The following is a 112,839-nucleotide window of genomic DNA, read 5'->3' on the forward strand; positions in this document are numbered from 1 at the left end:
TATTCCAGAAGCACGTGCACCGTCACCATCCGCAGCGACACCTCCCCCCGTCGTGGCTGATACCCGGCCCGGTCCAGGGACTCGGCCCGGAATCGATCTTCTAGCGCATCGCGACCAGGACGACGCTGTTGAGCACACTCGTGATCACGAAGAACGGCGCGTTGAGGACGCCGTAGTAGAGCGGGCGCGGAAAGTTCGGGTTGATGGCGATCTGGAAGGTCATCGCACCGAGATAACCGACGCCGACGAGGAGCCCGAATGCCACGGCGTCACCGATACCCGTGATGCCGAGTACCTCGACGAGTACGGCGCTGGTCAGGACGGTGACGAGGAGACACACCAGTGGACCCGCCGTGGTGACCGCCGTCGGTGCGGGCGCCGCCGCGCCCTCGCGGCCGAGGGCGACGGCGTACGGCTTGGCGATCACGACCGCGAACCACACGCCGGCGAGCAGGAACGACGCCACGGCCGCGATCGCGACGGCCGGCCAGTTGATGTCGGCGAGAACGAAGAACACGTGCAGACTCCTTGCGGACGAGCGGCCCCTGTGACCGCCGATGGCAAGAGTCTTCGTGGTGTGGAGGACAGGTTGTGTCCGCTTCTCCCGGGAGAGTCGAAGTGGGGTCGTGTGCGCCGGGAGGGAGGGGAGGGGCCCGGACCGGCCCGTCTCGGCGAGGGAGCCGTCCACGAGATCGCCCGACCTGCTGGCGGGCGGCGATCAGCAGGTTCGGCAGTCGCACCATCGGGCTGTGTCCGCCCGCCGCCGACGCCGGACCGCGTCGGACCCGCCGGTTCTTTCCGCTGCTGGCGCGCGCCGTGCTCTTCGGCCACGGCTACGCGGAACCGTCCCTGGAAACAGCTCGGGCGGCGCTCGCGCGGTGAGCGCGGGCGCCGCCCGGAGCGACGTCGAGGGCGAGGAAAGCGAAGGAACTTGTTCAGGAAAGGAATTGAGAAGGAAGCCCCTTCATGGCCTCGCCGTGGGCAACGCCGGCACTCAGCCCGGGATCAGGTCGCGCAGATTCTCGAGGGTGACGACCCGGGAGTCCGGGTGCAGCCCTTCGGGACGTTCGAGACCGACGTACACCACGGGCTCGTCCGGGACCGGCCCGCCGGTCCACAGTTCCACGGCCGTGGTGCCGCCGGACATCAGGCCGATCAGGTACCGCGCCGTCAGATACTCGCGTTCCACGACGGCGCGCACCACCCTGGACACCGACACCCGGTTCTCCTCGACCCGGTTGGCCGACGAGATGCCCTTCAGATACAGGTGCAGCCACTTCGCGCGCCACCGGCCGTCGTCCTCACGCCGGAACACCAGTGGCAGCGCCACTCGGCCCACCCCGCGGAGCTCCGACTTCATACGCACCGTACGCGGCTCGAACGGCCGGCCCTTCTGCTCACCGTCGCGCACCATGAAACCGAAGAACGACTCCTCCACCTCCTCGAAGCCCTCGCCGGCGTAGATGTTCACCTGGGGAACGACGAATGCGCCGCGTACCCGGTCCAGGGACAGGCTGATGAATTCCGAGGCCCCGGCGGGCGCCTCGGTGACATCGCCCGAGTGCTCGCCCCCGACAGCGGTGAGGGACGTGTAGGAGAGCCAGGAGTCGGTGCTGTAGTCGGCGTCGAGAAGCAGCGCCGAGAGGTCGTAGTCGGTCCGGCGCCCGGTCTCCTTCCAGTACACGAAGAAGCGCAGCTGCTCACCGTCGACCGCCGAGAGCGAACCTCGAGGCAGGACGCCGAGCCCGGCCGCGGTAGCCCGGCCGCTGAGGGGGAGCGCCACGTCGAGGACGTCCGGGTCGAGCAGCAGCCGGCCCGGCACCGGGAGCCTGCGGCACATCTCGGCGTCGAGGGCGGCGATCAGACGGTCAGGGTCGGCGGCGGGGACCGGCGGCCGGACGTCGGGGGCCACCCAGCCGCGGCCCCGGCGGTTGACGAAGACCCGGGGTTCGCCGGTCTCCCGCTCCCGGTTCCGGAAGTGCTCGCGGACCGAAAGCACGACCCGGCCGGAGACCGCGGGAGAGACCCGCACCGCGGCGGCCACCACCGCGTCCCGCTCCTCCTGGCCGACGGCGATACGCAGCAGGAAGTCCAGGGCGCGGAACAGCTTGCCGGGAGCCGACTGCAGCAGCCGCAGCGCACCGAGGACGCCGGACTCGTCGAGCAGTTCCTCGACACGGCTGTCGAAGGACCGCGCCTCCTTCTCGCCCCGCGCTACGGCGAACACGTCGGCGGCGTGCGGCCAGCGCGAGTACTCGTGCGGGTGGAGACGCTCACCGAGCCGCTTGAAAGCCTCCCGGTGCGCGTGCACATCGGCCAGCTTGGCGGGGTTCGCCGTGACCACGGCGTCGAGGCCCGCGAGCAGCGCACGGCGGGCCGGCCGCGAGAGAGCCCGAAACCGGGTCGGCTCCTGCAGCGTCACGTCGCCGCCCGACAGTGCGCAGGCCAGCCGCAGCACATCGACGACGGTGTCCAGCAGGAGGTCCGCGCCGACAGCGAGACGGGCCCCGTTGACGACCGCCCGGTTCTCCCGGACCGGGACCGACTCCGGCTGGGGGCCGAGCGCGCCCCGTTCGGCGAGGATCCTGAGGTCGTGCAGGTGGTCCTCGCCCAGTGGCGTCGTGCTGCCCGCCAAAGCCAGGTACGGGCCTGTGAGTTCGTCGTCCAGGTCCCGCCCGAGATGCAGGACGGTCACCCGGTCGCCCGCCGAGGCGATCAGCTCGTCCTGCGTCGCGAGCATCTCCTCGTAGGTGTGCTGGTAGCGGCCGTACGCGGGAAGGCTGAGCAGGTCCAGCACCCCGTCTGCCAGCTGCGTCAGCACGTTCTCGCGCGACGTGCCGTCGCCGAGCGCCTTCGTCACACACCGCATCCAGAACTCTTCGGTGTCCGGCACGTTCGCCGGAAAGCCGATGAAGTACGAGTTGTGCCGGACATGGTCGCCCGCCATCTCGCCCACGGTGCGCAGCGTCCGCTTGGCGGTGTGCACGACCGCGGCCTCGGACAGCCCCGACAACCGCTCCAACAGCTCCGCCGAGAGCTTGAAGCCTGCGGACGTCAGCGCCGCGTCGAACTGCCGCGCAGCTGCGGCTCCTTCCCCGGCGGTTCCCCTGGGAGAGGGAAGGCGGTGGGTGTGCCGGAGGACCAGCGACTTGAGGTTGTGCGCCATTCGGGGATGATCGCAGAGCTGTGCGAGCCGTCGCACCGGAGTTTCCGTAGGCGTCCCGACGCCGTGATCACATCTGTCAAGCGCTGCTTGTGACGGTCAAGTACCTTCCTGCTTCGGCACTTCGAGTGACGTACCAGCACGCAGGCTGGGACCTGCGCACACTCGACGTACTCCGTGCCGCTGCTGCCGCTGCTGCCGCTGTGGGAGGACCTGAACCAGCAGAGCTTCGGAGCATGGTCATCAGGAAACCTTGCTGGTCCGGTTGATGGTGTTGGCCCAGGAGGTGGAGTCCCGTGTCTGTGCCTGTCCGCCGATGGGGCGGGGCGGAGTGGCGTTCACGAACCAGACGAGCTCAGTTCGTGAACGCTACGACTGTTCATGTCCCTCACACCGGACTGCGCCTCGAGAGTGACTCAGCGGTCTCTGAGCTGCTCCATGGCTTGTCAGAGGATCACGAACCGAGTGCGACGTCGAAGCCTTGCTTGTTTCGAATCGCCCGTACGAACGGACGCCATGCCTCATGCCTCACCGAGACGGCTCGGCCTTCCGCGTTCTCCTTGGAGTCGCGTATGAGCACGCTATGTGTGACATGTGCGCACTCCAGGCACTCAGTCGCGTTGCCGCCGCTGTACGAGGACTTGAACCAGTTCAGCTCGATGCTGGGCTGATGAGCGACGGACATTTATAGCTCCTTGCGTGCACGTTGGATCAGGGCGGAGGAAGCCTCCATGTCCAACGCTTGTGCGCGGAGGTACTCGAACGCAAGTCTGTATCGATCCAGTTCCTCGTCCTGCTCCAGGAAGAGCGAACCGGTGTGGAAGTCGACGTAGACCACGTCGAGAGCCGATTCAGTGCCCCCGAGGATCACGAAGCTGCCCAGCGCCGCCGAATGGGCACCTTTGGAGAACGGCAGGATCTGAAGCGTGATGTGTGGGGACTCATTGGCCTTGAGCAGCCGGTCCAACTGTTCCTTCATTGCCTCCGGCGACCCGACGACCCTGCGGATCACGGACTCGTCGAGGATCGCCCACAGGCGGGGCGGCTTCGGCCGGGTGAGGATCTCCTGCCGCTTCATGCGGATGTCCACCAGCCGCTCGATCTCGGCCGGCTCCAGAGGGATCTCGTTGGCCTTCTGCAGGGCGGTGCTGTAGGCGCGAGTCTGAAGGAGGCCGGGGACGTAGACGCAGGAGAAGTGGTCCTCACGTACGGCCTCGTCCTCCAGTGTGAGCAGCAGGTTCATGCTTTCCGGGATGGAATCGGCGAACGAACTCCACCAGCCCTGCTGCTTGGCGTCCTTGGCCAGCCTGACGACGGCCTCCCGCTCGGTGTACGTCGCTCCGTACTCGCGGCACAGCGCATCGACGACGATCCACTTCACCGGTCCCGCCTGGGTCTCGTACCGGCTGACCGTCGCCTTCGATACGCCTACCAGCCGTCCGGCTTCCTCAAGGGTCATTCCCTTGCGAGCGCGCAACTTGCGCAACATCGCGCCTAGTTGACGGCGGCGCGTGGTGGTCCTGACGGGCATGGGGCTCCTCTGTGCGTAATCCCGCGCAGCCGCTCGGGGCCTGAACAGGCTAGGCAGCGCGACGGCTTGCTCACCACGAAATTCACCCGATAGAGGTTCATGAGAAGTTACATAGTGAGAGTTCTCTGTGTCATTCTCGCATCCAGACAGCTACGCAATGCAGCCGTACGGATACGGCAGGCGCAGCATGAGCGTGGCTGGGAGGGAGGAACGCCCATGCCTGGTATCGATGCAGGGAACCGTCAGCGCCGCTGCGTCCTGCCCTTTGCCGCGTTGCCGGCAGAGGTGCAACTGCTGCGGAGGATCACTGCCGCACAACTCGACCAGTGGGGTGTGCCCACGGCCGGCGATGAGACGGGGCTTCTTGTCACGGAACTGGCGACGAACGTCATCAAGCACGTCGGTGAGGGCGCATTGGCCACTCTGATTCTGGAGTGGAAGTGCGACCGGCTGCGTGTCGAGATGCACGACAAGAGTCGCGCGCTGCCTGCCGTGCGCGGCACCGACTGTGACGCGGAGTGTGGGCGTGGTCTGCATCTTCTCGCCGCCATGGCGGCGGACTGGGGGACTGTTGTCACGGCGCTCGGTAAGGCGGTCTGGTGTGAGATCGAGCTGGGCCCCGAGGCCACGTGCCGCCGTGTGGAGCGTGCTATCGAGACGCTGGAGAGCTACCGGGGGCGCGGCGGTGTCGTCCTGGAAGGTCGGCGGCGCGAATCAGCGCTGGAGGAATCGGCGATCGAGCTGATCGCTGACTTGCTGCACTGGACCTCCGCGCGCGGACTGGACCCGGATGACGTGTTGGACCGGGCTCAGATGCACTACGAGGCCGAAGCGGAGGCCGCTTAGATGGGTCCTCGAACTTGACGGGGGTACCGCCGGCCGTCGGCACCTCGGCACGCGCCGACTGCCCGTCGAACGTCCTGGTCGGGCGGCGCTCCGTGGGGCGGCCGAGGCGCGTCGGCCGACGATCACCCCCACCAACTTCGAAGAGCCGCTTAGATAGATGAGGCCCTTTCCTCCAGGTGGAGGTCAACCCGCAGCTACCGCCTTGGCGTACGACAACACGTCCGCCGGGATGGTGTGTGTCACCTTCCAAGTGATGGCCATTGGCTTGCTGCCCTCGTGCTTCTCGTACTCGGCAGGGCCTAGCAGCATCCACGGCTGAGCGCCGCCGATGTCTGTAGTCTTGTAGCGACGAACAAACAGCAACACCCGGCTCCCCTGAGCGACGTGATGCCGGTATCTCAACCCGGTCGCGGACGTTTCTGAGGTCTGGTTTTGGGACTCCCAGTGGAACCGTGTCTCGCTCAGTGCGAAGTCGTGGTAGCGAGTCTGCGGCGAAAAGTCCTTCTCGTCCTTTTCGAGGGTGATGAGGAGAGCGTCGGTCTTTGCGGACTCGCACCATCTGACTCCTTCACGGAAGTCGCCCGGCATGAAGCCTCCGACATCAGCTTGGCCGAGGGCAGGAAGGATCTCTTCGCGGCTGTAGGAGGCATGCACAGTCAGCGGAACACCCCGGTCGCCAGCTGCGTCGAGGAGAGGGATAGGTACGTGCTCGGTACGGGCGAGGCTGTACGCCAGCACCTGGCGCAGCTCGCTGCGGACAGCATGTTGCTTGCGGAGAGTAGTGAATCCGGCGTCGTAGCTCGCGAAACCCTTCCTCGTCACGCCACCCAGCGGCCATAGTTGGAAGAAGAGCATGCGTGCGTATGCCTTCCCCTGCTCATCAAGGTCACTGTAGGCAGGGGCGTCATCTTCCAGCATGTGCGTGTATGCGGCCACGCGCAGCGGGTCGTCGACGTGGAGAAAGGCGGGTACTCGGTTGAGGAGTGCGGCCTCTCCCTCGGGCGCCTCGCGGTTCATCAAGTTGGCACGGCGGAGCAGCCCGGTCCAGGAATTTCCGTTTCCTCGGTATACCTCCTTGATCTCCCGCTCGCTCTCTTCCAGGTAGCGGCTTAGGCTGGGATCTGCATAGTCAGTTACTTCGCGAGCCAGCGTGGTCACATTGACGCTGAGCTGGCCCTTGATATTGGCGATGATGGTGTGCTTCGCCTTCTCCTCTAGCATGATCTCGCAGCCGGAGGGGAGCTGAGGGAAGTCGTGAGCGATGTGGTTCAACAGTCGCTTGCGCGTCAGGTTCGTCAGGGCGCGGAACTGGTGCTCGAAGCGGAACTCCTTGCGGTGTTGGCCAATGAAGTCCAGGACTGTCAACACCGCCTTGTTGTCAGAGCGTCGAAGGCCACGGCCGAGCTGCTGAAGGAACACGGTCGCGCTCGACGTGGGGCGGAGCAGGAGCAGGGCGTCGACATCAGGGAGGTCGACGCCTTCGTTGAAGAGGTCGACCGAGAAGATCACCTGCAGTTTCCCAGCCTTCAGGTCCGTGAGAGCTTCCTGACGCTGGTCGGCCGGCGTCTCCCCGGAGACAGCAATGGCGCTAAAACCTGCGGAACGGAAGGAGTCTGCCATGAAGTGAGCATGGGCGACGGAGACGCAGAACCCCAACGCCCGCATACGACCCGGGTCCGAAATCTTGTCCTCAACGGCCTTCACGACGAGGCCAGCGCGAACCTTGTTGCCTGTCAGGACGTTGCTGAGCGCGTTCACGTCATAGGCTCCGCGCTTCCACTCCACGGAGCTCAGATCGGTGTTGTCGCTGATGCCGAAGTAGTGGAAGGGGCACAGAAGCTTGTTGTCCAGTGCTTCCCACAGGCGCATCTCGGCCGCGATACGGCCATCGAAGAACTCATCCTGGATATTCTTGCCATCCATGCGTTCGGGCGTTGCAGTCAGCCCCAGCAGTTCTAGGGGTTGGAAGTGTCCAATGATCTTCCGGTATGTTGGAGAGGTCCCGTGATGGAACTCATCGATCACGATGACGTCGAAGTGGCCGGGGGCGAGACGACCTAGCGCCCTTGCATTGAGTGACTGGACGCTTGCGAAGACATGCGCCCAATGATCCGGAATCTCCCCGCTGTGCAGGTATTCCCCGAAATTTGCGTCGAGCAGGGTGTCTTGATAGGTCCGCAAGGATTGCTGCAAGATTTCTTTGCGGTGAGCGACGAAGAGGAGGCGGAGGTCGCGGCCATGTTTCTGCCGGAGGCGCTTGTAGTCCAGGGCGGCCATGACCGTCTTGCCCGTGCCTGTTGCAGCTACCAAGAGGTTGCGGTGGCGATCATGCACTTCACGCTCGACGTCAAGGCGCTCGATCATGTCCTGTTGATAGGGGTACAGCCGTACCTCGAGACCGGACAACGTGATAGGTCGGTCTACTGACGGCGCGCCACCGGCCACCGCCAGTGCTTCCTGAAGGCGAGCGCCATCGGCGTGTGGCTCGTACGTCTCGAAGGACGGGTCGTTCCAGTACGACTCGAACGTTGCCTCGAACTTCCGCATCACCTCGGGTGTGGCTACGGAGGAAAGGCGTACATTCCACTCAAGTCCGTCAAGGAGTGCAGCCTTCGATAGATTCGAGCTCCCGACGTACGCCGTGTTGTAGCCGCTGTTTCGTTGGAACAGCCACGCCTTGGCGTGAAGTCGGGTCGACCGCGTCTCGTAGTTGACTTTGACCTCGGCATTGAAGTCTTCGACCAGGCGGTCCAGGGCTCGCCGTTCGGTGGCGCCGATGTACGTGGTGGTCAAGACCCGTATCGGTACGCCCCGGTCGTGGGCTGATTGCAAGGATCGCTCGATGACCCGTAGTCCGTGCCACTTGACGAAGGCGCAGAGGAGGTCCACGCGGTCAGCGGTAGCGAGCTCTGCGCGCAGCTCAAAGCCAAGGCTTGGGTCCTCCGGGGAGTTCGTCAGGAGAGCGGTGTCGGAGAGAGGGATGCCGGGGCGCACGGCGAAGACTCCGGGTGTTTCCTGTTGCGTGATCGCCAGGAGTTGCCGAGGGCCGTCTGCAACGAGGTCCACCCACTCCTGTGCTCCCTTGAGTGTGCCAATGGATTCCAAGATGTGGTTGGCCGCGTGTACCCGATCCTCAACGGGCAGGTTCTGCAGAACGCGGCGCACAGTCTGAGAGACGTGCCGTGCAAGCAAGTAGGGGGCTGATTCGGGGCCCACTACGTCGCTTACCGGGTGCCAGCCGAGTTGGGAGAGCTCCTCCAGCTTTTGCTCGAAGCGGAGCGTGATCAGTTGCTCATATAGGCCTGGTGCGGGGTGGGCCAGATCCTCCAACTCGGACATATGGGCTCCTTCGAGTGCTCGGGGTAGCGAGCTCCTGTGTAACAGAGAGCTCTGACGATCCAAGCAGAGGTAGTCCGAGGGGGCAGGCCTTGATGCTCTCAGCACATCTTACTCAAAGTATAGTTGACAAAGTCGATCACCCTCATTCAAATATAGGCGGATGGGAATCGAACGAGTCATCGGGCATGTAGACGGTGTTCCTGTGGGCGCGGTCTTCCATCGAAGATTAGACGTAATGCGGGCAAAACTGCACCAAACGAACCAGCGAGGTATCTCCTGGCTTGAGGATCAGGACGGCAGAAAGGTCGGAGACGCGATAGTCCTGCATGGAGGCTATGAGGACGACGAAGATCACTGGGAGTGGATCCGGTACACCGGGGCTTCGAAAAACAAGGACAAGGATCCCAGTGGCAGGCTACTCCGAAGCCAGTCGTGGTCGTATGAGGACAACGCTGCGCTCCGACTCAGCTACGAGCGGGGGCACCCCATACGCGTGATTCGAGGATACGAGGGAGACCCGAGGTACTCACCATTCGACTCCTACAGGTATGACGGCCTGTATGTGATCACGGATGTTCGTACGGCTACCTCCAAGCGTCCGGCCCTTGATGGGTCACCGATTGATATTTGCCAGTTTGATCTACGCCGCTTGCTAGACGAGTAAGTCCGAAGTCTCGTTGAGCGCAAAGGGTGAGGGTCCCGTTGGTCGATGTGTGACGAACGACCTCGAGACCCTCATCACCGCACTGTACGTGAAGATCGACGACGAGTTGGGAGGGCCGCGTTGGCTGGGCAGGCCGCCGTTGCTGACCGACTCCGAGCTGGTGTGCGCCGCGGTCGCCCAGGCGATGCTCGGATTCACCTCCGAAGCCCACTGGCTGCGCTACGCCCGCAAGCACCTGGCCGGGATGTTTCCGTACCTGCCCCAGCAGTCCGGCTACAACAAACGCCTGCGCGCGGCGCTCGGCCTGGTCAAGCGGGTCGTCCGGATGCTCGCGAAGGCGTCCGACTTCTGGCTGGACGACTGCTGGATCGTGGACTCCACCCCGGTGCCGTGCGGCATGTCGCGGCCCACCGTGAAACGCTCCGACCTGGCCGGATGGGCCGGATACGGCTACTGCGCCAGCCACTCGCGGTTCTTCTGGGGGCTGCGGCTGTACCTCGTGTGCACCCCGGCCGGGATGCCGATCCTGTGGGCCCTGGCGGACCCCAAGATCGGCGAACGCGAGGTGCTGGCCGCGATGCTGGAGGTCGAAGCAGGCGTCGTCGCCGAGCACGACGGCATCCTGCTCATCTCCGACAAGGGCTTCGCCGGCCGAGCTTTCGAGCAGTTGCTGGCCGACCACGGCATCACCTTGCTGCGGCCCTCCCGCAAGCGCGAGAAGGCCCGGTACGGCGAGCCGATGCTGAAGAAGGTCCGCCAGCTGATCGAGTCGGTCAACGACACCCTCAAAGGCCAGCTCGACCTGGAGGGCCACGGAGGGCGCAGCTGCGCGGGCGTCGCGGTCCGCGTCGCCCAGCGCATTCTGGCCATGGCCGCCGCGATCTGGCTGAACAACCTGACCGGCGCACCGATCACTCGATCGTTGATCGCCTACGACCACTGAAGACATACGACTTACTCGTCTAGATCGGGAGCAAGTGCAGACCCTGCTCGAACGTCGTATTGTTGATGTGCTGGCAGAGCTCGAAGACGAGCAAGACCAACAGCGCGACGAGCAGCGGTGCGGGGAGAAGTTCCCGCGATCGCGCAGCATGCGGGTGCGCCGCTTGATCCGGGATACGGCTGCCGCGGAGCGGATCAAGAGCCTCCATGAGGGCAAGTGCCAACTGTGTGGCCTCCAATTGGTCGGGCCAGATGGCAAGACATATAGCGAGGGCGCCCATATACGGCCTTTGGGGAAACCTCATCATGGTCCCGACGTCGAGCCCAACATCCTGCACTTATGCCCGAATTGTCACGTGCGGCTTGATGTTGGTGCGGTCGCGATAGATGAGGGCTGGTCTATCGTCATGCGTGCAGATATGTCGGGTGCGATGCTCTTGCCGAAGCTCACCCTGAAGGGCAGTCACCGAGTCCGGCAGGAATACCTCCACTATCACCGGACGTACTGGGAGAAGAAGGGCGCTAGTCGGGCGCGCTGAAGGGCACACGGGACGGGTCCGCTTCTCGATAGGTATGAGAAGCGGACGGAGGTCTGGGCGTTGTTCTGTTGGGTTCGGAGGGTGGGTCGGCGGAGCTGAAGGGTCATGGGCCGATCACGGTAGGTCAGGCCCGCGAGGTCGTCCTCGCGCCGGGTATCGTCTGGTGGCGGTTGCTGACGCATCCGAAGTCCGGGCTGCTCGTCAAGACCGCCCCGACGACCTACCGCCCGACGGCCGAGACCGAGCGGCGCGTGATCGCCGGGGATCAGCACTGCGCCTTCCCCAGCTGCCGGATGCCCGCTCACCGGTGCGACCTCGACCATGTCCGGCCGTTCGACCACCGGTATCCGGAGCGGGGCGGGCAGACGGTGCCGGAGACCTTCAGCCGTTGTGCCGTCGGCGTCATCGGCTGAAGACGCACCACCCCGGGTGGAAGGTCACGCGTGATCCGCATACCGGGGTCAGCACCTGGACCGCGCCCACGGGGCATAGGTACACCAACACCCCTCCCGTTTACCGGCAGTGACGTGTGCTGAGTGGGATATGGCTGGTTCGGGAGAGTCACGAGGGCGGGGCCGACGGGAGGGGACGGGCGTGAGGAGCATCGGGCGGGCGCAGGCGGTGGAGCAGTTGCGGCGGGAGCTGGGAGAGGCGCAGGACGCGGGCTCCGGCCAGCAGTTGCGGTTCGAGATCGACGAAGTCGAGCTGGAGTTGCAGGTCGAGCTGACGAAGGGCGCGGGCCCACAGGGGAAGGTGACGTTCGGGGTCGTTTCGGCCGGGGGTGACGCGAAGATCGAGAAAGCCAGTACGCACCGGCTGTTGCTGCGGTTGAGCGTGCGCGACGAAGCGCTGGGCGGCGAAAGGGCCAGGGTGTCCCGGGGCCAGAAGAGGAGGTGGGACGAGGAGGACGCCTGAGCATGGATCCGCTCGCCCTGGTCGACGTACGGGCCGGCACGGAGTCGGTGCAGCAGAGTTTCGGCTCGGGCTATCTGCTGGGGCCCAGGCTGGTGTCGACCGCGCGTCATGTGGTGTTCCGCGAAGACCGTGTGTTGCCGTGCGTGTCGGTGTGGATCGGCTCTCCGGGCGCAGACGAGAAGCCGCCGCGTCGCCGGGCACGGCTGTGCTGGCCCACGGCGGATGCCGATACCGGACGGGGCAAGGCGGTGGGCGGGTTCGACGGTGCTCTCGACGTGGCGCTGCTGGAGTTGACCGAGCCGGTGCACTGCCCGGGAGAGGTGCGCTGGGGCAGGACGGTCGGTACCCGCCGCCCGGCCTACGAGGGCTTGGGTTTCCCGCTGCTGGCGGAGGACGAGTACGGCCGGCGCGAGGTGGAACAACTGGGCGGGACGCTGCCGCCGCTGGCCACGGGTGTCCTGGACACGATGGTGCTCGACCAGACGACGGCCCCGCGTCCACGCCCCCGCGGCGCGCGGGCCGAGGCGTCCGGTACGGCTGTCTTCTGCGGGGACGGCGCGGGGCGGCATCTGCTCGTCGGGGTGGTGGTCGAGGACGTCGGCGAGTTCGAGAACCGGCGCCCGCTGGCCGCGCCGGCCTGGCGGTTCTGCACCGACGCCCGCTTCGCGGAGCTCGTGGAGGAGCACACCGGAAGCCCTCCGGTGGTGGAGCCCGTGGAGCCGGCGGGCTCGCTGGGCTGTCGCGTGACGCCACTCACGGCACGTACCCCCGGCTCACTGCTCGCGGCGGCGGCCGAGACCGTCGCCTTCCGCGGCAGGCGGGAGGAGCTGGCCACGCTGGCGGCATGGCGGGACGGCGGCGATCCGGCGGTGTCGGTGGTGCTGGTCACCGGATCGGACCAGCGGCACGCCTGTTGTCCCTGGGGTCGCTCAGTACGGGGGCCGCGGCACGGCGCGCGACCTACGTCGCCTCGGTCACCGGACTGGCCCGCGGTCTTCAAGGGCTGCCCGAGCCGGTTGAGGAGCGAAGGCCGCGGACGGGCTGACGGGACCTCGCCCGTCGTCTCGCCGCCGCACCACCCGCGTTGGACGACACGGCGGGAAACGCGCTGAGGCTCCAGATGACCGCGCTGCTGGACCTCATGCAGGCCGCGGTGGGTACCGGACCGGCCTCGGACATCGCCCGGTACGGTGACGCCTTCCTTCCGGCGCTCGCCACCGCGGTCCACCCGGCGCTCGCCACCGCGGTCCACAACCACGCTGCGTGCCTGGCGGAGAGCGGTCGTCGGGAACAAGCGCTGGAGACGTCCGAGGAGGCCCTGGGGTATTCCCGGGAGCCGGCGCTCCGCAGCCGGAAGGCCTAGGCCGGACGGCGCCGCTCGCCGGGGCCGAGCGCCACGGCGGTCCGGGCACGGGGGTGGCGGCGGGGACGCTCTCACAGGGCGCGCAGGCCGCGGTCGGTGAAGGAGATGAGCCACTCGAAGCTCTCGTCGATGTCGGCGCTCCACTGGAAGCCGTTGGCCACCTGCAAGGTGGCGAAGCCGTGGAAGAGGCTGCGGAGCAGGCGCAGGGCGTGGTCCACGTCGGCTTCCTTGATCTCGTAGCCGCGCAGGACCGCCGTGAACGCGTCCAGCAGCCGCCGGCCCGCGGTGGCGACCGGGTCGTCCGGGCCGGACGGTTCCACGCCGATCGTCGCGGTGTACCGGCCGGGGTGCTCCAGGACGAAGGTGCGGAAGGCGCGTGCCGCGGCCGTCAGGGCGTCGCGGCCCGCGTGTCCCCGGATCGCGTCGCCGACGGCGTCGGCGGCCTCGGCGCACGCCAGGGCCGCGATGCGCCGGTTGAGGTCCTCCTGGCCGCCCACGTGCTTGTACAGGGACGGGGGGCGCACGCCCAGCCGCTCGGCGAGCAGACCCATCGTCAGGTGGGCGAGGCCCACCTCGTCGGCGAGGGCGGCACCGGCCGCGACCACGGCCGCCGGGTCCAGGCCGGCCCTAGGCACGGGTGGTGTCCGAGCGGAGGAAGGCGAGCACGAGCGACACCACCCGGTCGGGGAACTGGTCGTGAGGGTAGTGCCCGGCGTCCTCGATCATCTCCAGGCGGCCGAGGCCGGACGGCAGGGCGCCGACGACCGCCGAACCCTCGGCGTGCGGGTCGGCCCAGTCGGGGTCGAGCGTGCCCATCACGACCAGGACCGGGCAGCGGACGTTGCCGAGCTGTGCGCCGGCGTCGGTCGGGGCGCTGCGGCCCATGCCCTGCAGGGCCTTCATCCGGCCCGGCTCGCGCAGCAGGGAGTCGATGCGGCCGAGCCGCTCGGCCCAGCCGGCCGGCTTCGCGCCGGGGTAGGCCACGTCGAGGTACGAGCGCCACAACGGCACGCTGCCGAAGACGCCCGCGCCGAGCAGCCGCAGCATGCCCCGGCGGAAGCGCCGCACCCGCAGGTCGCCGAGGCGGATCGACTGCCCCCGGGTGAACGGCGCCAGCTCGACCACCGCGGTGACCAGCGAGGGCTCCTGCGCGGCGGCGATGGTGGCGGCGCCGCCGGAGAACGAGTGGCCGACGAGTACGGCCGGCCCGCCCAGGTGGCGGATCACGGCGAGCAGGTCGCCGGCGACGGCGGTGCGGCTCCAGGCCGGCCAGTCGACGCTCGACTCGCCGCAGCCGCGCAGATCGACCGCGGCGACCCGGTAACCCGCCGCCACCAGCTGCGGGACCACGGCGCTGTACGCGGCGCGGCTGTCGCCCATGCCGTGCGCGAGGACGATCAGCGGGCCGGATCCCGTCACCTCGTAAGCGATCGTGCCGCCGTCGACGGGAAGGTGTTCGGGCATGGCGGCCTCCAGAATTGGCTAATCTGATTAACCAAAAGCTAATCTTATTAACCAAGTCTGTCAATGACGGGAGCTCCCTGGCGCCGCGCCCCCGTCACACCGCTGTCGTGCCGTGGCATTCCCCGTACGTGCGGCCCGAGCCGCACCAGCAGGTGGCCGACCGCTGCGGGGGCCACGGGAGGGCGCGGCCGCGGGCCGCCAGCGTGGTGGCGTACTGGGGGAGGAGGTCGGTGTCGTCGGGGGTGGTGCCCTCGGACGCGGCGAAGGCCTCGTACGAGGGGACGGTGCCCGTGACGATGCCCAGGTTGGGGGTGCCCGAGGCGGCCAGTTCGCGCAGGGCCGTCTCTATCGTGGCCAGGTGCTCCTCGTGCGACGGGTACTCGGCGGCGAGGGCGGGGCACGCCTCCAGGAGCTCGGTCAGTTCGTCCGCCGGCCAGTGGAGGACCGCCACCGGGAAGGGGCGGGACAGCGCCGTCCGGTACGCGCCCAGCTCCGCCCGCAGGCGGGTGATCTCCGCCTCCAGCTCCGCCGGGTTCTCCGAGCCCAGCGACCAGACGCGCTTCGGGTCGTGGAGTTCGTCCAGGGTGATCGGCAGGGTGTGCACGGAGTCCGCCAGGGCGTCCCACCCGTCGTGCGCCGCGCCCAGCATCCTGCGCACGCGGTGGCGGCCGAAGAGGAGCGGGTGGGTGGCGGTCGGAGGCTCCGGCACGTCGGTGAGGAGGAGCTCCACCGCCTCCGTGAACGTCTCGTGCGCCTGCTCCAGCTCGTCGTGGGCCTCCAGGGACTCCGCGACGATCACCCAGGGAGCCGGGTCGCGCGGGGCCGCGGTGCGGATGCCGTCGATGATGGCGCGGGCCTCCGCCTCGTGGCCGTACTCCCAGAGGTTCGAGGCCTTCAGTGCGCGGACCAGGGACGGGTTCTCCAGCTCCGCGTCGGTGGCCAGCAGCCGGTCGTAGAGGGTGGCCGCGGCGGGGCGGTCGCCGGAGAGTTCGAGATGGGCGGCGGCCCTCAGCAGCAGGGCTTCGATGTCCTGGGGATACAGGTCGGCGGTCCGCTCCAGGCGTGCCGCTTCGGCGGTGTGGTCGACGTTTTCGGCGGGCGTGTCGGGGCGCATGGAGGACACCGTACTGCCGACCGGTGACATGGGAGGAGACGGCCGCAGGCCGGAGGCATTCCCGATGGCGAACCGGGGACCGGGGGCAAGGGGCGGGAGCGGGCCGCGAGGACCGGCAGGGGCCGGCGGGGGTGCGCCGGTCACACCGTCACCCCGTCGAGTTGCAGGGTCTGGACCGACTTCGGGGCGAAGGGCACGCTCACCGAGGTGCCGTTCAGGCGGACGTCCGAGTGGGCGGTGTAGAGGTCGCCGCCGCCCGTCGTCACCGTGTTCCAGCGCGGGACCAGGCCGCCCGGGCCGCCCGTCACGGAGAAGCGGGAGAGGTCGAACGTCAGGGTCTGGGACGACGCCGACGTGTTCGCCGCGACGATCACCAGGCGGCGGGCGGCGCGGTCCAGGGCGGCCACCGCGTAGCTCACCCCCGTGCCGAGGACGGTCATGCCGGGGCGGACGTGGCGGCTGAACTGGGCCATCACGTAGTACTTCGGCTGGACGGCGCCGGGCTGGAGCGTGTTCGGGTCGTACGCGATCATCGCCCAGCCCGGTGACGGGTCCATGACCTGCCAATAGCACCAGGCCGTCGGGTGCAGCCAGCGGAAGTCGTACAGGAGGTTGCCGGCCATGGTCATGCCGGTGCCGTCGCTGTCGCCGGTCTCCGAGTTCCACAGGATCTTGCGGCCGTTGGTCACGACGTCCGTGTACAGCAGGTCGCGGCGGCCGCCCGAGCCCTGGTAGCCGTGCACGTTGACCTGGCTGACCAGCGCCCGGGTGGAGGAGCCGAAGGAGTTCCACGTCGTCCGCGCGAGGTCGTAGCCGGTCTCGTCCGAGGCCGAGACGCGCAAGCCGGTCAGGCCCCGACGGTCCAGCTCGGTGCGCAGGTGCGCCAGGACGGACGCCTGCGTCGGTGCGTCGATGTGACAGCCCTCCTGCGTGCCCGTCGCCGTCCACCAGCCGGAGCTCGGCTCGTTGAAGGGGTCGACGGTCGCGAAGTCCACGCCCCAGTTGTTCCGGGCGTACAGGGCGACGGCGGCCAGGTGGGAGGCGTGCTGACGGTGGTTCCAGGACTGCAGGTTGTTGCCGCCGCCGGCCGCTCCGGACGGGTTGTGGTTGGCACACATCCACCACATCGGGGAGTTGGCGAACAGCTCGGTGGTCGCGCCCCGCTGTACGGCCTTGAGCAGCATCGCGCGCTGGGTGGCGTCCGCCGTCCACTTCCAGGCGGAGGACGCCGGGTCCTCGTTGTTCCAGTCCTGCCAGTAGCCCTCGATCTGCTTGAAGCCGGGGATGTTGGGGGACTCCACCATCGTCTCGCCGCCGACGCTGTTCCAGCCGCACGCGCCGAGGTTGTAGCGGGCGATGTTCAGGCCCAGACCGGGGAGTGTCCGTCCGCCGTACGGGACGGAGCGGGTGGTGAAGAAGAGGTCGGCGAAGTCGTCCCGGCCGCCGAAGACGTTCGCCCACCAGGCCAGCGAGGTGCCCCAGCCCTCCCAGGTGCCGAACGCCGCCGACGGGTCGACGGCGATGGTGGCGTCCGCGCGGGCGGTGCCGGTGGCCAGGGCGCTTCCGAGGACCGTCCCGCCGGCCGCGGCGAGCAGGCTTCTGCGTCGGATCATCCGGTTCATGGCGTCTCCAGGACTCTGCGTCTCTGCGTCTTCGCTCCACTCGGCACCGGGCGGTGGTGCCGGTCATGCGTTGCTGTCGCGTGCATGCCATGCGTTGTCGGATGAAGCATCGGGGTGCGGGGTGGGGATGTCGAGAGTTGTCACAGCCCTTTCCCAAACCTGTGTACGAAGGGGGTGGGAGCGCGTCTCCCGGTGCGGCTGCGGCGGATGGCGGAATGCCGCTCCTCCGGAGCCGCGCGGAGGAGCGCGGAGGAGTGCGGAGCCGCACGGAACTGTTGTGCCCGTCCCGGACGTCAAGGTGGGAGCGGGCCGGACCGTGTCTGGTCCGGTCGGGTGCGAGGCGACAGGGGGAGGGGGCGTCAGTGATCCGTACCGCGACGCGCGGTCGTGGCGACGTGCGCAGCGTTTCTGCCGCGGTCGCCGTGCTGCTCCCGCTGCTCCAGGTCCTCCTGCTCGTGCTGCCGGCCGCCGACGGTCTCTCCGGACTCTCCGGCACCGTCGCGCTCGCCGCAACCACGGCTGCCGCCGCCACCCTCACCGTGTGCGCCGTCGTCCTCGCGCGCTGCGCTCCCGTCGTGCCGCCCACCCGGGTGCGTACGGCGATACGCGACCGTGACCGGCGTACCGCCTTCCTGCCGCAGCGTGACCCCGACGCCAGGGGCCGTACCCGGCCCAGAGCCCCCGGGCACGGCCTCCCGGCGACCGCCGCATAAGGGCACACACACCGGCTGCGGGGCGGCGCATCCGCCGTCCGTGAGGGCTTCCCGTCCTTCCGGGGCCTTCGGTCCCTTCGCCGCGTGTGCCCGCGTGCGGGGCGTCATGCCGTCATCGCGTTCTTCCGTTCCGGCACGACGAGACCCCCGGAGGGCTCACCACCCATGTCCGTTTTCGCCAGCCTGGTCGGGCACCTGGCCGACCTGCTCCGGCCGTTGTTCGGCCTCTCCGCGGCCGCCGCCGCGATCGTCCTGTTCACCGCGCTCGTACGACTCCTCGTCCACCCCCTGTCCCGGGCCGCCGCGCGCGGGCAGAAGGCGAGGACCGAACTCCAGCCGAAGATCGCCGAGTTGCGGCGCCGGTACGGCCGCAGCCCCGAGAAACTCCAGCGGGCCCTCCTCGAACTGCACACCCGGGAGAAGGTGTCGCCGCTGGCCGGCGTCCTGCCCAGCCTCTTCCAACTGCCCGCCTTCTTCCTGCTGTTCTACCTGTTCTCGAACACCACGATCGGCGGGCGGCCCAACGAACTGCTCGGCCACGAGCTGTTCACCGCGCCGTTGGGCGGCCGATGGGCCGACGCCCTGGGGGACGGAGGCCTGCTCGGCGGGGCGGGGCTCGTGTACGTCGGGCTGTTCGCGGTCGTGGTGGCGGTCGCGGCCTTCAGCTGTCGGCTGACCAAGCGGTCGATGGCGGCGAACTCGGCCTTGACCGGCGCGGGTACGGGTACGGGCGCCGGTGCCGCGGCACCCGTCGCCGTGCCGGGGATGGGCGCGGTGGTCAAGGTGATGCCGTTCCTGTCGTTCTTCACGCTCGTCACCGTGGCCGTCGTGCCGCTGGCCGCCGCGCTGTACGTGGTCACCAGCATGGCGTGGGGCGTGGTGGAACGGGCGGTGCTCTATCGGTGACGCACGCCCGGCCCCACGCCCGGCCCGGTCCAGTACGTGAACGGGGTCTTGCGGACCGGAAGTCGGCCTTGGACGATCGACCAGTCCTCCGATGGCTGTGCCCGCCGCATCCGGGTCGCTTCGTCGGGCGGGCCCGCTACCCAGGGAGAGAGACGCCTCATGAAGCTGCTGCGAGTCGGTACGGCGGGGCAGGAGCGGCCCGCGCTGCTCGACGCCGGCGGGACTCTGCGGGACCTGTCGGGTCTCGTCGCCGACATCGACGGGGCACTGCTCGCCGACGGGGCGGCGCTCGACCGCGTCCGGGCCGCCGCCGACGCCGGTGAGCTGCCCGCGCTCGACGCGACGGGGCTGCGGACCGGGCCGCCGCTGGCGAGGATCGGCAAGATCGTCTGCATCGGGCTGAACTACCACGACCACGCCCGTGAGACGGGGGCCGAGCCGCCCGCCGAGCCGGTGATCTTCTTCAAGGCGGCGGACACCGTCGTCGGGCCGCACGACACCGTGCTCGTGCCGCGCGGGTCCACGAAGACCGACTGGGAGGTCGAGCTGGCGGTCGTGATCGGGCGTACGGCGCGCTACCTCGGGTCCGCGGAGGAAGGGCTCGCGCATGTCGCCGGGTACGCCGTCGCGCACGACGTCTCCGAGCGGGAGTTCCAGATCGAGCGGGGCGGCACCTGGGACAAGGGGAAGAACTGCGAGACGTTCAACCCGCTCGGACCGTGGCTCGTCACCGCCGACGACGTCGCCGATCCGCAGAACCTCGCGCTGCGGCTGTGGGTCAACGGCGAGTTGAAGCAGGACGGGACGACCGCCGAGCAGATCTTCCCCGTGGGTGAAGTCGTGCGGTACGTCAGCCGGTTCATGACGCTGTACCCGGGGGACGTCGTCAACACCGGTACGCCGGCGGGGGTGGCGCTGGGCCGGCCGGAGCCGAAGCCGTTCCTGCGGGCCGGGGACGTGGTGGAGCTGGAGATCGACGGGCTGGGCCGGCAGCGGCAGGTGTTCGGCGCAGCGTAGCCGCACAGCCGCGCGCTCCCCTCCGGCCCAGGGGCGGGAGGGGAGCGCGGGCGGGCGGGCGGACGGGTCAGGAGGCGCCGGTGTCGAGGAAGCGGGTCAGGGCCTCCACCACCATGAGGTGGTCCTGGAGCTGGGGAAGACCGGAGACCGTCACCGCGCCGATCACCCCCGTGCCCTCGAGGACGATCGGGAACGAACCGCCGTGTGCCGCGTACGTGTCGGGGTCGAGGCGCGACGACTCCTCGAACGTCGTGCCCTGGGCGCGGTGCCGGGCGCCCACCAGATACGAGGCGCAGCCGTACCGCTCGACGACCCGCCGCTTGCGGGCGATCCAGGCGTCGTTGTCGGGGGTCGAGCCGGGCAGTGCCGCGTGGAAGAGCTGCTGGCCGGCGCGGTGGATGTCGAGGGCGACGGGGGCCTGCCGCTCCCGGGCCAGGCCGACGAGGAGCGAGCCCAGCGCCCAGGCGTCCTCGTGGCCGAACCGGCGGAAGACCAGACGGCGTTCCTGTTCCTCCAGCTCTTCGACGGTGGGGGTCGGTTCGGGCTGCGTCACAGCGTCACCGTCACCTTCTCGTCGGCCGAACGGCGGGCGGCCTCCAGGACGTCCAGCGCCGCGGCGGCCTCCTGCGCGGTCACCGGGTTGGGGCCGCCTTCCAGGAGGGCCTTCGCCACGGCCGTGTAGTACGCGGGGTAGTCGCCGGGCACGGTCGGCTCCACGCGGCCGCCACCGGTCACCGGGGACTCCCCGGAACCGACGCGGCCCCACAGCTCCTCGGGCTCGGTGCCCCACTCGGCACCGGCGTCGGGGCGCAGGCCCTCGCGCAGAGCCGCCTCCTGGGGGTCGAGACCGTGCTTGACGTACCCCGCCCCGGAGCCCAGGACGCGGAAACGCGGGCCGAGCTGGGCCGTGGTCGCGGAGACGTAGAGGTGCGAGCGGACGCCGTTCGCGTGCGTGAGCGCGAGGAACGTGTCGTCGTCCGTCCGCGCGCCGTCGCGGCGGATGTCCGTCTCGGCGTACACGGAGGTCACCGGGCCGAAGAGGACCAGCGCCTGGTCGACGACATGGCTGCCGAGGTCGTAGAGCAGACCTCCGATGTCTGTGGGGTCGCCGGACTCCCGCCAGCCGCCCTTGAGCTCCGGCCGCCAGCGCTCGAAGCGGGACTCGAACCGGTACACGTCACCCAGCGTGCCCTCGGACACCAGCTTGCGCAGGGTGAGGAAGTCGTTGTCCCAGCGGCGGTTCTGGAAGACGGAGAGGAGCAGGCCGCGCTCCTCGGCGAGTGCCGCCAGCTCGCGGGCCCCGGCGGCCGTACCGGCGACGGGCTTGTCGACGACGGCCGGCAGGCCGGCCTGCAGGGCGGCGGTGGCGAGCGGTACGTGCGTCCTGTTCGGCGACGCGATGACGATCAGGTCCAGCTCGCCGGCGCGCCCGAAGAGCTCGTCCGGGGTGGCCGCGACACGGATGTCCGGGAACTCGGCGCGGGCCTGCCGCTGCCGCTCGGGGTTCGAGGTGACCACCGTGTCGAGGGCGAGGCCCTCGGTCGCGGCGATCAGCGGGGCGTGGAACACGGAGCCCGCGAGGCCGTAGCCGACGAGGCCGACGCGGAGGGGGGTGCCAGTCATGGCCCCACTTTCGCAACGCTGTTGCGAAAGTGCAAGCACGGGAGAGAATGGGCGGGTGAACAGGACGAACGGCGGACCGGACGGCAGGGGCGGGGCGGACGGCAGGGGCGGGGCGGACGGAGCGGGCACAGCGGGTGTGGCGGGCATGACGGGCGGCGGGGTCAACCTGCTCGGCCTGCGCAGCCACAACACCGCGCTCGTACTCGACCTGCTGCGGACCGCCGGAGCGGCGGGCATCAGCCGCCTCGAACTCGCCGAGCGGACCGGACTCACCCCGCAGGCGGTCAGCAAGATCACGGCCCGGCTGCGGGCGGACGGCCTTGCGGCGGACGCGGGACGCCGGGCGTCCACCGGGGGCAAACCCCGGACCGTACTGCGCCTGGTGCCGGAGGCCGGGCACGCGGTGGGCGTGCACCTGGACCGGGACGAACTGCGGGCCGTCCTCGTCGACCTCGACGGGACGGTCGTGGGGGAGCGGAACACCCCCCTGGACCTGGGCGCGGGCGCGGAGGCGGTACTGACCCGGGTGGCGGGAGCTGTCGAGGAACTGTGGGACGGGGCAGCCGTACGCGGAGGCGGCTGCCTCTCCCTCCTCGGTGCCGGGATCGCCCTGCCCGGACCGCTGGACCACGTCCGGGGCGTACTGCACCGGGTGACGGGGTTCCCCGAATGGGACGGGTATCCGCTGCGGGGCGCGCTGTCGCAGCGACTGGGGGTGCCGGTCGTCGTCGACAAGGACACCAACGCGGCGGCGCTGGGCCTGGCCGTCGGAGGCGAGGACGGCTCCTTCGCCTATCTGCACCTCGGTACGGGGCTCGGGGCGGGGCTGGTGATCGGCGGCAGCGTGCACCGGGGTTCACGGACCGGGGCGGGGGAGTTCGGCCACCAGGTTCTCCAGCTCGACGGGCCGCCCTGCGGCTGCGGTGACCGGGGCTGCATCGAGGCCCTGTGCCTGGACGCGGTGGCCAGGGGCTGCACGCACGAGGCCGCGCGGGTACTGGGCGCCGGCGCGGCGAACCTGGTCGGCCTGCTGGACATCGACCGCGTCCTGCTCGGCGGCCGGATCGTCGAGGCGGCCCCGGAGACCTTCGTACGAGGCGTACGCGAGGTCCTGGAGGCCCGCGCGCGGCGCACCGGGGGCACCCCCGTCCCGGTACGGATCGCCTCGGGCGCCGGGCACGGCGGCGGGCGACGGGTCGCCGAGGGGGCCGCCCAGTGTGTACTGGCCCCGGTGTTCGGACGGGACGACGGATAGGGGCGGTCCGTGTCGGTCCGTGTCGGACCGTGTCGGACCGTGTCGGACCGGGGCGGATGGCGACGGGGCGTGGCGGAGCGTCGAGGACTGTGTCAGACCGCACTGGGCTGGGCTGGGCCGGGCTGGACTGGGCTGGGCCGGGCTGGACTGGGCTGGGCCGGGCTGGACTGGGCTGGACTGGGCTGGACTGGGCTGGGCTGGACTGGGCCTCACTGGGCTGGGCTGGGCCTCACTGGGCCTCACTGGGCCTCACTGGGCCTCACTGGGCCTCACTGGGCCGGGCTGGGCCGGGCTGGACTGGGCTGGACTGGGCTGGACTGGGCTGGACTGGACTGGGCTGGACTGGGCTGGGCTGGACTGGGCCTCACTGGGCTGGGCTGGACCGCACCGGACCGCACCGGACCGCACCGGACCGCACCGGACCGCACCGGACCGCACCGGGCTGGATCGGACGAGGGCTGGGCGGGCCGGGTTCCGCCGAGTGGGGGGAACCGTGCCGCCGTGCGGGGGGTGATCGGAGGCGCTGCCGTGGTGCCCGCCGGGCGAACGGCAAGGCCACATGGCATGCGACTCTGCACGCCCGCGTCCCTGTTCCTGGCGGTGGTGGCCGCGATCCTTCCCGGCGCGGCCCAGGCCCACGCGGAAGCGCCGCCGCCCGCCTGTGCCACCGCGGGCGAGTCCGACTTCCCGCTGACCACCCGTGTCCACGGCGGCCCCGACTCCTACCGGGCCGGGGGCGGCTTCGGCACCTGGTACCTCGAGCTCACCAACACCACCGACCGTCCCTGCGCCGGCATCCACCCGGTCGTCGTGCTCGTCGACGACAGACGGGAGCTGCAGGCCTCGCAGCCGGTGCTGGAGTTCTACGCAAAGGACCGGGAACTGCCGCACACCGTCCGCTTCGAGACCACCGACGAGGACGAACTCGTCGGTGCCCTCGCCGACGACGACGCGGGTTTCGGGGGGTTCACCGTCGAGGCCGGCCGGACGCTCACCGTGAAGTTGCGGCTCGCCCTCACGTCCGACGCCGTGGCGGGCGAGGTCGTCGCCACGGCCGCCGTCGTCCAGCGGCACGAGGACGACGGCGACTGGGTCGGACAGTCGGACGAGTACCGGTTCCGCATCAGGACGGGCGCCGGTGCGGGCACCGGGACAGAGCCCGCACCGGAAGCCGACGACCCCGGCTCCGACGGCACGGACCCCGCCTCTCCCACGCCCCGCGGCAGTGGCTTCCCCCTCGCCCACGAGCTCTCCGGCACCGGGCTCGGAGGGCTGAACACGGCCCTGGCGGTGACCGCGCTGCTGCTGGCCGCCGGGAGCGTGGCCGTACTGCTGGGGCGGCGGCGCCGCTGACGTCGGCTCAGACGAGGTCCACCAGGTCCGCGATCGAGTCCACGATCCTGGTCGGCCGGTAGGGGTACTGGTCGATGTCGCCCTTCGCCGTGAGGCCCGTGAGGACGAGGAAGGTCTCCATCCCGGCTTCGAGCCCGGCCAGCACGTCCGTGTCCATCCGGTCACCGATCATGGCGCTGGTCTCGGAGTGTGCTCCGATGACGTTGAGGCCGGTGCGCATCATCAGGGGGTTCGGCTTGCCGACGAAGTACGGCTCCTTCCCGGTGGCCTTCGTGATCAGCGCGGCCACGGAACCCGTCGCGGGCAACGCGCCCTGGGGGGACGGTCCGGTGCTGTCCGGGTTGGTGGCGATGAACCGGGCCCCGTTGTCGATCAGACGGATGGCCTTCGTCAGGGCCTCGAACGAGTACGTACGCGTCTCACCCAGGATCACGAAATCGGGGTCGGCGTCGGTCATGACGTAGCCCGCGTCGTGCAGGGCCGTCGTCAGACCGGCCTCGCCGATGACGTAGGCCGTACCACCGGGGTGCTGGGTGTCCAGGAACGTCGCCGTGGCCAGGGCGGAGGTCCAGATGTTCTCGACCGGCACGTCGAGCCCGATCCGGTTCAGGCGGGCGTGCAGGTCCCGGGCCGTGTAGATCGAGTTGTTGGTGAGGACGAGGAACGGCCGCCCCGAGTCGCGCAGCTTCCGGATGAAGGCGTCCGCACCGGGGACCGGCACCCCCTCGTGCATCAGCACCCCGTCCATGTCGGTGAGCCACGATTCGATGGGCTTGCGCTCTGTCATGGAGGGGGACTCCTACCGTTCGTGTACCGCTCGTGGACCGGGGGATGACCTCATGCTATGCACAGCCGCCCCCTCCGATGTCACCCGTACGGAGCAGGCACCGCACCCCCGGGTGTGCGGTGCCCCGCCCGGCGGGGGAGGCTCCCGGTATCTGGAGGTCCACGATGGGTTCACCACGAGTTGCTCTCTGTGCCGGAGTCCTGGCCGTCACCGTGCTCGCCCCCACCGCGTACGCGGTGGACGGCGACGCGGGTGTCTCGGTGACGCCGACGACCCCCGCCCCCGGCACCGACGTCATCCTCGAGGTGACGGAGTGTGCCGAGCGGACGGCGGTCGCCGTGTCCTCGGCGTTCGTCTCCGAGGTCCGGCTCACCGTCGCCGACGGCGTACTCGTTGGCGAGAGCCGGGTCCGCTCCACGCTCACCGCCGGGACGTACCCGGTGCTGGTCGGCTGCGGCGAGCGGGCCCGACAGGGCACGATCACGGTCGCCCCCGCCCGCAACCGGCCCACCCAGCCCACCGAGCCGGCTGGAACGAGTGAGCCGGCCGAACCGTCGAAGCCGGGGGCCGCCGAGCCGGCCGCGCCCGCTTCGCCCGTGGCCCCCGTCGACGCGGGCGGCGGCGGTACCGCCCCGCTGGCCGCCACCGGCGCCGACGAGGACGGGCCGGGCGCCGCGCAGGCGCTGACCGGGTTGTTCCTCGCGGCAGCCGCGGCGGGAGCCGTCGTGCGCGGTCGCGTACGACGGGAACGCGGAACAACGACCGGCTGAGGCGGCCGACGGTGCCCGGTCACGACGAGACAGGCCCGGCTCCCCAGGCACGTCCCGGGCGGCTGCTCACCGGTGTGGTCTGGGCGGTGCTGCTGCTCGTGCTCTGGCTGTGCGGCCGGGAGGTGACCGGTCTGCGCCCCGGCGGGGCCGGACCCTCCACCGGCGACATGGCGGCCGCCGGCCGGCCGCCCCAGGTGGACCTTCCGCCCGCGCACCGCCCGCTGGGCGAGGCGCAGCCGCGGCGCCTCGACATTCCCGGCCTGGACGTCCGGGCGCCGGTGGTCTCCCGAGGCCTGGACGAGCGGGGCGCCCTCGACCCGCCGCCGTTCGACCGGCCGGACGTGGTCGGCTGGTACGCGGGCGGGGTGACGCCCGGAGCGCCCGGCACCGCGCTGGTCGTGGGGCACGTCGACACCGAGACCCGGCCCGCCGTGTTCTACAAGGTGAGCACCCTGCGGCCCGGCCAGAAGATCAGGGTGGTCCGCGAGGACGCCGGGGTCGCCGAGTTCACGGTCGAGGACATCCAGGTCATCGCCAGGGACGGGTTCGACGCCCGGCAGGCCTACGGGCCCCGCCGCTCCGGCCGGGCCGAACTGCGCATCGTCACCTGCGGCGGCACCTTCGACGCGGTACGCGAGCGCTACACGGCCAACGTGGTCGTCTACGCGTACCTGACCGGTACGACGGCCTGAACCCCCGGCCCGGCCCCGGCCCACCCGGCCCCCCGGCCCGGCCTCGGCCCACCCGGCCCGGCCTCGGCCCCCCCGGCCCGGCCTCGGCCCACCCGGCCCGGCCTCGGCCCACCCGGCCCGGCCCCGGCCCACCCGGCCCGGCCCCGGCCCACCCGGCCCGGCCTCGGCCCGGACTCTGCTCACCTGGCCCCCCCGGCCCGGCCTCGGCCCACCCGGCCCGGCCCTGGCCCACCCGGCCCGGCCCTGGGGCCGGCCGACGCCGAGGTCCTTCCCGGTCGCGTTCGGTGATCGCCCCAGGTGGCCCACCAAAGTACGACGGCAGTAACAGCTCGCGGACAAGAACGGCTCGGCCTCATGACTGCCGCGGGACGTATGTCAGGATTGGGACCCGGAACACCTCGGAACACACGGAACAAGTGCACCCAAGGGGGGTTGGATGTACGGCAGCAGGGGGGTCGGGGCGTTCGCCGGGAGGCGGACGTCGGCAGCGGTACTGGCGGCGGCGGCGCTGCTGATGACAGCGTGTTCCTCCGGCGGCGGCGACGACGAGGGGGACGGCGGCTCGGACAGGGCGGCCGGCGCGGAGATCACGCAGCAGCCCAAGGGCGCCAGCCCCTTCTGGGTCAACCCGGAGGGGACGGCCGCGCGGCGGATGGCCTCTCTGGAGGGGGACGGGAAGAAGGCGGAGGCCGAGCAGATCCGCAAGATAGCGGAGCAGCCCGTCGCCGAGTGGATCAGCCCGGAGAACCCGCAGGAGCAGACCCGCGGGTTCACCGAGGCCGCCGACAAGGCGGGACGCACCGCGCTGCTCGTCCTCTACAACATCCCGCACCGCGACTGCGGCCAGTACTCGCAGGGCGGCGCCGCCGACGGCAACGCCTACCGCGCCTTCATCGACGAGGTGACCAAGGGCATCGGGGACCGGGCGGCCACCGTGGTCCTGGAGCCCGACGCGGTGCTCCACCTGGTCGACGGCTGCACGCCGGAGCAGTCCCACGAGGAGCGCTACGACCTCCTCAGCGGTGCGGTCGCCGAGCTCAAGAGCCTGAAGAACACCACGGTGTACCTGGACGCGGGCAACGCCGGCTGGGGCGACCCCGGCCAGATCCCCGAGCCGCTCCGGCGGGCCGGTATCGAGCAGGCCGACGGCTTCTCGGTGAACGTCTCCAACTACTACTCCACCGAGGACTCCATCGCCTACGGCAAGCGGCTCTCCGCCAAGGTCGGCGACAAGCCCTTCGTCATCGACACCAGCCGCAACGGCAACGGCCCGTACACCGGGGGCGACGCGGCCGAGCGCTGGTGCAACCCGCCCGGCCGCGCCCTCGGCGAGGCGCCGACGACCAGGACCGCGGATCCGCTGGTGGACGCCTATCTGTGGGTGAAGCGGCCCGGCGAGTCGGACGGCGAGTGCAAGGGCGGCCCGAAGGCCGGCGAGTGGTGGGAGGACTACGCGGTGGGCCTCGCCGAGGCCGGCGACTGAGCCTGCCCCACTCGCACGCCCCACCCGCGCGCCCCGTCCATGCGTCGAGGGGCGCCCTCCGTCACGGAGGGCGCCCCTCGACGCATGCGGGCGGACCGGCCGGCCGCTACGGCACCCGCACCCACTGTGCCTTGCTCGGTGTCCCGTCCGCGGTGGTGGCGAACATCATGTACCAGCCCGCCTGGACCAGGTTCCGGCTCTCGGGCATGGTCACCGTCAGCCGGTCGCCGTCGGCCTCGAAGTCCAGGGCGACGGAACGCTGGTCCACGTCGGTGACGTGGGTCGAGGCGCTCGGCCGGATCAACCGGACCTTCTTGACCGAGGCGGCGTCCTTCGAGGTGAAGGTGCCGGACTCGCCGTGCTCGATGGTCTGCGGGCCGCCCGACAGGTCGGGCTGCTCGTTCTCGCCGTAGAGGTACGGCGGCGTGTAGATCTCGATGCGCTGCTCGAACTCGCCCGGCTTGGTGTTGGCCTTGTCGCCGTAGAGGGAGTCCGAGCCGAAGAACATCACGCGGCCGTCGGGCAGCAGGATCGAGCCGGAGTGGTAGTTGCGGCCCACCAGCGGGTCGGCGACGCGCCTCAGCTCGTTCTCGGCCGTGTCGTAGATCCGCGCCTCGAGGATGTCGGAGTCGCTGCGCCCGCGGTAGTCCTCCGAGCCGCCCGCGATCAGTACGCTGTCGTCGGGCAGGACCGAGGCCTGCGGGTAGCGGGTGCCCCTGTCCATGGAGGGGCCGTCCTCGAAGCGCGGGTTGTCGGCCGTGAGGTCGACGATCCGGGTCTTCTCACTGGACAGCCGGGACTCGCCGACCCCGCCGCCGCCGATCACCATGTACTTCTCGTCCTGCGCCGGCGGCAGCAGCACGGTGTTCGCCGTCTCCAGCATGTCTGCGTCGCTCAGGCCGGGGACCTTGGTGAACCTGTTGGTCTCCACGTCCCAGACGCCCGGGTCGCGGCCCACGTCGTCGGGACCGTAGCCGGCGTTCGCGCCCGAGTAGAAGATCTTGCCGTTCTGCATGAGGAACAGCGCCGGGTAGGTCGGGAACTGCCGGACCTCCTCGGTGTAGGTCCACTCCTTGGTCTTCGGGTCGTAGACCTCGTTCTTGCCCGGGACGAGCTGGCCGATGTCGTCGAGGCCGGAGACGCTGAGGATCTTTCCGTCGCTCAGGGTGGTGAGCGTCGGGTACCAGCGGGCCTCCTTCATCGGGTCGACCTTGATGTACTTCTCCGCCACCGGATCGAACTCGAAGGCGTCCCTGATGCCCTGGAAGTCCTTCTTGTCCAGGGCGAGCTTCTCGGCGATGCCGTACGTGTTCTTGGCGTCGGCGCCGTTCAGGCCCGCCACCGTGTAGTTGTCCTGCGTACCGGTCTCGTACGTGGCGCCTTCCTTCTGCGCCTCGACGTAGATCCGGCCGACGCCCGGGGTGTTGCCCAGGAACTCGCCGGTCACCGGGTCGAAGTTCTTCTCCGCGCGGGGGACGAGCACCGGGTCCTTCGAGACGAAGGTCTTGCCGTTCTCCTTGCCGGTGAACCTGGTTCCCGCGGGCAGGGTGATCGGCTTGTCCGGGTTCTCGTTGTTGACGATCATCAGGCCGCCGGCCTTCTTCACGTCGCCCTTGAGCTTCTCGTACCGCTTGGTGCCGCCGGCGATCAGGAGATTGCCGTTGGCGAGCTGGGTGTGGCCGGTGCAGAACAGGTCGGTCGGCGTCGGCACCTTCTTGACGGTGCCCTTGACCGGGTCCCAGATGCGGGTGTCGTACCGTTTGGCGTCGAAGTTGTCCTGGTCGTTGCCGGAACCCGCGACGAGCAGCACCTTGCCGGTGCGCAGCAGCGCCGCGTGAATGGTGTTCTGGCGGTACTCCTCCGGGAACTCGACGATCTCCCAGCGGCCGTTGTCCGCCTTGTACTCCGGCTGATTGATCTTGTACTGGTGGTATTTCTCGGACCCCTCGCGGTACAGCCACGGCCCGTTCATGCCGGCCAGCGCGAGTACCACCGCCGTGCCTATCGCGATCCGACGGGCGCGACGGCGGCCTGCACGGTCGTTCATTCCTTACGTCCCCCAAGTCCACCCAGGGCGATCTGCATCGTCTGGTCGTTGCCGGAGCCGTTGCCGGCACCTGTCGCTCCACCCGGCCCACCCGGCCCACCCGGGCCGTCCGGGCCACCCGGCCCACCCGGGCCGTCCGGTCCCGGGGAGGTCTCCGGCTCTCCCGGTCCCGCCGGTCCGCCGTGGGAGGCGGCCCAGCTGGGCCGGTCCGGCCGGCCGCGCGCGGCGTGCTGCTGCCCGTACTGCCGGCCCTGCGCGTGTGCCTGCTGCTGGATGCGCGGGAGCACCTGCAGCTGCTGTGTCGCCGGTTCGTGGGCGAAGCCCTTCGGCGAGTCCGCCGCCGGCCGGTCGTCCGGGTGCCGGCCCGACGCATGGGCGTCGGGCTGCTTCTTCCTGTCCTGGCGCATACCGTGCCGCCAGACGAACATGGGTGCGGCCGTGATCATCAGGGCGAACGTCGCCCAGACGACCATCGCCGGGTGCGAGTGCCCGTAGACGAAGCCGGCGACGAGGGAGCCGCCGAAGATCAGGATGAAGTACCAGTGGTACCGGAAGGTGCCGAACCAGGTGTCCGGGCTGGCCGAGTCGCCCTTGGGCGTGACGACGAACTTGCTCTTGCGGCGCAGGACGGAGTCGATCAGCGCCTTCGCGTAGAGCGGCGCCGACAGCGCGGACATGACCATACCGGCCACACCGCCGGAGCCCTCCGGCTCGTGCGGGGAGACGTTGTGGCGGCGGTTCCAGATGTAGAGGCCGATCTGGAGCGCGGAGGCGTTGCCGTAGAGCATCAGCCAGACCGCGGGGTCGATGTTCACACCCGAGGCGCCCAGGCCCAGGAACAGCGCACAGCTCAGTGCCGCCAGGATCCAGTTGAGGGCCGACATCGGGTAGAAGATGATCATCATGGTGTAGTTGAAGAGCTTGCTCGGCGGCAGCGAGTACCAGCCCTTCCAGTACTGCTTGAGGATCGTCTCGTACGTCCCCCGGGACCAGCGCATCTGCTGGGTGAAGAAGTCCGTCCAGGCGTTGGGGCCCTCGCCGACCGCCAGCACGTCCGGGGTGTAGACCGAGCGCCACTTCCTGCCCGTCGCCGGGTTCTTGGCGCGGTGCATCTCGAAGCCGGTCGCCATGTCCTCGGTGATCGAGTCGTACAGACCGCCGATCTGCTTGAGCGCCTTGATGCGCACGGCGTTGGACGTGCCGACGAACATGGGGGAGCCGTAGCGGTTGCCGGCCCGCTGGATGAGCGCGTGGAAGAGGAACTGCTGCGACTCGGCGGCCTTGGTGACGAAGTTGTCGTAGTTCCCGTAGACCTGCGGGCCGATGACGAAGCCGACGTTCGGGTCGCGGAAGAAGCCGAGCATCCGCTCCAGGTAGTTCGGCAGCGGGATGTGGTCGGTGTCCACCGAGGCGAAGAACTCGTAGTCGTCGCCGTGCGCGTCGAGCCAGGCGTTGTAGTTGCCGTGCTTGGTCTTGGCGCGGTGCGGGCCCTTGGGCTGGTTCCACTTCGCGACGCCCTTGCGGGAGAAGTGGTGCACACCGAGGCGCGCGCAGACCTCCTTCACCCCGGGGTCGTCGCCCTCGTCGAGCAGCCAGACGTGCATGGTGCCCCGGTGGCGGATCTTGACGGCCGCCTCCAGGGTCTTCGTCACCATCTCCAGCGGCTCCTTGCCGGGCACGAAGGAGGTGAGGAAGGCGACCCGGGTACCGGTCTCGGGCACCACGGGAACCGGGTCGCGGGCGACCAGCGTGGCGTGCGCGTTGGACAGCACGTTCAAACAGCGGAAGAGCTCGATCAGACCGATCGAGACGAGCATCACGACGTCGAGGGTGGGCAGCCAGTCGAACGCCGGGTAGTCGCGCTCCGTCCAGTGCGAGGGCTGGAGCAGCCACACCAGCAGCACCACCGACAGCAGCGGGGCCGCGGCCAGCATCAGCGCGATGCGGATGCGGTGCGGCTCCTGCGAGATCAGCGAGCGGTACTGCACCTGGTACGGCTTGCCCGGGTCGGGCTGGGTGAGGGGCCCCGAGAGCCGGCTGTAGTGCTCGTAGTCGTATCTCGGCAGCGTCTTCTTGATCCGGCGGAAAGCGCCCGTGTTTCCGGTCCGGTGCGCAGGCACCCTGAGCTGGGTGGTCTGGGACGGGTCGTCGTCCCTCTGGGCGCCCGACGGCGTCGACGTCATGAGTGTCATCCCCCCACACACGGTCCAGCCGCGTGTTTCGTCGCTTCCTTCCGCCCGCTTCCGGTCCCCCGCGACCTTCACGGACGTGTCAGTGGTAGACCGCTGTCACCACGTCACCCACACCATATAGACACGGCACAGCGCTCCATCCGGTTGCACGGCGCACCCCCGTCGGCATGGCCCGGAGAGCGGGTTCCCCCGCCACGCACCGTCCGCAACCGGGCTCCGGCCCTCAACGGCCGCGAACCCGCGGCACCGTGAAGGGACCAGGCTGTACAGGTTCCACCATGATCGCAAGGTGCGACATCCGGTGCTCACCCGTCACGCAATCCCATTGTGGCCGCTGGGAGGGTCGCGTGGGGCCCATGTTCCATACGAGCGGTGAAGGCGAACCGTTCAATGAGAACAAGGAGATTTCCGGCCAAAAGCGACGGGCCCCTCGATCACGAGGGGCCCGTCCTGTCGGTGCGCCGCCAGGGACTCGAACCCCGGACCCGCTGATTAAGAGTCAGCTGCTCTAACCAACTGAGCTAGCGGCGCTCACTGACGACGCAATTCTACCGGACCCCGCGGGGTGCTTTCGACCGCCGCTCGGGGCGGGTTCCCGGTTCCGCCCGCCGTCGTCGCCCGCGCCGGCGCGCTTACATCGTTCGGACCGTCAGAGTGCGCGCCTCGTGGGCGGTTGAGAAGCTGATATCTGTGTATAAACGCGAAGTGTCCCACGGGGTGTGCGATCGAACAGGTGGCCGGAACTGCGAGGGGATTCGCATGGACCGCACGGTGTCCCCGGTGTCCCCGGTGTCCGAGGGGGCCGGTCCCGAGAGCGACCGTGAGTGCCCCGGCCGTGTGCACCGGCGCGGAGGCTGGAGGTACGCATGACCCTGACCACTCCCGGCGCCCCTCGCACTCCTGATCCTCGCACTCCTGATCCCCACACTCCTGATCCCCACACTCCCGGCGCCCCTCGCACTCCTGATCCCCACACTCCTGATCCCCACACTCCTGATCCCCGCACTCCTGATCCCCGCACCCCTGGTTCCCGCACCCCTGGTTCCCGCACCCCTGGTTCCCGCACCCCCGACTCCGGGCGTCCCGACTCCGGGGGCGAGCGCTCGGCGGCGGAGCGGCCCGCGCGGGTGATCCGCACCGAGGCCACCACCGAGATCCCCGTCCATCTGCTGTTCCGGGACGGCCCCGACCCGGTGCCGGGGCGGTTGCGGTCCGCGGTCGTCGGCCGCCGGCAGGGCACGGGGGAGCAGCCGCGGCTGCGGCGTCCGGCCGTCGCACCGGCCCGGCCGTCCGTGCCGCGGGTCGATCCCGAGCTGGTGGAGCGGCCCGCCCGGGTGCTGCCCGGGGGCGCGGGGGCGCTGGCCGGGTTGTGCGGGGCGGCCGGGTGCGTGGCCACGTCGTGGTGGGCGGGCGTCCTGCCGTCGTCGTCGGCCGCCGCGTTCGGGCTTCCGGCGCACATGGGGGCCGCGGGAGCCGCCGGACTCGGGCCCGCGCAGTGGGCGGCGTACGCGGCGGCCGGGGCGCTCGGTCTGTTCGGGTTCGGCGGGCTGGCCCGCGGCCGGACCGGGCGGGCCTGGGTGCTCGGCCTGTTCGGCCGCTACCGCGGAACCGTCCGGCGCACCGGCCTGCTGTGGGTGAACCCGCTGCTGCTGCGTCGCCGGGTCGACGTACGGCTGCGGCACTGGCGCAGCGGGCCGATGCAGGCGGCCGACCGCGGCGGGGTGGCGCTGCGGACGAGAGTCCTGGTCGTGTGGCGGGTGCGGGACACCGCGCGGGCCACGCTGGGCGTCGAGGATCACGAGGCGTATGTGCGCGAGTGCGTCGAGGCGGCGCTGCTCCGGGTCCCGGTGGAGGCGCCGGGTGATACGGGAGGGGCGGCGGGCGCGGCGCAGGACGCGCTGACCCGGCTGGTCGCGGCGGACGCCGGTCCGGTGGGGATCGAGGTGTTCGCGGTGCGGCCGGTCCGGGTGGAGTACGCCCCCGAGGTGGCCGCCGCCATGCACCGGTGCCGGATCGCCGCGCTGGACGCCCGGCACCGGGCGAGCGTGCTCACCTCGGTCGTGGACTCGGTGGAGGACACGGTGACCCGGCTGACCCTGCGGGGCATGGTGGAGCTGGACGACCGCGAGCGCAAGGTGCTGGTCAAGGACCTGACGGTGGCGTTCTGCGCGGGGTGGGGGGAGGCGGGGCCGTAGGGTCTGCGGCTTGGACCGGGCCGGAGCGGGGAGCGGGACGGGCCGGGCTGAGCGGGCGCCGCGCCATCATCGTGGTGTGGTCGGTCGCCGACACGGGCAACGCGTTCTACGCCTGCTCGGACGTCACCTTCTGACGCCGCTTCCGGGCACGTCAAAGGGCCTCTCGCTCCCACGAGAGGCCCTTCAGTGTGCGCCGCCAGGGACTCGAACCCCGGACCCGCTGATTAAGAGTCAGCTGCTCTAACCAACTGAGCTAGCGGCGCATGACTCCCGCCGTCCGCTTCCGCGGTCGGCGACGCGGAAAATAATACCCGTCTGTCAGGGGTGCTTCCGACCGCGCGCCGGCCCGACCCGCCCGCGCCTGGGTCCTGTCCGGAGTTTCCCGTCTGCCGTGCGGCGTCCGGCACGGCACCTCGCCGCACGGCCGGATCACCCGGGTACGTCCGCGGTACGAGGGCGTACCCGGCCGCACACCGGTGCACCGCACCAGACGCCGCACGGCCGCCCTTCGGGCGACGACGGGAAACTCCAGACAGGACCTGGATCGCCGGCGGCAGCAGCACCGGGGCCGCGTTGCGGTTGAGGGCGTCGGCGGCCCGGCGCAGCATCGACAGGAGCGCGGTCAGTCGCTCCGGGCCGGGGCCGGTCTCGCGGGCGAGCTGGGCACCGGTGACTCCGGTGGTGTGCCGTGCCACCGTGTCCAGGACGCGCGGGGCGTCCTGGACACGGTGGCACGGAGCGGTCGGCTTCCCCCTCATGACGACTCGCCTCGATGTGGTGCGCGGGGCATGAGCAGGGCCGGTCGAGGGCCCGGGGGGCGTCCCCCGGGAGGACACGGCAGTGCCACGGTTTTCCCCTGCGCTCGCTGGCGGGGCTGTGGTCCGGCCGACGAACCCTCTCCACGACAGCCGTCAAGCTGCCGTTCCGGGGCGGGTGTTGACGAGATCGCGGTTCCCCCCACTGCGGCGCGGGTCCAGGGGTATGTGCCAAGGGGATGTCCCGGCGTGCGGACCTCGGGCGTTGCCCGGACACCGCTCCGCACGCCGCCCGGACATCGCCGCGGACATCACCCCGTGGTCACAGGACCGCGCTGAGGAACTCCCGGGTCCGGTCGTGCTCGGGCTCGCTGAAGAGCTTCTCCGGCGGGGCCGACTCGATGATCCGGCCCTGGTCGAACATCAGGACGCGGTCGGAGATGTCCCGGGCGAAGTTCATCTCGTGGGTGACGCAGAGCATCGTGATGTCGGTGGAACGGGCGATGTCCCGCAGCACGTCCAGGACGCCCGCGACCAGCTCCGGGTCGAGCGCCGAGGTCACCTCGTCGAGGAGCAGCACCTGCGGCCGCATCGCCAGGGCCCGTGCGATCGCCACCCGCTGCTGCTGGCCGCCGGACAGCTGCGAGGGGTGCTTGCCGACGTGCTCGGTCAGCCCGACCATCTCGAGCAGCTCCCGCGCCCGCTCCTCGGCCTCGTCCCTGGACATGCCGAGCACGGTGACCGGGGCCTCGGTGATGTTGCGCAGCACGGTCATGTTCGGGAACAGGTTGAAGTGCTGGAAGACCATGCCGATCTTCTTGCGGATCTCGCGGACCTGCTTCTCCGGCGCGGGGAACAGCTGCTCCCCGTCGACGGTGATCGTGCCCTCCTCGGGCTTCAGCAGCGTCATCAGCAGCCGCAGGATCGTCGTCTTGCCCGATCCGGACGGCCCGATCAGGGTGACGTGCTTGCCGGCGTCCACGGAGAAGTCGAGGTTGTCGAGGACCGTGTTGTGCCCGAACCGCTTGGTGACCTTCTCCAGCCGGATCAGCTCACTGCCGGCGCCCGCCGCGGCGCGCGTGGTGCCGACGTCCGGCTCGGGGGTCTTCTCGGGCTCGACGGGGAGGGGGCCGGGCTGGGTGCTGTCAGTGGACAAGGCGTCGCTCCAGGGCTCGGAGGGCAAGGGAGGCCAGGTAGGAGATGACGATGAAGGCGAAGCCGATCACCGTCAGGGGCTCGGTGAACTGGAAGTGCTGCTGGGAGAACAGGCGGGCCTCACCGAGCATCTCCAGCACGGTGATCGCCATCAGCAGGGGCGTGTCCTTCAGCATCGAGATGACGTAGTTGCCGAGTGCGGGGACCACCCTGCGCACGGCCTGCGGCAGGATCACCGCGGTCCACGTCCGGCGCAGCGGCAGGTTCAGTGCCGTCGCCGCCTCCCACTGGCCCACCGGCACGGCCTCGATGCCCGCGCGGTAGACCTGCATCGTGTACGTCGAGTAGTGCAGACCGATGGCGACGACCCCCGTGGTCAGCGCGGAGAAGGTCACTCCCCACTCGGGCAGCACGTAGAACAGGAAGAACAGCTGCACCAGCAGCGGGGTGTTGCGGATGAACTCCGTCACGCCGCCGACCGGCCAGGTCACCCAGCGGGACGGCACCCGCATCAGCAGGGCCCACACCAGGCCGAGGACGAACGAGATCAGCGAGCCGAGGACGAGGATCTGCAGGGTGACCAGCAGGCCGTCCCAGAAGTACGGCATGAATTCGGAGACGGCGCTCCAGTCCCACTCCATCAGACACCCCCCACGTTGGTCGTCTCGGCCCGCTTCAGGTCCGTCCTGGGATCGGGCACGGGCTTCTTTCCGACGCCGGCCTTCAGCTTCTTCTCCAGACCGCGCATGACCCGGGTGAGCAGGAAGGCGATCACGAAGTAGATGACCAGGATGTACGTGTAGATCTCAGCGCTCTCCTGCAGTGCCAGGCGCACCAGGTTGCCACTGAAGGCCAGATCGCCCATGCCCATGATCGACACCAGGGCGGTGCCTTTGAGCAGCTCGATCAGCAGGTTGGAGAACGGCGGGATCATCTCCGGCACGGCCTGCGGCAGCATGATCATCCGCATCCGCTGCGCGGGTGTGAAGCTGAGCGCGATCCCGCCCTCGACCTGGGCCGGGTCGACGGCGGCCAGCGCACCGCGCACGATCTCCGCGCCGTAGGCGCCGTAGGTCAGGCCGAGCGCCAGCGTGCCCGCCCACAGCGGCACCAGCTGCCAGCCGAAGGCCGGGGGCAGCACGAAGAACACCCAGAAGATCATCACCAGTGCCGAGGTGCCGCGGAACACCTCGGTGTAGAGGCCCGCGAGGAAACGGACGAACTTCGAGTGGTGGGTGCGCGCGATGCCGACCACGAAGGAGACCGCGGTCGCGAGCAGCGCGCTGAGCACCAGCAGCTGGATCGTGACCCAGACGCCCTTGAGTACGAGTTCCCAGAGTCCTGAGGTCATCCGCCGCACAGCTCCTTCGCGGTCAGATCCGTCATCTCGTCCTCCGTGAAGCCGAACGGCCGCAGGATCCGCAGCAGCTCGCCGCTCTCCTTGAGCTTGGCCAGCTCGGCGTTGAAGGCGTCCCGCAGATTTGTCTCGGCGGGACGGAACGCGAAGCCGCCGCCGTCGGTGTGCGGCTCACCGTCGACGATCGGCTGGAACGGCTCGGTGACCTCGGCCTTGGCGGACTTCTTCACCACCTCGCGGGTGGTGAGCGCCGTACCGGCGAAGACGTCGACCCGGCCGGCCTCCACGGCGTTCAGCCCGGCGACCTGGTCGGGGACGATGAGTATGTCGCCCTCCGGGTACCCGGCCTCGACGGCGTACGCGATCTCCGCGTACCCGGTGCCGGTGGCGAACTTCGCCCCCTTCTCGACGACGTCCTTGTAGCTGGTCAGCCCCTTCGGGTTGCCCTTGCGCACGATGAACGAATCGAGCATCTGGTAGTCGGGGTCGGAGAATATGACCTGCTCGCAGCGCTCGGGATTGATGTACATCCCGGCGGCCACGATGTCGAACTGCTGCGAGTTCAGACCCGGGATCAGCGAGCCGAACTCGGTGGGGACGGGCTGGACCCGGTCCACCCCGAGCCGCTTGAAGACGACCTTCGCGAGTTCCGGCGCCTCGCCGGTCAGGTTGCCGTCCTTGTCGATGTAACCGAAGGGGATCTCGCCGGCGATACCCAGGCGGACCACACCTGCCGCCTTGAGCCGTTCGAGCTGGTCACCGCCGCCCGTGCTCGCTTCGGTGGGCACGCGCGAACAGCCCGCGGCGCCGAGCGCGCCGAGCGCCGCCACCCCCGCGAGCAGCGACCGGCGGGAGGGCCCGGCGGACGCGGACGCTTCCCCGCGTTGTCTCAGTGGTTTTCCCAGTGGTGGAACCATGGCGGCGCAGCTACCCGAAGTGATGCCGAGTATTCCCGCCAGTTTCGGCGCTCTTCGGAGGCCGGGCGGTCTTGACCGGTGAGGGACGATGGGTCTCATGATTGACCGATACGTCGAGGTCTCGCTGGTCAAACGCGGAATCACCTGTACGGCACGGTTGCTCGACGACCGGGCACCGGTCACCTGCGCGGCCGTCTGGGACTCCCTGCCTCTGTCCGGCGACGTCTACCACGCCAAATACGCCCGCAACGAGATCTACGCGCTCTTCCCGCCGTTCGCCCCCGCCGAGCCGCCGCTGGAGAATCCGACGGTCACGCCCGTCCCGGGAGACCTCTGCTACTTCTCCTTCGCGGGCGCGGAACTGGGCACCAAGGCCTACGGCTACGACCGCGAGGTCGGCCCCGGTGCCACGGTCGTGGACCTGGCCCTGTTCTACGAACGCAACAACCTGCTGCTGAACGGCGACGTGGGCTGGGTGCCCGGCATCGTCTGGGGCCAGGTCGTCGAGGGCCTCACGGAGATGGCCGAGGGGTGCAACGACCTGTGGCGCGCCGGAGCGGCGGGGGAGACCCTCAGCTTCCGGAGGGCGTGACCCCGGACCCGTACAGCGCGTGGGCCGCCCGCAGCACCAGCGCGTCGGCGTGGCGGGCGGCCACGAGCTGGACGCCGATCGGCAGCCCGGCCGCGTCGGTGCCCACGGGGACACTCGCCGCGGGCTGCTGCGTCAGGTTGAACGGGTAGGTGAACGGGGTCCAGCCCGTCCACCGCCGGTGACCGGAACCCTTCGGCGCCTCCACACCCGCCTCGAACGCCGTGCGGGGCACGGTCGGGGTGACCAGCAGGTCGTAGGTGTCGTGGAAGCGGCCCATGCGCCGGCCCAGGTCCATCCGGACGTCGACCGCCGCCAGGTAGTCCAGCGCCGACCGGCGCGCCCCGGCCGCGCAGATCTCCTGCAGTCCGGGGTCCAGCAGCTTCCGTTGTTCACGGGTGAGGTGCTGCACCACCCGCGCCGCTCCGGAGAACCACAGGGTGTGGAAGGCGTCCGCCGGGTCGGAGAAGTCCGGGTCGGTCTCCTCCACGTACGCACCGAGCGCGGCGAGGCGCTCCACCGCCCGCCGTACCGCGGCCGCCACCTCCGGGACCACCGCCACCTGGCCGCCCAGTGACGGCGAGTACGCCACCCGCAGCCCCCGCACCCCGCCGTCCAGCCCTTCCCGGAAGGAGACGGGTGCCGGTGCCAGTGCCGACCAGTCGCGCGAGTCCGGCCCACTGATCACATCCATCAGCAGCGCCGCGTCCGCCGCGTCCCGCGTCATCGGGCCGACGTGCGCCAGTGTGCCGAACGCGCTCGCCGGATACAGCGGTACCCTCCCGTACGTCGGCTTCAGGGCGAAGATCCCGCAGAACGCCGCCGGGATGCGGACGCTGCCGCCGCCGTCCGTCCCCAGTGCCAGCGGCCCCGCGCCCAGGGCCACGGCCGCCGCCGCGCCCCCGCTGGACCCGCCCGCGGTGCGCGCCGGGTCGTACGGGTTGCCGGTGACACCGCTGAGCGGGGAGTCCGTCACGCCCTTCCAGCCGAACTCGGGGGTCGTCGTCTTGCCCAGGAAGACGGCGCCGTGCTCCCGCAGCCGCGCCACCGACGGCGCGTCCTCCTCCCACGGGCCCGCCGGGTCGACGGCACGCGAGCCGCGCAGGGTCGGGGCGCCGCGCAGCAGCAGGATGTCCTTCACCGTGACCGGCACCCCGTCGAGCAGCCCGCGCGGCTCGCCGCGCCGCCACCGCTCCTGGGACGCGGCGGCCTGCTCCAGCGCCTGATCGGACAGCAGCCGGACGAACGCGTTCACCTGGGGCCGGATCGCCTCCGCCCGCTCCAGCGCCGCGCGGGTCACCTCCACGGGACCGAACGCGCCGGTGCGGTAGCCGTCGAGCAGCTGCACGGCGGTGCGGGACGTGAGGGTGCTGGGGTCGGTGCCTTGGGTCATCCACGCTCCCGGGAGGTCAGGGGGGGGCCGGGCGGGCCGGCGGGTGGGTCAGTGTCCGGGTACATACCCGCGCTGCTTGTCGACCACGTTCGGCAGCGGTTCGCCCGCGGCCCACAGCTCGTACGACTCCACGAACTGAGAAGCGAGTTCGTCCCGCCACCCGAGGGTGTCCCCGCTCATGTGCGGCGACACGATCAGCCCCGGCACCTCCCACAGCGGGTTGTCCGGGGCGAGCGGCTCGGACGTGAAGACGTCCAGGGCGGCGCCCGCGATCCGGTGGCTGCGGAGCGCCTCGGCGAGCGCGTCCTCGACGACCAGCGGGCCGCGGCCGATGTTGACGAAGTGGGCGGACGGCTGCATCAGGGCGAAGCGGCGGGCATCGAACATGCCCCGGGTCCGCTCGGTCAGGGGTGCGGCGGCGATCACCCAGTCCGCGCCGGCGATCAGCCGGTCCAGGTCCTCGGCGCCGTGCACGGCAGCGGCGGGGGCACCGACGCCGTCACCACGCGAGGCGGCGCGCGCGCTGCGGCCGACCAGCGCGGTGGTGACCCCGAGCGCCTCGAGCGTGCCGGTGATCGCCCGGCCGATCGGCCCCGACCCGACGACGCAGGCACGGGTCCCGGCGACCCCGCGCGACTCGCGGTGGCGCCAGGTCCGCTCCCGCTGGAACTCCAGCGTCCGCGGCAGGTCCTTCGCCATCGCCAGGACGAGCGCGGCGACGTACTCGGCGATCGGCCGGTCGAAGATCCCGCGCGCGTTGGTGACCACCGTGTCGGAGGCGGCGAGTTCCGGACACATCAGATGGTCCACGCCCGCACTCGCCGTGTGCACCCAGCGCGGCCTCGGCCCCCCGCCCGGCCAGGCGGCGCGTACCGCGTGCGAGGTGAAGTCCCAGACCAGCAGTACGTCGGCGGACGGCAGCCGCCCGGCGAGCGTCGAGGCGTCCGCGTGCTCGATCCGGACCCTGCCGGCCAGCCGGCCCAGCCGGGGCGGCGGATCGGCGTCCAGGACGAGCAGCGTGGGGAGAGCCGCGGAGCCGGTGCCGGGGCTGGTCACGGCGGTCGTGGGGCCGGCCGTGGGGGGAGTCGAGGGGGTCTTCTGGGGGGAGGTCATGGCCGCCGTTTCCCCGGGAGGGCCGGAAGTCTGAGATGTGCTGATTGACCACGCTGGCACCCCGAACCTACTGTCGTCAACACGGGCGTTTGAACGAACCGTTGCGTGCTCGTCTCTCACCGTGAGGCCGGTGCTGACATGGACGTCTCCTTCCTCGGCGGACCAGGCCCGCAGCGCGGTGTCGGTGTGGTCGCCCCCTTCGACTTCGCGCTGGACCGCGAGCTGTGGCGGTGGACGCCCGACGACGTGTCCCTGCATGTCACCCGGACGCCGTACGTGCCGGTCGAGGTGAGCCTGGATCTCGCCCGCATGATCAGCGAGCACGAGACCCTCCAGAACGCCGTGAGCACCCTCACCGAGGTCACCCCCGAGGCCGTCGCGTACGCCTGCACGTCGGGCAGTTTCGTCGGCGGGGTCATGGGCGAGCGCGCCATGTGCGAGGCGATGAGCAGGGCCGGCTCGGTCCCCTCGGTCACCACCTCGGGCGCACTGCTGGAGGCGCTGGTGGAGCTGGACGTACGGCGGCTGGCACTGGTGACGCCGTACACCGTGTCGGTGACCCGGGCGCTGGAGGAGTACGTGGCGCAGGCCGGGGTCGCGGTCACCGGCTGCGCCTACATGGGCCTGACCCGGCAGATCTGGAAGGTCACCTACCGCGAGGTGGTCGACATGGCCCGGCGGGCGGCGGTGCGCGGCCGGCTCGGCACGGCGGACGCGCTGTTCCTGTCCTGCACCAACCTGCCCACCTACGACGTGATTCCACAGCTGGAGGCGGAACTGCGCATACCGGTGATCTCGGCCAACCAGGTGACCATGTGGGCAGCGTTGCGCCGACTGGGTACCCGGGCGGTGGGACCGTATCAGGCGCTGATCGACACGTCGGCGCGCACCGGGACCGGGGCCGGGAGCACACTGCCGGGCCCGGCGGCCGGTTCGGTACTGCCGGCCGCCGGGCCGGTGGTGCCGACCGGCTCCGTACTGCCGGAAGGCCAGGAGCCGTCGGACGTACGGGGCGTGCACGGCGTGCCGGACGCGCAGGGTGTGCCGGGGGCGCAGGGCATCCCCGGCACACCGGACGAGAAGCAGCAGAAAGGCTGGACATGACCGCACTGGGATTCCTCTACCCCGGACACTCCGCCGAGGACGACTATCCGCGCATCGAGCAACTGCTGGGCAGCGACGTCCGGGTGGACCTGGCGCACACCGACATCGGTGAGGACGCGCACCGGGCCGACGCCCTGCTGGAGATGGGCGCGGCGGACCGGCTCGCGGCCGGGGTCCAGGAACTGCGGCTCACCGGCGCCGACGCCGTGGTGTGGGCCTGCACCAGCGGCAGCTTCGTGCGCGGCTGGGACGGCGCCCACGAGCAGGTGCGCGCCCTCGCCCGTACGGCGGGCATGCCCGCGTCCTCCACGTCCTTCGCCTTCGTGCACGCGGCGCGGGAGATCGGGGTGCGGCGGGTCGCCGTCGGCGCGACCTACCCGGACGACGTGGCCGCGCTCTTCGTGGAGTTCCTGGCGGCCGACGGGGTGGAGGTGACCGGGGTGACCAGCGCCGGGATCATCACGGCGGCGGAGGTCGGCACCTGGGGCGAGGCCGAGCTGTTCGCCCTCGCCCGCGCGGCCGACCACCCGGACGCCCAGGCCCTCCTGCTCCCCGACACCGCCCTGCACACGGCCGCCCACATCCCGGCCCTCGAGAAGGAGCTCGGCAAGCCGGTCCTCACCGCCAACCAGGTCACCGTCTGGGAGGCCCTGCGTCTGGCGGACCGCCGGGTGAACGCCCCGAGCCTGGGCGCCCTGTTCACGCGGGAGCCGATCGTGCAGGCGTGAGCGGGGCGGACGGACGTGAGCGGGGCGGGGGAGCGTCCCGCCCGGGAATAAGCGGGGACGGCCTCCTGTTACGGGTGCGGCGAACGTCACTCGAAACAGGAGGCACCCCACCGTGGCCGCAGACGACACCGCAGGCGCCGGTATACGAGGCGTCACGCACGGCTCGGCGCCCGTTCCGCTGTCCGTGCTGGACCTGGCCACGGTCGGCGCCGGGCACACCGCCTCCGACGCGCTGCGCACCGGCGTGGAGCTCGCCCGGCTCGCCGAGAAGCGAGGCTTCCACCGTTACTGGGTCGCCGAGCACCACTCCATGCCGGGTGTGGCGTCCTCGTCCCCGGCCGTGATCCTGGCCCACCTCGCCGCGTACACCGAGCGGATCCGGCTCGGCTCGGGCGGAGTGATGCTGCCCCACCACGCCCCGCTCGTCATCGCCGAGCAGTTCGGCACACTGGAGGCCATGGCCCCCGGCCGGATCGACCTCGGCCTCGGCCGCGCCCCCGGCACCGACGGCGCCACCGCCGCCGCCCTGCGCCGCACCGCCCTCCCCCAAGCTCTCGGCTCCGCTCGAGCAGGGGGGACCCCCAGTCACTCGGGCACCGACGACTTCCCCCAGCAGCTCGACGAGCTGACCCGCTTCCTGGACGACGACTTCCCCGACGGCCACCCCTACCACCGGATCCACGCCGTCCCCGGTCCGGTTCAGGCGACCTCGCCCGGCGGGGTGCAGTCGCCGCACCGCCCGCCCGTCTGGCTGCTCGGCTCCTCCGGATTCAGCGCCCGGCTGGCCGGCCTGCTCGGCCTGCCCTTCGCCTTCGCCCACCACTTCTCGGCGCAGAACACGATCCCCGCGCTGGACCTCTACCGCGAGTCGTTCCGCCCGAGCGGCCTCCTCGGCGAGCCCTACGCCCTGATCGGCGTCTCCGCGCTCGCGACCGAGGACGAGCAGGAGGCCCGGCGCCAGGTCCTGGCCGCCGCGCTCAGCATGGTCCGGCTGCGCACCGGCCGCCCCGGCCTGGTCCCCACCCCGCAGGAGGCACAGGCGCACCCGTTCTCACCGATGGAGCAGGAGTTCGTCGACTCGTGGAACGCCAACGTCGTCCACGGCACCCCGGACGAGGTCGGCGCGGGCCTGGACGACCTGCAGAAGCGCACCGGCGCCGACGAGCTGATGATCACCACCAGCGCGCACAGCGGTGACATACGCCTGCGGTCCTATGAACTCATCGCGGACGCCTACGGGTTGCCGACGACCGGATCGCCGACGACGTCCGCCTGAACCTCCGGGGTGCCCAGCAGTTCGGAGATGCGGTCCGGCGGGACCGGACGGGAGTACAGCCAGCCCTGACCGGTGTCGCACCCGATCCGGCGCAGCCGGGTGGCCTGCGCCGAGGTCTCCACGCACTCCGCGGTGACCGTCAGCCCCAGCCGGTGGGCGAGCTGCACCATCGCCTCGACGATGGCCTCGTCCGCCGGGCTGGGCGCCGCCGCCCGGTCCTCGTACTGGAAGCCGCGGACGAAGGCGCCGTCCAGTTTCAGCACCGACACCGGGAGCCGGCTGAGGTAGGCCAGGTTCGAGTAGCCGGTGCCGAAGTCGTCGATGGCGATGCGTACGCCCATGTCGCTGAGGGCGGTCAGCGCCTGCAGCGGCCGGCCCGAGGAGCCCATCACCGCGGACTCGGTCAGCTCCAGCTGGAGCAGCTGCGGCGCCAGGCCTGTCTCCTTGAGGGTCTCGGCGACGTCCGCCACCAGGTCGGAGTCCCAGACCTGACGGACCGCGACGTTCACGCTGACGAAGATCGGCGGCTCGTCGGGATGCTCGGTCTGCCAGCTGCGGGCCTGCCTGCAGGCGGTGCGCAGCACCCAGCGGCCGAGCTTGACGATCGAGCCGTCCTCCTCGGCGATGGAGATGAACCGGTTCGGCGTCAGCGTGCCGAACTGCGGATGGTTCCAGCGGACCAGGGCCTCCACCCCGTGCACCCGGTCGTCCTCCATGCCGACCAGCGGCTGGTACTCCAGCGCGAACTCGCCCCGGTCGACGGCGGGACGCAGCGTGGAGGCGAGGGCCTGACGGGTCATACGGTGCGCGTTGCGCTCCGGGTCGAACAGCGTCCAGCGGGACTTGCCGTCGGCCTTCGCCCAGTACAGGGTCGTGTCGGCGGCCTGCATCAGCCCGGTGGGCGTGGTCCCGGCCGCGTGCCGTTCGACCACGCCGATGGACGCCGACACCGACAGCCGATGCCCGGCCACGTCGAACGGGTCCTGGATCGTGCCGAGCACCGACTCGGCGAGCTCGGCGAGCTGTTCGGTGCCCGTGGAGTCCTCGACCAGCAGCGCGAACTCGTCCCCGCCGAGCCGGGCCACCAGCGGGGTGCAGCCCCTGGACCGGCCCGCGTCCTCGGCGCACAGCGTCAGCCGTTCGGCGACGGCGGCCAGCAGCCGGTCGCCGACACGGTGGCCCAGGGCGTCGTTGATGGCCTTGAAACCGTCGAGGTCCAGGGAGCACAGCCCGATCCGGCCCGTGCCGTTCTCCTCGTACGGCTCCGCCTCCAGGGCGGCCGTCAGCCGTTCGAAGAACAGGGTGCGGTTGGGCAGCCGGGTCACCGGGTCGTGCATCTGCAAGTGCCTGAGCTGGGACTGGAGTTCGTGACGGGCGCTGACGTCGGCGACCGACAGCAGCACGCCGGGGGCGCCGTGTCCGTCGCGCGTGCCGTGTGCGCCGTGTTCACGGGGGGCGGCGCCCTCGTCCGGGGGGAGCGGGGCGACTGACACCTGCACCCACAGCGAGTGTCCCTCGGGGTGCTTGAGCCGGCGGGTGCAGCGCAGCCGGCCCTGCCCCCCGCTCAGCAGGTCGCGGTAGGCGTGCCGGGCGCGGGCGTCGGAGGAGAGGTCCACCAGGTCGGCGGCGACCGCACCGGTCAGGGTGCCCGGGGGGCGGCCCAGCAGGGCGGCGAGCGTGCCGTTGGCGCTGATGACCCTGCCGTCACGGCCCACCACGGCCATGGCGAGCGGAGCGGCCGCGAAGACGGAGCGGTACGACGGGGGCGGGGGGAGGTCGGCACATCCGGTACGGGGTGGGGCGGTGATCTCACTCTCCGTGACGACCGGTCGGTTGGGATCCGCTGTGGGTGTCGGCCCTTCGGACGTTCCGCTCACCGCTCGCTCCCGCCGTGCACTCGATCGCTGTCCGTGCCGGAAAGCCTCAGGAATGTCTCAGGAAAGTGTGCCGATCATAGAGGCCTTGCTGAAGCCCTTCCAGTCACTCTCCAGTGTCCAGGACGGTCCCGCATCTCTGCCAGATCGTTTCTGCTCGGAGGTGGGTGACTTCTTCGGGCCTCCGACCGGTTGTGACGTTCCGTGAGTGGTTCGAGGTGTCGTCCGTGAACGGATTCCGGCCCCCCTCACTCGTCTGGTGCAGACAAAAAGGGCATATGACTGTAAATCCCCACAGGCTGGGTGCGGTGTCCCGTGAACCGTCTCCCGGAGGTCTCCGTGCCGCGTCAGCTCCCCCCGAGAGGGCTCGGTCGTGAGGCTCTGAGGGGGTTGGGCCGTCTGAGGGTCCGTCCGGGAGTGACGGAGCGGCTGAGGGCGGGGCTGCAGAGGCCGGGCCGGCCGGGATTCTGGCCGGGGCCGTGGTCCGGCGGGCCGTCGGCGCGCCCCCGGCTGCGCAGCACGGCGGCCGTGTGCACCACCATGTCGGCGCTCGCCGCGACCTCCGTGATGAGCGCCCCCTCCGACGCCGAGCCGTTCTCCGCGGCGCCGTGCGCCCTGATCCGCACCGACGCGCACCACTCGGAGGGCCTCGACACCTGGAACGCCGCCTACCCCCGGCCGGCCGGCCGGCTGGACGCGGTCATGGTCTTCCTGTCCTTCCCGGACTCGCACCCGCTGACCACCCCCGAGGAACTGACCGCCGACCACTTCCCCGCCACCAGCGACTTCTTCCACCGGGCCTCCTACGGCAGTTTCTCCCTGCGCCCGCACGCCCTGCGCGACTGGATCCGTATGCCCCGCCCGTCCACCGCGTACGCCGTACAGCGCGACTGGACCACACGGCACCGGTCCGCCTATCTGCGCGACGCGCTCGCCGCAGCCGACCCGCGGGTCGACTTCTCGCGGTACGACGTCGTCTACTTCGTCGCCGACCCGGACGCCCCCGGTGTGGACTCCGACGCCACGAAGGTCGTCAACCTGGACACCCCGCTGCAGGCGGACGGCACCGACATCCGCCGGGTCGTCACCGTGTTCGAGGAGCATCCCCCGGACCGGCTGGTCCTCGCCCACGAGACCGGCCACGTCTTCGACCTCCCCGACCTCTACCACCGGCCCGTGGACGGCAAGGGCGACTGGGACACCCACGTCGGTGACTGGGACCTGATGGGAAGCCAGTTCGCCCTCGCCCCCGACCTGTTCGGCTGGCACAAATGGAAGCTGGGCTGGCTGGAGCCCCGGCAGGTGCGGTGCGTACAGGGCACGGGACCGGTACGGCTGACGCTGGAACCGCTCGCGGTGGGGCCCGGGGTGCCGACGACGGGTGCCGCCGGCGCGCCGGCCTTCGGGCTGGGCCGGGGCACCAAGCTCGCGCTGGTGCGCACCGGCCCGGACACCGTGCTCGCCTTCGAAGTGCGGGCACCCGTCGGCGACGACGCGGAGGCCTGCCGGTCGGGGGTGCTGGTGTACCGGGTGCACGGCACGACCCGGTCCGGTGAGGGACCCGTCCAGGTGATCGACGCCCACCCGCACACGGAGGCCTGCTGGAGGGACTCGGTCTACCCGGCCCTCGCGGACGCCCCGGTCGCCCTCGGTGAGAGCTTCACGGTGCCGGGGGACGGCGTACGGGTGGAGGTGGAGGGGCGTACCGCCTCGGGGGCCTGGACGGTGCAGATCGGCGTGGGCCGGGGCGACGGCGGAGGCGCAGACGCGTAAAAGGCCCCTTGCCGTGGCAAGAGGCCTTTCCGTGTCGTGCGCCGCCAGGGACTCGAACCCCGGACCCGCTGATTAAGAGTCAGCTGCTCTAACCAACTGAGCTAGCGGCGCCTGCTGACGTCGTAGACATTAGCACCCTGATCGGTGGGAGGAAAAATCGATATCCGCACGGCCGCGCGGGCCGCTCGTACGACCGCCCAGAGCAGCACCTCCGGACCCGGCAGCCAGGGGTGACGTATGTCCGGGGCCACCAGCCAGCGCGAGCCGGAGCCGGCCGTGCCGGCGCCGGGAGCCGGGGCCGGCACGGTCACCGCGTCACCGGTGCCGTGGCACAGCAGCGGCGGGACCCCGCCCGTACGGCCGGCCTCCCCGGGGCCCCTGTCGCGGGCGTCCCACTCCTCCGACTCCAGCAGCGCGGGGAGCCGCTGGGCGGTGCCGGGCGCCGCGAACAGCAGCATCCGGCCGCGGAACCCGGCCACCGGGCCGGAGCCAGGCCCCTCGTCCCACATCCGGTCCAGCATCCGGCGCCCGAGGGTGGAGGGAGTGCTCACCACGTCGAAGACGGAGCCGCAGGGCAGCACGACCGGCGCGTCCGGCCGCTCCTCCCAGAGGGAGAGAGTGCTGCGCGGATACGTTCCCGCGGAGGCGAGCCAGGCGGCACCGTCCGGGGTGATGTCCGTGGCATCGGTGACGCCGCTGAGGTCGGGGGCCTTGCGTGCACTGCTCATGCCGTCTGTCTACCGGCGGTGAGGGGGCGACCGCCCAGGGTTGCGGGAACCGGGGACAGGGAGGCGGTGAGGGGGTATCGTGCCCGCCTGGCATATGCCATATCTGTTCGACCGGGCGAATCCGGGGGAGGCCCGGTGGCGGTCACAGAGGGCGTGGTGCCCTCACGCGGGGTCGACGTGGTCCCGGCCCTCGCCCCCGCGCAGCAGGTCCCGGCCGAACTCGACCATCTTCTTCGCGTAGTCCTCGGTCCACTCGGCCCGCTCGGCGATGTCGGCGGCCGTCAGCCGGTCGAAGTGCCGGGGGTCGGCCAGCTGGGCCGCCGCCATCGCCTGGAACTCCATCGCCCGGTCCGCCGCCGCACGGAACGCGAGCGTCAGCTCCGTCGCCCGCTCCAGCAGCACGCGCGGATCGTCGATCGACTCCAGGTCGAAGAAGTGCTCCGGGTCGGCGGCCGCTGCCGTGGGCTCGAACAGCAGGGGCGCGGGGCGTAGCCGCGGTTCGTCCCGACGCGGCGTGGGCTCCGCCATGTCTTCTCCTTCGTCCTTGTGCATACGTGCATGGTGGCGCTTCTACCCGCCTGGAGGAGCGGGCCTCCTTCCATTCTCGCGCGCCCCGCAAGAGGGCCTCGGGGCCGGTGAGGTCAGGGCTGCCAGGTGATTCGGTGGTGTGCGAGGTGGGCCGGGACGGCGTGGTGGGTCTGCGGACTGTCCGAGCTGTGGCCGTCGGCCGCTTTTGGGGGTGCGCCGGACTCCGTCCGGTGGGTTGGGGGTGCTGTGCCGGCCGGGTGGTGGTCAGGGCTGCCAGGTGATTCGGTGGTGTGCGAGGTGGGCCGGGACGGCGTGGTGGGTCTGCGGACTGTCCGAGCTGTGGCCGTCGGCCGCTTTTGGGGGTGCGCCGGACTCCGTCCGGTGGGTTGGGGGTGCTGTGCCGGCCGGGTGGTGGTCAGGGCTGCCAGGTGATTCGGTGGTGTGCGAGGTGGGCCAGGACGGCGTGGTTGGCCTCCCAGCCGTCCGGGAACTTCACGAGGGTGCCCAGCTGGACCGGTTCCGTCGACGGGTAGGCGTCCAGCAGCTCGTCGACGCCCGCGCGGCACACCACGATGCAGGCATGCCGGTGCCGGGAGGCCAGCACGCACAGCCGGCCCGTCTCCAGATGGAAGGCCGTGGCGTCGGGACGACCGGACAACGGGTGCAGCACCACCGTGACGTCGAACTCACGCCCCTGGAGCCGGTTCGCCGTGTCCACGGTGACGTCCGCCGCCCCCAGCCCGGCCAGCGCCGCCCGTACCGCCGCCGCCTGGTCGCGGTGCGCGGTGCCCACGGCGATCCGGTCGGCGGTGAGCGGCACCGCGTCCTCGGCCCGTTCCGAGAGCGACGCGCCCTGCCGGTCCAGCAGCCGGCGCACGACCAGCGCCAGCGCCCGCACCGCCTCCGGATCCGTGCGCGGGGTGTGCCGGGCGGGCAGCTCCAGCAGCCCCCAGCCCGACGCGGCGGCCTCGTCGATCACCCGGTCGGGCCCCGAACCGTTTGACGGCACCCCGAGCGCGAGCCGCCGGTCGCCGTGGCCGGTGCCGCTGCGGAAGGGCGTATACGGATAGAACGCGTCCGACACCAGGGGCGCCGCCGAGGCGGGCAGCCGCCACGACACCGGCAGCCGGTGCTGCGGCAGCTCGGGATTGTGCGCGAGCAGTGTGGTCACGGCGGACGCGGACGGGTCGTACGACAGCCCCGCCCACTGCTCGCTGCCCACGATCGAGAACGGGTCCAACTGCCCCGGATCTCCCACGAACAGCGCCCGCTCGAACAGTCCGGCCACGGCGAGCAGCGCGTCCGAGCGCATCTGGTATGCCTCGTCGACGATCGCGTGCGCCCACGGCTCGACGCCCTTGACGTGCGCCCACTTGGCGGCCGTCGAGATGACCACGCCGAGCCCCGCGAGGTCGGACGCCTTCGCCGACTTGCGGACGTTGTCCAGCCCGTCCAGCGCCTTGTCGTACGGATCGGTGTCACTGCTGTGCAGCCGGCCGACCGGCAGCCCGGGGTTCTTCTCCGCGAGCCGCAGCACCAGGTCGTCCACCTGGGCGTTGGTCTGCGCCACCACCATCAACGGGCGGCCCGCGTCGGCCAGTTCCAGCGCCGCGCGGACCACGAGCGTGGACTTGCCGGCGCCGGGCGGGGAGTCGACGACCACGCCGCGCTCGGTGCCGTGCAGGGTGTCGCGCAGGATCGCGTCGGTGGCTTGGGCGGCGGCTGCGCCGGGGTCGGGACCGGCTTCCCGCACAGAGGCGGTCACCGGGAGTTCCGGTTCGTCGACGCACGGTGGTATCGCGGTGTGCTGAGCGAGAACCAGGCTGGCACAGCAAGCTCCAATCTCCGGGGAAACCGGGCTGGTGCCAACCCGGCTGGTGCCGATCGCGTATGACCGGGCCGTTCGCCGAACGGAGGGGCGGCGTGAGCCGGGAATCCTCCTCGCCCGCGAGGGGGAGGGTTCACAGCACGTCCTCCTCGGTCACCGGGTCGGCGGCCTCCGCTGTGGCGGCCGCCTCACCGGGCGGCCCGCCGTGCGTCCACGGGGTCTCCTCCGGGTCGGGCAGCTTCGCCCCGCCGCGCGGTTCGTGCGCGAACAGCGTGAAGAGGACGAGGTCGCCCCTCTCCGGCACCGAGCCCTCCTCCGGCTCCTTGCCGCGGCCCATCCTGTCCATGATCCGCAGAATGAGCAGGGACCCGTCCTCCTCCGCGGCGACGAACTCGGCCGCCTGCGGCTTTCCGCCCAGGGAGCGGTACACGCGGGTCCGCCCGCCCAGGTGCGGACGGTCGTCCGTGCGGACGGTGACCAGCGGGCGGGGGCTCGGCCGCCTGCTCTCGCTGTACGCCATGACGACATCGGTGACCTCGCCCGCGAACGCCTCCCCGGACAGCCGCCGGCCCGCCATCACCAGCGGATCGTCGAGGGCCTCCTGTGCTTCCAGCCGGGCCTGCTCCCGCTCGCGCGTGGCGAGCTTGTTGGCCGCGGCCACCGCGTCGTCGCGGCGCGGCTGGGGCGGCTCTCCGGCCAGCACCCGGTCCCGGTGACCGGTGAACGACCAGCGGTCGCGCGTCCACCGCTCCTCGACCCGCGCGCCCCGGGGAAGCGCCCGCAGCAGGTCCAGGCCCCGCCACACCGCGTCCCAGGTGGGCCGCGTACGGCTCTGAACCAACTCGCGGATCTCCCGCTCCGCCGCCGTCAGCGCGCCGAGCCGCTCGTCGGCCTCCGGGCCGTCCTGCGCGGCGGCGAGCGCCGTACGGGCCCGGTCGTACCGCTCGATCGCCGGGGCGAGCAGCCTGTTGTCGAAGGCCGGGTCGGTCGCCGGGCCCGCGGGCGGGCACCGCAACTGCCCGTCGGCGTCCCGCGCCAGCTCCGCCTCCCGCGCGGCCTCGGCGCCCGAGCGCCCCGCGGGCGGGTCGATCCACGCGAGCAGCGCCCCCAGGTGCTGGTCCTCCAGAGTGGACTGCCCGGTCGCCCAGTGCCGGCCCAGCAGGTCGGTCATGGCCGCCAGCAACGACGATCCGGGCACCCTGGCCCGCTCCCCGAAGTGCGTCAGCCACCGCCCGAGCAACGGCACCCGGGGCGGCGCGGGGAAGGGCGCCTCCGGGTCCTGCTCCGCCGTGCGCCGAAACCGGGTGGAACGGCCGAGGAGCCGTACGAGGTCGACACCGGCCCGGCTCGGCACGATCAGCTGCGGTGCGTCCGCGCACAGTTCGACCTCGACCTTGACCCGCTTGCCGGTCTCCGGGTCGGTCTCGCTGCGCTCCGCGGCCTCCACGGCCTCGGTGCAGTTGTCGATGTAGGGCAGGACCACGTCGGCCAGTTCGGCCAGGAACGCGAACCTGAGGTCGCGGTCGCGCGGCTGCGGTACGGCCAGCAGTCGGGGCGCGTCCCGGTCGGTGCCCACCAGCGCGCCGAGCGGGGCGCCCGCCTCACCGGCGGTGGTCAGCGGCACGAACACCAGGGGCCGCTCGGACAGATGCCGGTGCCGGACGGTGGCGGCGGGCTGGGCGCGGCCGGTGCTGACGGCCTCGAGGCGGGCGAGGGTGACGATCAGCGACAAGGGGCCACCTCCGCACGGACGGACGCACGGACGGGTCCCGCCGTGCCGGCGAGGGCCTCCGTGCGCAGGGCCGCCGCCCGGCGCAGGGCTGCGACCGTCGGATCGTCGGGATCCCCGAGCTCGCCGCGGGACGCCGCCAGGACGTCCTCGACCGTCGTCAGACCGCCCAACTCGGCGCGGACCGGACGGCCCAGGGCGGTCACCGCGTCCTGCGCGCGGGAGCGGTCCCGGCAGTGGAAGGCCAGCTCGCACGCGGACAGGCACTCCGGCGCGTAACTCGCCGGAACGGACTCCACCGACGCCGCCAGCCGGTCGCGGGGCAGCTCGGGGGCGAAGCAGGTGCCCTCGGGGAGCGCGTCCGCGATGCTCTCGATCCGGGTGAGCCGGGCGAGCTGACGGGCGGTCACCGCGCGCTGCTTGCGCACGTCCACGGCGGACGCGGTCGGCAGGTTGGAGAAGTCCTTGGGACACACCAGCAGAATCCGGTGCCGCACGCGGGGAGCGGCGGTGTCCGGGGCGGCGGCGAGGCGGGCGGCGACCTCCTCCAGCGCGAGCACGTACACCGCGGCCTGCCGGGAGGCCGCACCGACCTTCGCCGGGTCGGCCGAACCGTCCAGGAGAGGGAAGGACTTGATCTCCACGACCGTCCAACCGCCGTCCGGGTGCACCACCACCGCGTCCGGCTCCAGGAACGCCGGCGAACCCGCGACGTCCAGCGCGAGCAGCGGGTGGTCGAGCAGCGTCCACTCGCCCGGCGCCCGGACGGCCTCGCCCAGCGCCAGCTCCGTACGCGCCCGACGCCCCTCGTGGCCCGCCGCGGACAGGTCCGGGACGCGCACGGCGGCGGGCGGTTCGGCGGAGCGGTCCAGCTTCTCGTGGACCAGTCGCAGCAACTCCGTGCCGCCGTCCGCCTTGACCCTGGCCTCGAACGCGTTGCCCCGGACGAACGCGAACTGGGACTGGCCGAAGACCGACGGGGAGCCCAGCGCGTCCGCGAGCGTGGCCTTGTCCACCCCCGCGCCGTCGAGGATCGCGCGCCGCTCGCAGCCCGGGTTGGCGGCCAGGGCGGCCAGGGCGCGCGCGTCCAGCGCCTTGGCCCGTACGCCAGGACCGCGCAGCTCAGCGAGCCGGTACCGCAGCTGTCCGGTCGTCTTCTCCCCGGGCTGGAGGGGAGACGTCCGGCTCGGTTCCGGGGGTGAACCGTGGCTCGAGCTGCTGCTGCCACTGCCGTGGAAATTGCTCACCCGCGGAAGTCTGGCATCCGGCACTGACAATCGGGGAACCCGGGACGGACGAGGCCACTTCGGCCGGTGCGGAACGTCGTGCGAACTGCGGTGCGAACTGCGGTGCGAACTGCGGTGCGAGACGCGGCAGTACGACGGCCTTCGCCCGGTCCGCGTTCCGCAGCACGACCGGCGTGAGCAGCAGTCCGGCGCCCATCACGGCGGCGCCCGCGACCGCGTCGAGGAAGTAGTGGTTGGCGGTGCCCATCACCACAACGAGCGTCACCAGTGGGTAGACGACACCGGCCGTCCTCGCCAACCGCGTACCGCCGTGCCGCCACAGGACCACGCCGCACCACAGGGCCCAGCCCACGTGCAGGCTCGGCATCGCCGCGTACTGGTTGGTCAGGCCGCCCAGTCCCCTGGGGGCGCTGGCCTCGCCGGCCCACCAGCCGTAGGAGCTGTACTGGGCCATCGTGTCGACGAAGCCGTGGCTCGCGTCGAGCAGCCGGGGCGGGCAGGTGGGCAGCAGGGTGAAGCCGATCAGCCCGATGAACGTCGACGTCATCAGCCAGGTGCGGGCGGCACGGAAGTGCACCGCGCGGGAGCGGAACAGCCAGACCAGGAGCGCGGGCGTCACCAGGTAGTGCAGCGACGCGTACCAGAAGTCGGCCGGGATCCCGAGCCACGGTTCGCGGGTGAGGAGCCGGTTCAGCGGGTGCTCGGCGTTGAGATGCAGCGCCTGTTCGATGCGCAGGATCGCCAGACCGTGGTTCACGGCGTCGGTGACGTCACCCCGGACGAACACCCGTCCCGCCGAGTAGCAGGCGTACACGAGAAGGATCAGCGGCAGCTCGGTCCACCAGCGCAGCCGGGTCGCCGGGGCCCCTTCGGTACCCGGTGTCTCGCGGTGCGGCATCCGACTGCCCTCCCCCTCGTCGCTGCGCGGCGCCCAAATGGTGGTCGGCCACTCTACGGCGTGCTCGCGCCCCCGCCGAGGCGCCCCGGCCCTGATAGACGCCGCGATCGCCCACCGGGTTGCCCGCGACCAGGGTGCGCGATGATGGAGGGGTTCCGCCTGCGTTTTCTCCCGGAAGGTCTCCCATGGCACCGCGCATGCTGCTGGCCCGGCACGGACAGACGGCGTGGTCGCTGTCCGGCAAGCACACCGGCAGGACCGACGTGCCGCTGCTGGAGGAGGGCCGGCGGGGCGCCAAGCTGCTCGGGGAACGCCTGCACCGCCCGCCGTACGACGGGATGCCGGACGTCGAGGTGCGCGCCAGCCCGCTTGCCCGCGCGCGCGAGACCTGCGAACTCGCCGGGTTCGGTGAGCGCGCGCAGCCCTGGGACACCCTCATGGAGTGGCACTACGGCGCCTACGAGGGCCTGACCCCCGCGGAGATACAGGCGGGCCGCCCCGGCTGGCTGATCTGGCGGGACGGTGTCCCCGAGGGGGAGAGCCTCGCCGAGGTGACGGCCCGCGCGGACGAGGTGGTCACCTGGGCGCGCTCCGCCGACCGGGACGTCCTGGTCTTCGCCCACGGGCACATCCTGCGCTCCATCGGTGCCCGCTGGCTGGGGCTGCCGCTCGGCTTCGCCGCCCGCATCCGCCTCAGCCCGACCTCCCTGTCGGTCCTGGGCTGGGCGTACGGGGAACCGGCCGTCGAGAGCTGGAACGACCTGGGACACCTGGCGGGCTGACCCCGGTCCCTGCCGGTCACACCGCGCGGGGGAGTGAGGCGTGGCGGTCCAGGAAGGCCGAGACGCCCGAGGCGCGGCGGTGCGGGAGCAGGACGCGGGCGGTGCCCGCCAGTATCGTCCGGACCCGGCACGACTGGACCTCCGGCAGCAGGTCCAGCACCCGCATCCCGGCCGAGGCCGCTTCGTCCGGGAGTCCGCCGCGTGCCAGGTCGTCCGCCAGCTCCGCCGTGTACAGCGCGATGTTGCGGGTGAAGTGCGGGTCCTGGAGCTCCGCCGCCCGCCGCGCGTGCCGGGCCGCCCGCGGCCAGTCGCCGAGGGTGGACCAGCACTGCGCCTCCAGGCACTCCAGTTCGGCCTCCCCGTAGAAGGTCATCCACTCGGGGTCGGCCGGCGTGGGCCCGCGGTCGAAGTAGGCCTGCGCGCGGGCCAGCGCCTGTTCGCAGCCCGCCCGGTCGGCGAGCCCGGCCCAGCCGCCCGCCTCGCGCAGCGCCAGCAGTGACATCAGATGGGGAGAGCCGAGCGGGCGCGCGGCCCGCTGCGCGGCCTGCGCCGCCCGCACCGCCTCCCGCGGCCGGCCCGCGTCGCGGGCGAGGAACGCCGTGTTGCAGAAGGCGTGCGCCTCGAGCCCGGGGTCCCCCGTCACCCGCGCGGTCGCCAGCGCCTCCGCATAGTGCGAGCGGGCGTCGTCGAAGCGGCCCGAGTCGTGTGCCAGCCAGCCCACCGAGATGGCGAGTTCACCGGCGCCCGCGTACAGCCGGTCCACGGTGCGCTGCCGGGTCGCGCCGGCGTCGAGCAGGGCGTAGGCGGCGCGCAGCGGTGCGGCGGCCCGCCGGTAGAGGCCGTCGGCCCCGTGCCGGTCGTCGAGCAGCCGGATGTGGCGGACGGCGTCTTCCAGGGCTCCGGCGTCGCTCGCGCCCGGGCGGCGCACGGCGCGCTGTGCCGCCGAGGCGTCCGGGGCGAGGGCGATCGGGCCCAGCGAGGCGGCGGCCACCGTGGCGCTTCCGCCGGTCATGAATGCGCGACGCAGCACGTCGCTCTCCTCGTAGTTGTGGTGCGTGTGGTACGGGTTCCGCGTTTCGTACGGTTCAGGGGGCCCGCCGGTGTCACCCGTGACGAGTGCCGGGTCCCCGACGGGCGGGGGGGTGCCCCCGTCGCCCCGCCCCCGGCGTCCGCGGACCGAGGAACGGGGCGCGAAGCCCAGGTCGGTCAGCGTCCGGCCGGGGAACATGTGCAGGAACACCCGCTCGTAGGCGTAGTTGGGGCAGCGGATCTCGCCCGCCTCCACCCGGTGCACGTACCGCGCGTCACAGCTGACCCGCTCGCCGATCTCGTGAGCAGCCCGGCGGACCGCCGCGGCGAACTCGGCCGGCGAGCGCGGTCCGCGCAGTTGCCGGAAGACGGGATTCGGCCGCGGGGGCCGGTCGGGCTGGGACGAGGGCACCGTTGACGACGCCATGGCCGGGTCCTCTCTGCGAACCGTCGAACCATGCCGGACAACAGGGCGGTTCCTTGCGGTTCGTTATGGTGAGTCCATGCGCCGCGCGGGCACGGTCCTGGTACCGGCGGGCAAGAACGTACCTGCTGTGACCGGGCCGCCACACAAAGTTTGACCGCAAAGCGGATATCTCGTCTGTGATCCGCCATGAACTGCCATTCTGTGCTATTAGGTTTCGCCGTAGCCGTTGGCCGTCCGACGCGTTGAACCCGGCAGTGTGTTGTGGTGGAGTCGGAGAGACGGAGGCCGGGATGGTGGCCAGCCAAAGCGGTGAAACCCGAAGGCGGCGCGGTGGGCCGCCGGGCTGCTGCGACGTGGTGACGGTTCCGGCCCGCCAGGGCCTGGAGGCGATCGACATCCTCCGGAGACAGGCGGCGGGCGACGCGGTGGGGCCCGTCCTGCACGACGACGGAGGGGGCACGCTCGGGTTCCTGGTGCCTTCGGGCACGGCCGCGGAGTGGGACGTGCCCGGCAGCACCTGCACACGGACCGACGGCCACGGGCCGCAGCCGGCCCCGGCCTCCGCGCCGCCCGCCCCCGAGCCGCCGCTGGAGGGATCGGCCTGGCTGCTGCCGCCCGAGGACGTCGGCCTCGCCACCGACCCCGCCGCCCTGCGGGAGGCGCTGGGCGAGGCACAGCGGCTGATCGACGCGATGAACAGCTGCCGGTGAGGGCGCCGCGGGGGCCCGCGCGGGAGTGCCCGTGCGAGAGGTCCCGTGCGGGGTCGGGTGCCGGGTGCCGGTCGGGGGACAATGACCCCATGGGAAGGACCAGGAACTCCGGGCGCGGGCAGGCCGCCGCCGCCGTCGTCGTCGAGAGCGTCGACGGGGGGACCGCCCGGCTCGTCCCCGACCGGGAGCGCCCGAGGGCGTGGACGCTGCTGATCGACGACGCCCCGCAGTCGTACGTCGACCTGGACGATCCCGCGTACCTCTCCTTCGCGTACCAGCGGCGGCTCGGACACGTCATCGACACCGTCGCGCCGGCCGGCCGGCCCCTGCAGGCGGTGCATCTCGGAGGCGGCGCGTTCACCCTCGCCCGGTACGTCGCCGCCACCCGGCCCCGGTCCACCCAGCAGGTCGTCGAGCGGGACGCCAAGCTGGTGCGACTGGTCCGCCGGGAGCTGCCGCCGGACCCCAGAGCGCGGATCAGGGTGCGCTCGGTGGACGCCCGCGAAGGGCTCGCGAAGGTGGCGGACGGAGGGGCAGGCCTCGTCGTCGCCGACGTGTTCAGCGGCGCCCGCACCCCCGCCCACCTGACCTCGACCGAGTTCCTGGACGACGTCCGCAGGGCCCTCGCCCCCGGCGGGGTCTACGCCGCCAACCTCGCCGACGGGCCGCCGCTGGCCCATCTGCGCGGCCAGATCGCCACCGCCGCCGCCCGGTTCGCCGAACTCGCGCTGATCGCCGACCCGGCGGTCCTGCGCGGCAAGCGCTTCGGCAACGCCGTGCTGGTCGCCTCCGACGCGCCCCTCCCGCTCGCCGAACTGACCCGCCGCGCCGCCTGTGACCCGCACCCCGGCCGCGTCCAGCACGGCCCGGAGCTCAGGGACTTCACCGGCGGCGCCACCCCGGTCACCGACCTGGCGGCGGTCGCCTCACCGGCGCCACCGGCGTCGGTGTTCCGCTGAACCCGGCAGGCGCCGATCAGCAGGCGCCGATCAGTAGGTGCCGATCTCCACGCGCGGCGGGCCGTCGTGCCAGGTGCAGAAGACCGACACCCGGTCCGCGCCGGCCGTGAACTCCACCCGGATCCACGACTCCGTCTTCCACACCTGCATCGACCAGCCCGCCCCGGGCGTCGCCGACACCAGTGACGCGGACGTCTCGCCGAGGTCGAAGACCGCCCGGCCGCCGGCGGTGTCGTACGCCTTGACCTCGCCGGAGGCGACCGGGGCGGGGTCGCCGCCGGCCGGCGTGGGATCGGCCGGTTCCGGGCCGGGTGCGGCGGGCGCCCTGCCGGGCTCCTGCGCCGACTCGGGGGCCTGCGCGTCAGCGTCCTCCGTGCCCTCGCTGTCGCCCTTGTCCTTCGAACCGCCCTTGTCGCCCCGGCCTTCCTCGGCGTTCTTCGGCGCCTCTTCGCCGGACGGGCGCCGGGTCGAGGACGACACCGGCTTCGACTCCCGCGTCGTCGCGTCCCCGGCCATCACGGGCAGCGCGCGCGGAGGATCGTAGGCGGTGCCCTCCATCACGGTGTGCACGCCCCACCACGACAGCGTGACCGCCGCGCCCGTGGCGAGCAGCCAGGCCATCAGGTGTACGAGTCCTTTGCGCATCGCCGGTCATACTGCCTCACCCGCCCCAGGGGTGTCGCCCTCCCTCCGGGATCCGGAGTTGTCCACAGGCCGTCACCGGCCTGCCCGGCATGGCGTACGGTGCCGCCCATGGCAAGTGTTCTCGTGGTCGAGGACGACCAGTTCGTACGATCGGCGCTCATAAGGCAGTTGACCGACGCCACGCACACCGTGCGCAGTGTGGGGACGGCGCTGGAGGCGTTGCGCGAGGTCGCCCATTTCCGGTTCGACGTCGTCATCCTGGACCTCGGGCTGCCCGACCTCGACGGCTCCGAGGCGCTGAAGATGCTGCGCGGCATCACGGACGTACCGGTGATCATCGCCACCGCGCGGGACGACGAGGCGGAGATCGTGCGGCTGTTGAACGCCGGCGCGGACGACTACCTGACCAAGCCCTTCTCGGTGGAACACCTCTCGGCCCGCATGGCGGCCGTGCTGCGCCGGGCGCGGTCCCTCACGGGGGAGGCCGCGCCGTCCCCGGTGATCCGGGTCGGCGGACTGACCGTCGACCCGCTGCGCCGCCAGGCCGAACTCGACGGGGCGCGGCTCGATCTGACCCGGCGCGAGTTCGACCTCCTCGCCTTCCTCGCCGGGCGGCCCGGGGTCGTCGTCGCCCGCAAGGAACTCCTCGCCGAGGTGTGGCAGCAGTCGTACGGTGACGACCAGACCATCGACGTCCATCTGTCCTGGCTGCGCCGGAAACTGGGGGAGACGGCCGCCCGGCCGCGCTATCTGCACACCCTGCGGGGCGTCGGCGTGAAACTGGAGCCGCCCGCCGACCGGGCCCCCGGAGCGGAGCAGCCGCGATGAGGTGGGCCCTGGTGAAGGTGTCCGTGGCGGTGACCGCGATGGTCGTGGTCGCCTTCGCGGTGCCGCTCGGCCTGGTCATCCGCGAGATGGCCCGCGACCGCGCCTTCTCCAACGCCGAACGGGAAGCCGCCGCGGTCGCCCCCGCGCTGTCCATCACCACCGACCGCGACCAGCTCGAACGCGTCGTCGCCTCCGCGGGTTCCGGCGGGGCCGACGCGGGGATGGCCGTGCACATCCCCGCCGCGGACGGTGACAAACCCCTCGACATCGGCCGCCGGCGTGCCACCGCGGAGGACGTCGAGGCGGTACGGAACCTGGGCCGTGTCTCCACCTCCCAGGTGCCCGGCGGCTCCGCACTGCTCCAGCCGGTCGCGCTCAGCAGCGGCGAGATCGCCGTGGTCGAGGTGTACGTCCCCGAGGCCGAGGTCACCAACGGGGTGGGCACGGCCTGGGCGGTCCTCGCGGCGGTCGGCGCCGCCCTGATCCTCGGCTCGGTCGCGGTCGCCGACCGACTGGGCGTACGGATGGTGCGGCCCGCGCAGCGCCTGGTCGAGGGCGCGCACGAACTGGGGGAGGGCCGGCTGGGGGCGCGGGTGCCCGAGAAGGGGCCCACCGAACTGCGCCTGGCGGCGGTGGCGTTCAACTCCATGGCCGACCAGGTCGTGCAACTCCTGGCCAACGAGCGGGAACTGGCAGCAGACCTGTCCCACCGGCTGCGTACCCCGCTGACCGTGCTGCGGCTCAACGCCGCCTCGCTGGGCGACGGACCGGCCGCCGATCAGACCCGCGCGGCGGTGGAACAGCTGGAGCGCGAGGTCGACACCATCATCCGCACCGCGCGGGACGCCAAACCGCAGACGGCCGCCGCCGGTCCCGGTGCCGGCTGCGACGCCGCCGAAGTGGTCCGCGAGCGGATGGTCTTCTGGTCGGCGCTCGCCGAGGACGAGGGCCGCAAGTGGCGGGTGGCCGGCGCCGACACCCCCGTACGCATCCCCGTGGCCCGTGCCGATCTGGCCGCCGCCCTCGACGCCCTGCTCGGCAACGTGTTCCGGCACACCGCCGAGGGCACCGCCTTCGCGGTCGACGTGCACAACGGCGAGGACGCGGTGATCGTGCTCGTCTCCGACGCGGGCCCTGGCATACCCGACCCCGAGGGGGCGATGGCCCGCGGCCGGGGCTCCGGCAGCGACGGCTCCACCGGACTCGGCCTGGACATCGTGCGCCGCCTTGCGGAGGCCACCGGCGGGGACGTCCGCATCGGCTCGTCGGTGCTCGGCGGGACCGAGGTACGGATCTGGATCCAGCTGGACGGTCGCGAGGGAGCACCCCGCGGCCGGGGCCGCGGCCACCGCGGGACCGTACGCCGCCGTCGTCCGGGGCGCCTGGTGCCGGCGCTCCGGCGCTGACCGGGCGAACACACCGGCGCGCCCCGGCCGGTACCCGTCCGGCCGGTACCCGTCCGGCCGGTACCCGTCCGGCCGGTACCCGTCCGGCCGGGGCGCGCGCCTGCCCCGGCACCTGTCCGGGAACCACCCGGCAGGAAGACGGCCCCGGACGCGCCCCGGGCGGGGCGCGAACGCCCGCGTGGGGCGCGATGCTCCCCCTCGGGCACCGCGCCCCGTTCCCCCGTTCCCCCGTTCCCCCGTTCCCCCGTTCCCGGGAGGGTCAGCTGTCGTCCGGCTCCGGGAGGGCGCCCGACCGGGCCGCCCGGCCGTACCAGAGGGCGCTGGCCTTCGGGGTCCGGACCTGGGTCGCGTAGTCGACGTAGACCGCGCCGAACCGCTTCTCGTAGCCGTATGCCCACTCGAAGTTGTCCATCAGGGACCACAGGTAGTAGCCGCGCACGTCCGCGCCGTCGGTGAGGGCCCGGCGGACCGCGGAGAGGTGACCGTGCAGGTAGGCGATCCGCTCCGGGTCCTGCACGGTGCCGTCGGAGCCGGGCTTGTCGTCGTACGCGGCGCCGTTCTCGGTGATGTAGAGCGGCAGGCCGGGCGCTTCACGGGTGTACCGCATGATCAGGTCGTGCAACCCGGTCGGGTCGACGGCCCACCCCATCTCGGTGCGCTCGCCCGGCGCCTGGTGGAAGGCCACGTGGTCCGCGGCGGGCCACGGCGAGTGCTCGCTCTCCCCGTGACCGTCCGCCCGCGGCCCCTTCGCGTCGGGGTCGGCCGCCGACACCAGGGAGGGGGTGTAGTAGTTGAGGCCCAGCGCGTCCAGCGGCTGGTGGATCAGCTCCAGGTCACCGCCCTGGACGTGCGACCAGTCGGTGAGCGACGCGGTCGCCTCCAGCAGCGTCTCGGGGTAGGCGCCCTTCAGGATCGGGCCGTGGAAGATGCCGTTCGCCAGGTCGTCGATGGTGCGCACCGCCGCGAGGTCCGCCGGGTCGCTCGGCGAAAGCGGCCGGACCACCGAGGAGTTGAGGCTGATCGCGACGGAGTTGCGGGCCGGCATCACCGACCGCAGCGCCTTGGCGCCCAGCCCGTGGGCCAGGTTCAGGTGGTGGGCGGCCCGCAGCGAGGCCGCCGGGTCGGTACGGCCGGGGGCGTGCACGCCGGACGCGTAGCCCAGGAAGGCGCTGCACCACGGCTCGTTGAGCGTGATCCACTGCTCCACCCGGTCGCCGAGCGCCTCACCGACGATCTGCGCGTACTCGGCGAAGCGGTAGGCGGTGTCACGCTCCGGCCAGCCGCCCGCGTCCTCCAGCTCCTGCGGCAGGTCCCAGTGGTAGAGGGTGACGGCCGGCTTGATGTCGTGTTCGAGCAGCTCGTCGACCAGCTTGCGGTAGAAGTCCAGGCCGCGCTGCACGGCCGGGCCGCGACCGGTCGGCTGTACCCGGGGCCAGGAGATGGAGAAGCGGTAGGCGCCCAGCCCCAGGTCCGCCATCATCGCCACGTCGTCGCGGTAGCGGTGGTAGTGGTCGACGGCGAGGTCACCGGTGTCGCCGCCGGCGGTCTTTCCCGGCGTGTGGCTGAAGGTGTCCCAGATGGACGGGGTACGTCCGTCCTCCCGCACCGCGCCCTCGATCTGGTACGCGGAGGTCGCGGAGCCCCAGAGGAAGGCGGAGGGAAAGGCCGCCGGGGTCACCGGCGTTGCGGAGTCAGACATGGAAGCGCTCCCATAGGAGGTCGTGGCGGACCTACGAGTCGGAGTGAGCAGGGGGGAAGGAGTGGGAAAGCGGGAAAAGCGGGAAAAGCGGGGAAAGCGGGACGAGCAGGGGCCGAGGCGTCGGTGGCCCGGCCCCCGGGAGGAAAGGGCTGTGCGGAGCAGGGAGGTTCGCGGGTCAGCCCTTGACCGCGCCCTGCATGATGCCGCCCACGATCTGCTTGCCGAAGACCGCGAAGACCAGCAGCAGCGGCAGCGTGCCGAGCAGCGCGCCCGCCATGATCAGGGACTGGTCCGGGGTGAAGCCGCGGCCGAGGCCCGCGACCGCGACCTGCACGGTCGGGTTGCCGGACTGGGTCAGGACGAGGAACGGCCACAGGAAGTCGTTCCAGGTCTGCACGAAGATCAGCATGCCCAGCACGGCCATCGCCGGCCGCGCCGCCGGGAACACCACGTGCCAGACCACGCGCCAGCTGCTCGCGCCGTCGACCCGGGCGGCCTCGATGATCTCGTCCGGCAGCGCCTGGAGCAGGTACTGCCGCATGAAGAACACACCGAACGCGCTCACCAGCGACGGGAAGATCACCGCCTGCAGCTGGTCGGTCCAGTCCAGCTTGGCGACCATCATGTACAGCGGGATCACGCTCAGTTGCGGCGGCACCATCATCGTGCCGATCACGATGAGCATCATCGCGTTGCGGCCCTTGAAGCGCAGCTTGGCGAAGGCGAACCCGGCGATCGTCGACAGGGTCACCACGGTGACCGCCGAAATGCCGGACACGATCGTGGTGTTGAGGAACGCCTCACCGAGGTTGGCGTCGGTCCAGGCGAGCTCCAGGTTCTTGAACAGGTTCGAGCCGAACCAGAACGGCGGCGGCGTCTCGGCCAGGCGCTGGTTGTCCCGGGAGGCGGCGATCGCGGTCCACACCAGCGGGAACAGCGAGACGATCGTGAACACGATCAGGATCGCGTACGCGATCGGACCGCCGTGCAGGGTGCCGCCGGCCCGCGCGGACTTCGGCAGACGGGAGCGCTTGCGCTCCTGGGCGGGCGTGGTCTCGGGGGGCGGGGGCGTCACAGTCGTCGTCACGGCCACAACTCCTTAACTGCTGGCGCGCAGCCGGCGCGAGATGACGTAGTTGATGATGCCGACGACGATCAGGATCAGGAACATCATCCACGCGATCGCCGAGGCGCGGCCCAGGTGCTGGTTGATCCAGCCCTGCTCGTACAGGTACAGGCCGAGCGTCTGGAACTGGTGCTCCGCGCCGCCGGACGCGCCCTTGTTGGCGTCGAACAGCAGCGGCTCGCCGAAGACCTGGCTCGCCCCGATCGTGGACACCACGACCGTGAACAGGATGGTCGGGCGCAGCGAGGGCAGCGTCACGTTCAGGAACTGCTGCCAGCGGTTGGCGCCGTCCAGCGCCGCGGACTCGTACAGGTCCTGCGGGATCGCCTGCATCGCGGCCAGGTAGATCAGCGCGTTGTATCCCGTCCAGCGCCAGATGATGATGGTCGAGACGGCGAACTGAGAGGGCCACTTGTCGCCCTGCCAGTCGACCGGGTCGATCCCGGCGAAGTCCAGCGCCCAGTTGATCATGCCGTAGTCACGCCCGAAGAGCAGCACGAACACCAGGGAGGCGGCGGCGATCGAGGTGGCGTACGGCGCGAGCATCGCGACCCGGTAGAAGGTCGAGGCACGCAGCTTGTAGTTGAGGATGTGGGCGATGCCCATCGCCATCAGCAGCTGCGGGACGGTCGCGATGACGCCGATGGTCAGCGTGTTCTGCGCCGCGTTCCAGAAGAACTCGTCGTCGAAGATCCGGGTGAAGTTGTGCAGCCCCACCCAATCCATGTCGGTCGGGGCGGTCAGCTCGACCTGGTGCAGCGAGGCCCAGCCGGTGTACACCAGCGGGAACAGACCGAAGGCGAGGAACAGCAGGAAGAACGGGGAGACGAAGGCGTACGGGCTCCAGCGCATGTCGCGCTGCCAGCGGCGGGACAGCTTTCGCCGGTGCCGCTCCTCCTGGCTTTCGGGCGCGGTGCTCCCGGGCGGGCGGCCCGGGGCCGCGCCCCCCTTGACGGGGGACGCGGCGGTGTCGTTGCGGGTGGACATTTAGGTCACTTGTCCAGGTTGTTGTCGATGGTCTTGGTGGCCGTCTCCCAGGCTTCCTCGGCGGACTTGCCCTTGGTGACGAGGATGACGCCGTTGTCCGTCAGACCCTGCTGGATGATCTGGTCCTTCGGGCCGATCACCTGGACGGGGATTTGCTGGGCGGCCTCGGAGAAGATCTCACCGATCGGGGCTTCACCGGTCATGTCGTTCTTGGCGCCGGTCACTTCCGGGCTGCCGAAGGCGGTCTGGGCGCTCGGGAAGCTGCCCTGCACCTCGAACAGCTTGGCCTGCTGCTCGGGAGCGGTCAGCCAGGCGACGAGCCGCTTGGCCTCGTCGACGTTCTTGGCGCTCTTGGGCACGCTCAGGAAGGAGCCGCCCCAGTTACCGGACTTGGGGGGCACGGCGACGTCCCACTTGCCGGCGGCGTCGGGCTGCGACTTGCCCTTGATGTAGCCGAGCATCCACGGCGGGCAGGCCATCGCGGCGAACTTGTTGTTGGAGATGGTCTGGTCCCAGGACGGCTGGAACTGCGTCTGGGCGCCGATCATGCCCTTCTCGGCGGCCTCGGCGGTCAGGTCGAAGGCGTCCTTGACGGCCGGGTTGGTCTTGTAGACGACCTCGCCGGAGGCGTCGTAGAACTTCTCCTCCTCACTGCTCAGGATCGCGTTGAGCAGACCGCCGGGGGAGTCCAGGAAGGTCGTGCCGTCGGGGGCCTTCTTCTGGTAGTCCTCGCCGACCTCGACGAACTTCTTCCAGTCGTCCTCCCACAGCTTGGCGACCTCCGCGCGGTCGGACGGCAGCCCGGCCTCCTCGAACAGGTCCTTGCGGTAGCAGATCGCCATCGGGCCGATGTCGGTGCCCAGGCCGACGGTCTGGCCGTCCTTGGTGGTGGCCTGCTCCCACTTCCACTCGAGCCAGTCGCTCTTGTTCACGCCCTCGGCCTTGGAGAGGTCCTCGAGCTTGTCGGACTGGGTGGCGACGATCTCCGCGATGTTGCCCACCTCGACGGCCTGGACGTCCTGCAGGCCGCTGTTGGTGGTGAGGTGGTTGAGCAGCGCCGGGTAGTAGTTCTCGTTGCGCTCGACAACGTTCTCGGCGATCTTGATGTCCGGGTTCAGCTTCTCGTACTCGGCGTAGAGACCGGCTTCCTTGAAGCCGAAGGTGCCGAACAGGCCCAGCGTGATCGTGGTCTTGCCCTCGCCGCCCGACGAGGAGTCGGAGCCACCGTCTCCACCGTCTTCGGCGCAGCCGGCCAGCAGCCCCGTGCCCAGCGACACCACGGCCGCGACGGCCACTGCCTTGCGGGTGAAGAGCTTCCCCCCGTTCGTACGCTGCCGAGAGAGGGGGAGGGTACGTGCTCGCATTGCGTCCTCCTGTTGCCCTGACGTGCCGACCCCCCGGCCAACGGCGTTGTTGGGCCCGTTTTCGTGCTGCGGCTCGGGCGGGGAACGTGCGGGTTGTGTATGTGTCAGGTACCGTGGGAGCGCTCCCACGAGTGATGTGTTGAAGGGTTGCGGGTCCGGGCGGGGGTGTCAAGGGAGCAGACGCGGTGAGATGCGTTCAGTTATCGGGCTGTTAACTGGAGGCCCGAAGCTCGCCGACGGGTGACCCGGGGCCCCGGACGGTACCCCTGGCAGGGGGCGCCGCCGTTCACTGGGCTGTTAAATTCCAGGCCAGCGTGACATACGACGGAAGGTGGGGCGTACATGGCAAGCCACGGAGCGCGGGGCCGCAGCGGAGGCCGCCCCACCCTCGAAGAGGTGGCGGTGCGCGCCGGTGTCGGCCGGGGCACCGTCTCCCGGGTGATCAACGGTTCGCCCCGGGTGAGCGACGCCACCCGTGCCGCCGTGGAGGCCGCCGTGGCGGAGCTCGGTTACGTCCCGAACACGGCTGCCCGCGCCCTGGCCGCCAACCGCACCGACGCGATAGCGCTGGTCGTGCCCGAGCCGGAGACCCGGTTCTTCGCCGAGCCGTACTTCTCGGGCATGCTGCGCGGCGTGGGGGCGGCGCTCTCCGACACCCGGATGCAGCTGCTGCTGATCTTCGCGGGCAGTGACCGCGAGCGACAGCGCCTCGCCGACTACCTGGCCGCGCACCGGGTGGACGGCGTGCTCCTGGTCTCCGTGCACGCCGACGACCCGCTGCCCGACATGCTCGCCCAGCTGGAGATCCCGGCGGTGATCAGCGGCCCGAGGTCCGCCGCGGAGACGCTGACCTCGGTCGACTCCGACAACTACGGCGGTGCCCGGCAGACCGTCGAGCACCTCGTCGGCCGGGGCCGGCACCGCATCGCCCACATCACCGGCCGCCTCGACGTGTACGGCGCGCAGCGGCGCATCGACGGCTACCGCGACGCCCTGCGCGACGCGGGCCACCCCGAGGACGACCTGATGATCGAGGCGGGCGACTTCTCCGAGGAGGGCGGCCGGCGCGCGATGGCTGCGCTGCTGGAGCGCCGCCCGGACCTGGACGCGGTCTTCGCCGCCTCCGACGTCACCGCCGCCGGCGCCCGGCACGCCCTGCGGGAGGCGGGCCGCCGTATCCCCGACGACGTGGCCCTGGTCGGCTACGACGACTCCGCCATCGCCCGCCACATGGACCCGCCGCTGACCAGCGTGCGCCAGCCCATCGAGGAAATGGGCCGCAGGATGATCGACCTCCTCCTCACCGAGGTCGCCGACCGCCGCCCGCCCGCCGCCCGGGAACTGGACCGGAGTCAGGTGGTCCTGGCCACGGAGCTGGTGGCGCGCGCGTCGTCGTAGCGCCGCCGGGGCGGGGCGTCCGCGGCGGCGGGGAAGGCACGCCGACGGGTACGCGCCACGCTTCTCGGCATGCCCGGGGCCCGGACCGAGGGCGGCGCTACGTCATTGCCGGCGCGGCCTCATCGGTGCCCGTGAGGGCGGGGGGGCGGGTGTCCGGGCACGAAGAAGGGCTGACCTGTGTTCTCAGGTCAGCCCTTGATCGTTCAGGGTGAGTGACGGGACTTGAACCCGCGGCATCCTGGACCACAACCAGGTGCTCTACCAGCTGAGCTACACCCACCATGGCCGCCATCGGTGGAGAGTGGGTCTTCCCCGACCGGCCGAGAAAAAGTGTACAGGGTCCGAAGGGGTGCTCGCGCCAGGGTTTCGCGGCGCCCGCCGGACGGCGCCCGGCGCGTGCCTACCGGGCAGGCAGGACGTGCTTCGCGGCGATCTCCTTCGCGGTGTCCGAGTCGGGGCCCGGCTGGGGGACGAAGACGGCCTCGCGGTAGTAGCGCAGCTCCGCGATGGACTCGCGGATGTCGGCCAGCGCGCGGTGGTTGCCGTTCTTCTCGGGGCTGTTGAAGTACGCCCTCGGGTACCAGCGGCGCGACAGCTCCTTGATGCTGGACACGTCGACGATGCGGTAGTGCAGGTAGTTCTCGAGGGCCGGCATGTCCCGCAGCAGGAAACCGCGGTCCGTGCCCACGGAGTTGCCGCACAGGGGGGCCCTGCCGGGCTCCTTGACGTGCTCCTTCACGTACGAGAGGACGCGCTTCTCGGCGTCCTCGAGCGTCGTGCCGTCCGCCAGCTCGTCGAGCAGCCCGGACGCGGTGTGCATCTGACGCACCACCTCCGGCATCGTCTCCACCGCCCCGCCCGGCGGGCGGATGACGATGTCGACGCCGTCGCCGAGCACGTTCAGCTCGGAGTCGGTGACGAGGGCGGCCACCTCGATGAGCGCGTCGTCGGACAGCGAGAGGCCGGTCATCTCGCAGTCGATCCACACCATGCGATCGTTCATATGTCTAACCTTACGGCGTGAGGGAGCGTGGGGGACCGGGCGGCCCCGCTTCGGGCCCGCCCGGTCCCCCACGCTCCCTCACGCCCGCCTCACGGCGCGCTGCGCTGGCCCGGCACGCTCGCCCGGGCCTGGATGTAGGCCTCCCGGGCCGGATCGGCCGAGGAGGCCGACGCCGCCAGCGAGGGACCGCCCAGAGCGCTCGCAGCCGCAGCGCGCCGCGACTGGTGCGGTACCGGGGCGTCCGGATGCAGCGCGGCGGGCGCCTGGCCGGGAGGGCCCGGGTGCCCGTGCAGGTGCGCCGGCCCGGGCGGGACGGCTCCCGGGGTGCTCGTCAGGCCGTCGGAGTCCTGGTGCCGTTCCGCATGGGGGCGCCGCGCGCGGTACGCGGCCCGGTAGGCGGCCGGGGACGAACCCAGCTGACGCCGGAAGTGGCCCCGCAGCGCGACCGGTGAGCGGAAGCCGCAGCGGCCCGCGACCTCGTCCACCGAGTAGTCCGACGTCTCCAGCAGACGCTGGGCCTGCAGCACCCGCTGTGTGATCAGCCACTGCAGCGGAGCGCTGCCGGTCAGTGAGCGGAAGCGGCGGTCGAACGTACGACGGCTCATGTACGCGCGTGCCGCCAGCGTCTCCACGTCGAACTGTTCGTGGAGGTGCTCCAGCGCCCAGGCGACGACCTCGGCGAGCGGGTCGGCGCCGATCTCCTCCGGTAAAGACCTGTCCAGATAGCGTTCCTGACCACCCGTCCGGCGCGGCGGGACGACGAGGCGCCGGGCGAGCGCGCCCGCCGCCTCGTTGCCGTGGTCCGTGCGCACGATGTGCAGGCACAGATCGATTCCGGCCGCCGTACCGGCGGAGGTCAGCACGTCGCCGTCGTCCACGAAGAGTTCCCGCGGATCGACGTGCACCGACGGATAGCGTTTCGCCAGCGTCGGCGCGTACATCCAGTGGGTGGTCGCCGGACGGCCGTCCAGCAGGCCGGCCGCCGCGAGCACGAAGGCGCCGGTGCACAGCCCGACGATGCGGGCGCCTTCCTCATGGGCCCGGCGCAGCGCCTCGAGCGCCTCCTGGGGTGGCGGCGAGGTGATCGAACGCCAGGCGGGCACGACAACGGTGCCCGCCCGCGCAATCGCCTCCAGGCCGTGGGGCGCGGTGAGTTCGAGACCCCCCGTGGTCCGCAGCGGGCCGTCCTCACCGGCACTCACCAGCAGGCGGTAGCGCGGTACGCCGGCGTCCTGCCGGTCGATCCCGAACACCGACAGCGGTATGGAACTCTCGAAGATGGGACCGCCGCCGAACAGCAGCACCGCGACGATCTCCTTGCGGCGTCGCCCGGTGAGTTTCCGGGCCGCGGCTTCCGGCGCGGCAGTGGAGTCGTGGCTCATACTGCTAAGCCCCCCTCGGTGGTCGCGGCTCCTCGGTTGTGTCGCACCTGCACGTTTCCCCTCGGTCCTGCACGAGTCCCCCGCCGTAAGACAGTCAAGATCGAATCTACTGTGTCCCGTCGTGCCCGGGTGGCCAGTTCAGCCCCCGGTGGATTGTCGACTTGGTAACTTGGCGTGAAGCATTCGATCACGAAGGGTTGCACTCGTGGGCCGTGCAGGGAAGTGCGCCTTGTCGCGGTGGCCAATCCACGTAGGGTGTCCGGGGTCCCCCGGACCCTTTCCGTGCAGGTCGAATGAGGGTTGGGGGGTGGTCGCACCCGTTGATGCACAGGTTGCGGAAGTTGGCTGAAAACATGCGGTCGCGTGCGCGGAAACCGGTCAAGCGACCGGTGTCTCCCCGCCGGGCCGGGGACCGGTCCGGCGGGGCCGTCGCGAGGTCCCTTCCGGGCCGGGCGGGGAGGGGCGGTCGGTGCGGCGGACCCGCTCCGGAGCCGGACGCGCAGGTGCTTCGTGCGGCGCGTCACGCGGGGTTCAGGCGTGGGCGGCGCCTCGGTCGCCACACCACCGGGGCCGGCACCCCGGCACGCCCCACTCTCACGGCTGGGCCCGTCCTGTGCAAACCGTCTGTACAGCGCAGCAACCATTGCGTGACGGGTACCCGCTCGGGCATGCTCCGGGATACCCGTCGGCCAGCGTGGACGGGATCTGCGCAAAGGAGGAATGCCGCCGTACCCTTGGGGGTAGGGGGTGGGGAAGATGATTCCCGGACACAGCTCCGACGCAGCCTGTCGCCCCTCCTGACAAGGATCACAACGCCGAGACAGCCATGGCCGGTCACGAATTCCTCGAACCCGCGGACCGCAAGCGACCCCTCGCCGACCCCACGGCCGCCGAGCCGGTGGGGGCCGAGCCCCTGGGGGCGGCTCAGTCGCGCCAGCCGTGCGATCCGGCGTTCCGGCACGGTGTCGTCGTCGGTTTCGACGGCTCCACCTCCAGTGAGCGCGCCCTCGCGTACGCGATCGGCATGGCCCGGCGCTTCGGCTCCGCACTGATCATCGTCCATGTCGCCAACCGGCTCCCGACCACGGTGTGGGCGGGCTGCGAACCCCCGGTCTTCGTCGACGTCCCCGACCATCGCACCGAGGTCCTCGGTCTCGAGCTCGCCTGCGCGGACTACCTCACCGAGGTGCCCTGGATCCTGGTCGAGCGCGGCGGCGACATCTGCCACGAACTCGAGGAGGTCGGCCGGGAGTACGAGGCCGACGCGATCGTCGTCGGCTCCACCCACGGTCTCGTCGGCCGGCTCTTCGGCTCCGTCGCCGGCCGCCTCGCCAAGCGGGCCCAGCGCCCGGTCGTGGTCATTCCCTGACGCGTGGGCGGGGCAGGGCGCTCGCCCCCGCCCACGCGGGTGTGCCTGGTGCCGTCGGGAGCCGGCCGGCCGCGCGACCGCTCGACGGTGACCGCCTACTCGACGGTGACCGACTTGGCGAGGTTGCGCGGCTTGTCGATGTCCCGGCCCAGGGCCAACGCCGTGTGGTAGGCGAGGAGCTGGAGCGGGATGCCCATGAGGATGGGGTCCAGCTCGTCCTCGTTCTTCGGGACGACGACCGTGTGGTCGGCCTTCTCCTGTTCACGGTGGGCGACGGCCATGATCCGGCCGCTGCGGGCCTTGATCTCCTCCAGGGCCGCGCGGTTCTTCTCCAGCAGATCGTCGTCGGGGACGATCGCGACGGTCGGCAGCGCGGGCTCGATCAGGGCCAGCGGGCCGTGCTTGAGCTCGGACGCCGGGTAGGCCTCCGCGTGGATGTAGGAGACCTCCTTCAGCTTCAGGGACGCCTCGCGGGCCACCGGGTAGCCCCGCACACGGCCGATGAAGAGCATCGAGCGGGCCTCGGCGTACTGCAGGGCCAGCTTCCTGATGTCCTCCTCCTGATCCAGGATCTCGGAGATCTGCCCCGGGAGCCTGCGCAGCCCCTCGATGATCCGCTTGCCGTCGCTCACCGACAGGTCGCGGGTGCGGCCCAGGTGCAGGGCGAGGAGGGCGAAGGCGACCGTGGTGTTGGTGAAGCACTTGGTGGACACCACGCACACCTCGGGCCCGGCGTGCACGTACATGCCGCCGTCCGCCTCACGGGCGATCGCCGAACCGACGACGTTCACCACGCCCAGCACCCGGGCGCCCTTGCGCTTCAGCTCCTGCACCGCCGCCAGCACGTCGTACGTCTCACCGGACTGGGACACCGCGACGTACAGCGTGTCGGGGTCGACGACCGCGTTGCGGTAGCGGAACTCGGAGGCCGGCTCGGCGTCGGCCGGGATGCGGGCCAGCTCCTCGATCATCTGGGCGCCGATCATGCCCGCGTGGTACGAGGTGCCGCAGCCGAGGATCTTCACCCGGCGGATCTGGCGGGCCTCCCGCGCGTCCAGGTTCAGGCCGCCGAGGCGCACGGTGGAGAAGCGGTCGTCGATCCGGCCCCGCAGCACCCGGTCCACGGCCTCGGCCTGCTCGTGGATCTCCTTGTGCATGTACGTGTCGTGGCCGCCCATGTCGTACGAGGCCGCCTCCCACTCCACGGTGGTCGGTTCGGCCGTCGTGCGGGTGCCCTCGGTGGTGTACGTACGGAAGTCGTCGGCCTTGAGGGTGGCCATCTCGCCGTCGTCGAGGGTGACGATCTGCCGGGTGTGCGCGACCAGGGCGGCTATGTCCGAGGCGACGAACATCTCCTTCTCTCCGATGCCCAGTACCACGGGAGAGCCGTTGCGGGCCACCACGATGCGGTCCGGGAAGTCGGCGTGCAGTACGGCGATGCCGTAGGTGCCCTCGATGATCCGCACCGTCTCGCGGACCTTGTCCTCCAGCTTCTCGGCCTGCGAGCGGGCGATCAGGTGGGTGAGGACCTCGGTGTCCGTCTCGGAGAGGAACTCGACGCCGTCCGCCTCCAGTTTGCGGCGCAGCTCACCGGCGTTGTCGATGATGCCGTTGTGGACGACGGCGACCTTGCCCTCGGCGTCCAGGTGCGGGTGCGCGTTCACGTCGGACGGGGCGCCGTGGGTGGCCCAGCGGGTGTGGGCGATGCCCGTGGTGCCCTTGAAGCGCGCCGGGACCTTCGCCTCCAGGTCACGCACCCGGCCCTTGGCCTTGACCGTCTTCAGACCGGTCGCCTTCGGGGACGTGAGGGCGATGCCCGCCGAGTCGTAGCCCCGGTACTCCAGACGCTGCAGGCCCTCGAGCAGCAGAGGGGCGACCTCACGCCTGCCGATGTATCCGACGATTCCGCACATGTGTGATGTTTTCCTAGCCGTAGACGATGCGCCGCAGCTGCCGGAGCGAGAGCTCGGGCGGGGCCACGGCGCGGTATCTGAGGTCCGCCTCGATCCGTTCGAAGATCGTCGCGTTCACCAGGCCCTGGGCCTGGAGTTCGCGGTGGCGGCGACGGACGAAGTCCTCGGTCGTCTCGTCGAAGTAGGCGAGCACGTCCTGGATCACCCGTAGCGCCTCGCCCCGGCTGAGGGGCGAGGACCGCGTCAGATGATCAACGAGTTCGTCGTGCACTCGATGATCCTGGGGTAAAGGAGGGGTTCACGCAAGAATCCTGCCCGATTCCGGGCAGAGTGGCGAGGGTGGGTGGGAGGCGGAGTGGGGCAGGGGGGACGGCCGGGCGCACGGCCCGGTACGCCGCCGGGCTGCATGCGCTTGAGGACCGCCTGTTTGGCCTGGGTGAACTCCTCGTCCGTCAGTATCCCGGCGCGGTGCAGTTCGCCCAGTTTGGGGTCCAGCCAAGGTGAGCCCAAAAGCCGCCACGGGATGATCTTGGGGCTGTGATCGCCTGTCGTTCCTCTACCACCGTGCTCCGGTGCGCGTCCTGGATTCCGTGCTTCTGATCTTCTCGGTGTTGCGGCCCGGACATGATCGCGCGGGCGCGTCAGGCGCCTTCGTATGGGCTGGGCGTCGAGTGGGGTGGGGATGACCTCGATCGAGAGGTCCGCGTACCCGCGGTTCAAGCGGCTGATCACCGCGCGTGAGCTGCATGTGTTCTTCACTCCCGGCGAGGAGGAGCGGGCCTGGGTCGAGGAGGTCACGGACTCCGACGAGCATCAGCTCGCCCCGTTGGTCGCGCTGAAGTCGTATCAGCGGACGGGCGGGGTCGAGTAGGAGCCATGCAGCGAGTGCAGTTTGCCGTCGCATGATGTGACACTTGGGTTGAGCTGGCCGACCTCGTTGCGGCTGTGTGGGCGGGTCAGTCTTCGTTTTCGCCATGCGCCGCGGTGGTCGTCTCTCGGTGTTTGCGTAGTTCGCGGTACAGCGTGGAGCGGCTGATGCCGAGGTCGGCGGCGACCTGTTCGGGGATGGCGCCGTCCTTGATCCGCTGGGCGGCTCCGGCGCGGGTGGTCGCGTTGAGCTTCGCTGGGCGTCCGGTCGGCAGTCCGCGGGCCTGCTTGGCGGCGCGGGCGCCGGCGGCGCGCTCCAGCATGTAGATCCGTTCCATCTGGGCGAACATCGCCAGCAGTGCGATGGCCATGTCGGTGCCGAGGCCCTGCTCGCTGGTGTAGACGGCGAGTTTGTCGCCGAGGGTGCGCAGGAAGATGCCGCGCTCGGTGAGGTCGTGGACGAGGTTGAGGGTCTCGCGCATGTTGCGGCCGAGCCGGTCCAGGGTGAGGACGTTGATCCGGTCGCCGGGCCGCGCGAAGCCGAGCAGGGCGGTCAGGCCTTCGCGGTCCATGTTCGTGCCGGTGCGCTTGTCGACGTAGATGTGCTCCTCGGCGACTCCCGCATCGCGGACCGCGTCGATCTGCCGGTCGAGATCCTGAGCGGTTGTGCTGACACGGCAATATGCGAGATCCGTCCCGCGACTGTCCCACAACTTGACGCCGTGACATGGGTTTTGACCAAGCCTTATGGCGCCAGCTTCTGACACAAGGCGACCTGCGGGAATGTGATCACGGTCCGACGGCTGGCGGCCTGTGTCATATCCATGCTTGTGACACCCCGGTCACCAGTGCTTCGGCCCGTCCACCGCCCGCTTCTCCAACGCCGAAGCGAGGTTGTTGCGAGTCGTGCAGGTGACAGGGTGGTCGCCGCCCAGCACCCGCGCCATGTCGGTGAGGGTCTGCTTGTACAGCGGGATCGCCCGCCCCAGATCCCCCGCCGCCTGGTAGGCGCCGGCGAGGTTGTTGCGGGAGGTCAGGGTGTCGGGGTGGTCCTTACCCAGCACCCGCGCCATGTCGGTGAGGGTCTGCTTGTACAGCGGGATCGCCCGCCCCAGATCCCCCGCCGCCTGGTAGGCGCCGGCGAGGTTGTTGCGGGAGCCCAGGGTGTTGGGGTGGTCCTTACCCAGCACCCGGGTGCGGTCGGTGAGGGTCTGCTCGTACAGCGGGATCGCCCGCCCCAGATCCCCCGCCGCCTGGTAGGCGTAGGCGAGGTTGTTGCGGGAGGTCAGGGTGTCGGGGTGGTCCTTACCCAGCACCCGCGCCATGTCGGTGAGGGTCTGCTCGTACAGCGGGATCGCCCGCCCCAGATCCCCCGCCGCCTGGTAGGCGCCGGCGAGGTTGTTGCGGGAGCCCAGGGTGGAGGGGTGGTCCTCACCCAGCACCCGGACGGTGTCGGTGAGGGTCTGCTCGTACAGCGGGATCGCCCGCCCCAGATCCCCCGCCGCCTGGTAGGCGCCGGCGAGGTTGTTGCGGGAGCCCAGGGTGTTGGGGTGGTCCTTACCCAGCACCCGGACGGTGTCGGTGAGGGTCTGCTCGTACAGCGGGATCGCCCGCCCCAGATCCCCCGCCGACTCGTAGGCGCCGGCGAGGTTGTTGCGGGAGGTCAGGGTGGAGGGGTGGTCCTCACCCAGCACCCGGACGGTGTCGGCGTGGGCGCGTTGGAGGTATGTGGTGGTGCGGCCGGGCTGGCCCTGGTTGCCGAGGAAGAGTCCGGTTTCGTTGAGGATGCGGACGGTGGTTGTGGTGTCGGTGTCGGGGGTGGTGTGCTCGGTGAAGGCGTCGACGTGGGGGAGGAGGGTGCGCCAGGTGGGCCAGGTGGCAGGGGTGTCGTAGGTGGGGGCAGGGCGGTGTGCAGGCAGTTGGTGGCCTGTTGGCGGGCTTGGTCGATGAGGGTGGGGGTGCGGTGGGGGTCGTCGGGGTCGGGGGTGCGGGCGAGGGCCTGGACGAGCCGGTGGACGGCGAGGGTGCCGGTGGCGGGGTCGGGGGTGATCATGCTGTAGGCGGTGAGCAGGCCGAGCGCGGCGTTGCGCGTGGGCGGGTCGGCGGGGCCGGTGTCGAGCAGGGTGGTGGGGATGTTCTCGGGGGCGTACCAGGCGAGGGTGCGTAGCAGGTCGGCGGCGTGGGGTTGGAGGGTGGTGATGCGGTCGAGGGTGATGTTCCAGATGCGGGCGATGGTGCGTTGTTCGGGGGTGGTGGCCGCGCCGTGGCGGTACATCGCTGCCGGGTGTTCGGCGAGCAGGTTGAGGTAGGCGCGGGGGGTGGTGAGCGGGTTCTGGGCGAGGTAGGCGGCGGCCTGTTCGATGGCAAGGGGGAGGTGGCCGAGTTCTTCGCACAGGTCGGCGGCGCCGTCCAGGTCCCGTCCGGGGTGCTGGGTGGTGGTGATGCGGGTGAGTAGGGCGAGGGACTCGGTCGCATCGAGGACGTCGAGGCGGACCAGTGTGGCCGCGTCGCTCCAGATGGTGGCGAGGCGGCTGGTGATCAGGAAGCGTCCGCCTCGGGCGCGGGTGATCAGGTCGGCGATGTGGGCGGGGTCGTTGACGTTGTCCAGGACGATCAGCCAGCCGGTGTGGGTGGCCAGCCACTGCAGGCCCCACTGGGCGAGTGCCTGGTCCGGCAGGGCGGTGGCCAGGGCGGGCTGGAGGGCGGTGGTGAGGTCGGCCAGGCCCTGCTGGATGGCTGCGGGACTGTCGGCAGTGATCCACCGGATCGGGGTGTGGCCGTGGGGGCGGGTGGCGGCCCAGTGGGCGGCCAGGGCGCTCTTGCCGATCCCGCCGAGCCCGTGGACCGCCTGGACCAGGGCTGCGCCGGGGGTGGCGAGGGCGGCATCGAGGCGGTCGAGTTCGTTGCCGCGTCCGACGAACAGGCCGGGCCGGTAGGGCAGGTCGTCCAGGCCCGCCGGGGCGTCCACCTCGGCGGGCGGCCGCAGTGCGTCGGGCGGCAGCTGCACGGTGGAGGTGTAGATGCCGGTGTTGACGAATGCGCGGTCGCTGCCGGTGACGGTGGCGTTCCCGCTGTGGAGTACCTCCTGCCACGTGCCCGTCGGCGCAGCCGGGGCGGTGCTGGTGCCGGGGCGGTCCTTGCGCCGTGGCCATCGGAACATGCCGTCCCCCTGGATTTCCTTGATCAGTTCTGGTGGTGGCAGGGCCGGTCTATTCGTTGACGATGCCGCTGACGGCGCTGGAGCCCGCTCCGGTGGCCTCCGCGTCCCCGGTGTGCACGGCCCGCGCCGGGCCCGGGCGGCCGCCCCCGGTATTCTTGATGCCGCTGGTCGCACTGCCCCCGTCGCGGGCCACCGCCCGGCCCGTCGCGACGGCCGTGCCACCGGCCGAAGCGGCGACGAAGGACAGCAGTTCGCGTAGTTCGGCGGCGGCGCGCTCCCGTCCGGCCTCGTCGAGCTCCTCCAGCAGGGTCTCGAACCGCGCGGCCCACACGCCTTCCTGCCGCAGCCGCTGCGCGGCCACATCCGCCGGAGCATCCGGCGCCAGAACAACCCGCGCGGTCTGATCCAGGCGGTCGAGCTCGGCTGCCGCACGTGCGGTGTCGGCGCGGCCGAAGATCTCTCCCACCCGGCGCCGCAGCCCCGTCCACGCATCGGTGCCCGCGGCCTGGACCACCGCACCGCCGCCCGCCGCCGCCAACGCGGCCAGAGCCTCCGCCAACATGCCCCACCCCTTCTTCTCGCCTGCGCGGGCCGGCCATCCCGCCGGACCCCGAAAATCACATAACGTACACCCATCCACACGTCTGGTAGCCGCGCATGGTTCCCGTCCCTTCTGTATCGGGACCGGGTTCCCCGCCCGCCCCGGCCCGCGTGATCCTGACGTCCAAGGATGCCTACGGCTACCGGGACCTGAAGGGCGAGGCATGGTGGAGGCTGGCCCGCTGGCTGTGGGACCGCTGCTGGTCGGGCAACGAGCGTCCGATCGCCCTGTTCGACCTCGCGACCCTGCGCCTGGTGGAGAACAAGGTGCTGCTGCCCGGCGCCACCGTCCTCGAACGCCTGGTCCCCTCCGTCCGCGAGCGCACCAACCGCAAGACTTGGCGCATGCTGGCCGCCCAGCCGGATGCCGCTCAGCGGGCCGCCCTGAGTGCGCTGCTGCCGGTCGAGGACAGCCGCCGTACCTCCAGGCTGGACCGGCTGCGCCGCTCCCCGCGCGACATCACCGGTCCCGGCGCGGGCAAGGCCATCGACCGGTTCATCGAACTGAACAAGCTCGGCGCCGCCGGCTGGGACCTGGCCGCGATCCCCGCCGGCCGCCTCACCGCGCTGTCCCGCTACGCCTCCCAGGTGCGCGCCCGCGCGGTCGCCGACCTTGCCGAGCCCCGCAGGACGGCCACCCTGGTGGCGTTCGCCGCCGCGATGCGCACCCGTGCCGCGGACGAGGCGATCGAGGTCTTCGACCTGCTGATGTCCGACCTGGCCCGCACCTCCGCGCACCTGGCCGCCCGGCAGCGCATGCGCACCCTGGGCGACCTGGACTCCGCCGCCCTGATGTTGCGCGAGGCGTGGATCACCCTCAGCCATGCCGCCGAGCCCGAGCAGGACGTACGCGGCGGCTTCGACCTACTCGACATCACCGCCCTGCACCAGGCCGCGCGCACCGTCGGCGAACTCGCCCGCCCGGAGGCCGAGACCATCGCCGCCGAGCTGACCGCCCGCTACCGCACCATCAACCAGCCCCTGCGCCGTCTGGCCAAACACCTCAATCTGGAGGGCGTCGACGAGGCCGGTCCCCTGATGGAGGCGCTCAGGTTCCTGCCGAAGTCCGAACGCAGGAACCCCACCCGAGGGTCGCTCACTTCATCCACGCGGCACAGAGAACGGCCAGCTCAACCTGGGTGTCACATCATGTGACACCAAACTGCACTCTCTGCCACAACTCCTGCTCGACCCCGATGGGGTGCTTCCCGAAGGCGTACGACGGCCGGAGCAGGTGGTGGAGTTCGTGCGCCGGGCGGTGGAGCTGCCGGAGAGCACGCTGCCGGTGTGCGCGTCGGGCCGCACGGCGGAGCGGCACCGGTCGTGGGTGCGTGAGCGGTGCGGGGTCCGCTATGACGGCCAGGCCGCACGTTTGCTCGCCGGGGACACGATGCGGGTGGCGGCGGCGTCGTCGAAGAACAACCCGGCGGACCTGATCGACATCGCGCTGGAGAAGCTGGTCGAGGCCAATCTGGAGATACCGCGGTTCTCCACGCTGGACGCGATGGCCTCCACGGTGCGGGGCCAGGTCAACGAGGAGATCCTGGCCGGAATCCGGGGCCGGACGGCCGAGGAGGAGCGGCGCCGGCTGCTGGGGCTGCCGGATGTGATCGGGCTGGACCGCAAGACGTTGTTCAACGCGCTCCAGCAGAACCCGGGCCGGGCGACCTGGTCGCACTTCAAGCGGCTCAAGGACCATCTGGAGTGGGTGGATGGGCTCGGCGACACGGCGAAGTGGCTGGAGCAGGTCGCCTCGACGAAGGTCGCGGACTTCGCCGGCGAGGCGGAGGCCCAGGACGCCGCCACCTTGAAGGACTACACCGAGGACAAGCGGGCGGCGCTGATCGCGTGTCTGGCCGCCAAGGCCCGTATGCGCGCCCGGGATGAACCGCCCCGCCTTTCTGCCCTGCTCGAAGGAGATGCCTGCCAACGCCTTTAGGGGGACCGTCAGTTCGCCCAGTGTCCGGCGGAGCAGCCCGACATTCCTGTCCCGGCCGGGCGTCAGCCGCAGGGTGTCACCGGCGTAGACCCAGATCCCGTCCTTCTGGATGATTTCCGCCATGGGGCGATTGTTCCACCGGATCCGTGGACGGGTGGTCTGCGCATGATGAGCGGGCGCCGGCCGGGGACGAACCGACGGCGGGCACCCCGAAGGACCGTACTCCGGGGTGCCCGCCTGTTCCCGGGTCAGAACCCGGCGAGGGGGTTCTTCAGGGTGCCGACCAGCTGGAGCGCGCCGGACGGGTCCGTGAGGTCCACCATCTGCCTGTTGTCGCGTAGTTGGAGCCTGTTGAGACAGGACAGCGCGAACTCGGGGGCGAACATGTCGTACTGGGCGAACTTGTCGCCGAGTTCGGGCACCGACGCCTGGTACTCGCGGGTGATCTCCGCGACCGTCCGCCAGAAGTCGTCCTCGGTGAGGACGTTCCCGGTGGCGAGGTCTGCGGCCAGGAAGCGGAAGAAGCAGTCGAAGACGTCCGTGAGGATCGACAGCAGCTTCTTGTCCTCCGGTACCTCCACGCGGATGCGGGAGACCTCCGGCGGCAGCACCGCGTCCGGGTCCATCACCGCGATCTCCTCGGCGATGTCCTTGTAGACCGCGCGCCGCACCACCCCGTCCTCGAGCACGAGGATCACGTTCTCGCCGTGCGGCATGTACACCAGGTCGTAGGCGTAGAAGCTGTGCAGCAACGGCGTGTAGTAGGCGCGCAGGTAGTGCCGCAGCCACTCCACGGGGGTGAGCCCGGACCGCTCGATCAGCACGCCCGCGAGGGACGTTCCCTCGTGGTCCACGTGGAGCAGGGAGGCCATCGTGACGAGGGACTCGCCCTGGCGCAGCGACGGCACCGGGCTCTCCCGCCACAGTGCGGCCAGCATCTTGCGGTACGGCGAGTAGCGGTCGGTGGCCTTCTCGTACTCCAGATGCCGGTAACCGACCGCCGCCCGCTCCCGGATGACCGACAGGCCCGTGGACCGCAGCACCGGGTCGCCGTCGATCAGCTGGGCCAGCCAGTCGTTGATCGCCGGCGTGGCCTCCATGTACGCGGCCGAAAGCCCGCGCATGAAGCCCATGTTGAGGACGGACAGGGCCGTCTTCACATAGTGCTTGTGGGGGTTCGACCGGTTGAAGAAGGTGCGGATGGACTGCTGGGCCAGGTACTCGTCGTCGCCCTCGCCCAGGCACACCAGGTGGCGGCGGGCGACCTCGGCGGCGAAGGTGACGGTGAGCTTGTTCCACCACTGCCAGGGGTGGACGGGGATGAGGAGGTAGTCGGCCGGGTCGAGCCCCTGTTCCGTGAGCGTGCGGTGGAAGCGCCGGACGGTCTCCTCGCCCAGCTCCTGCCGCAGGAACGACGCGTACTCGATGCCGACGCCGGCGGTGAACGCCGCCCGTGAGCGGTGCGCGGCCAGCCACACCAGCCGCACCGGGTTCGCCGTCTCCGGCGCGTAGGTCCGGTACTCGTGGATGCCGAAGCCGAGCCGCCCGTTGTTGGCGACGAAGCAGGGGTGGCCCTCGGTCATGCCGGTCTCGACGGCCTGGAAACCGGCGTCCACCAGCTCGGCCGAGGTGACGGCGGGCTTGGCCAGCTTGTAGCAGGTGCCGGAGAGGGTGGAGGAGATCTCCTCCAGGTACACCGGCAGGACCTCGTCGCTCAGCCCCAGCGACTTCTTCAGCTCGACGAAGAAGTCCATTGCGGTCAGGGGGAGTTCGGTTCCACCGCGGTGCCGGGTGATCGAGCCGGCGGTGACCTGCCAGTGGTCCAGGGCACGACGCACGGCGGTGAAGCGGTACTCGGTCAGCCCGTCGTCGCTGCGGACGACGTACGCGTCCGTCCCCGCATCCGGGCCTGCGGGTTCCGGGGCGAGCAGCCGCTCGTGGGAGAACTCCGCGAGCGCCTTGCGGATCAGCAGGCGGTTGGCCGTCTCCCAGCGTTCGGGGGTCAGATGGTCCACGGCGCCGGTGGGGCTCGTGTCGTCGAGGCTCGTGCCGGCGGGGCTCATACACTCACCCCCGTGGCCGCGGCGAACTGCTGACGGGTGCAGAAGCTCAGCAACGCCTTCTTCTCCGGCTTGTCGATCTCGCGTACGGGAACGAATCCCACGGCCTCGTTCAGGGCCTGGACCGCCTTGTTGGACACGTCCGGTTCGACGACGACCCGCAGGGCCGCCGGGTCGTCGAAGATGTGCGCGAGGACGGCGGTGATCACGGCCCGGGTGAAGCCGTGCAGCGGGGTGCCGGTCGGCGCGACCAGGAAGTGCATGCCGACGTCGCCGGACTCCGGCTCGTACAGACCGGCCAGTTCGCGGTGGGCGGGGTCGTACGTCTCCATCAGGAAGGCGGGGGTGCCGTCGTGCAGGCCCAGCAGGGCGTGGTGGTGCTCGTCGGCCGCGATCCGCAGGTACTCGCGCTCGACGTCCGCCGGTCCGGCGTCCTGCATCATCCAGAAGGCCGCCTTGGGGTGGGTGACCCAGCCGTGCAGCAATTCGGCGTCCTTCAGCGGGTCGAGCGGGCGGACCCCGAAGGTGCCCAGCGCGGTCCGCAGGCCGGTCTCGGTGGTGCTCATACCGTGAACTCCTGGAAGGCGACGGACTTCTCGACGGGGTAGTACTCGGTGCCGAGCAGCTCCCGGATGATGCAGCTGTTGCGGTAGGGGCCCATGCCCAGGTCGGGGCTGGTGACGCTGTGCGTGTGGACGCCCGCGTTCTGCAGGAAGACGCCCCGGCCGGTGACGTCGACGGCGTAGTTGCGGGTCACGTCGAACCGGCCGTGGGCGTCGAAGCGGAGGCGTGCGCGGACCGGGTCGAGGAAGGCCGGCGGCTCGTAGTGGTAGCCGGTGGCCAGCACCAGGCCCTCGGTGCGGATCTCGTAGTCCTTGTCCTGCTCGTCCTGGTGGAAGCCGAGCGTGTACCCGCCGTTCTCGTGACGCGCGGCGGTCAGCGTGGAGTTGGTGAGCAGCCGGGTGGGGACGGGCCTGCCGCCGCCGCTGACGTTCTTCTGGTACAGCAGGTCGAAGATCGCGTCGATCAGCTCCGAGTTGATGCCCTTGAACAGACCCTTCTGCTGCTTCTCCAGCCGGTAGCGGGTCTCCTCGGGCAGTGCGCGGAAGTAGTCGATGTAGTCCGGGGACGTCATCTCCAGGGTCAGCTTGGTGTACTCCAGCGGGAAGAACCGCGGAGAGCGCGTGACCCAGTTGAGCCGGTAGCCGTGGACGTCGATCTCGGAGAGGAGTTCGTAGTAGATCTCGGCGGCGCTCTGCCCGCTGCCGACGACCGTGATCGACTCCTTCCGCTGCAGCTCCGCCTTGCGGTGCATGTACTGCGCGTTGTGGAACAGGTCGCCGCCCAGGCCCCGGCACACCTGAGGCACGAACGGCACGGTTCCGGTGCCGAGCACCAGCCGCCGGGCGCGGTAGGTGTCGCCCGCCCCGGTCCGTACGGCGTACAGGCCGTCCGCCTCGTCGTACGTCACCTCGGTGACGCTGGTGGAGAAGCGGATACTGCTCAGCTGCGAGGCGGCCCAGCGGCAGTAGTCGTCGTACTCGACGCGCAGCGGGTAGAAGTTCTCGCGGATGTAGAACGGGTACAGTCGGCCCTTCTCCTTCAGGTAGTTGAGGAAGGAGTACGGGGACGTCGGGTCGGCGAGGGTGACCAGGTCCGACATGAACGGCGTCTGGAGGTGGGCGCCGTCGAGGAACATCCCGGCGTGCCACTCGAAGTCCGGCTTGGACTCCAGGAAGACGCCGCTCAGTTCCTCGATGGGTTCGGTGAGGCAGGCGAGGCCGAGGTTGAAGGGGCCGAGACCGATTCCCACGAAGTCGTAGGCGGTCTCCGGGGCTTCAGGATGCGACGCGGTCAAGGGGCTCTCCCAGGTACTGCTCGGCGTGGCCGGCGATCAGGTCGAGGACGGCGGTGATGTCGGCCGTCGTGGTCTCGGGGTTCAGCAGGGTGAACTTCAGGTAGTGGCGTCCCGCGACCTTGGTGCCCGCGACGACCGCGTCACCGGAGGCGAACAGGGCCTTGCGGGCGTAGAGGTTGGCGCGGTCGATGCTCGCGGGATCGGTGACGGCGGCCGGTACGTACCGGAAGACGAGCGTGGACAGCGACGGCTCGACGACCACGTCGAAGCGCGGGTCGGCGGCGAGCAGCCGCCAGCCGTCCCGGGCCAGGTCGCAGACCTCGTCGAAGAGCCGGCCGATGCCGTCGGCGCCCATCACACGCAGCGTCATCCACAGCTTCAGCGCGTCGAAACGGCGGGTGGTCTGCAGGGACTTGTCGACCTGGTTGGGGATGCGCTCGGTCACCATACGGCGTGGGTTGAGGTACTCCGCGTGGTAGGTGGCGTGCCGCAGCGTGGCCGCGTCACGGACCAGTACGGCGGACGAACTCACCGGCTGGAAGAAGGACTTGTGGTAGTCGACGGTGACCGAGTCCGCGTGCTCGATGCCGTCGATGCGCTCCCGGTGCTTCAGCGAGGCGAGCAGCCCGCAGCCGTATGCGGCGTCCACGTGCATCCAGACGCCGTGCTGCGCGCACAGTCCGGCGATCTCGGGCAGCGGGTCGATGGAGCCGAAGTCGGTGCTGCCGGCGGTGGCGACGACGGCCATGGGGACCTGGCCGTCGTCGGCGCAGCGCGCCAGTTCGCGGGCGAGGGCCACGGTCTGCATCCGCTTGTCGTGGCCGACGGGGATCGGCACCACGGCGTCCGGTCCGAGGCCGAGCAGTTTCGCGGACTTCTGCACGCTGAAGTGGCTGACCTCGGAGGTGAAGACGCGCAGTTTCCCGAGGTCACGGGTCTTCGCCTCCTCGCGGGCCAGCAGCAGCGCCTGGAGGTTGGACTGGGTGCCGCCGGAGGTGAACACCCCGTCGGCGGCGGCGCCGAGGCCGATCCGGGCGGCGGTCCAGTCGATCAGTTTCCGCTCGATGAGGGTGCCGCCGGCCGACTGGTCCCAGGTGTCCAGGGAGGAGTTGACGGCGGAGAGCACGGCCTCGCCGAGCACGGCCGGGATGACGACCGGGCAGTTGAGGTGGGCGAGGTAGCGGGGGTGGTGGAAGTAGATCGCGTCCCGGAGGTAGACGTCCTCCAACTCGTCCAGTGCCGCGGTGGTGTCGTGCAGCGGCCGGTCGAGATCGATCCGCTCGATGGCGGGGGCGAGGCCGCCGACCGTGACTCCGGTGAACGGGCGCTCTGTGGTGGCGAGTTTGGCTGCCACCCGCTCGACTCCTTCGGTCACGGAGCGGCGATAGTGCTCCGCGGTGGTGTCGTTGAGCAGGTGCGAGCGCATGTGGGGGCCTCCGGTGGGGACGGTCCGGTGCGGGGAGGGAGCGGGCGCGCCGCAGTGCGGCCCGTTTTACTTAGGTGAGCCTAACCTAATGGTCTGCGTTTCATTCCCGTTACCACGGTGACCGTCGTCACTGCGTCACGAGGGGTGGGGCGGGGGACGGCCGGACTCGTCGCCAACGCTCTTCGCACAGCTGTTCCTCCGTCAGGCCGCGGCGCCAGTACCCGGCGAAGGTGACGCGGCGGCGGCCGAGACCGCACTCGCCGACGAAGTGCCGCCGCAGCTGCCTCACGCTGCCGGACTCGCCCGAGAGCCGCACGTACGGTCGCTCGGCGGGCGGGAGTCCGGCGCCGGGGGCGCGGAGGCTGCCGTCGCGCGGGCCGTCCAAGGCCATGGGGGAGTCCTGGACGGCCCCGGCGCCGCCGCCCGCGTCCCGCACGAACCAGGGATCCGGGCCTCGTCGTCGGTCGCCGGGTCCTGGATGCCGCCGGCGTCCGTCCGCAGGTTCCGCAGGGTGTACGACCGCATCACCGCGCGGACGTCGTCGGGGAGTTCGCGCCAGCCCTGCCACCACCCGTCACCGAGCCCGACCGGCACGACCGGCTCCTCCTGCCCCGGGTGCGGCAGGAACAGGGACAGGGACTGGTCCAGTCCGTCGGACCGGAACGCGTGCAGATCGGTCCCGGTGAAGGTGACCCGGACCAGGGACGGACCGAGCCGCCTCGTTCCGGCGACCTGGAGGGAGAAGAAGCGGAACGGGGCGGCTACGGCTGTGGTCACGTACGGCTCCGGTGACGGGGCGGACGGGAGGATTCGGACGACGGGTCAGCTGACCTTCTCGGCCTTCTCGATGGCCTCGGCGAGGGCCTCGATCTGCGGCACGCACTTGTCGTAGGACAGGATCGGTTCGGCGGAACGCCCGATGACCTGGCCTGCCTCGACCGCGGGCAGCTTCTTCCAGGTCGCCTCGGTGATGTCGGCGGGCTGCATGGCCGAGGTGCGGTCGTCCATGATGATGAGGTCGGCCTTGTGCTTGTCGACGTTCTCCCAGCTCAGGCTCTCGAACCAGCCGCCGGTGGGCTCCTTGGCCTTCTCCGTCGGCTCGACGAAGTTCACGCCGAGGGCCTTGTAGTACTCCAGGTCGACCGAGAAGTTCGTGCCGGAGACGTAGAACAGTTCCGCACTCGCCGAACCGGCCATCACCTTGATGTCGGGGTTGGCCTTCGCCGCCTGGCGCAGCCGCTCCGAGGCCTCCTCGAAGCGCTTCTTCGCATCGGTGACCTTCGCGGCCTTCATATCGCCGCCCAGCGACTCGGCCAGCTCCCCCATGCGCTCCAGCGACGCGGTCAGCTGGCGGTCGTAGACGGAGATGGCGACGCTCGGCGCGAGCTTGGCGATCTTGTCCTTGGACGTCTCGGGGACGAACCAGAGGGTGCCCGCGTCGTCGAAGGTGGTGGTGAGCAGGACGTCGGGGGCGAGGGTCGCGTACTTCTCGACGTTGAACTGGTCCCAGACGTTGCCCAGGATGGTCACCTTGCTGATGTCCAGGTCGCCGGCCTGGACGTCGGCCTTGCCGTCCTTGGTCCTCGTCGGGCCGAAGACACCCTTGACCTCGACGCCGTAGTCGTGGAGGGCCGCGGCGACACCCGTGAACGCGACGATGTTCGCGGGCACCTTGTCCAGCTTCACCGTCGTGCCGCGGTCGTCCTTGAAGGACCAGGGGCCGGACCCCTTGTCCACCGCCGACGCGTCCGAGTCACCGCTTTTCGTCTCCTCGCCCCCGCAGGCGACGAGCACGGCACCGAGTCCGAGGGCGCCACCGGCGGCGAGGATGCCTCGACGGGAGAAGCGGGCGGTTCTGGCGTTCGACATGGGCGGGTCTGCTTTCGTGCGTACGGAGCCGTGGGGTGCAGGCTTGCGGCGCCTCGGATCCGAGGCATGGTTTAGGTTAGCCTAACCTCATGACATGTCCAGAGGGAGTCTGGTCTTCCTCGCCCCCCGGAACGGCGGCGACGCCCGTGGCGAAGGGGGTGAGCGGGCGGGCCGGGGTCACCGGGCCGCCCGTCTCCCGAGCCGTCGGTCCTTCGCCGGCCTGTTGCGTCCGCCGCGTCCGTCAGCCCGTCGGCAGCCCCAGCTCCCGGGCGATCAGCATCCGCTGTACCTCGCTCGTGCCCTCGCCGATCTCCAGGATCTTGGAGTCGCGCCACATGCGGGCCACCGGGTACTCGTTCATGAAGCCGTAGCCGCCGTGGATCTGGGTGGCGTCACGGGCGTTGTCCACCGCGACCGTGGACGAGTACAGCTTGGCCAGCGCCGCCTCCTTCTTGAAGGGTTCACCGGCCACCAGGCGGCTCGCCGCGTCGCGCCAGGCCAGGCGGGAGGTGTGGGCCTTCATCTCCATGTCCGCGATCTTGAACTGGATGGCCTGGTGGGCGCCGATCGGACGGCCGAACGCGTGCCGCTCCTTCGCGTACCTCACCGACTCGTCCACACAGCCCTGCGCCAGCCCCGTGCCCAGTGCCGCGATGGCGATCCGTCCCTCGTCGAGGATGCGCAGGAACTGGGCGTAGCCCCGGCCCTGTTCGCCCAGCAGGTTCGCGGCCGGGACGCGGACGTCCTGGAAGGACAGCTCCCGCGTGTCCGAGGCGTTCCAGCCGACCTTCGAGTACGGGGCCGCCACCGTGAGGCCCGGGGTGCCCGACGGGACGACGACCGCCGAGATCAGCGGCCTGCCGTCCGGCTTCCGGCCGGTGACCGCCGTCACCGTGACCAGGCCCGTGATGTCCGTGCCCGAGTTGGTGATGAAGCACTTCGTGCCGTTGATCACCCATTCGTCCGTCGTCTCGTCCAGGCGGGCCGTGGTGCGGGTCGCGCCCGCGTCACTGCCGCCGTCCGGCTCCGTCAGGCCGAACGCGCCCAGGATCTCGCCGGAGCACAGACGGGGCAGCCACGCGCGCTTCTGCTCCTCGGTGCCGAAGAGGTGCAGCGGCATCGCGCCCAGCGAGACACCGGCCTCCAGGGTGATCGCCACCGACGAGTCCACCCGGGCCAGTTCCTCCAGCGCCACGCCCAGCGCGAAGTAGTCGCCGCCCATCCCGCCGTACTCCTCCGGGAACGGCAGGCCGAACAGGCCCATGCGGCCCATCTCGCGGACGATCTCGTACGGGAACTCGTGCCGCTCGTAGAAGTCACCGATCTTCGGCGCCACGACGTCGTGCGCGAACTCCTCGACCGTACGGCGGAGTTCTTCCAGTTCGGGGGAGAGCCTGTGGTCCATGGTCGTTCACTGCTCCTGGTGGGAGAGGGCTCGGACGGTACGGGACGGGCTGGGTCGGCCCAGGTGGGCGGCCATCCAGACGCTCGTGGCGACGAGACGGCCGAGGTCGACCCCGGTGTGGATGCCGAGTCCGCGCAGCATCCACACGAGGTCTTCGGTGGCGAGGTTGCCGGTGGCGGACTTCGCGTACGGGCAGCCGCCCAGTCCGCCGGCGGAGGCGTCGACCGTGGTGACGCCCCGCTGGAGCGCGGCCAGCGTGTTGGACAGGGCCTGGCCGTAGGTGTCGTGGAAGTGCACGCCCAGCGCGCCCACGGGCACGCCCGCGTCGGTGAGCGCGGTGAGCAGGGCGGTCACCTGGCCCGGGGTCGCCACCCCGATGGTGTCGCCCAGGCTCAGCTCGTCGCAGCCCATGTCGAGCAGGGCCGTGCAGACCCTCACCACCTGGGAGAGGGGTACCGCGCCCTGCCAGGGGTCGCCGAAGCACATCGACAGGTAGCCGCGGACGTGGACGCCCTCGTCCTTCGCCCGGGTCACCACCGGCTCGAACATCGCCAGCGCCTCGTCCACCGTGCGGTTGAGGTTGGCCTTGGCGAAGGGCTCCGTGGCGCTGGCGAAGACCGCCACCCGCCGGGCGCCGAGCGCCAGCGCGCGCTCCAGGCCGCGCTCGTTGGGCACCAGGACCGGCAGCGACACCGGCAGGCCGGACACCGCCGTGTACAGGTCCTCGGCGTCCGCCAACCGGGGGACCCACTCGGGGTGCACGAAGCTCGTCGCCTCGATCGTGGTCAGGCCCGTGCCGGCCAGGCGGCGGATGAACTCCGCCTTGACGGCCGTCGGCACGGTCGCCTTCTCGTTCTGCAGTCCGTCGCGCGCGCCGACCTCGTGGATCCGCACCCGCGCGGGCAGGCCCTCTGCCGGTACGGTCATGGGCAGGCCCGGTTCCATGGCGTTCACGCCCTCTCTTCTCCCGTGGCCGCGGGGGTGACGACCGCCAGCACCTGGTCCATGGCGACCGTCGTACCCGGGGCCACGTCCAGTTCGGTGACCGTGCCGGCGTGCGGGGCGGAGACGACGTGCTCCATCTTCATCGCCTCCACCACCAGCAGGCTCTGGCCCGCGCCCACCTCGTCGCCGACGGCGACCTTCACCACCGTCACCGTGCCGGGCATCGGCGCGGTCAGCGAGCCGGCGCCCGCCCGGCCGGCGCGGGTGAGGGACGCGGCGACCGGGTCGTGGTCGCGCACCTGCCAGGCGTCGCCGTCCCGGCCGAGCCAGTCGGCGGCGCGGTGGAAGGTGTGCCGGACACCGTCCAGCGTCACCGACACCAGGTCGTCGGTGACGGTGTGGGTGCCCCGGGCCCTGTGGGTCACGGGTTCGAGTCCCGTCACGCGCAGGTGGAACGCGACCGGCTTCGGCGTCCCCCCCAGACGCCAGCCGCTCGGCACCGAGAACGGGTCCGTCCAGCCCTCGGCACGCGGCCGCAGCGCGTCCAGACGTACGGCCGCGGCTGCCTCGTACACCTCCTCCGGTACGTCGGCCGGGACCAGGCCCTCCGCCTCCCGCTCCACCAGCCCCGTGTCCAGGTCGCCGCCGACCACCGCCGGGTGTGCGAGCAGCCGCCGCAGGAACCCGGCGTTGGTCTGCACGCCCAGCGTCACCGTCTCCGCGAGCGCCGCCCGGAGCCTGCGCAGCGCACTCGCGCGGTCGGGGCCGTACGCGATCACCTTGGACAGCATGGGGTCGTACAGGCTGCCGACCTCCGTGCCCTCGCTCAGCCCGGAGTCGGTGCGGACGCCTCCCCCAGACCCTTCGCGCAGGGGGGACCCCCCGCCCTGCGGCTCGCGCAGCCTGAGCACCGTGCCGCCCGAGGGGAGGAAACCGCGCGCCGGGTCCTCGGCGCAGACGCGGGCCTCGACGGCGTGGCCGGTGAGCCTGACGTCCTCCTGCGTGAAGCCGAGCCGCTCACCCGCCGCCACCCGCAGCTGCCACTCCACCAGGTCGAGTCCCGTGATCAGTTCGGTGACCGGGTGCTCCACCTGGAGGCGGGTGTTCATCTCCATGAAGCAGTACGAGGCGGGGTCGTCGCCCGGCACGATGAACTCCACCGTGCCCGCGCCCCGGTAACCGCAGGAGCGGGCCGCCTGGACCGCCGCCCGGCCCATCGCGGCCCGGGTCTCCTTGTCGAGGAGCACACTGGGCGCCTCCTCGATGATCTTCTGGTGCCGGCGCTGGAGCGAGCACTCGCGCTCACCGAGGTGTACGACGTCGCCGTGGCCGTCGGCCAGCACCTGGATCTCGATGTGCCGGGGGCGCTCGATCCACCGCTCGACCAGGAGTGTGTCGTCGCCGAAGGAGGCGCGGGCCTCGCGACGGGCGGCGGCGATCTCGTCGGGCAGCGCCGCCGCGTCCCGCACCAGGCGCATGCCCTTGCCGCCGCCGCCCGCCGACGGCTTCAGCAGCACCGGTACGCCGATCTCGTGGGCGGCGTCGGCGAGCTGCCCGTCCGTCAGGCCGCTGCCGCTGGAGCCGGGGACGACCGGGACACCGGCCGCCTTCACCGTCTCCTTCGCGCGGATCTTGTCGCCCATCAGGGAGATCGCGTCCGCCGGGGGCCCGACGAACACCAGCCCCGCCTCCTCGCACGCCCGCGCGAACCCCGCGTTCTCGGCGAGGAAGCCGTAGCCGGGGTGCACCGCCCGGGCACCGGTGCGGGCGGCGGCCTCCAGCAGCCGCTCCACCGACAGGTAGCTCTCCGCGGCGGGCGCCGGCCCGATCCGTACCGCCGTGTCCGCCTCGCGGACGTGCCGGGCGTCGGCGTCCGCGTCGGAGAAGACGGCCACCGAGCGCACGCCCATCGACCGCAGGGTGCGGATGACCCGGACGGCGATCTCGCCCCGGTTGGCCACCAGAACCGTCTCGAACATCGCTCGATCTGTCACAGTCGTCCGTCCCTCACATCCGGAAGACGCCGAACTGGGGTTCGCCCAGTGGCGCGTTGGCGCACGCGGTCAGGGCCAGGCCCAGGACCTGCCGGGTCTCCAGCGGGTCGATCACTCCGTCGTCCCACAGGCGGGCCGTCGCGTAGTAGGCGTTCCCCTGCCGCTCGTACTGGGCGCGGACCGGTGCCTTGAACGCGTCCTCGTCCTCGGCCGGCCACTCCTCGCCACGCGCCCGGAGCTGGTCCCGCTTGACCGTCGCCAGCACCGAGGCGGCCTGCTCGCCGCCCATGACCGAGATCTTGGCGCCCGGCCACATCCACAGGAAGCGGGGCGAGTACGCCCTGCCGCACATCGAGTAGTTGCCCGCGCCGTAGGAACCGCCGACCACCACCGTCAGCTTCGGCACCCGCGTGCACGCCACCGCCGTCACCATCTTGGCGCCGTGCTTGGCGATGCCGCCGGCCTCGTAGTCCTTGCCGACCATGAAGCCGGAGATGTTCTGCAGGAAGACCAGAGGGATCCCGCGCTGGTCGCACAGCTCGATGAAGTGGGCGCCCTTCTGGGCCGACTCGGAGAACAGGATGCCGTTGTTGGCGACGATCCCCACCGGATGGCCGTGGATCCGGGCGAAGCCGGTCACCAGGGTCTGTCCGAACTCCGCCTTGAACTCCGCGAACCGCGAACCGTCCACCACACGCGCGACGACCTCCCGCACGTCGTACGGCGTACGGGGGTCGACCGGGACCGCGCCGTACAGCGACCCGGGGTCGACCTCGGGCTCGACGGACTGCTCGACCCGCCAGGGCAGCGGACCGCGCGCGGGCAGCGTCGCGACGATGTTCCGCACGATCCTGAGCGCGTGCGCGTCGTCCTCGGCGAGATGGTCGGTGACGCCCGACACCCGCGCGTGGACCTCGCCGCCGCCCAGCTCCTCCGCCGTGACCACCTCGCCGGTGGCCGCCTTCACCAGGGGCGGACCGCCGAGGAAGATCGTGCCCTGGCCGCGGACGATCACCGCCTCGTCGCTCATCGCCGGGACGTACGCCCCGCCCGCCGTGCACGAGCCCAGCACCGCCGCGATCTGCGGGATGCCGGCACCGGACATCCGGGCCTGGTGGTAGAAGATCCGCCCGAAGTGGTCCCGGTCCGGGAAGACCTCGTCCTGCATCGGCAGGAAGGCGCCGCCGGAGTCCACCAGGTAGACGCAGGGCAGCCGGTTGTCCAGGGCCACCTCCTGCGCGCGCAGGTGCTTCTTCACCGTCATCGGGTAGTACGTGCCGCCCTTGACGGTCGCGTCGTTGGCGACGACCACGCACGCGCGCCCCGCCACCCGCCCGATCCCGGCGATCACCCCGGCCGCCGGGGCCTGCCCCTCGTACATTCCGTCGGCCGCCAGCGGGGCCAGCTCCAGGAACGGCGAACCGGGGTCGAGGAGGGTGTCCACCCGCTCGCGCGGCAGCAGCTTCCCCCGCGCGGTGTGCCGGGCCCGCGCCCGCTCACCGCCGCCGAGCGCGGCCGCCGCCAGCTTGGCGCGCAGCTCCTCGACGAGCGCGCGGTGCGCCTCCTCGTTGGCCCGAAAGAACTCCGACGCGGGATCGGCCGCGCTGTGGAGCTCCGGTGCCTCGTCCATCTGCCGGTCCCCTCACTGGTTAATGAGCGTTAACGGTTTCACTCAGGTTAACGAGCGCTAACCCCGCTGTCTAGAATCGTTCCCATGGCCATCAGAACCGACGCCCCGACCCGTCGCGAGCAGATCCTCAAGGAGGCCGCGCGGCTGTTCGCCGAGCGCGGCTTCCACGGAGTCGGGGTCGATGAGATAGGCGCCGCGGTCGGCATCAGCGGACCCGGCCTGTACCGGCACTTCGCGGGCAAGGACGCGATGCTCTCGGAGCTCCTCGTGGGGATCAGCGGTCAGCTGCTCACCGGCGCGAAGCAGCGGCTGAAGGAGGTCGGCGGAGCGGCTCCCGAGGGGGTCCTGGACTCGCTGATCGAGGGCCACATCGACTTCGCGCTCGACGACCGGCCCCTCATCACCCTGCACGACCGTGAGCTGGACCGCCTCCGGGACGCCGACCGCAAGCTGGTGCGGCAGTTGCAGCGGCAGTACGTCGAGCTGTGGGTCGAGGTGGTGCGCGCGCTCTACCCGGACCTGACCGAGGCCGCCGCCCGCTCGGCCGTGCACTCCGTGTTCGGGCTGCTCAACTCCACCCCGCACCTCGCCCGGCCCGGCTCCCTGCCCGGCCGTGCCGCGACGGCGGCCCTCCTGCACCGGATGGCCCGCGGCGCCTTCGCCGCGGTGGGCACGGCCTGACGCCGGCGCACGTGACGAGCGTTACGCGGCCGGCGGTCTGGACGGCTTTGGCTACCCACCGGTACGGTTAAGACCCTGAGCAAGCGCTTAGCCGTGTGGGGCCGCAGCCATCGACCGAGGAACCCCCACGGCGAGCAACCAGGTACGCGAGAGCGGCGCCGGTTTGGGCGCAGGAAAGGGTGGCGGCGTGCGCCGTACGGTTTTCAACGAGGATCACGAGGCGTTCCGGGAGACCGTCCGCGCCTTCATCGAGGCCGAGGTCGTCCCCGTCTACGACGAGTGGTTCGCGGCGGGCCAGGCACCCCGCGACTTCTACCACAAGCTGGGTGAGCTGGGCATCTTCGGGATCACTGTCCCCGAGGAGTTCGGCGGCGCGGGCCTGGACACCTACAAGTTCGAGGCCGTCCTCTACGAGGAGACCGCCCGCGCGGGCGTGCAGTTCGGCGGTTCCGGCGTGCACGTGCTGCTCGCCCTGCCCTACATCAAGATGCTCGCCACCGACGAGCAGAAGAAGCGCTACCTGCCCAGGTTCGCCACCGGCGAGGAGATGTGGGCCATCGCGATGACCGAGCCGGGCACCGGCTCCGACCTCGCGGGCATGAAGACCACCGCCAAGCTGAGCGCGGACGGCACGCACTACGTCCTCAACGGCGCCAAGACCTTCATCACCGGCGGCGTCCACGCCGACAAGGTGATCGTCTGCGCCCGCACCGCCGCGCCGACCGCGGAGGACCGCCGCCACGGCATCTCCCTGTTCGCCGTCGACACCAGGTCCGAGGGCTACTCCGTCGGCCGCAAGCTCGACAAGCTCGGTCTGAGGACCTCCGACACCGCCGAGCTGGCGTTCGTCGACGTCAAGGTCCCTGTCGAGGACCTCCTCGGCGAGGAGGACAAGGGCTTCTCCTACCTCGGCCACAATCTGGCCTCCGAGCGCTGGGGCATCGCCTTCGGCGCCTACGCGCAGGCCAAGGCCGCCGTCCGGTTCGCCCAGCAGTACGTGCAGGAGCGCACCGTCTTCGGCAAGCCGGTCGCCCATTTCCAGAACACCAAGTTCGAGCTGGCCGCCTGCCAGGCCGAGGTGGACGCCGCCGAGGCCGTCGCCGACCGCGCCACCGAGGCCCTCGACGCGGGCGAACTCACCCCCGCCGAGGCCGCCTCCGCCAAGCTGTTCTGCACCGAGGTCGCGCACCGCGTCATCGACCGCTGCCTCCAGCTGCACGGCGGCTACGGCTACATGAACGAGTACCCGATAGCCCGTCTGTACGCGGACAACCGCGTCAACCGCATCTACGGCGGCACCAGCGAGATCATGAAGACGATCATCGCCAAGGACATGGGCCTGTAAGGCCACCGACATCCCTGGCCTCTACACGTACCGGTACAACTGACCCCATGAGCCAGGCACTGCAGGAACTCCTCGATCTCCTCGATCTCGAACAGATCGAGGAGAACATCTTCCGCGGCCAGTCCCGCTTCGCCGTCGTCCCCCGCGTCTTCGGCGGGCAGGTCGCCGCGCAGGCGCTGGTCGCCGCCGGGCGGACCGTCCCCGCGGACCGGCCCGCCCACTCGCTGCACGCGTACTTCCTGCGCCCCGGCGACGCCGGCGCGCCGATCGTCTACACCGTCGACCGGATCCGCGACGGCCGCTCCTTCACCACCCGCCGCGTCGTCGCGGTCCAGCACGGCAAGCCGATCTTCCACCTCTCGGCGTCCTTCCAGATCCACGAGGAGGGCCTGGAACACCAGGAGCCGATGCCGTCCGCGCCCGACCCGGCCACCCTGCCCACCTCCGAGGCACGGCTGCGCGACTACGGGCATCTCGCCCCCGACGTCGTCGAGCGCTTCCTGGAGGCCCGCAGGGCCGTGGACCTGCGCTACGGCGCCGAGCCTCCCTACGGCCGCTTCGGCGAGCCCCGCGCACCCCACTCCCAGGTGTGGTTCCGCACCAACGGCAAGCTGGGCGGTGAGGTCGACGAGCCCCTGCTGCACGTCGTCCTCGCCACGTACGTCTCCGACATGACGCTGCTGGACTCGGTCCTCCTCGCCCACGGCCGCGGCGGCTGGGCGGTGGGGGACGTGGTCGGGGCCTCCCTCGACCACGCCATGTGGTTCCACCGCCCGTTCCGTGCCGACGAGTGGCTGCTGTACGACCAGCAGTCCCCGTCCGCGCACGGCGGCCGGGGCCTCGGCCAGGCCCGCATCTACACCCAGGACGGCCGCCTCGCGGTCTCGGTCATCCAGGAGGGCCTGGTCCGCGTCCCCCGCGAGAGTCCCTCACCGGCCTGCTAGGTCCTGTCTGGAGTGTCCCGGCGTCGCCCGAGGGGTGGCCTTGCGGCGTCCGGTGCGGTGCATCGGTGTGCGGCCGGACCGCCCTCGTACCGGACGTACCGGGGTGATCCGGCCGTGCGGCGTCTGCCGTGCCGGACGCCGCACGGCAGACGGGAAACTCCCGCCAGGACCTAGCGGGCGCCCCGGTCCAGTCCCGCCTCCGCCAGCAGGTACGCCGTCATCGGGTCGTAGTGGCGGGGGCTGACCACGTGGTCGTCGAGGGGGACCGTCACCTGGACGGTGCCCTCCGCCTCGGCCAGGAACAGCGCCGGGTCGTTGCAGTCCGCGTAGCCGACGGAGTCGACGCCGTGCTGCCCCGCGTAGCCCGCCCAGCCGTGGTCGGCGACCACCAGGTCCGGCAGCGGGCGGCCCTCGCGCTCCAGGGCGGTGAGAACGGCCTTCATCGGCTCACCGGAGTGCGTGTGCCACAGCGTGGCACCGTGCTCCAGCACCGCCACGTCCGCGAACTGCATCACGTAGCCCTCGTCCGTGGCCAGCCCGTCCGGGATCACCACGATCTCGCAGCCGGCGGCGCGCAGCGCGGCGGCCGTGGCCCGGTGCACGTCGAGCAGCCCGCCGGGGTGACCGGTGGCCAGCAGCACCCGCTGCCGCCCGTCCGCCGCCTTGCGCAGCCGCCCCGCCATCCGCTCCAGGCCGGCCACGGTCAGCTCGGGATCGATGGTGTCCTGGCCGTACCGGTGCTCGGCGTCGTCGCTGACGCCGACCCGCTCCGCCATCACCGCGAGCACGTCCTGCTCGTCGCTCCAGCGGTCGCCGAGCTCCAGGCCGAGCCAGTAGTGGCGGTCGCCGTTCGCCAGCTTGCGGTAGTGGGAGAGGTTGTTCTCGCGCGGGGTGGCGACGTCGCCCGCGACACGGGTGGCGGCGAGGTGGACGAGGAGTTCGGCGCGGCTGGGCGTCCCGGATATCGGCATGCCTCCCATTGTGGAGCAGCCGGGGCCGGGCGTACCCGGCGTACTGCCCCCCTGGGACGCGCGTCACGTACTCGGGCGGCCTCCGCACGCGTACTCACCGCGGCCGTGTCCCCCGAGGGCCGGCCGTGGGTCCGGCAGGGTGGACGTTTCCTCCATGTCCGCCGTCCGAAGTGGATGAAACGTACACTTTGCAGCCCGCTTTCCGGCCGCCTAACGTCGCTGACAGTAAGGCCGGGCCAGGTCCCCGGCGTCATTGGAGTCATGCGGCAGGCAGTGCCCACGCGACGAAGCGCAGGAAAGAAGGCAGTACCCCATGAGCAGCAACGAGACGCCCCGCGGGCCCGTCGACTCGTCCCGCGTCCCCCGGTACGCGGGCCCCGCGACCTTCGCCCGGCTGCCCCGGCTCGACGAGGTCGGCCGCGCCGACATCGCCGTGGTGGGCGTGCCGTTCGACTCGGGCGTCTCCTACCGGCCGGGCGCCCGGTTCGGCGGCAACGCCATCCGGGAGGCGTCCCGGCTGCTGCGCCCCTACAACCCCGCGCAGGACGCCTCCCCCTTCGCCCTCGCCCAGGTCGCGGACGGCGGCGACATCGCCGTCAACCCGTTCGACATCAACGAGGCCGTCGAGACCGTCGAGGCCGCCGCCGACGACCTGCTCGGCACCGGCGCCCGCCTGATGACCCTCGGCGGCGACCACACCATCGCGCTGCCGCTGCTGCGCTCGGTCGCGAAGAGGCACGGCCCGGTCGCCCTGCTCCACTTCGACGCCCACCTGGACACCTGGGACACCTACTTCGGCGCCGAGTACACGCACGGCACCCCGTTCCGCCGGGCCGTGGAGGAGGGCGTCCTCGACACCGAGGCCCTCTCCCACGTCGGCATCCGCGGCCCGCTCTACGGCCGGCAGGACCTCACCGACGACGAGAAGATGGGCTTCGGCATCGTCACCTCCGCCGACGTCTACCGCCGGGGCGCCGACGAGGTCGCCGACCAGCTGCGGCAGCGCATCGGCGACCGCCCGCTGTACATCTCCGTCGACATCGACTGCCTGGACCCGGCCCACGCCCCCGGCACCGGAACCCCCGAGGCGGGCGGCCTGACCTCCCGTGAGCTGCTCGAGATCCTGCGCGGACTCGCCTCCTGCAACCTGGTCTCGGCCGACCTCGTCGAGGTGGCCCCCGCGTACGATCACGCGGAGATCACCTCGGTCGCCGCCTCCCACACGGCGTACGAGCTGACCACGATCATGTCCCGTCGGATCGCCGGGGCCCGCGAGGAGAACGAGAGCACGTGACCCACGACCACGACCTGGTGCTCCGCCCGACCGCCGCACAGACGGAGGCCGCGCTGAACCCGCCCGACGGCCGCACGGGCGGCGACCTGGTCGTGGAGACCCTGGCCGGCCTCGGCGCGACGACCGTCTTCGGCCTGCCCGGCCGGCACGCGCTCGGCGTCTTCGACGCCCTGCGCCGCTCGGACCTCCGGTATGTCGGGCTGCGGGTGGAGAACAACGCCGCCTTCGCGGCGGACGCGTACGGCCGCGTCACCGGCGAGGCGGCCCCGCTGCTGCTGTCGACCGGGCCGGGCGCGCTGACCGCGCTGCCCGCGCTCCAGGAGGCCGCCGCCGCCTCCGCCCCCGTGCTGGCGATCGGCAGCCAGGTGCCGACGGCGGGACTGGGCGGAGGCCGCCACGGCTATCTGCACGAACTGCCCGACCAGGCCGCCTCGTTCCGGGGCGTGGTCAAGTCCGTCCACACCGCGCGCACCGCGTCCCAGATCCCGTCGGCGGTCACCGGGGCCTGGAAGTCGGCGCTGACGGTGCCACACGGCCCCGTGTGGGTGGAGATCCCGCAGGACGTGCTGGCGGCCCCGACGTCCCTCCCGGTCGTGACGGCCATGGACGCCACCCCCGACGAGCTGCCCCCGCGCCCCGAACTGACGGCGGTGGCCGCCCACTGGCTGACGCACGCGGAGCGCCCCGCGATCATCGCGGGCGGGGGAGTGATCCGTTCCGACGCCTCGGGCAAGCTCCGCAAGCTCGCCGAACGCCTCCGGGCGCCGGTCGTCACCACCCCCGGCGGCAAGGGCGCCTTCCCCTGGACGCACCCGCTGTCGTTGCGGTCCTGGCTGGAGGACCGGCACACGACGGACTTCCTCCAGGACGCCGACGTGCTCCTGGTCGTGGGCTCGGGTCTGGGCGAACTCTCCTCGAACCACCACACGTTCACGCCGCGCGGCCGGATCGTCCAGATCGAGGCGGACCTCGGCAAGCTGGAGTCCAACCACCCCGCGCTCGGTATCCACGCGGACGCACGCCTCGCCCTCCAGGCCCTGCTGGAGACGGTGGAGCCGCGCGAGGACGAGGCGGCGCCGGAGCGCGTGCGCACGCTGTTGTCGAAGGTCGCCGAACGCATCGCCTCCCAGGGACTGACCCTGGAGCAGGAGGTGCTGGCGTCGGTCCGCCGCGCCCTGCCCGCAGACTCGCCCTCCTTCTGGGACATGACGGTCCTGGCCTACTGGGCCTGGTCCGCCTTCGACGCCAAGGGACCCAACCGCCTGCACTCCGCCCAGGGCGCCGGTGGCCTCGGCTACGGCCTCCCGGCCGCCCTCGGCGCGGCGGTCGCCGACCCCACCCGCCCGGTCCTCGCGGTCTCCGGGGACGGCGGCGCCCTGTACTCCGTCGCCGAACTGGCCACCGCCCGCCAGTACGACCTCGACGTCACCTGGCTGATCGTCGACGACGGCGGCTACGGCATCCTGCGCGCGTACATGACCGACGCCTACGGCGAGGCCACGGCGACCGACCTGACCCGCCCGGACTTCGCGGCCCTGGCACGGTCCTTCGGCGTCCCGGGCGTGCGGACCACCCCCGGCACCCTGGAACAGGACCTGTCCCGGGCCCTGAACACGCCGGGCCCGTCGGTGGTCGTCCTCCCCACGGTCCTGCGGATGTTCGCACCGACCCACCTGGACCGGACGCCTGCCGGCCGAACTCCCCGCTAGACTGTGCGAGTTGGCCTCCGGCGCCCAGCGGGCGCATACGGAGGCTTTTTTCATGCCCTCCGACGACGCCTCCGCGCCCCCTTCCGCACGCACTCCCGCCCCCACCGGGGCTTCCCCCACCGGGGCTCCTCCCGCCGGTTACCGCGCCCTGCTCCGCAACCGTGAGTTCGCCGGCCTGTACGTCGGTCTCACGCTGACGGTCGCCGCGAGCACCCTGTCGGGCTTCGCGCTCGGCACGCTGGTCGACGACAGGACCGGGTCCCCGCTCCTGACCGCCGTGAGCGTGTACGGCGCCACGTTCGCCACGGTGCTCGGCGCGCTGACCCCGATGTCGGTCGCGGACGGGCACCGCCCGCGCCGGACCCTCGTCACGCTCCAGTGCCGCTCCCCGGCGGGCGTCGCCGCGCAGGCGGTCCCGGGGCTGCCCCCGGCCGCCCGGTTCGGCCTGCTCCTGGTGCTGGGGTTCTTCCAGTCCCTCGGCACCGGAACGCGGTGGGGGCTGCTCGCCGACGTCGTCCCCGCCTCCACGTACGCGGTGGCGCGGTCGCTGATGAACATCACCTCGGGCGGCACGGCCGTCCTCGGCCTCGCCGCCGCCCTGTGCCTCACCCCCGGCACCAGGATCACCGCCCTGGCCGCCCTCTCCGTCGCCGTCACCGTCCTCTCCCGGCCCTCCGTGGCCCGCGCCGGCCGCCACGGGGCGAGAAGCCGATCGAGCAGAGCCGGTCCGCGCGTGGTGGGCGGCGGGTGGACCGTGATGGGATGGCAGCGTGAGCCGCGCCGCCGAAGAGACCAACCGCCGCATGCTCCGGGTGCGGGACGCGATGGACCGTGACTACGCGCAGCCGATGGACGTCCCCGCCCTGGCGCGCATCGCGCACGTGTCACCGGCGCACTTCACGCGGACCTTCCGGGCCACGTTCGGTGAGACACCGCACCGCTACCTCCAGCGCCGCCGGGTGGAACGGGCGATGTTCCTGCTGCGGGAGACCGGCCGCAGCGTGACGGACATCGGCTTCGAGGTCGGCTTCGGCAGCCCGGGAACCTTCAGCCGTACGTTCCGCGACATCGTCGGCCGGTCACCACGCACGTACCGCAAGGAGGCGAGGGCCGTGGGCGTGCCGACGTGCTTCACGATGGCGTGGACCCGGCCGAGTACCTGACCTTCCGGCAGGTGTCCGGCGGCCGGCAACCGAGCAGTTCCGGATAAGTTTCCGTCCGGCCGGCTCGATAGCGTGAGCGTCATGTTCAACGCCATCACGCAGTCACAGATATACGTCCTCGACCAGGACCAGGCCCTCGACTTCTACGCCGGCACGCTCGGTCTGGAGGTCGCCGCGGACATCGACATGGGCTTCATGCGCTGGCTGACCGTCAGCGTCCCCGGCCACCCCGAGCGGCAGATCCTCCTGGAGAAGCCGGGCGCTCCGGCGATGTCGGAGGAGACGGCGGAGCAGGTACGCGAGCTGGTGACCAAGGGCGCCATGGGCGGTTGGCTCGTCCTCACCACGGACGACTGCCGCAAGACCTACGAGAGGCTGCGGGAGAGAGGCGTGGAGTTCACCGAGGAACCCACCGAGCGCCCGTACGGAATCGACTGCGGCCTGCGCGACCCCTTCGGCAACCGCATCCGCTTCACCCAGCCGAAGGTCTGAGACGTTCCGGGCGGATGCCGGGCGGGCCGGGACGGGCTCGCCCGCTCCGCGACGCACCTGCGCGGAGCGGACGGCCGGTGCCCGTCGCCGCCCGTATCAGGGGACCGTCCGCCACCGGATCGCCTCGAGCGGCGAGCGGCTCCTCGCCCCGGCGCAGGTGTGGCTGACGGAGAAAGACAAGGACGGGGCGACCGGGCTGTACCCGCTCACCGATGCGGAGCCGGGCGAGGACGAGGACCTCACGCAGTCCTATCTCGCCGGGGTCTTCGGCGGGGTTCCGGCTCTCCTGGAGGGGCAGATCGCGCGGAGGCTGCTGGTGGCGCGTGAGGCCGGCGCGTACGACGGGACGGGCGAGCGAGCGGACAGGGCGGGGCGCGACTGATGGGGCGGGCGCAGAAGGGCAGGGACTCGTGGGAGCGTCCGGCTCGACGGGGCGGGCAGCGCAGGCGTCAGGTCTTCGTTTTCACCGAGGGCAAGGTGACCGAGCCCTCGTATCTCGACATCCTCAAGGACCAGGGCGTCCCACTCGCCGACGAGGTGCCGGTGGAGATACACATCGCCAACCGCAGGGCGGACAGCGGGCGCAAGCCGCTCGACCTCGTCGAGCAGGCGATCAGGCTGAAGCGCGAAGAGGACCGCAAGGCGAAGCGGGCCAAGCTGGAGGCTGAGTACCTGCCTCAGGTCTGGTGCCTCTTCGACCACGACAACTACAAGTACGTCCGCGACGCGCTGGATCAGAAGGCGCTGCACATCGACACGTACTGACCCCTCTCGGCCTCGCCGAGCTTGCGAAGCTGCGTCAACTCAAGCAAGGGCTTGTGGACGACTTGCTGTCTGGGCAGGTTGCGGTACATGCCGCGGCGGCCTGAGTGGGGACGTCCGGCCCGCGCCACAAGGCGGGCCGGACGAATCGTCGCGGTGAGTAGTCAGATGAAAAGGTGTCCGTTCTTGACCCCTGCAACGAACGACGCCCACCCGGCCGAGGGGAAGACCAGTGCGGGCCCCTCGGGGGCCTTGGAGTCGCGGACGGGGACGCCCGTGGGGTAGTTGTCCAGGACCTCCAGGCAGCTGCCGCCCTGGTCGTTGCTGTGAGAGGACTTCCGCCAGCCCTTCAGCGCCCCTGCGTTCGGTATCGCTCGGTCAGCCATGATGTTCGTAGTCCCTTGCTGTTGCCCTGAGCAGAGCCAGTGATTCCCTGAGCGGCAGAGCGTTGCCCAGTGCGAAATCGTAGCGATGCTGCAGCTCCTGAACCACAGACGGACTGTCATGGATCTTCCCCATATACAGGCCTTCGCTATAGGCCACAGGCGGCTGATCCTCGAACCACATCAGCGTGAGCATGTTGCTCATGAGGGGATGCATGCCCAACGTGAACGGTAGAAGGTGCAGTTGGATCCGTTCGGCCTCGGCGAGTCTGATGAGGTGGTTGATCTGCTCCGCCATGACTTCCGGGTCACCGATCCGGCGTCGTAGCACCGCCTCATCCAGTAGCGCCCACACTACGGGTGTCACTGGGTCGGCAAGGATCTTTGGTCGGCCGGCCCCGTCTCCTCCCCTGGTCCAACCTCGACGGCAACCCCTGTTACCTCGTCACCGACGGCACCGGCACGGGCCGTCTTGCACGCCTCGCCGACGACGTCGAGGCCGTCCAGCTCGGCATGGCCGACGACCTTCTCGGCCACGCCGTCGATCTCCTGGGCGACGGCAAAGCCACCGCTCCTCAACTCCGTCACCTCGCGGCGTGCTTGGCCGAGGCGCTCCACGACGTGCATCGCATCGCCCGCAGCAGGGGAGCGCGTCTCCCCGTGCCCCACGACGACGAAGCCTCCCACGTCACCCCTGAAGAGGCCCCCGGCGTCTGACCCGCCCCCTCCGCCGAGCGTGCGGACGTACCGGAACAACGCACCGTACGTCCGCACGCTCAGCCGTGTCCTGATCCGCTTCACCCGGCCGAAGGTCTGAGTTCGTCCGGACAACCGCAGGCAGACGCGGGATGGTTGCGGGCGGGCGCGGGCAACGAGCGGGCGGTGAAGGCTCCCTGATTCGGGCGTTGATGCGGACGGTTCCGCCCGGGGAGAAGCTCTCAGCCGTACGACATGCCTACGACGCAAGGTGGTTGCCCCTGTGAGGCTGTTCCGCGCGCCCCTCGCCCTGGCTGCCGGCGCCCGTCGCTGTCGCCGAGGCGTCGGAGACGGGCTCCCCGTACGACGAGATGGACGTGCACGGCCTGCGCGTCGCCATCCTCCGGCTGCTGGCTGATCCCGGCAGTGGTAAGCGGGTGATCCGGGAGGCGAACCAGCTCCTCGACAACGGCGCCGTGGAGGAGGTGCGGGCCTGGCTCGGGACGGGGTACCGCCCTGCTCGGTTCGAGGGCGACCGTGGTGCCGTATTCCGGCTCCTGGCCGACCCCGGGCATCAGTGACGCCCTGCGCGCAGCGGCGGAAGCGGCTCCGGACGAACGCACCCCGGACGCCCTGCGGTACTTCCTCGAGGTCGGACGGTGCGAGGCCGACGGGTAGGGCTTCGTCCGGGCGGGCGGGGCTGCCGGGGTGGTGCCGTGGTGCTCGGGGACCGTCGCCGGGCACCACGGGCGTCGCGGGGCCCTACCAGATCGCCTCGACCCACTCCGGGTGGTCGATGAACGGGTTGCGGTTGTGCTGGTAGGAGTCGTAGATGACCTGGTTGCGGCGCTCCTCGAAGGCGTCCGGCGGGTCCTGCTCGTTCCACGCCTTCAGCGCGGAGAGTTTGCCCATGTAGGGGTTGCTGCCGTTGTTGACGCTGCTGTTGACCTCCAGGTCGGCCCAGCCGTCGCCGCCCTCGTAGCGGACCGCCATGTAGAAGATCATGCGGGCCACGTCGCCCTTGACGGCGTCGCGGGGCTCGAAGGAGTCGGAGTCGGTGAGGCTGCCGCCGCCGCCCGAGACGGCGCTGCCGCCGTTGTCGAAGTCCTTGTTGCCGCGGATGCTGTTGACCTGGACGTCCGTCGGGCGCAGGTGGTGGATGTCGGTGCCGGGGCCGGTGGAGGTGCCGAAGCCGCCGTGGGACTGGGCCCACACGTGCTCGCGGTTCCAGTCGCCGGTGTCGCCGCCGTTGAGGGACTTGCCGCGGGAGAGGCCCGAGTACAGCAGGACCACGTTGTTGCTGTTGCGGGGGTCCTGGTCGGTGGCCTTCAGCGCGTTCCAGACGCCCGAGTAGGACAGCTTCGTCTGGCTGCTGATGATCGTGTGCAGCGAGGACTTCAGGGCGGTCCCCGTCTTGCCGACCGCGTTCTTGTAGTACGTCGAGTCGTAGGCCGTGTTCGTGGCGGTGGCGGGGGTCGTGGCCGTGGCGGGGGTCGCGGTGAGGGCGGGGACGGCCAGGGCGGTGAGCGCGGCGGCCGTGGCGCACGCCGACGCCTTGTGGCGCCGGGTGCGCATGCGTATCGCGAGCATGTGGGGGCGTCCGATCTACGCGGGTTGAGTCAGGGCGCTCGCATCGTGACATGGACATGAGGCCATGGGAATGTACATGACGTGTCGATTGCGTGACGTCCTTCTGGAGGAGCGGCCCGCTCCGCGGCCACGGGCCCGGGCGCGACGGGTCCCGGGACGCCCGGGTGCACCGGGCCGGCGGTCCGCCCCGCCCGTCACCCCGCCGGGGGCGGCCGTCCCGAAGGGGGCGGAGGGATGAAATCCGGCTCGGTGGGCGTTGGTGTCTTCCGGCAGATCAGGACGGTCCGGTCAGGACGGTCCGGTCAGGACGACCGGAGGGCACCCGCGTGGCACCGCAGCAGGGATGGGCACGGCGACTGGGCACGTACGCGTGGCGTCATCCGGGGGACGTCGTGCTGGCCCTGGGCTCGTCCCTCGGCGGCATGGCCGTGATGGCGCTGGTCCCGCTGTTCACCAAGGTGATCATCGACGACGTGATCGGCGGCCACACCCGCGCCATGGCCCCCTGGGCGGGCGCGCTGATCGGTGCCGCGGTCGTCGTCTACGTCCTCACGTACGTCCGCCGCTACTACGGCGGGCGGCTCGCCCTGCACGTCCAGCACGACCTGCGGACCGACATGTACGGGACGATCACCCGGCTCGACGGCCGCCGTCAGGACGAGCTGTCCACCGGGCAGGTCGTCGGGCGGGCCACCAGCGACCTCCAGCTGATCCAGGGCCTGCTCTTCATGCTGCCGATGACCATCGGCAACATCCTGCTGTTCCTGATCTCGCTCGGGATCATGGCGTCGCTGTCGCTGCCGCTCACGGCCGTCGCCGTCGCCGTCGCCCCCGCCCTGTGGTGGATCGCCAGGCGCAGCCGCACCCGGCTGCACCCGTCCACCTGGTACGCGCAGGCCCAGGCGGCGGCCGTCGCCGGCGTGGTCGACGGCGCGGTCGGCGGCGTCCGCGTGGTGAAGGGCTTCGGGCAGGAGGAGCAGGAGACGGGCAAGCTCCGCGAGGTCGGCCGCCGGCTGTTCGCGGGCCGGCTGCGCACCGTCAAGCTGAACTCCCGGTACACCCCGGCCCTCCAGGCCGTCCCCGCCCTCGGCCAGGTGGCGATGCTCGCGCTCGGCGGCTGGCTCGCCGTGCGCGGCCACATCACACTGGGCACGTTCGTCGCCTTCTCCACCTACCTCGCCCAGCTGGTCGGCCCGGTCAGGATGCTCGCCGTCGTGCTGACCGTCGGGCAGCAGGCGCGGGCCGCCACCGAGCGCGTCCTGGAACTGGTCGACACCGAGCCGTCCCTCGCCGACGGCACCAAAAAGCTCCCCGCCGACGCCCCCGCGACCGTCGAGTTCGACGACGTCTCCTTCGGCTACGACCCCGCCCGCCCCGTCCTGAACGGTCTGTCCTTCGAGATCCGGCCCGGCGAGACCCTCGCCGTCGTCGGCGCCTCCGGCTCCGGGAAGTCCACCGTCTCCCTGCTCCTGCCGCGCTTCTACGACGTCACCGGCGGCGCCGTCCTCGTCGGCGGGCACGACGTGCGCGAACTGACCGCCGAGTCGCTGCGGGCCGCGATCGGGCTGGTCCCGGAGGACTCCTTCCTCTTCTCCGACACCGTGCGGGCCAACATCGCGTACGGCCGCCCGGACGCGACCGGGGAACAGATCACGGCCGCCGCCCGCGCCGCCCAGGCCGACCGGTTCATCACGGAGCTGCCCGACGGCTACGACACCACCGTCGGCGAGCACGGACTGACCCTCTCCGGCGGCCAGCGCCAGCGCGTCGCGCTCGCCCGCGCCCTCCTCACCGACCCGCGCCTGCTGGTGCTCGACGACGCCACCTCCGCCGTGGACGCCCGCGTCGAGCACGAGATCCACGAGGCGCTGGCCGAGGTCATGCGCGGCCGCACCACCCTGCTGATCGCGCACCGCCGCTCCACCCTGAACCTCGCCGACCGCATCGCCGTCCTCGACGGCGGCCGGCTCGCCGACACAGGCACCCACGACGAGCTGCAGCGGCGCTCCGCCCTCTACCGCCGGCTGCTCACCGACCCCGACGAGCTGGGCGGCGTCTCCCCGGGCCACCACCCGGCCGTCGTCCTCCGCGAGGACGACACCGCCGACACCACGGTCCGCGCGGAGCTGGACGCCGAGTTCGACGCCGAACGCGGGGTCACCCCCCACCTGTGGACCGGCGACCGCGAGCCCAAGGACACCGCCCTGGCCGGCAGCCCGGCCACCCCGGAACTGCTCGCCCAGGTCGCGGCGCTTCCCCCAGCCGACGACCTCCCCGACGTCGACGAGCGCCGGGCCGTGCAGCCGGAGGAGTCCTACGGCCTGCGCCGCCTCCTGCGCGGCTTCCGCACACCCCTGCTCGTCAGCCTCGGCCTCGTCGCCGTGGACGCCGGCGCGGGCCTGCTGCTGCCGGTGCTGATCCGGAACGGCATCGACGACGGCGTCACCCGGGCCGCCCTCGGCGCGGTCTGGGCGGCGGCCCTGCTCGGTCTCCTCGCGGTGGCCGTCCAGTGGGCGGCGCAGACCGGCGAGATCCGGATGACCGGACGCACCGGCGAACGCGTGCTGTACTCACTGCGGCTGAAGATCTTCGCCCAGCTCCAGCGGCTCGGCCTCGACTACTACGAGCGCGAGCTGACCGGCCGGATCATGACCCGGATGACCACCGACGTCGACGCGCTGTCGACGTTCCTGCAGACGGGCCTGGTCACCGCCTTCGTCTCGGTGGTCACCTTCTTCGGCATCATGGCCGCCCTGCTGGTGATCGACGTCCAGCTCGCCCTGGTCGTCTTCGCCACGCTGCCCCCGCTGGTCATCGCCACGTACTTCTTCCGCAGGGCCAGTGTGAAGGCGTACGAGCTGGCCCGGGAGCGGGTGTCGGTGGTCAACGCCGACCTCCAGGAATCGGTGTCCGGGCTGCGGATCGTGCAGGCCTTCGGGCGCGAGCGGGAGGGCAACCGGCGCTTCGCCGAGCGCAGCGACGGCTACCGGGCCGCCCGTATCCGGGGACAGTGGCTGATCTCGGTGTACTTCCCGTTCGTGCAGTTCCTGGCGTCGTCGGCAGCGGTGGCGGTGCTCGTCGTGGGCGGGATCAGGGTCGACAACGGGACGCTGACGACGGGCGCGCTGGTCGCGTACCTGCTCTACATCGACCTGTTCTTCGCCCCGGTGCAGCAGCTCTCCCAGGTCTTCGACGGCTACCAGCAGGCGTCCGTCTCCCTGGGCCGCATCCAGGAACTGCTGCGGGAGCCGACGTCCACCCGGGCCGCCGCGAAGCCGCTCGGCGTGCCCTCGCTGCGCGGCCGGGTCACCTTCGAGGACGTGCGCTTCGCCTACGGGGACGAGGAGGAGGCGCTCAGCGGCATCGACCTGGACATCCCCGCCGGGCAGACCGTCGCGTTCGTCGGCGAGACCGGGGCGGGGAAGTCCACCCTGGTCAAGCTGGTGGCCCGGTTCTACGACCCGACCGGGGGCAGGGTCACCGTCGACGGCATCGATCTCAGGGACCTCGACATCACCGCGTACCGGCACCGGCTCGGCGTGGTCCCGCAGGAGGCCTACCTCTTCCCGGGCACGATTCGCGACGCCATCGCCTACGGCCGCCCGGACGCCACCGACGCCGAGGTCGAGGCGGCGGCCCGCGCGGTCGGGGCGCACGAGATGATCGCCACGCTGGAGGACGGCTACCTGCACGAGGTCGCCGAGCGCGGCCGCAACCTCTCCGCCGGCCAGCGCCAGCTGATCGCGCTGGCCCGCGCCGAACTCGTCGACCCCGACGTCCTGCTGCTCGACGAGGCCACGGCCGCGCTCGACCTGGCCACCGAGGCCCAGGTCAACCAGGCGACGGAGCGGCTGGCGGGACGGCGTACCACGCTGGTGGTGGCGCACCGGCTGACCACCGCGGCCCGCGCGGACCGGGTCGTCGTCGTGGACCACGGCCGGGTCGCCGAGGACGGCACGCACGACGAACTGCTGGCCCGCGACGGGCGGTACGCCGCGCTGTGGCGGACCTTCGTCGGGCAGGCCGAACCGGAGGAGCCGGTCGGCGCGGGGCGGTGAGCCCGCGGGGGGCGGGCACGGAGCCGGGGAGGCGGGTGGGAAGGCGGGCGGGCAACCATCCGGGGTACGCCGTGCGTCCGTACACCCGTACGTCGTCGGTCGCGGCGCATGCGGTGCGGTACGGGGAGGAACGGCAGCGGGATGTGGAGCGATACACCGGCGGCTCGCGCTCGGCCCGGCGGTGCTGACCGCGGCGGGGCTGCTGGTGGTCGCCGCGCGGCCGACGCACAGGCCGCGGCGCACTGCCCCGGACGCAAGATGCGCACCCTGCCGTTCTCCACCGGCTCGGTCGTCGTCCACAAGCGCGGCGGTTGCCCCTGTGCCGTGACCCTCGCCCGGAAGCCCGGTACCAAGCGGAGGATGTCGGTGAGTATCCGGGCACGCGGCGGCCGTCCGGTGGCCGACGAGGGCCGCCACAAGCGGCACGCCGGCCCGGTCACCGTGCACGCCGGGCGCCGCTGCGTCTGGGGGAGGGCAGGGTGGCCGGCGGTTCGGTCGGCTCCGGCTGGATCCTGTGTTGAGCGCGCGCCCGGACCCGAGCCGCGATTTCTGTCCGGCGTAAGGCCTTTGCCCTCTTCTGTGCAGAGGGTTATCCCCATGTCCCCTGGTGCTCGGGCGAGTTGGTCGGCTAGCTTCCGGCCACATCTGTTTGACAGGGGAGTGTGCATGCGCAAGGCGCTCAGATGGCTGTTGACGCTCACGATGCTGATCGGCACGGTGAGCGCGGCGAGTGCGGCCACCGCCGCCGAGACCGACGTCACCGCCGGCACCGACATCGAGGAGAGGCTGCTCTCCGTCCCGGGCATGAGCCTGGTGGAGGAGAAGCCGTACCCCGGATACCGCTTCTTCGTCCTCGAGTACACCCAGCCGGTCGATCACCGCAGGCCCTCCAAGGGCACCTTCCAGCAGCGGATCACCGTGCTGCACAAGGACGTGGCGCGGCCGACCGTCTTCTTCACCGGCGGCTACCACGTCTCGACGACGCCCCGCCGCAGCGAGCCGGCCCAGATCGTGGACGGCAACCAGGTCTCCATGGAGTACCGCTTCTTCACCCCGTCCCGCCCGGACCCGGCCGACTGGTCCACGCTGGACATCTGGCAGGCCGCCAGCGACCAGCACCGCATCCACCGGGCGCTGAAGGAGATCTACTCGAAGAACTGGATCTCCACCGGCGGCTCCAAGGGCGGCATGACCGCCACGTACTACGAGCGCTTCTACCCGCGCGACATGGACGGCGTCGTCGCCTACGTCGCCCCCAACGACGTGGTGGACAAGGAGGACTCCGCCTACGACCGCTTCTTCCGGAAGGTCGGCACCGAGGAGTGCCGCACCCGCCTGAACGGCGTGCAGCGCGAGGCACTGGTGCGCCGCGAGGCGCTGAGCGAGAAGTACGAGGCCCTCGCCGCCGGGAACGGCTACACCTTCGACACCGTCGGCAGCCTGGACAAGGCGTACGAGGCGGTCGTCCTCGACTACGTGTGGGGCTTCTGGCAGTACGGCAGCGTGGCGGACTGCGCGCAGATCCCGGCGGACGCAGGGAACGCCACCGACGACGAGATCTGGACCTCGGTCGACACGATCTCCGGCTTCTCGTTCTACACGGACCAGGGCCTGTCCCCGTACACGCCGTACTACTACCAGGCCGGTACGCAGCTCGGTGCGCCGACGATCCGCTTCCCGCACATCGAGAAGAAGTACGTCCGCTACGGCTACCAGCCGCCGCGCGACTTCGTGCCCCGCTCGATCCCGATGACGTTCGACCCCCGGGCCATGCGGGACGTCGACACCTGGGTGCGGCACAACGCCCGGCAGATGCTGTTCGTCTACGGCGAGAACGACCCGTGGGGTGCCGAGCCCTTCCGCCTCGGCAAGGGCGCGCGCGACTCGTACGTCATGACCGCCCCCGGCATGAACCACGGGGCCAACGTGGCCGGTCTGCCCGACGGGGAGAGGGCGCTCGCCACGGCCCGCATCCTCGACTGGGCGGGCGTCGCGCCGGACGCGGTCAAGGACGACCCGGCCGGGGCGAAGCCGCTGGCGAAGTTCGACCGCAGGCTGGACGTGCGGGACATCGAGCGGGAACCCGCGCTGCACCGCTAGGTCCGTCCTCCGCGGGTCACTCCTTTGCACAGCCTCCGGGCTGGATCACGGTCCTGAAGTGATCGTGCTTCGGCGGGTTCTGCACCGCGGACCGCTGCGCTGATCGGTGGCTGACCAGCTGTGATCAGTTGATCTTCCCGAACGGGTGACCTGCGGTGGACGGGGCTAGGGCGTAGGCGGTGACGGCTCACACCGGGCGGGCGCAGCCCACCGGCGAACCGCCGCCGAGCCGGACATAGAGAGTCGTGGACGCCCGGCACGCGTGTCTGGCGTCCACGGCCTTCGTCACCTCGTACTCGGGCGCGTGCTCCCCCGTGCCGTCGCAGGCCGTCTCGCGGACCTGC

The 112,839-nt window shown here is 71.3% G+C and carries 100 protein-coding genes, 4 tRNA genes and 8 pseudogenes (2 of these 112 cut by a window edge); 46 read left to right on the plus strand and 66 right to left on the minus strand.

What is annotated here, in order from left to right:
- From HUV60_RS21185 to HUV60_RS21210, 6 genes and pseudogenes are all read right to left on the minus strand, one after another.
- Positions 1-86 (minus strand): annotated as a pseudogene (locus tag HUV60_RS21185) (mycothiol transferase); its annotated part reaches 67 nt to the left of the window's first position; the annotation flags it as partial.
- A 14-nt stretch (positions 87-100) separates the two neighbouring features.
- Positions 101-517 (minus strand): DUF1761 domain-containing protein, encoded by a 417-nt coding sequence (locus HUV60_RS21190; protein ID WP_257848826.1) that lies wholly within the window; start codon positions 515-517, stop codon positions 101-103.
- A 477-nt stretch (positions 518-994) separates the two neighbouring features.
- On the minus strand, positions 995-3,166 hold the full coding sequence (locus HUV60_RS21195; protein WP_257848827.1) for a TerD family protein: 2,172 nt from the start codon (positions 3,164-3,166) through the stop codon (positions 995-997).
- Positions 3,055-3,375: pseudogene (locus tag HUV60_RS21200) on the minus strand (hypothetical protein); the annotation flags it as partial. The pseudogene HUV60_RS21200 and the gene HUV60_RS21195, both read right to left, overlap by 112 nt.
- A 242-nt stretch (positions 3,376-3,617) precedes the next feature.
- Positions 3,618-3,848 carry a DUF397 domain-containing protein gene (locus tag HUV60_RS21205; RefSeq protein ID WP_257848828.1) on the minus strand — a complete coding sequence of 77 codons (231 nt, stop codon included), beginning with the start codon at positions 3,846-3,848 and terminating at the stop codon, positions 3,618-3,620.
- On the minus strand, positions 3,849-4,694 hold the full coding sequence (locus tag HUV60_RS21210; RefSeq protein WP_257848829.1) for a helix-turn-helix domain-containing protein: 846 nt from the start codon (positions 4,692-4,694) through the stop codon (positions 3,849-3,851).
- Between the two features lie 216 nt (positions 4,695-4,910).
- Here HUV60_RS21210 and HUV60_RS21215 point away from each other — a divergent pair, with 216 nt between their 5' ends.
- Positions 4,911-5,540 (plus strand): ATP-binding protein, encoded by a 630-nt coding sequence (locus tag HUV60_RS21215; protein ID WP_257848830.1) that lies wholly within the window; start codon positions 4,911-4,913, stop codon positions 5,538-5,540.
- A 183-nt stretch (positions 5,541-5,723) separates the two neighbouring features.
- Here HUV60_RS21215 and HUV60_RS21220 read toward each other — a convergent pair whose 3' ends face one another.
- Complete coding sequence (locus HUV60_RS21220; protein WP_257848831.1) at positions 5,724-8,879, minus strand: DUF3427 domain-containing protein; 3,156 nt, start codon at positions 8,877-8,879, stop codon at positions 5,724-5,726.
- Between the two features lie 160 nt (positions 8,880-9,039).
- Between HUV60_RS21220 and HUV60_RS34000 the strand changes: the two genes are divergently transcribed.
- From HUV60_RS34000 to HUV60_RS21250, 7 genes are all read left to right on the plus strand, one after another.
- Entirely contained in the window at positions 9,040-9,543 is a 504-nt protein-coding gene (locus HUV60_RS34000) for a YDG/SRA domain-containing protein (RefSeq protein ID WP_443047369.1), read from the plus strand.
- 49 nt (positions 9,544-9,592) lie between these two features.
- A complete protein-coding gene (locus HUV60_RS21225; protein WP_257848832.1) occupies positions 9,593-10,486 on the plus strand; it encodes an IS982 family transposase in 894 nt (297 codons plus the stop codon).
- A 34-nt stretch (positions 10,487-10,520) separates the two neighbouring features.
- Positions 10,521-11,024: an HNH endonuclease gene (locus HUV60_RS21230; protein WP_257848833.1), complete on the plus strand. Its 504-nt coding sequence runs from the start codon at positions 10,521-10,523 to the stop codon at positions 11,022-11,024.
- Between the two features lie 68 nt (positions 11,025-11,092).
- Positions 11,093-11,437, plus strand: coding sequence for a hypothetical protein (locus tag HUV60_RS21235; protein WP_257848834.1), 345 nt, complete (start codon positions 11,093-11,095; stop codon positions 11,435-11,437).
- 181 nt (positions 11,438-11,618) lie between these two features.
- Complete coding sequence (locus tag HUV60_RS21240; protein ID WP_257848835.1) at positions 11,619-11,939, plus strand: trypco2 family protein; 321 nt, start codon at positions 11,619-11,621, stop codon at positions 11,937-11,939.
- Positions 11,940-11,941: 2 nt separating this feature from the next.
- On the plus strand, positions 11,942-13,051 hold the full coding sequence (locus tag HUV60_RS21245; RefSeq protein WP_257848836.1) for a hypothetical protein: 1,110 nt from the start codon (positions 11,942-11,944) through the stop codon (positions 13,049-13,051).
- A gap of 8 nt (positions 13,052-13,059) precedes the next feature.
- Positions 13,060-13,302 (plus strand): hypothetical protein, encoded by a 243-nt coding sequence (locus HUV60_RS21250; RefSeq protein ID WP_257848837.1) that lies wholly within the window; start codon positions 13,060-13,062, stop codon positions 13,300-13,302.
- A gap of 71 nt (positions 13,303-13,373) precedes the next feature.
- Here the strand turns inward: HUV60_RS21250 and HUV60_RS21255 are convergent, their stop codons facing one another.
- From HUV60_RS21255 to HUV60_RS21270, 4 genes are all read right to left on the minus strand, one after another.
- Positions 13,374-13,907: a TetR/AcrR family transcriptional regulator gene (locus tag HUV60_RS21255; RefSeq protein WP_257850189.1), complete on the minus strand. Its 534-nt coding sequence runs from the start codon at positions 13,905-13,907 to the stop codon at positions 13,374-13,376.
- Positions 13,908-13,929: 22 nt separating this feature from the next.
- A complete protein-coding gene (locus HUV60_RS21260) occupies positions 13,930-14,766 on the minus strand; it encodes an alpha/beta fold hydrolase (RefSeq protein ID WP_257848838.1) in 837 nt (278 codons plus the stop codon).
- A 94-nt stretch (positions 14,767-14,860) separates the two neighbouring features.
- On the minus strand, positions 14,861-15,880 hold the full coding sequence (locus tag HUV60_RS21265) for an SEC-C domain-containing protein (RefSeq protein WP_257848839.1): 1,020 nt from the start codon (positions 15,878-15,880) through the stop codon (positions 14,861-14,863).
- Positions 15,881-16,020: 140 nt separating this feature from the next.
- Complete coding sequence (locus HUV60_RS21270) at positions 16,021-17,493, minus strand: glycoside hydrolase (RefSeq protein WP_257850190.1); 1,473 nt, start codon at positions 17,491-17,493, stop codon at positions 16,021-16,023.
- A 404-nt stretch (positions 17,494-17,897) separates the two neighbouring features.
- Between HUV60_RS21270 and HUV60_RS21275 the strand changes: the two genes are divergently transcribed.
- The 3 genes from HUV60_RS21275 (at position 17,898) to HUV60_RS21285 (ending at position 20,138) form a co-directional block, all read left to right on the plus strand.
- Positions 17,898-18,215 (plus strand): DUF6412 domain-containing protein, encoded by a 318-nt coding sequence (locus HUV60_RS21275; RefSeq protein WP_331462008.1) that lies wholly within the window; start codon positions 17,898-17,900, stop codon positions 18,213-18,215.
- 165 nt (positions 18,216-18,380) lie between these two features.
- Positions 18,381-19,121 carry a YidC/Oxa1 family membrane protein insertase gene (locus HUV60_RS21280; RefSeq protein ID WP_257848840.1) on the plus strand — a complete coding sequence of 247 codons (741 nt, stop codon included), beginning with the start codon at positions 18,381-18,383 and terminating at the stop codon, positions 19,119-19,121.
- Positions 19,122-19,280: 159 nt separating this feature from the next.
- Positions 19,281-20,138, plus strand: coding sequence for a fumarylacetoacetate hydrolase family protein (locus HUV60_RS21285; protein WP_257848841.1), 858 nt, complete (start codon positions 19,281-19,283; stop codon positions 20,136-20,138).
- Between the two features lie 67 nt (positions 20,139-20,205).
- On the opposite strand, the gene HUV60_RS21290 is transcribed toward HUV60_RS21285, so the two are convergent.
- On the minus strand, positions 20,206-20,691 hold the full coding sequence (locus tag HUV60_RS21290; RefSeq protein WP_257848842.1) for a heme-degrading domain-containing protein: 486 nt from the start codon (positions 20,689-20,691) through the stop codon (positions 20,206-20,208).
- Positions 20,688-21,761, minus strand: coding sequence for a Gfo/Idh/MocA family protein (locus HUV60_RS21295; protein ID WP_257848843.1), 1,074 nt, complete (start codon positions 21,759-21,761; stop codon positions 20,688-20,690). Before HUV60_RS21295 ends, HUV60_RS21290 begins: the two co-directional genes overlap by 4 nt.
- A gap of 145 nt (positions 21,762-21,906) precedes the next feature.
- Between HUV60_RS21295 and HUV60_RS21300 the strand changes: the two genes are divergently transcribed.
- A complete protein-coding gene (locus HUV60_RS21300) occupies positions 21,907-23,016 on the plus strand; it encodes an ROK family transcriptional regulator (protein WP_257850192.1) in 1,110 nt (369 codons plus the stop codon).
- A gap of 564 nt (positions 23,017-23,580) precedes the next feature.
- Positions 23,581-24,369, plus strand: coding sequence for a hypothetical protein (locus HUV60_RS21305; RefSeq protein ID WP_257848844.1), 789 nt, complete (start codon positions 23,581-23,583; stop codon positions 24,367-24,369).
- 7 nt (positions 24,370-24,376) lie between these two features.
- Here HUV60_RS21305 and HUV60_RS21310 read toward each other — a convergent pair whose 3' ends face one another.
- The gene (locus HUV60_RS21310) at positions 24,377-25,156 is read right to left on the minus strand and encodes an HAD-IIA family hydrolase (RefSeq protein WP_257848845.1); all 780 of its coding nucleotides are present in this window, start codon (positions 25,154-25,156) and stop codon (positions 24,377-24,379) included.
- Positions 25,157-25,320: 164 nt separating this feature from the next.
- Here HUV60_RS21310 and HUV60_RS21315 point away from each other — a divergent pair, with 164 nt between their 5' ends.
- From HUV60_RS21315 to HUV60_RS21325, 3 genes are all read left to right on the plus strand, one after another.
- A complete protein-coding gene (locus tag HUV60_RS21315; RefSeq protein ID WP_257848846.1) occupies positions 25,321-25,926 on the plus strand; it encodes a hypothetical protein in 606 nt (201 codons plus the stop codon).
- An 11-nt stretch (positions 25,927-25,937) separates the two neighbouring features.
- Complete coding sequence (locus HUV60_RS21320) at positions 25,938-26,618, plus strand: class F sortase (protein WP_257848847.1); 681 nt, start codon at positions 25,938-25,940, stop codon at positions 26,616-26,618.
- Positions 26,619-27,054: 436 nt separating this feature from the next.
- Positions 27,055-28,101: a glycoside hydrolase family 6 protein gene (locus HUV60_RS21325; protein ID WP_257848848.1), complete on the plus strand. Its 1,047-nt coding sequence runs from the start codon at positions 27,055-27,057 to the stop codon at positions 28,099-28,101.
- Between the two features lie 106 nt (positions 28,102-28,207).
- On the opposite strand, the gene HUV60_RS21330 is transcribed toward HUV60_RS21325, so the two are convergent.
- From HUV60_RS21330 to HUV60_RS21340, 3 genes are all read right to left on the minus strand, one after another.
- Complete coding sequence (locus tag HUV60_RS21330) at positions 28,208-30,148, minus strand: kelch motif-containing protein (RefSeq protein ID WP_257848849.1); 1,941 nt, start codon at positions 30,146-30,148, stop codon at positions 28,208-28,210.
- A complete protein-coding gene (locus HUV60_RS21335) occupies positions 30,145-32,331 on the minus strand; it encodes a glycosyltransferase family 2 protein (RefSeq protein WP_257848850.1) in 2,187 nt (728 codons plus the stop codon). Before HUV60_RS21335 ends, HUV60_RS21330 begins: the two co-directional genes overlap by 4 nt.
- Positions 32,332-32,797: 466 nt before the next feature.
- Positions 32,798-32,871, minus strand: a tRNA-Lys gene (locus HUV60_RS21340).
- Positions 32,872-33,467: 596 nt separating this feature from the next.
- Here HUV60_RS21340 and HUV60_RS21345 point away from each other — a divergent pair.
- Together HUV60_RS21345 and HUV60_RS34005 are read left to right on the plus strand one after the other, a co-directional pair.
- A complete protein-coding gene (locus tag HUV60_RS21345; RefSeq protein WP_257848851.1) occupies positions 33,468-34,535 on the plus strand; it encodes an SPFH domain-containing protein in 1,068 nt (355 codons plus the stop codon).
- Between the two features lie 41 nt (positions 34,536-34,576).
- Positions 34,577-34,669, plus strand: a pseudogene (locus HUV60_RS34005) (lytic polysaccharide monooxygenase); the annotation flags it as partial.
- Between the two features lie 55 nt (positions 34,670-34,724).
- Here the strand turns inward: HUV60_RS34005 and HUV60_RS21350 are convergent.
- The 5 genes from HUV60_RS21350 to ehuB all read right to left on the minus strand — a co-directional run bounded on the left by HUV60_RS21350 (position 34,725) and on the right by ehuB (position 38,719).
- Positions 34,725-34,798, minus strand: a tRNA-Lys gene (locus HUV60_RS21350).
- 814 nt (positions 34,799-35,612) lie between these two features.
- Entirely contained in the window at positions 35,613-36,341 is a 729-nt protein-coding gene (gene ehuA / locus HUV60_RS21360; protein ID WP_257850193.1) for an ectoine/hydroxyectoine ABC transporter ATP-binding protein EhuA, read from the minus strand.
- A gap of 94 nt (positions 36,342-36,435) precedes the next feature.
- Positions 36,436-37,086, minus strand: coding sequence for an ectoine/hydroxyectoine ABC transporter permease subunit EhuD (gene ehuD / locus HUV60_RS21365; protein WP_257848852.1), 651 nt, complete (start codon positions 37,084-37,086; stop codon positions 36,436-36,438).
- Positions 37,086-37,796 (minus strand): ectoine/hydroxyectoine ABC transporter permease subunit EhuC, encoded by a 711-nt coding sequence (ehuC, locus tag HUV60_RS21370; protein ID WP_257848853.1) that lies wholly within the window; start codon positions 37,794-37,796, stop codon positions 37,086-37,088. Before ehuC ends, ehuD begins: the two co-directional genes overlap by 1 nt.
- Complete coding sequence (gene ehuB / locus HUV60_RS21375) at positions 37,793-38,719, minus strand: ectoine/hydroxyectoine ABC transporter substrate-binding protein EhuB (RefSeq protein ID WP_257848854.1); 927 nt, start codon at positions 38,717-38,719, stop codon at positions 37,793-37,795. Before ehuB ends, ehuC begins: the two co-directional genes overlap by 4 nt.
- A 97-nt stretch (positions 38,720-38,816) precedes the next feature.
- On the opposite strand from ehuB, the gene HUV60_RS21380 reads away from it, so the two are divergent.
- Entirely contained in the window at positions 38,817-39,311 is a 495-nt protein-coding gene (locus HUV60_RS21380; RefSeq protein ID WP_257848855.1) for a DUF3830 family protein, read from the plus strand.
- On the opposite strand, the gene HUV60_RS21385 is transcribed toward HUV60_RS21380, so the two are convergent.
- The gene (locus HUV60_RS21385) at positions 39,292-40,701 is read right to left on the minus strand and encodes an amidase (protein ID WP_257848856.1); all 1,410 of its coding nucleotides are present in this window, start codon (positions 40,699-40,701) and stop codon (positions 39,292-39,294) included. The two genes, HUV60_RS21380 and HUV60_RS21385, sit on opposite strands and share 20 nt — an antisense overlap.
- A gap of 48 nt (positions 40,702-40,749) precedes the next feature.
- On the minus strand, positions 40,750-41,814 hold the full coding sequence (locus tag HUV60_RS21390; RefSeq protein WP_257848857.1) for a D-2-hydroxyacid dehydrogenase: 1,065 nt from the start codon (positions 41,812-41,814) through the stop codon (positions 40,750-40,752).
- 138 nt (positions 41,815-41,952) lie between these two features.
- On the opposite strand from HUV60_RS21390, the gene HUV60_RS21395 reads away from it, so the two are divergent.
- The 3 genes from HUV60_RS21395 (at position 41,953) to HUV60_RS21405 (ending at position 44,922) form a co-directional block, all read left to right on the plus strand.
- On the plus strand, positions 41,953-42,918 hold the full coding sequence (locus tag HUV60_RS21395; RefSeq protein WP_257850194.1) for a maleate cis-trans isomerase family protein: 966 nt from the start codon (positions 41,953-41,955) through the stop codon (positions 42,916-42,918).
- A complete protein-coding gene (locus tag HUV60_RS21400) occupies positions 42,915-43,646 on the plus strand; it encodes a maleate cis-trans isomerase family protein (RefSeq protein WP_257848858.1) in 732 nt (243 codons plus the stop codon). The genes HUV60_RS21395 and HUV60_RS21400 overlap by 4 nt, the downstream gene beginning before the upstream one ends.
- Before the next feature lie 112 nt (positions 43,647-43,758).
- Positions 43,759-44,922, plus strand: a complete 1,164-nt coding sequence (locus tag HUV60_RS21405; RefSeq protein ID WP_257848859.1) for an LLM class flavin-dependent oxidoreductase — start codon at positions 43,759-43,761, stop codon at positions 44,920-44,922.
- On the opposite strand, the gene HUV60_RS21410 is transcribed toward HUV60_RS21405, so the two are convergent.
- Entirely contained in the window at positions 44,880-46,799 is a 1,920-nt protein-coding gene (locus tag HUV60_RS21410; RefSeq protein ID WP_257848860.1) for a putative bifunctional diguanylate cyclase/phosphodiesterase, read from the minus strand. The two genes, HUV60_RS21405 and HUV60_RS21410, sit on opposite strands and share 43 nt — an antisense overlap.
- Before the next feature lie 336 nt (positions 46,800-47,135).
- On the opposite strand from HUV60_RS21410, the gene HUV60_RS21415 reads away from it, so the two are divergent.
- Positions 47,136-48,569 carry a M6 family metalloprotease domain-containing protein gene (locus HUV60_RS21415; protein WP_443047538.1) on the plus strand — a complete coding sequence of 478 codons (1,434 nt, stop codon included), beginning with the start codon at positions 47,136-47,138 and terminating at the stop codon, positions 48,567-48,569.
- Between the two features lie 37 nt (positions 48,570-48,606).
- On the opposite strand, the gene HUV60_RS21420 is transcribed toward HUV60_RS21415, so the two are convergent.
- The 7 genes from HUV60_RS21420 to HUV60_RS21450 form a co-directional block, all read right to left on the minus strand.
- Positions 48,607-48,680, minus strand: a tRNA-Lys gene (locus tag HUV60_RS21420).
- The gene (locus HUV60_RS21425) at positions 48,671-49,297 is read right to left on the minus strand and encodes a bifunctional DNA primase/polymerase (protein ID WP_257848861.1); all 627 of its coding nucleotides are present in this window, start codon (positions 49,295-49,297) and stop codon (positions 48,671-48,673) included. Before HUV60_RS21425 ends, HUV60_RS21420 begins: the two co-directional genes overlap by 10 nt.
- 162 nt (positions 49,298-49,459) lie before the next feature.
- Positions 49,460-49,825, minus strand: a complete 366-nt coding sequence (locus HUV60_RS21430) for a hypothetical protein (RefSeq protein ID WP_257848862.1) — start codon at positions 49,823-49,825, stop codon at positions 49,460-49,462.
- Between the two features lie 415 nt (positions 49,826-50,240).
- On the minus strand, positions 50,241-51,590 hold the full coding sequence (locus HUV60_RS21435; protein WP_257848863.1) for an AAA family ATPase: 1,350 nt from the start codon (positions 51,588-51,590) through the stop codon (positions 50,241-50,243).
- 196 nt (positions 51,591-51,786) lie between these two features.
- Positions 51,787-53,385, minus strand: a complete 1,599-nt coding sequence (locus tag HUV60_RS21440; protein WP_257848864.1) for a hypothetical protein — start codon at positions 53,383-53,385, stop codon at positions 51,787-51,789.
- Positions 53,376-54,524, minus strand: coding sequence for a hypothetical protein (locus HUV60_RS21445; protein WP_257850196.1), 1,149 nt, complete (start codon positions 54,522-54,524; stop codon positions 53,376-53,378). Before HUV60_RS21445 ends, HUV60_RS21440 begins: the two co-directional genes overlap by 10 nt.
- The gene (locus HUV60_RS21450) at positions 54,505-55,527 is read right to left on the minus strand and encodes a phosphatase PAP2 family protein (protein WP_257848865.1); all 1,023 of its coding nucleotides are present in this window, start codon (positions 55,525-55,527) and stop codon (positions 54,505-54,507) included. The genes HUV60_RS21445 and HUV60_RS21450 overlap by 20 nt, the downstream gene beginning before the upstream one ends.
- A gap of 185 nt (positions 55,528-55,712) precedes the next feature.
- Here HUV60_RS21450 and HUV60_RS21455 point away from each other — a divergent pair, with 185 nt between their 5' ends.
- Complete coding sequence (locus tag HUV60_RS21455) at positions 55,713-56,309, plus strand: histidine phosphatase family protein (protein ID WP_257848866.1); 597 nt, start codon at positions 55,713-55,715, stop codon at positions 56,307-56,309.
- A 16-nt stretch (positions 56,310-56,325) separates the two neighbouring features.
- On the opposite strand, the gene HUV60_RS21460 is transcribed toward HUV60_RS21455, so the two are convergent.
- Positions 56,326-57,765: a hypothetical protein gene (locus HUV60_RS21460; protein WP_257848867.1), complete on the minus strand. Its 1,440-nt coding sequence runs from the start codon at positions 57,763-57,765 to the stop codon at positions 56,326-56,328.
- A gap of 290 nt (positions 57,766-58,055) precedes the next feature.
- Between HUV60_RS21460 and HUV60_RS21465 the strand changes: the two genes are divergently transcribed.
- Entirely contained in the window at positions 58,056-58,475 is a 420-nt protein-coding gene (locus tag HUV60_RS21465) for a hypothetical protein (RefSeq protein WP_257848868.1), read from the plus strand.
- An 89-nt stretch (positions 58,476-58,564) separates the two neighbouring features.
- Positions 58,565-59,434: a spermidine synthase gene (locus HUV60_RS21470; protein ID WP_257848869.1), complete on the plus strand. Its 870-nt coding sequence runs from the start codon at positions 58,565-58,567 to the stop codon at positions 59,432-59,434.
- 30 nt (positions 59,435-59,464) lie between these two features.
- Here the strand turns inward: HUV60_RS21470 and HUV60_RS21475 are convergent, their stop codons facing one another.
- Positions 59,465-60,079, minus strand: coding sequence for a hypothetical protein (locus HUV60_RS21475; protein ID WP_257848870.1), 615 nt, complete (start codon positions 60,077-60,079; stop codon positions 59,465-59,467).
- 108 nt (positions 60,080-60,187) lie between these two features.
- Here HUV60_RS21475 and HUV60_RS21480 point away from each other — a divergent pair, with 108 nt between their 5' ends.
- Together HUV60_RS21480 and HUV60_RS21485 are read left to right on the plus strand one after the other, a co-directional pair.
- Positions 60,188-60,907: a response regulator transcription factor gene (locus HUV60_RS21480; protein ID WP_257848871.1), complete on the plus strand. Its 720-nt coding sequence runs from the start codon at positions 60,188-60,190 to the stop codon at positions 60,905-60,907.
- Positions 60,904-62,313: a sensor histidine kinase gene (locus tag HUV60_RS21485; protein ID WP_257848872.1), complete on the plus strand. Its 1,410-nt coding sequence runs from the start codon at positions 60,904-60,906 to the stop codon at positions 62,311-62,313. The genes HUV60_RS21480 and HUV60_RS21485 overlap by 4 nt, the downstream gene beginning before the upstream one ends.
- Positions 62,314-62,572: 259 nt before the next feature.
- Here HUV60_RS21485 and HUV60_RS21490 read toward each other — a convergent pair whose 3' ends face one another.
- From HUV60_RS21490 to HUV60_RS21505, 4 genes are all read right to left on the minus strand, one after another.
- Positions 62,573-64,012, minus strand: a complete 1,440-nt coding sequence (locus tag HUV60_RS21490; RefSeq protein WP_257848873.1) for a GH1 family beta-glucosidase — start codon at positions 64,010-64,012, stop codon at positions 62,573-62,575.
- Between the two features lie 175 nt (positions 64,013-64,187).
- Complete coding sequence (locus HUV60_RS21495; RefSeq protein WP_257848874.1) at positions 64,188-65,099, minus strand: carbohydrate ABC transporter permease; 912 nt, start codon at positions 65,097-65,099, stop codon at positions 64,188-64,190.
- Between the two features lie 12 nt (positions 65,100-65,111).
- Positions 65,112-66,125: a carbohydrate ABC transporter permease gene (locus HUV60_RS21500; protein WP_257848875.1), complete on the minus strand. Its 1,014-nt coding sequence runs from the start codon at positions 66,123-66,125 to the stop codon at positions 65,112-65,114.
- A gap of 5 nt (positions 66,126-66,130) precedes the next feature.
- Positions 66,131-67,489, minus strand: a complete 1,359-nt coding sequence (locus tag HUV60_RS21505) for an ABC transporter substrate-binding protein (RefSeq protein ID WP_257848876.1) — start codon at positions 67,487-67,489, stop codon at positions 66,131-66,133.
- Between the two features lie 342 nt (positions 67,490-67,831).
- Between HUV60_RS21505 and HUV60_RS21510 the strand changes: the two genes are divergently transcribed.
- Complete coding sequence (locus HUV60_RS21510; RefSeq protein ID WP_257848877.1) at positions 67,832-68,887, plus strand: LacI family DNA-binding transcriptional regulator; 1,056 nt, start codon at positions 67,832-67,834, stop codon at positions 68,885-68,887.
- Between the two features lie 207 nt (positions 68,888-69,094).
- Here the strand turns inward: HUV60_RS21510 and HUV60_RS21515 are convergent.
- From HUV60_RS21515 to HUV60_RS21525, 3 genes are all read right to left on the minus strand, one after another.
- Positions 69,095-69,167 (minus strand) — tRNA-His (locus HUV60_RS21515).
- Positions 69,168-69,287: 120 nt separating this feature from the next.
- Positions 69,288-69,890, minus strand: coding sequence for an oligoribonuclease (orn, locus tag HUV60_RS21520; protein ID WP_257848878.1), 603 nt, complete (start codon positions 69,888-69,890; stop codon positions 69,288-69,290).
- An 89-nt stretch (positions 69,891-69,979) separates the two neighbouring features.
- Positions 69,980-71,272: a helix-turn-helix domain-containing protein gene (locus tag HUV60_RS21525; protein WP_257848879.1), complete on the minus strand. Its 1,293-nt coding sequence runs from the start codon at positions 71,270-71,272 to the stop codon at positions 69,980-69,982.
- Positions 71,273-72,098: 826 nt separating this feature from the next.
- Between HUV60_RS21525 and HUV60_RS21530 the strand changes: the two genes are divergently transcribed.
- Entirely contained in the window at positions 72,099-72,641 is a 543-nt protein-coding gene (locus HUV60_RS21530) for a universal stress protein (protein ID WP_257848880.1), read from the plus strand.
- A 95-nt stretch (positions 72,642-72,736) separates the two neighbouring features.
- Here the strand turns inward: HUV60_RS21530 and glmS are convergent, their stop codons facing one another.
- The 3 genes and pseudogenes from glmS to HUV60_RS21545 form a co-directional block, all read right to left on the minus strand.
- Positions 72,737-74,554, minus strand: coding sequence for a glutamine--fructose-6-phosphate transaminase (isomerizing) (gene glmS / locus HUV60_RS21535; protein ID WP_257848881.1), 1,818 nt, complete (start codon positions 74,552-74,554; stop codon positions 72,737-72,739).
- Between the two features lie 13 nt (positions 74,555-74,567).
- Positions 74,568-74,825 carry a hypothetical protein gene (locus tag HUV60_RS21540; RefSeq protein ID WP_042171016.1) on the minus strand — a complete coding sequence of 86 codons (258 nt, stop codon included), beginning with the start codon at positions 74,823-74,825 and terminating at the stop codon, positions 74,568-74,570.
- Between the two features lie 134 nt (positions 74,826-74,959).
- Positions 74,960-75,040, minus strand: a pseudogene (locus tag HUV60_RS21545) (SHOCT domain-containing protein); the annotation flags it as partial.
- 196 nt (positions 75,041-75,236) lie between these two features.
- Between HUV60_RS21545 and HUV60_RS21550 the strand changes: the two are divergent.
- A complete protein-coding gene (locus HUV60_RS21550) occupies positions 75,237-75,425 on the plus strand; it encodes a DUF4158 domain-containing protein (RefSeq protein ID WP_257848882.1) in 189 nt (62 codons plus the stop codon).
- Between the two features lie 85 nt (positions 75,426-75,510).
- On the opposite strand, the gene HUV60_RS21555 is transcribed toward HUV60_RS21550, so the two are convergent.
- The 5 genes and pseudogenes from HUV60_RS21555 to HUV60_RS21565 form a co-directional block, all read right to left on the minus strand.
- Positions 75,511-76,134 (minus strand): recombinase family protein, encoded by a 624-nt coding sequence (locus HUV60_RS21555; RefSeq protein ID WP_257848884.1) that lies wholly within the window; start codon positions 76,132-76,134, stop codon positions 75,511-75,513.
- A gap of 129 nt (positions 76,135-76,263) precedes the next feature.
- On the minus strand, positions 76,264-76,962 hold the full coding sequence (locus tag HUV60_RS33610; RefSeq protein ID WP_331462051.1) for a tetratricopeptide repeat protein: 699 nt from the start codon (positions 76,960-76,962) through the stop codon (positions 76,264-76,266).
- Positions 76,939-77,157, minus strand: a pseudogene (locus HUV60_RS33615) (tetratricopeptide repeat protein); the annotation flags it as partial. The pseudogene HUV60_RS33615 and the gene HUV60_RS33610, both read right to left, overlap by 24 nt.
- Positions 77,085-78,581, minus strand: a complete 1,497-nt coding sequence (locus HUV60_RS33620) for a DUF7779 domain-containing protein (protein ID WP_331462010.1) — start codon at positions 78,579-78,581, stop codon at positions 77,085-77,087. The gene HUV60_RS33620 and the pseudogene HUV60_RS33615, both read right to left, overlap by 73 nt.
- Before the next feature lie 49 nt (positions 78,582-78,630).
- Positions 78,631-79,143, minus strand: coding sequence for a hypothetical protein (locus HUV60_RS21565; RefSeq protein ID WP_257848886.1), 513 nt, complete (start codon positions 79,141-79,143; stop codon positions 78,631-78,633).
- 149 nt (positions 79,144-79,292) lie between these two features.
- Between HUV60_RS21565 and HUV60_RS21570 the strand changes: the two genes are divergently transcribed.
- Together HUV60_RS21570 and HUV60_RS21575 are read left to right on the plus strand one after the other, a co-directional pair.
- The gene (locus tag HUV60_RS21570; protein WP_257848887.1) at positions 79,293-80,336 is read left to right on the plus strand and encodes a DUF4158 domain-containing protein; all 1,044 of its coding nucleotides are present in this window, start codon (positions 79,293-79,295) and stop codon (positions 80,334-80,336) included.
- 46 nt (positions 80,337-80,382) lie between these two features.
- Positions 80,383-81,120, plus strand: coding sequence for a DUF4158 domain-containing protein (locus HUV60_RS21575; protein WP_443047371.1), 738 nt, complete (start codon positions 80,383-80,385; stop codon positions 81,118-81,120).
- Here the strand turns inward: HUV60_RS21575 and HUV60_RS21580 are convergent.
- From HUV60_RS21580 to HUV60_RS21630, 11 genes and pseudogenes are all read right to left on the minus strand, one after another.
- Positions 81,004-81,243 (minus strand): annotated as a pseudogene (locus HUV60_RS21580) (DUF4429 domain-containing protein); the annotation flags it as partial. The gene HUV60_RS21575 and the pseudogene HUV60_RS21580 sit on opposite strands and share 117 nt — an antisense overlap.
- A gap of 125 nt (positions 81,244-81,368) precedes the next feature.
- Positions 81,369-83,183, minus strand: coding sequence for an IucA/IucC family protein (locus tag HUV60_RS21585; RefSeq protein ID WP_257848888.1), 1,815 nt, complete (start codon positions 83,181-83,183; stop codon positions 81,369-81,371).
- A complete protein-coding gene (locus tag HUV60_RS21590) occupies positions 83,180-83,746 on the minus strand; it encodes a GNAT family N-acetyltransferase (protein ID WP_257848889.1) in 567 nt (188 codons plus the stop codon). Before HUV60_RS21590 ends, HUV60_RS21585 begins: the two co-directional genes overlap by 4 nt.
- Positions 83,743-85,038: a lysine N(6)-hydroxylase/L-ornithine N(5)-oxygenase family protein gene (locus HUV60_RS21595; RefSeq protein ID WP_257848890.1), complete on the minus strand. Its 1,296-nt coding sequence runs from the start codon at positions 85,036-85,038 to the stop codon at positions 83,743-83,745. Before HUV60_RS21595 ends, HUV60_RS21590 begins: the two co-directional genes overlap by 4 nt.
- Entirely contained in the window at positions 85,019-86,464 is a 1,446-nt protein-coding gene (gene desA, locus HUV60_RS21600; RefSeq protein ID WP_257848891.1) for a lysine decarboxylase DesA, read from the minus strand. Before desA ends, HUV60_RS21595 begins: the two co-directional genes overlap by 20 nt.
- 127 nt (positions 86,465-86,591) lie before the next feature.
- Positions 86,592-87,241 (minus strand): annotated as a pseudogene (locus HUV60_RS21605) (siderophore-interacting protein).
- Positions 87,242-87,286: 45 nt separating this feature from the next.
- Positions 87,287-88,333 (minus strand): ABC transporter substrate-binding protein, encoded by a 1,047-nt coding sequence (locus HUV60_RS21610; RefSeq protein WP_257848892.1) that lies wholly within the window; start codon positions 88,331-88,333, stop codon positions 87,287-87,289.
- A 241-nt stretch (positions 88,334-88,574) separates the two neighbouring features.
- Positions 88,575-89,738, minus strand: coding sequence for an acyl-CoA dehydrogenase family protein (locus HUV60_RS21615; protein ID WP_257848893.1), 1,164 nt, complete (start codon positions 89,736-89,738; stop codon positions 88,575-88,577).
- A gap of 6 nt (positions 89,739-89,744) precedes the next feature.
- Positions 89,745-90,692 carry a hydroxymethylglutaryl-CoA lyase gene (locus HUV60_RS21620; protein ID WP_257848894.1) on the minus strand — a complete coding sequence of 316 codons (948 nt, stop codon included), beginning with the start codon at positions 90,690-90,692 and terminating at the stop codon, positions 89,745-89,747.
- Positions 90,689-92,662 (minus strand): acetyl/propionyl/methylcrotonyl-CoA carboxylase subunit alpha, encoded by a 1,974-nt coding sequence (locus HUV60_RS21625; protein WP_257848895.1) that lies wholly within the window; start codon positions 92,660-92,662, stop codon positions 90,689-90,691. The genes HUV60_RS21620 and HUV60_RS21625 overlap by 4 nt, the downstream gene beginning before the upstream one ends.
- 28 nt (positions 92,663-92,690) lie before the next feature.
- Positions 92,691-94,307, minus strand: coding sequence for a carboxyl transferase domain-containing protein (locus tag HUV60_RS21630; RefSeq protein ID WP_257848897.1), 1,617 nt, complete (start codon positions 94,305-94,307; stop codon positions 92,691-92,693).
- Between the two features lie 84 nt (positions 94,308-94,391).
- Between HUV60_RS21630 and HUV60_RS21635 the strand changes: the two genes are divergently transcribed.
- From HUV60_RS21635 to HUV60_RS21645, 3 genes are all read left to right on the plus strand, one after another.
- Positions 94,392-94,988 carry an SACE_7040 family transcriptional regulator gene (locus tag HUV60_RS21635; protein ID WP_257848898.1) on the plus strand — a complete coding sequence of 199 codons (597 nt, stop codon included), beginning with the start codon at positions 94,392-94,394 and terminating at the stop codon, positions 94,986-94,988.
- Positions 94,989-95,175: 187 nt separating this feature from the next.
- On the plus strand, positions 95,176-96,333 hold the full coding sequence (locus tag HUV60_RS21640; RefSeq protein WP_257848899.1) for an acyl-CoA dehydrogenase family protein: 1,158 nt from the start codon (positions 95,176-95,178) through the stop codon (positions 96,331-96,333).
- A 47-nt stretch (positions 96,334-96,380) separates the two neighbouring features.
- Entirely contained in the window at positions 96,381-97,277 is an 897-nt protein-coding gene (locus tag HUV60_RS21645) for an acyl-CoA thioesterase (protein ID WP_257848900.1), read from the plus strand.
- A gap of 170 nt (positions 97,278-97,447) precedes the next feature.
- Here the strand turns inward: HUV60_RS21645 and HUV60_RS21650 are convergent, their stop codons facing one another.
- On the minus strand, positions 97,448-98,248 hold the full coding sequence (locus tag HUV60_RS21650) for a phosphatase (protein WP_257848901.1): 801 nt from the start codon (positions 98,246-98,248) through the stop codon (positions 97,448-97,450).
- A gap of 313 nt (positions 98,249-98,561) precedes the next feature.
- Between HUV60_RS21650 and speB the strand changes: the two genes are divergently transcribed.
- From speB to HUV60_RS21685, 7 genes are all read left to right on the plus strand, one after another.
- Complete coding sequence (gene speB, locus HUV60_RS21655) at positions 98,562-99,542, plus strand: agmatinase (protein WP_257848902.1); 981 nt, start codon at positions 98,562-98,564, stop codon at positions 99,540-99,542.
- The gene (locus HUV60_RS21660) at positions 99,539-101,251 is read left to right on the plus strand and encodes a thiamine pyrophosphate-binding protein (protein WP_257848903.1); all 1,713 of its coding nucleotides are present in this window, start codon (positions 99,539-99,541) and stop codon (positions 101,249-101,251) included. Before speB ends, HUV60_RS21660 begins: the two co-directional genes overlap by 4 nt.
- A 52-nt stretch (positions 101,252-101,303) precedes the next feature.
- Positions 101,304-102,086: a hypothetical protein gene (locus HUV60_RS21665; RefSeq protein WP_257848904.1), complete on the plus strand. Its 783-nt coding sequence runs from the start codon at positions 101,304-101,306 to the stop codon at positions 102,084-102,086.
- Positions 102,022-102,414, plus strand: a complete 393-nt coding sequence (locus HUV60_RS21670; protein ID WP_257848905.1) for a helix-turn-helix domain-containing protein — start codon at positions 102,022-102,024, stop codon at positions 102,412-102,414. The genes HUV60_RS21665 and HUV60_RS21670 overlap by 65 nt, the downstream gene beginning before the upstream one ends.
- Before the next feature lie 81 nt (positions 102,415-102,495).
- Entirely contained in the window at positions 102,496-102,906 is a 411-nt protein-coding gene (locus tag HUV60_RS21675) for a VOC family protein (protein WP_257848906.1), read from the plus strand.
- 157 nt (positions 102,907-103,063) lie between these two features.
- Complete coding sequence (locus HUV60_RS21680; protein WP_042170959.1) at positions 103,064-103,288, plus strand: hypothetical protein; 225 nt, start codon at positions 103,064-103,066, stop codon at positions 103,286-103,288.
- The gene (locus HUV60_RS21685) at positions 103,288-103,671 is read left to right on the plus strand and encodes an RloB family protein (RefSeq protein WP_234307891.1); all 384 of its coding nucleotides are present in this window, start codon (positions 103,288-103,290) and stop codon (positions 103,669-103,671) included. Before HUV60_RS21680 ends, HUV60_RS21685 begins: the two co-directional genes overlap by 1 nt.
- A gap of 161 nt (positions 103,672-103,832) precedes the next feature.
- On the opposite strand, the gene HUV60_RS21690 is transcribed toward HUV60_RS21685, so the two are convergent.
- From HUV60_RS21690 to HUV60_RS34010, 3 genes and pseudogenes are all read right to left on the minus strand, one after another.
- Positions 103,833-104,054 (minus strand): DUF397 domain-containing protein, encoded by a 222-nt coding sequence (locus HUV60_RS21690; protein ID WP_257848907.1) that lies wholly within the window; start codon positions 104,052-104,054, stop codon positions 103,833-103,835.
- Positions 104,047-104,442: pseudogene (locus tag HUV60_RS21695) on the minus strand (DUF5753 domain-containing protein); the annotation flags it as partial. The gene HUV60_RS21690 and the pseudogene HUV60_RS21695, both read right to left, overlap by 8 nt.
- A complete protein-coding gene (locus HUV60_RS34010) occupies positions 104,415-104,852 on the minus strand; it encodes a hypothetical protein (RefSeq protein ID WP_443047372.1) in 438 nt (145 codons plus the stop codon). The gene HUV60_RS34010 and the pseudogene HUV60_RS21695, both read right to left, overlap by 28 nt.
- A gap of 266 nt (positions 104,853-105,118) precedes the next feature.
- Between HUV60_RS34010 and HUV60_RS21705 the strand changes: the two genes are divergently transcribed.
- Complete coding sequence (locus HUV60_RS21705; protein ID WP_331462011.1) at positions 105,119-105,328, plus strand: hypothetical protein; 210 nt, start codon at positions 105,119-105,121, stop codon at positions 105,326-105,328.
- A gap of 181 nt (positions 105,329-105,509) precedes the next feature.
- On the opposite strand, the gene HUV60_RS21710 is transcribed toward HUV60_RS21705, so the two are convergent.
- A complete protein-coding gene (locus tag HUV60_RS21710) occupies positions 105,510-106,337 on the minus strand; it encodes an endonuclease I family protein (protein ID WP_257848909.1) in 828 nt (275 codons plus the stop codon).
- A 326-nt stretch (positions 106,338-106,663) separates the two neighbouring features.
- Here HUV60_RS21710 and HUV60_RS21715 point away from each other — a divergent pair, with 326 nt between their 5' ends.
- Both HUV60_RS21715 and HUV60_RS21720 read left to right on the plus strand, forming a co-directional pair.
- Complete coding sequence (locus HUV60_RS21715) at positions 106,664-110,395, plus strand: ABC transporter ATP-binding protein (protein ID WP_257848910.1); 3,732 nt, start codon at positions 106,664-106,666, stop codon at positions 110,393-110,395.
- A 666-nt stretch (positions 110,396-111,061) separates the two neighbouring features.
- The gene (locus tag HUV60_RS21720; protein ID WP_257848911.1) at positions 111,062-112,495 is read left to right on the plus strand and encodes a S28 family serine protease; all 1,434 of its coding nucleotides are present in this window, start codon (positions 111,062-111,064) and stop codon (positions 112,493-112,495) included.
- A 187-nt stretch (positions 112,496-112,682) separates the two neighbouring features.
- Here HUV60_RS21720 and HUV60_RS34015 read toward each other — a convergent pair whose 3' ends face one another.
- A protein-coding gene (locus tag HUV60_RS34015) for a hypothetical protein (protein ID WP_443047373.1) crosses the window boundary here: on the minus strand, positions 112,683-112,839 show its 3' portion. 95 nt of this gene lie beyond the right edge of the window; 157 of the gene's 252 nt are visible here — the last part of the coding sequence; the start codon falls outside the window, past its right edge; it ends in the stop codon at positions 112,683-112,685.

Source organism: Streptomyces sp. KMM 9044, from assembly GCF_024701375.2.
Taxonomy (GTDB): Bacteria; Actinomycetota; Actinomycetes; order Streptomycetales; family Streptomycetaceae; genus Streptomyces.

What these genes read in the sequence shown, in the direction of transcription:
- glmS (WP_257848881.1), bottom strand. Translation starts at nt 74,554, where the DNA reads ATGTGCGGAATCGTCGGATACATCGGCAGGCGTGAGGTCGCCCCTCTG.
- HUV60_RS21460 (WP_257848867.1), bottom strand. Translation starts at nt 57,765, where the DNA reads ATGGCGTCGTCAACGGTGCCCTCGTCCCAGCCCGACCGGCCCCCGCGG.
- HUV60_RS21195 (WP_257848827.1), bottom strand. Translation starts at nt 3,166, where the DNA reads ATGGCGCACAACCTCAAGTCGCTGGTCCTCCGGCACACCCACCGCCTT.
- HUV60_RS21380 (WP_257848855.1), top strand. Translation starts at nt 38,817, where the DNA reads ATGATTGACCGATACGTCGAGGTCTCGCTGGTCAAACGCGGAATCACC.
- HUV60_RS21205 (WP_257848828.1), bottom strand. Translation starts at nt 3,848, where the DNA reads ATGTCCGTCGCTCATCAGCCCAGCATCGAGCTGAACTGGTTCAAGTCC.
- HUV60_RS21210 (WP_257848829.1), bottom strand. Translation starts at nt 4,694, where the DNA reads ATGCCCGTCAGGACCACCACGCGCCGCCGTCAACTAGGCGCGATGTTG.
- HUV60_RS21215 (WP_257848830.1), top strand. Translation starts at nt 4,911, where the DNA reads ATGCCTGGTATCGATGCAGGGAACCGTCAGCGCCGCTGCGTCCTGCCC.
- HUV60_RS21295 (WP_257848843.1), bottom strand. Translation starts at nt 21,761, where the DNA reads ATGACTGGCACCCCCCTCCGCGTCGGCCTCGTCGGCTACGGCCTCGCG.
- HUV60_RS21250 (WP_257848837.1), top strand. Translation starts at nt 13,060, where the DNA reads ATGACCGCGCTGCTGGACCTCATGCAGGCCGCGGTGGGTACCGGACCG.
- HUV60_RS21305 (WP_257848844.1), top strand. Translation starts at nt 23,581, where the DNA reads ATGCGACTCTGCACGCCCGCGTCCCTGTTCCTGGCGGTGGTGGCCGCG.
- desA (WP_257848891.1), bottom strand. Translation starts at nt 86,464, where the DNA reads ATGCGCTCGCACCTGCTCAACGACACCACCGCGGAGCACTATCGCCGC.
- HUV60_RS21565 (WP_257848886.1), bottom strand. Translation starts at nt 79,143, where the DNA reads ATGTTGGCGGAGGCTCTGGCCGCGTTGGCGGCGGCGGGCGGCGGTGCG.
- HUV60_RS21590 (WP_257848889.1), bottom strand. Translation starts at nt 83,746, where the DNA reads ATGAGCACCACCGAGACCGGCCTGCGGACCGCGCTGGGCACCTTCGGG.
- HUV60_RS21425 (WP_257848861.1), bottom strand. Translation starts at nt 49,297, where the DNA reads ATGAGCAGTGCACGCAAGGCCCCCGACCTCAGCGGCGTCACCGATGCC.
- HUV60_RS21625 (WP_257848895.1), bottom strand. Translation starts at nt 92,662, where the DNA reads ATGTTCGAGACGGTTCTGGTGGCCAACCGGGGCGAGATCGCCGTCCGG.
- HUV60_RS21550 (WP_257848882.1), top strand. Translation starts at nt 75,237, where the DNA reads ATGACCTCGATCGAGAGGTCCGCGTACCCGCGGTTCAAGCGGCTGATC.
- HUV60_RS21505 (WP_257848876.1), bottom strand. Translation starts at nt 67,489, where the DNA reads ATGCGAGCACGTACCCTCCCCCTCTCTCGGCAGCGTACGAACGGGGGG.
- HUV60_RS33620 (WP_331462010.1), bottom strand. Translation starts at nt 78,581, where the DNA reads ATGTTCCGATGGCCACGGCGCAAGGACCGCCCCGGCACCAGCACCGCC.
- HUV60_RS21650 (WP_257848901.1), bottom strand. Translation starts at nt 98,248, where the DNA reads ATGCCGATATCCGGGACGCCCAGCCGCGCCGAACTCCTCGTCCACCTC.
- HUV60_RS21385 (WP_257848856.1), bottom strand. Translation starts at nt 40,701, where the DNA reads ATGACCCAAGGCACCGACCCCAGCACCCTCACGTCCCGCACCGCCGTG.
- HUV60_RS21525 (WP_257848879.1), bottom strand. Translation starts at nt 71,272, where the DNA reads ATGAGCCACGACTCCACTGCCGCGCCGGAAGCCGCGGCCCGGAAACTC.
- HUV60_RS21325 (WP_257848848.1), top strand. Translation starts at nt 27,055, where the DNA reads ATGTACGGCAGCAGGGGGGTCGGGGCGTTCGCCGGGAGGCGGACGTCG.
- HUV60_RS21585 (WP_257848888.1), bottom strand. Translation starts at nt 83,183, where the DNA reads ATGAGCCCCGCCGGCACGAGCCTCGACGACACGAGCCCCACCGGCGCC.
- HUV60_RS21490 (WP_257848873.1), bottom strand. Translation starts at nt 64,012, where the DNA reads ATGTCTGACTCCGCAACGCCGGTGACCCCGGCGGCCTTTCCCTCCGCC.
- HUV60_RS21310 (WP_257848845.1), bottom strand. Translation starts at nt 25,156, where the DNA reads ATGACAGAGCGCAAGCCCATCGAATCGTGGCTCACCGACATGGACGGG.
- HUV60_RS21485 (WP_257848872.1), top strand. Translation starts at nt 60,904, where the DNA reads ATGAGGTGGGCCCTGGTGAAGGTGTCCGTGGCGGTGACCGCGATGGTC.
- HUV60_RS21610 (WP_257848892.1), bottom strand. Translation starts at nt 88,333, where the DNA reads ATGTCGAACGCCAGAACCGCCCGCTTCTCCCGTCGAGGCATCCTCGCC.
- HUV60_RS21455 (WP_257848866.1), top strand. Translation starts at nt 55,713, where the DNA reads ATGGCACCGCGCATGCTGCTGGCCCGGCACGGACAGACGGCGTGGTCG.
- HUV60_RS21685 (WP_234307891.1), top strand. Translation starts at nt 103,288, where the DNA reads ATGGGGCGGGCGCAGAAGGGCAGGGACTCGTGGGAGCGTCCGGCTCGA.
- HUV60_RS21330 (WP_257848849.1), bottom strand. Translation starts at nt 30,148, where the DNA reads ATGAACGACCGTGCAGGCCGCCGTCGCGCCCGTCGGATCGCGATAGGC.
- HUV60_RS21390 (WP_257848857.1), bottom strand. Translation starts at nt 41,814, where the DNA reads ATGACCTCCCCCCAGAAGACCCCCTCGACTCCCCCCACGGCCGGCCCC.
- HUV60_RS21220 (WP_257848831.1), bottom strand. Translation starts at nt 8,879, where the DNA reads ATGTCCGAGTTGGAGGATCTGGCCCACCCCGCACCAGGCCTATATGAG.
- speB (WP_257848902.1), top strand. Translation starts at nt 98,562, where the DNA reads ATGAGCAGCAACGAGACGCCCCGCGGGCCCGTCGACTCGTCCCGCGTC.
- ehuB (WP_257848854.1), bottom strand. Translation starts at nt 38,719, where the DNA reads ATGGTTCCACCACTGGGAAAACCACTGAGACAACGCGGGGAAGCGTCC.
- HUV60_RS21280 (WP_257848840.1), top strand. Translation starts at nt 18,381, where the DNA reads ATGTCCGTTTTCGCCAGCCTGGTCGGGCACCTGGCCGACCTGCTCCGG.
- HUV60_RS21395 (WP_257850194.1), top strand. Translation starts at nt 41,953, where the DNA reads ATGGACGTCTCCTTCCTCGGCGGACCAGGCCCGCAGCGCGGTGTCGGT.
- HUV60_RS21630 (WP_257848897.1), bottom strand. Translation starts at nt 94,307, where the DNA reads ATGGACGAGGCACCGGAGCTCCACAGCGCGGCCGATCCCGCGTCGGAG.
- HUV60_RS21615 (WP_257848893.1), bottom strand. Translation starts at nt 89,738, where the DNA reads ATGGACCACAGGCTCTCCCCCGAACTGGAAGAACTCCGCCGTACGGTC.
- HUV60_RS21400 (WP_257848858.1), top strand. Translation starts at nt 42,915, where the DNA reads ATGACCGCACTGGGATTCCTCTACCCCGGACACTCCGCCGAGGACGAC.
- HUV60_RS21510 (WP_257848877.1), top strand. Translation starts at nt 67,832, where the DNA reads ATGGCAAGCCACGGAGCGCGGGGCCGCAGCGGAGGCCGCCCCACCCTC.
- HUV60_RS21705 (WP_331462011.1), top strand. Translation starts at nt 105,119, where the DNA reads ATGGACGTGCACGGCCTGCGCGTCGCCATCCTCCGGCTGCTGGCTGAT.
- HUV60_RS21470 (WP_257848869.1), top strand. Translation starts at nt 58,565, where the DNA reads ATGGGAAGGACCAGGAACTCCGGGCGCGGGCAGGCCGCCGCCGCCGTC.
- HUV60_RS21315 (WP_257848846.1), top strand. Translation starts at nt 25,321, where the DNA reads ATGGGTTCACCACGAGTTGCTCTCTGTGCCGGAGTCCTGGCCGTCACC.
- HUV60_RS21260 (WP_257848838.1), bottom strand. Translation starts at nt 14,766, where the DNA reads ATGCCCGAACACCTTCCCGTCGACGGCGGCACGATCGCTTACGAGGTG.
- HUV60_RS21465 (WP_257848868.1), top strand. Translation starts at nt 58,056, where the DNA reads ATGGTGGCCAGCCAAAGCGGTGAAACCCGAAGGCGGCGCGGTGGGCCG.
- HUV60_RS21450 (WP_257848865.1), bottom strand. Translation starts at nt 55,527, where the DNA reads ATGCCGCACCGCGAGACACCGGGTACCGAAGGGGCCCCGGCGACCCGG.
- HUV60_RS21270 (WP_257850190.1), bottom strand. Translation starts at nt 17,493, where the DNA reads ATGATCCGACGCAGAAGCCTGCTCGCCGCGGCCGGCGGGACGGTCCTC.
- HUV60_RS21335 (WP_257848850.1), bottom strand. Translation starts at nt 32,331, where the DNA reads ATGACGTCGACGCCGTCGGGCGCCCAGAGGGACGACGACCCGTCCCAG.
- orn (WP_257848878.1), bottom strand. Translation starts at nt 69,890, where the DNA reads ATGAACGATCGCATGGTGTGGATCGACTGCGAGATGACCGGCCTCTCG.
- HUV60_RS21285 (WP_257848841.1), top strand. Translation starts at nt 19,281, where the DNA reads ATGAAGCTGCTGCGAGTCGGTACGGCGGGGCAGGAGCGGCCCGCGCTG.
- HUV60_RS21690 (WP_257848907.1), bottom strand. Translation starts at nt 104,054, where the DNA reads ATGGCTGACCGAGCGATACCGAACGCAGGGGCGCTGAAGGGCTGGCGG.
- HUV60_RS21300 (WP_257850192.1), top strand. Translation starts at nt 21,907, where the DNA reads ATGACGGGCGGCGGGGTCAACCTGCTCGGCCTGCGCAGCCACAACACC.
- HUV60_RS34000 (WP_443047369.1), top strand. Translation starts at nt 9,040, where the DNA reads ATGGGAATCGAACGAGTCATCGGGCATGTAGACGGTGTTCCTGTGGGC.
- HUV60_RS21475 (WP_257848870.1), bottom strand. Translation starts at nt 60,079, where the DNA reads ATGCGCAAAGGACTCGTACACCTGATGGCCTGGCTGCTCGCCACGGGC.
- HUV60_RS21710 (WP_257848909.1), bottom strand. Translation starts at nt 106,337, where the DNA reads ATGCTCGCGATACGCATGCGCACCCGGCGCCACAAGGCGTCGGCGTGC.
- HUV60_RS21720 (WP_257848911.1), top strand. Translation starts at nt 111,062, where the DNA reads ATGCGCAAGGCGCTCAGATGGCTGTTGACGCTCACGATGCTGATCGGC.
- HUV60_RS21665 (WP_257848904.1), top strand. Translation starts at nt 101,304, where the DNA reads ATGCCCTCCGACGACGCCTCCGCGCCCCCTTCCGCACGCACTCCCGCC.
- ehuD (WP_257848852.1), bottom strand. Translation starts at nt 37,086, where the DNA reads ATGGAGTGGGACTGGAGCGCCGTCTCCGAATTCATGCCGTACTTCTGG.
- HUV60_RS21245 (WP_257848836.1), top strand. Translation starts at nt 11,942, where the DNA reads ATGGATCCGCTCGCCCTGGTCGACGTACGGGCCGGCACGGAGTCGGTG.
- HUV60_RS21675 (WP_257848906.1), top strand. Translation starts at nt 102,496, where the DNA reads ATGTTCAACGCCATCACGCAGTCACAGATATACGTCCTCGACCAGGAC.
- HUV60_RS21645 (WP_257848900.1), top strand. Translation starts at nt 96,381, where the DNA reads ATGAGCCAGGCACTGCAGGAACTCCTCGATCTCCTCGATCTCGAACAG.
- HUV60_RS21500 (WP_257848875.1), bottom strand. Translation starts at nt 66,125, where the DNA reads ATGTCCACCCGCAACGACACCGCCGCGTCCCCCGTCAAGGGGGGCGCG.
- ehuC (WP_257848853.1), bottom strand. Translation starts at nt 37,796, where the DNA reads ATGACCTCAGGACTCTGGGAACTCGTACTCAAGGGCGTCTGGGTCACG.
- HUV60_RS21430 (WP_257848862.1), bottom strand. Translation starts at nt 49,825, where the DNA reads ATGGCGGAGCCCACGCCGCGTCGGGACGAACCGCGGCTACGCCCCGCG.
- HUV60_RS21265 (WP_257848839.1), bottom strand. Translation starts at nt 15,880, where the DNA reads ATGCGCCCCGACACGCCCGCCGAAAACGTCGACCACACCGCCGAAGCG.
- HUV60_RS21530 (WP_257848880.1), top strand. Translation starts at nt 72,099, where the DNA reads ATGGCCGGTCACGAATTCCTCGAACCCGCGGACCGCAAGCGACCCCTC.
- HUV60_RS21480 (WP_257848871.1), top strand. Translation starts at nt 60,188, where the DNA reads ATGGCAAGTGTTCTCGTGGTCGAGGACGACCAGTTCGTACGATCGGCG.
- HUV60_RS21635 (WP_257848898.1), top strand. Translation starts at nt 94,392, where the DNA reads ATGGCCATCAGAACCGACGCCCCGACCCGTCGCGAGCAGATCCTCAAG.